The organism is Microbacterium sp. LWH7-1.2 (assembly GCF_038397755.1).
In the GTDB taxonomy this organism is placed as follows: domain Bacteria; phylum Actinomycetota; class Actinomycetes; order Actinomycetales; family Microbacteriaceae; genus Microbacterium.
Window position 1 is genome coordinate 1,639,969 of record NZ_CP151637.1, and the last position, 113,975, is coordinate 1,753,943.

97 protein-coding genes (2 of these 97 only partly in view) are annotated in these 113,975 nt (G+C 70.4%); 45 read left to right on the forward strand and 52 right to left on the reverse strand.

Features of this window, described 5'->3' with window-relative positions; genetic code table 11:
• Positions 1-552, forward strand: partial view of a ribosome small subunit-dependent GTPase A gene (gene rsgA / locus MRBLWH7_RS07810; RefSeq protein WP_342000829.1) — the 3' portion only. It extends 528 nt beyond the left edge of the window; the window shows 552 of its 1,080 coding nt (coding positions 529-1,080); the start codon falls outside the window, past its left edge; it ends in the stop codon at positions 550-552.
• 9 nt (positions 553-561) lie between these two features.
• Entirely contained in the window at positions 562-1,032 is a 471-nt protein-coding gene (gene bcp / locus MRBLWH7_RS07815; RefSeq protein ID WP_342000830.1) for a thioredoxin-dependent thiol peroxidase, read from the forward strand.
• A gap of 15 nt (positions 1,033-1,047) precedes the next feature.
• Here bcp and MRBLWH7_RS07820 read toward each other — a convergent pair whose 3' ends face one another.
• Positions 1,048-1,458 (reverse strand): histidine kinase, encoded by a 411-nt coding sequence (locus MRBLWH7_RS07820; protein ID WP_342000832.1) that lies wholly within the window; start codon positions 1,456-1,458, stop codon positions 1,048-1,050.
• Between the two features lie 259 nt (positions 1,459-1,717).
• Here MRBLWH7_RS07820 and MRBLWH7_RS07825 point away from each other — a divergent pair, with 259 nt between their 5' ends.
• Positions 1,718-1,966, forward strand: coding sequence for a WhiB family transcriptional regulator (locus MRBLWH7_RS07825; RefSeq protein ID WP_018171995.1), 249 nt, complete (start codon positions 1,718-1,720; stop codon positions 1,964-1,966).
• A gap of 64 nt (positions 1,967-2,030) precedes the next feature.
• Here the strand turns inward: MRBLWH7_RS07825 and MRBLWH7_RS07830 are convergent, their stop codons facing one another.
• From MRBLWH7_RS07830 to MRBLWH7_RS07840, 3 genes are read right to left on the reverse strand one after another with little or no spacing between them, the layout of a single operon-like run.
• Complete coding sequence (locus tag MRBLWH7_RS07830; protein WP_342000841.1) at positions 2,031-3,515, reverse strand: histidine kinase N-terminal domain-containing protein; 1,485 nt, start codon at positions 3,513-3,515, stop codon at positions 2,031-2,033.
• 23 nt (positions 3,516-3,538) lie between these two features.
• Positions 3,539-4,852: a P-loop NTPase gene (locus MRBLWH7_RS07835; RefSeq protein ID WP_342000842.1), complete on the reverse strand. Its 1,314-nt coding sequence runs from the start codon at positions 4,850-4,852 to the stop codon at positions 3,539-3,541.
• Positions 4,849-5,481, reverse strand: coding sequence for an SAF domain-containing protein (locus tag MRBLWH7_RS07840; protein WP_342000843.1), 633 nt, complete (start codon positions 5,479-5,481; stop codon positions 4,849-4,851). Before MRBLWH7_RS07840 ends, MRBLWH7_RS07835 begins: the two co-directional genes overlap by 4 nt.
• Before the next feature lie 98 nt (positions 5,482-5,579).
• Here MRBLWH7_RS07840 and MRBLWH7_RS07845 point away from each other — a divergent pair, with 98 nt between their 5' ends.
• The gene (locus tag MRBLWH7_RS07845) at positions 5,580-5,861 is read left to right on the forward strand and encodes an excisionase family DNA-binding protein (RefSeq protein WP_342000844.1); all 282 of its coding nucleotides are present in this window, start codon (positions 5,580-5,582) and stop codon (positions 5,859-5,861) included.
• A 35-nt stretch (positions 5,862-5,896) separates the two neighbouring features.
• On the opposite strand, the gene MRBLWH7_RS07850 is transcribed toward MRBLWH7_RS07845, so the two are convergent.
• Complete coding sequence (locus MRBLWH7_RS07850) at positions 5,897-6,505, reverse strand: hypothetical protein (RefSeq protein WP_342000845.1); 609 nt, start codon at positions 6,503-6,505, stop codon at positions 5,897-5,899.
• A gap of 129 nt (positions 6,506-6,634) precedes the next feature.
• Between MRBLWH7_RS07850 and MRBLWH7_RS07855 the strand changes: the two genes are divergently transcribed.
• Positions 6,635-7,075: an Rv3235 family protein gene (locus tag MRBLWH7_RS07855; RefSeq protein ID WP_342000847.1), complete on the forward strand. Its 441-nt coding sequence runs from the start codon at positions 6,635-6,637 to the stop codon at positions 7,073-7,075.
• A 108-nt stretch (positions 7,076-7,183) separates the two neighbouring features.
• On the opposite strand, the gene MRBLWH7_RS07860 is transcribed toward MRBLWH7_RS07855, so the two are convergent.
• From MRBLWH7_RS07860 to secA, 3 genes are all read right to left on the reverse strand, one after another.
• Positions 7,184-7,540 (reverse strand): hypothetical protein, encoded by a 357-nt coding sequence (locus tag MRBLWH7_RS07860; protein ID WP_342000849.1) that lies wholly within the window; start codon positions 7,538-7,540, stop codon positions 7,184-7,186.
• Positions 7,541-7,614: 74 nt separating this feature from the next.
• A complete protein-coding gene (locus MRBLWH7_RS07865) occupies positions 7,615-8,841 on the reverse strand; it encodes a pyridoxal phosphate-dependent aminotransferase (RefSeq protein WP_342000851.1) in 1,227 nt (408 codons plus the stop codon).
• Positions 8,842-8,922: 81 nt separating this feature from the next.
• Entirely contained in the window at positions 8,923-11,760 is a 2,838-nt protein-coding gene (gene secA / locus MRBLWH7_RS07870) for a preprotein translocase subunit SecA (protein ID WP_342000853.1), read from the reverse strand.
• 233 nt (positions 11,761-11,993) lie between these two features.
• Here secA and MRBLWH7_RS07875 point away from each other — a divergent pair, with 233 nt between their 5' ends.
• The 8 genes from MRBLWH7_RS07875 to MRBLWH7_RS07910 all read left to right on the forward strand — a co-directional run bounded on the left by MRBLWH7_RS07875 (position 11,994) and on the right by MRBLWH7_RS07910 (position 22,609).
• Positions 11,994-12,923: a biotin/lipoyl-binding protein gene (locus tag MRBLWH7_RS07875; protein ID WP_342000854.1), complete on the forward strand. Its 930-nt coding sequence runs from the start codon at positions 11,994-11,996 to the stop codon at positions 12,921-12,923.
• The gene (locus tag MRBLWH7_RS07880) at positions 12,920-13,747 is read left to right on the forward strand and encodes an ABC transporter ATP-binding protein (protein WP_342000856.1); all 828 of its coding nucleotides are present in this window, start codon (positions 12,920-12,922) and stop codon (positions 13,745-13,747) included. The genes MRBLWH7_RS07875 and MRBLWH7_RS07880 overlap by 4 nt, the downstream gene beginning before the upstream one ends.
• Positions 13,744-14,952, forward strand: a complete 1,209-nt coding sequence (locus MRBLWH7_RS07885) for an ABC transporter permease (RefSeq protein WP_342000858.1) — start codon at positions 13,744-13,746, stop codon at positions 14,950-14,952. Before MRBLWH7_RS07880 ends, MRBLWH7_RS07885 begins: the two co-directional genes overlap by 4 nt.
• 39 nt (positions 14,953-14,991) lie before the next feature.
• A complete protein-coding gene (locus MRBLWH7_RS07890) occupies positions 14,992-15,609 on the forward strand; it encodes a PadR family transcriptional regulator (RefSeq protein WP_342000860.1) in 618 nt (205 codons plus the stop codon).
• Positions 15,606-16,322 (forward strand): ABC transporter ATP-binding protein, encoded by a 717-nt coding sequence (locus MRBLWH7_RS07895; protein ID WP_342000862.1) that lies wholly within the window; start codon positions 15,606-15,608, stop codon positions 16,320-16,322. The genes MRBLWH7_RS07890 and MRBLWH7_RS07895 overlap by 4 nt, the downstream gene beginning before the upstream one ends.
• Positions 16,319-19,141, forward strand: a complete 2,823-nt coding sequence (locus tag MRBLWH7_RS07900) for an FtsX-like permease family protein (protein ID WP_342000865.1) — start codon at positions 16,319-16,321, stop codon at positions 19,139-19,141. Before MRBLWH7_RS07895 ends, MRBLWH7_RS07900 begins: the two co-directional genes overlap by 4 nt.
• Before the next feature lie 122 nt (positions 19,142-19,263).
• Positions 19,264-21,060: a DEAD/DEAH box helicase gene (locus MRBLWH7_RS07905; protein ID WP_342000867.1), complete on the forward strand. Its 1,797-nt coding sequence runs from the start codon at positions 19,264-19,266 to the stop codon at positions 21,058-21,060.
• Between the two features lie 190 nt (positions 21,061-21,250).
• On the forward strand, positions 21,251-22,609 hold the full coding sequence (locus tag MRBLWH7_RS07910; protein WP_342000869.1) for a hypothetical protein: 1,359 nt from the start codon (positions 21,251-21,253) through the stop codon (positions 22,607-22,609).
• A gap of 342 nt (positions 22,610-22,951) precedes the next feature.
• Here the strand turns inward: MRBLWH7_RS07910 and raiA are convergent, their stop codons facing one another.
• The 5 genes from raiA to mtrA all read right to left on the reverse strand — a co-directional run bounded on the left by raiA (position 22,952) and on the right by mtrA (position 28,606).
• On the reverse strand, positions 22,952-23,611 hold the full coding sequence (raiA, locus tag MRBLWH7_RS07915) for a ribosome-associated translation inhibitor RaiA (protein ID WP_342000871.1): 660 nt from the start codon (positions 23,609-23,611) through the stop codon (positions 22,952-22,954).
• A gap of 122 nt (positions 23,612-23,733) precedes the next feature.
• Positions 23,734-24,393 carry a phosphoribosyltransferase family protein gene (locus MRBLWH7_RS07920; protein WP_342000873.1) on the reverse strand — a complete coding sequence of 220 codons (660 nt, stop codon included), beginning with the start codon at positions 24,391-24,393 and terminating at the stop codon, positions 23,734-23,736.
• 95 nt (positions 24,394-24,488) lie between these two features.
• On the reverse strand, positions 24,489-26,198 hold the full coding sequence (locus MRBLWH7_RS07925) for an LpqB family beta-propeller domain-containing protein (protein ID WP_342000875.1): 1,710 nt from the start codon (positions 26,196-26,198) through the stop codon (positions 24,489-24,491).
• Positions 26,195-27,919 carry an MtrAB system histidine kinase MtrB gene (gene mtrB / locus MRBLWH7_RS07930; RefSeq protein ID WP_342000877.1) on the reverse strand — a complete coding sequence of 575 codons (1,725 nt, stop codon included), beginning with the start codon at positions 27,917-27,919 and terminating at the stop codon, positions 26,195-26,197. The genes MRBLWH7_RS07925 and mtrB overlap by 4 nt, the downstream gene beginning before the upstream one ends.
• 6 nt (positions 27,920-27,925) lie before the next feature.
• Positions 27,926-28,606, reverse strand: a complete 681-nt coding sequence (gene mtrA, locus MRBLWH7_RS07935) for an MtrAB system response regulator MtrA (protein ID WP_342000879.1) — start codon at positions 28,604-28,606, stop codon at positions 27,926-27,928.
• 198 nt (positions 28,607-28,804) lie between these two features.
• Here mtrA and MRBLWH7_RS07940 point away from each other — a divergent pair, with 198 nt between their 5' ends.
• The 6 genes from MRBLWH7_RS07940 to aqpZ all read left to right on the forward strand — a co-directional run bounded on the left by MRBLWH7_RS07940 (position 28,805) and on the right by aqpZ (position 35,641).
• Positions 28,805-30,367, forward strand: coding sequence for a glycerophosphoryl diester phosphodiesterase membrane domain-containing protein (locus MRBLWH7_RS07940; RefSeq protein ID WP_342000882.1), 1,563 nt, complete (start codon positions 28,805-28,807; stop codon positions 30,365-30,367).
• On the forward strand, positions 30,358-31,044 hold the full coding sequence (locus MRBLWH7_RS07945) for a DUF4129 domain-containing protein (RefSeq protein ID WP_342000883.1): 687 nt from the start codon (positions 30,358-30,360) through the stop codon (positions 31,042-31,044). Before MRBLWH7_RS07940 ends, MRBLWH7_RS07945 begins: the two co-directional genes overlap by 10 nt.
• A gap of 2 nt (positions 31,045-31,046) precedes the next feature.
• Positions 31,047-32,228: a DUF4350 domain-containing protein gene (locus MRBLWH7_RS07950; RefSeq protein WP_342001967.1), complete on the forward strand. Its 1,182-nt coding sequence runs from the start codon at positions 31,047-31,049 to the stop codon at positions 32,226-32,228.
• 83 nt (positions 32,229-32,311) lie between these two features.
• Entirely contained in the window at positions 32,312-33,241 is a 930-nt protein-coding gene (locus tag MRBLWH7_RS07955; RefSeq protein ID WP_342001969.1) for a MoxR family ATPase, read from the forward strand.
• A 5-nt stretch (positions 33,242-33,246) separates the two neighbouring features.
• Positions 33,247-34,548, forward strand: a complete 1,302-nt coding sequence (locus MRBLWH7_RS07960; protein WP_342000884.1) for a DUF58 domain-containing protein — start codon at positions 33,247-33,249, stop codon at positions 34,546-34,548.
• A 295-nt stretch (positions 34,549-34,843) separates the two neighbouring features.
• Positions 34,844-35,641: an aquaporin Z gene (aqpZ, locus tag MRBLWH7_RS07965; protein WP_342000885.1), complete on the forward strand. Its 798-nt coding sequence runs from the start codon at positions 34,844-34,846 to the stop codon at positions 35,639-35,641.
• Between the two features lie 71 nt (positions 35,642-35,712).
• On the opposite strand, the gene katG is transcribed toward aqpZ, so the two are convergent.
• The 3 genes from katG to MRBLWH7_RS07980 form a co-directional block, all read right to left on the reverse strand.
• Positions 35,713-38,022 (reverse strand): catalase/peroxidase HPI, encoded by a 2,310-nt coding sequence (gene katG / locus MRBLWH7_RS07970; RefSeq protein ID WP_342000887.1) that lies wholly within the window; start codon positions 38,020-38,022, stop codon positions 35,713-35,715.
• A 36-nt stretch (positions 38,023-38,058) separates the two neighbouring features.
• Complete coding sequence (locus MRBLWH7_RS07975) at positions 38,059-38,550, reverse strand: Fur family transcriptional regulator (protein ID WP_342000889.1); 492 nt, start codon at positions 38,548-38,550, stop codon at positions 38,059-38,061.
• A 64-nt stretch (positions 38,551-38,614) separates the two neighbouring features.
• The gene (locus MRBLWH7_RS07980; RefSeq protein ID WP_342000891.1) at positions 38,615-39,610 is read right to left on the reverse strand and encodes a stage II sporulation protein M; all 996 of its coding nucleotides are present in this window, start codon (positions 39,608-39,610) and stop codon (positions 38,615-38,617) included.
• A gap of 16 nt (positions 39,611-39,626) precedes the next feature.
• Here MRBLWH7_RS07980 and MRBLWH7_RS07985 point away from each other — a divergent pair, with 16 nt between their 5' ends.
• From MRBLWH7_RS07985 to MRBLWH7_RS07995, 3 genes are all read left to right on the forward strand, one after another.
• Positions 39,627-40,472: an RDD family protein gene (locus MRBLWH7_RS07985; protein ID WP_342000892.1), complete on the forward strand. Its 846-nt coding sequence runs from the start codon at positions 39,627-39,629 to the stop codon at positions 40,470-40,472.
• Between the two features lie 118 nt (positions 40,473-40,590).
• A complete protein-coding gene (locus MRBLWH7_RS07990; protein WP_342000894.1) occupies positions 40,591-42,201 on the forward strand; it encodes a DUF2142 domain-containing protein in 1,611 nt (536 codons plus the stop codon).
• The gene (locus MRBLWH7_RS07995) at positions 42,188-43,345 is read left to right on the forward strand and encodes a glycosyltransferase family 4 protein (RefSeq protein ID WP_342000896.1); all 1,158 of its coding nucleotides are present in this window, start codon (positions 42,188-42,190) and stop codon (positions 43,343-43,345) included. The genes MRBLWH7_RS07990 and MRBLWH7_RS07995 overlap by 14 nt, the downstream gene beginning before the upstream one ends.
• Before the next feature lie 7 nt (positions 43,346-43,352).
• Here the strand turns inward: MRBLWH7_RS07995 and MRBLWH7_RS08000 are convergent, their stop codons facing one another.
• Genes MRBLWH7_RS08000 through MRBLWH7_RS08010 form a run of 3 tightly spaced genes read right to left on the reverse strand, consistent with a single transcriptional unit; the run spans position 43,353 to position 46,518 of the window.
• The gene (locus MRBLWH7_RS08000) at positions 43,353-44,453 is read right to left on the reverse strand and encodes a glycosyltransferase family 1 protein (protein ID WP_342000898.1); all 1,101 of its coding nucleotides are present in this window, start codon (positions 44,451-44,453) and stop codon (positions 43,353-43,355) included.
• Positions 44,450-45,649: a hypothetical protein gene (locus MRBLWH7_RS08005; protein ID WP_342000900.1), complete on the reverse strand. Its 1,200-nt coding sequence runs from the start codon at positions 45,647-45,649 to the stop codon at positions 44,450-44,452. Before MRBLWH7_RS08005 ends, MRBLWH7_RS08000 begins: the two co-directional genes overlap by 4 nt.
• A complete protein-coding gene (locus MRBLWH7_RS08010; RefSeq protein WP_342000902.1) occupies positions 45,646-46,518 on the reverse strand; it encodes a hypothetical protein in 873 nt (290 codons plus the stop codon). Before MRBLWH7_RS08010 ends, MRBLWH7_RS08005 begins: the two co-directional genes overlap by 4 nt.
• A gap of 57 nt (positions 46,519-46,575) precedes the next feature.
• On the opposite strand from MRBLWH7_RS08010, the gene MRBLWH7_RS08015 reads away from it, so the two are divergent.
• Complete coding sequence (locus MRBLWH7_RS08015) at positions 46,576-47,751, forward strand: glycosyltransferase (protein ID WP_342000904.1); 1,176 nt, start codon at positions 46,576-46,578, stop codon at positions 47,749-47,751.
• A 137-nt stretch (positions 47,752-47,888) separates the two neighbouring features.
• Here MRBLWH7_RS08015 and ahcY read toward each other — a convergent pair whose 3' ends face one another.
• Both ahcY and MRBLWH7_RS08025 read right to left on the reverse strand, forming a co-directional pair.
• On the reverse strand, positions 47,889-49,376 hold the full coding sequence (gene ahcY / locus MRBLWH7_RS08020) for an adenosylhomocysteinase (RefSeq protein WP_342001971.1): 1,488 nt from the start codon (positions 49,374-49,376) through the stop codon (positions 47,889-47,891).
• Between the two features lie 57 nt (positions 49,377-49,433).
• Entirely contained in the window at positions 49,434-49,640 is a 207-nt protein-coding gene (locus MRBLWH7_RS08025) for a DUF3499 family protein (protein ID WP_045301176.1), read from the reverse strand.
• Between the two features lie 104 nt (positions 49,641-49,744).
• Between MRBLWH7_RS08025 and MRBLWH7_RS08030 the strand changes: the two genes are divergently transcribed.
• Positions 49,745-50,185 (forward strand): metallopeptidase family protein, encoded by a 441-nt coding sequence (locus MRBLWH7_RS08030; protein ID WP_342000908.1) that lies wholly within the window; start codon positions 49,745-49,747, stop codon positions 50,183-50,185.
• A 14-nt stretch (positions 50,186-50,199) separates the two neighbouring features.
• On the opposite strand, the gene MRBLWH7_RS08035 is transcribed toward MRBLWH7_RS08030, so the two are convergent.
• The 4 genes from MRBLWH7_RS08035 to manA all read right to left on the reverse strand — a co-directional run bounded on the left by MRBLWH7_RS08035 (position 50,200) and on the right by manA (position 56,238).
• Positions 50,200-51,606, reverse strand: coding sequence for a DUF5719 family protein (locus MRBLWH7_RS08035; protein WP_342000910.1), 1,407 nt, complete (start codon positions 51,604-51,606; stop codon positions 50,200-50,202).
• Entirely contained in the window at positions 51,603-54,479 is a 2,877-nt protein-coding gene (locus tag MRBLWH7_RS08040) for a glycosyltransferase (RefSeq protein ID WP_342000912.1), read from the reverse strand. The genes MRBLWH7_RS08035 and MRBLWH7_RS08040 overlap by 4 nt, the downstream gene beginning before the upstream one ends.
• An 87-nt stretch (positions 54,480-54,566) precedes the next feature.
• Positions 54,567-54,893 carry a WhiB family transcriptional regulator gene (locus MRBLWH7_RS08045; RefSeq protein WP_082497093.1) on the reverse strand — a complete coding sequence of 109 codons (327 nt, stop codon included), beginning with the start codon at positions 54,891-54,893 and terminating at the stop codon, positions 54,567-54,569.
• Between the two features lie 196 nt (positions 54,894-55,089).
• Positions 55,090-56,238, reverse strand: coding sequence for a mannose-6-phosphate isomerase, class I (gene manA / locus MRBLWH7_RS08050; protein WP_342000914.1), 1,149 nt, complete (start codon positions 56,236-56,238; stop codon positions 55,090-55,092).
• A 219-nt stretch (positions 56,239-56,457) separates the two neighbouring features.
• Between manA and MRBLWH7_RS08055 the strand changes: the two genes are divergently transcribed.
• Genes MRBLWH7_RS08055 through MRBLWH7_RS08065 form a run of 3 tightly spaced genes read left to right on the forward strand, consistent with a single transcriptional unit; the run spans position 56,458 to position 60,329 of the window.
• Complete coding sequence (locus MRBLWH7_RS08055; protein WP_342000916.1) at positions 56,458-57,930, forward strand: O-antigen ligase family protein; 1,473 nt, start codon at positions 56,458-56,460, stop codon at positions 57,928-57,930.
• Positions 57,927-59,282, forward strand: coding sequence for an O-antigen ligase family protein (locus MRBLWH7_RS08060; RefSeq protein WP_342000917.1), 1,356 nt, complete (start codon positions 57,927-57,929; stop codon positions 59,280-59,282). Before MRBLWH7_RS08055 ends, MRBLWH7_RS08060 begins: the two co-directional genes overlap by 4 nt.
• Before the next feature lie 57 nt (positions 59,283-59,339).
• Entirely contained in the window at positions 59,340-60,329 is a 990-nt protein-coding gene (locus MRBLWH7_RS08065) for a glycosyltransferase family 2 protein (protein WP_342000919.1), read from the forward strand.
• Positions 60,330-60,359: 30 nt separating this feature from the next.
• On the opposite strand, the gene MRBLWH7_RS08070 is transcribed toward MRBLWH7_RS08065, so the two are convergent.
• From MRBLWH7_RS08070 to glf, 3 genes are read right to left on the reverse strand one after another with little or no spacing between them, the layout of a single operon-like run.
• Entirely contained in the window at positions 60,360-61,109 is a 750-nt protein-coding gene (locus MRBLWH7_RS08070; RefSeq protein WP_342000921.1) for an ABC transporter ATP-binding protein, read from the reverse strand.
• Positions 61,109-61,915, reverse strand: coding sequence for an ABC transporter permease (locus MRBLWH7_RS08075; RefSeq protein ID WP_342000924.1), 807 nt, complete (start codon positions 61,913-61,915; stop codon positions 61,109-61,111). Before MRBLWH7_RS08075 ends, MRBLWH7_RS08070 begins: the two co-directional genes overlap by 1 nt.
• Before the next feature lie 23 nt (positions 61,916-61,938).
• Complete coding sequence (gene glf / locus MRBLWH7_RS08080; RefSeq protein WP_342000926.1) at positions 61,939-63,075, reverse strand: UDP-galactopyranose mutase; 1,137 nt, start codon at positions 63,073-63,075, stop codon at positions 61,939-61,941.
• Between the two features lie 110 nt (positions 63,076-63,185).
• Here glf and MRBLWH7_RS08085 point away from each other — a divergent pair, with 110 nt between their 5' ends.
• Together MRBLWH7_RS08085 and MRBLWH7_RS08090 are read left to right on the forward strand one after the other, a co-directional pair.
• Positions 63,186-63,617 (forward strand): GtrA family protein, encoded by a 432-nt coding sequence (locus tag MRBLWH7_RS08085; protein ID WP_342000928.1) that lies wholly within the window; start codon positions 63,186-63,188, stop codon positions 63,615-63,617.
• Entirely contained in the window at positions 63,617-64,615 is a 999-nt protein-coding gene (locus tag MRBLWH7_RS08090) for a glycosyltransferase family 2 protein (protein WP_342000930.1), read from the forward strand. The genes MRBLWH7_RS08085 and MRBLWH7_RS08090 overlap by 1 nt, the downstream gene beginning before the upstream one ends.
• Here MRBLWH7_RS08090 and MRBLWH7_RS08095 read toward each other — a convergent pair.
• Genes MRBLWH7_RS08095 through MRBLWH7_RS08105 form a run of 3 tightly spaced genes read right to left on the reverse strand, consistent with a single transcriptional unit; the run spans position 64,593 to position 67,311 of the window.
• Positions 64,593-65,597, reverse strand: coding sequence for a Gfo/Idh/MocA family oxidoreductase (locus tag MRBLWH7_RS08095; RefSeq protein ID WP_342000932.1), 1,005 nt, complete (start codon positions 65,595-65,597; stop codon positions 64,593-64,595). The genes MRBLWH7_RS08090 and MRBLWH7_RS08095 overlap by 23 nt on opposite strands.
• Positions 65,597-66,694 carry a DegT/DnrJ/EryC1/StrS family aminotransferase gene (locus MRBLWH7_RS08100; protein WP_342000934.1) on the reverse strand — a complete coding sequence of 366 codons (1,098 nt, stop codon included), beginning with the start codon at positions 66,692-66,694 and terminating at the stop codon, positions 65,597-65,599. Before MRBLWH7_RS08100 ends, MRBLWH7_RS08095 begins: the two co-directional genes overlap by 1 nt.
• The gene (locus MRBLWH7_RS08105) at positions 66,691-67,311 is read right to left on the reverse strand and encodes a DapH/DapD/GlmU-related protein (protein WP_342000936.1); all 621 of its coding nucleotides are present in this window, start codon (positions 67,309-67,311) and stop codon (positions 66,691-66,693) included. Before MRBLWH7_RS08105 ends, MRBLWH7_RS08100 begins: the two co-directional genes overlap by 4 nt.
• 51 nt (positions 67,312-67,362) lie before the next feature.
• Here MRBLWH7_RS08105 and MRBLWH7_RS08110 point away from each other — a divergent pair, with 51 nt between their 5' ends.
• Positions 67,363-68,862, forward strand: a complete 1,500-nt coding sequence (locus MRBLWH7_RS08110) for a DUF2142 domain-containing protein (protein ID WP_342000937.1) — start codon at positions 67,363-67,365, stop codon at positions 68,860-68,862.
• 14 nt (positions 68,863-68,876) lie between these two features.
• On the opposite strand, the gene MRBLWH7_RS08115 is transcribed toward MRBLWH7_RS08110, so the two are convergent.
• Genes MRBLWH7_RS08115 through MRBLWH7_RS08140 form a run of 6 tightly spaced genes read right to left on the reverse strand, consistent with a single transcriptional unit; the run spans position 68,877 to position 76,603 of the window.
• The gene (locus MRBLWH7_RS08115) at positions 68,877-69,716 is read right to left on the reverse strand and encodes a glycosyltransferase family 2 protein (RefSeq protein ID WP_342000939.1); all 840 of its coding nucleotides are present in this window, start codon (positions 69,714-69,716) and stop codon (positions 68,877-68,879) included.
• A gap of 19 nt (positions 69,717-69,735) precedes the next feature.
• A complete protein-coding gene (locus MRBLWH7_RS08120; protein ID WP_342000941.1) occupies positions 69,736-70,971 on the reverse strand; it encodes an ABC transporter ATP-binding protein in 1,236 nt (411 codons plus the stop codon).
• Positions 70,972-70,975: 4 nt separating this feature from the next.
• Entirely contained in the window at positions 70,976-71,899 is a 924-nt protein-coding gene (locus tag MRBLWH7_RS08125) for an ABC transporter permease (protein ID WP_342000943.1), read from the reverse strand.
• A 42-nt stretch (positions 71,900-71,941) separates the two neighbouring features.
• The gene (locus tag MRBLWH7_RS08130; protein WP_342000945.1) at positions 71,942-73,858 is read right to left on the reverse strand and encodes a rhamnan synthesis F family protein; all 1,917 of its coding nucleotides are present in this window, start codon (positions 73,856-73,858) and stop codon (positions 71,942-71,944) included.
• Between the two features lie 3 nt (positions 73,859-73,861).
• Entirely contained in the window at positions 73,862-74,734 is an 873-nt protein-coding gene (gene rfbA, locus MRBLWH7_RS08135) for a glucose-1-phosphate thymidylyltransferase RfbA (RefSeq protein WP_342000947.1), read from the reverse strand.
• Positions 74,735-74,791: 57 nt separating this feature from the next.
• Positions 74,792-76,603: a glycosyltransferase family 2 protein gene (locus MRBLWH7_RS08140; protein WP_342000949.1), complete on the reverse strand. Its 1,812-nt coding sequence runs from the start codon at positions 76,601-76,603 to the stop codon at positions 74,792-74,794.
• Positions 76,604-76,639: 36 nt separating this feature from the next.
• On the opposite strand from MRBLWH7_RS08140, the gene MRBLWH7_RS08145 reads away from it, so the two are divergent.
• Entirely contained in the window at positions 76,640-78,058 is a 1,419-nt protein-coding gene (locus MRBLWH7_RS08145) for a glycosyltransferase (RefSeq protein ID WP_342000951.1), read from the forward strand.
• Here MRBLWH7_RS08145 and MRBLWH7_RS08150 read toward each other — a convergent pair.
• Positions 78,002-80,002: a glycosyltransferase family 4 protein gene (locus MRBLWH7_RS08150; RefSeq protein ID WP_342000954.1), complete on the reverse strand. Its 2,001-nt coding sequence runs from the start codon at positions 80,000-80,002 to the stop codon at positions 78,002-78,004. The genes MRBLWH7_RS08145 and MRBLWH7_RS08150 overlap by 57 nt on opposite strands.
• Before the next feature lie 195 nt (positions 80,003-80,197).
• Between MRBLWH7_RS08150 and MRBLWH7_RS08155 the strand changes: the two genes are divergently transcribed.
• Genes MRBLWH7_RS08155 through MRBLWH7_RS08165 form a run of 3 tightly spaced genes read left to right on the forward strand, consistent with a single transcriptional unit; the run spans position 80,198 to position 83,789 of the window.
• Positions 80,198-81,322, forward strand: a complete 1,125-nt coding sequence (locus MRBLWH7_RS08155; RefSeq protein WP_342000957.1) for a glycosyltransferase family 2 protein — start codon at positions 80,198-80,200, stop codon at positions 81,320-81,322.
• Positions 81,323-81,366: 44 nt separating this feature from the next.
• Positions 81,367-82,365 (forward strand): dTDP-glucose 4,6-dehydratase, encoded by a 999-nt coding sequence (gene rfbB, locus MRBLWH7_RS08160; protein WP_342000960.1) that lies wholly within the window; start codon positions 81,367-81,369, stop codon positions 82,363-82,365.
• The gene (locus MRBLWH7_RS08165; protein ID WP_342000964.1) at positions 82,365-83,789 is read left to right on the forward strand and encodes a bifunctional dTDP-4-dehydrorhamnose 3,5-epimerase family protein/NAD(P)-dependent oxidoreductase; all 1,425 of its coding nucleotides are present in this window, start codon (positions 82,365-82,367) and stop codon (positions 83,787-83,789) included. Before rfbB ends, MRBLWH7_RS08165 begins: the two co-directional genes overlap by 1 nt.
• A gap of 41 nt (positions 83,790-83,830) precedes the next feature.
• Here the strand turns inward: MRBLWH7_RS08165 and MRBLWH7_RS08170 are convergent, their stop codons facing one another.
• From MRBLWH7_RS08170 to purE, 4 genes are all read right to left on the reverse strand, one after another.
• A complete protein-coding gene (locus tag MRBLWH7_RS08170; protein ID WP_342000967.1) occupies positions 83,831-85,978 on the reverse strand; it encodes a hypothetical protein in 2,148 nt (715 codons plus the stop codon).
• A gap of 93 nt (positions 85,979-86,071) precedes the next feature.
• The gene (locus MRBLWH7_RS08175; RefSeq protein ID WP_342000969.1) at positions 86,072-87,202 is read right to left on the reverse strand and encodes a glycosyltransferase; all 1,131 of its coding nucleotides are present in this window, start codon (positions 87,200-87,202) and stop codon (positions 86,072-86,074) included.
• A gap of 2 nt (positions 87,203-87,204) precedes the next feature.
• Positions 87,205-88,686, reverse strand: a complete 1,482-nt coding sequence (locus MRBLWH7_RS08180; protein WP_342000972.1) for an LCP family protein — start codon at positions 88,684-88,686, stop codon at positions 87,205-87,207.
• Positions 88,683-89,150 carry a 5-(carboxyamino)imidazole ribonucleotide mutase gene (gene purE, locus MRBLWH7_RS08185; RefSeq protein WP_342001975.1) on the reverse strand — a complete coding sequence of 156 codons (468 nt, stop codon included), beginning with the start codon at positions 89,148-89,150 and terminating at the stop codon, positions 88,683-88,685. The genes MRBLWH7_RS08180 and purE overlap by 4 nt, the downstream gene beginning before the upstream one ends.
• A 206-nt stretch (positions 89,151-89,356) precedes the next feature.
• Between purE and MRBLWH7_RS08190 the strand changes: the two genes are divergently transcribed.
• Positions 89,357-90,244, forward strand: coding sequence for a hypothetical protein (locus MRBLWH7_RS08190; protein WP_342000975.1), 888 nt, complete (start codon positions 89,357-89,359; stop codon positions 90,242-90,244).
• A 62-nt stretch (positions 90,245-90,306) separates the two neighbouring features.
• Here MRBLWH7_RS08190 and MRBLWH7_RS08195 read toward each other — a convergent pair whose 3' ends face one another.
• The 3 genes from MRBLWH7_RS08195 to MRBLWH7_RS08205 all read right to left on the reverse strand — a co-directional run bounded on the left by MRBLWH7_RS08195 (position 90,307) and on the right by MRBLWH7_RS08205 (position 93,154).
• Positions 90,307-91,443: a 5-(carboxyamino)imidazole ribonucleotide synthase gene (locus MRBLWH7_RS08195; protein WP_342000977.1), complete on the reverse strand. Its 1,137-nt coding sequence runs from the start codon at positions 91,441-91,443 to the stop codon at positions 90,307-90,309.
• Between the two features lie 63 nt (positions 91,444-91,506).
• Positions 91,507-92,091: a PH domain-containing protein gene (locus tag MRBLWH7_RS08200; RefSeq protein ID WP_342000979.1), complete on the reverse strand. Its 585-nt coding sequence runs from the start codon at positions 92,089-92,091 to the stop codon at positions 91,507-91,509.
• A 241-nt stretch (positions 92,092-92,332) separates the two neighbouring features.
• On the reverse strand, positions 92,333-93,154 hold the full coding sequence (locus tag MRBLWH7_RS08205; RefSeq protein WP_342000980.1) for a biotin--[acetyl-CoA-carboxylase] ligase: 822 nt from the start codon (positions 93,152-93,154) through the stop codon (positions 92,333-92,335).
• Positions 93,155-93,284: 130 nt separating this feature from the next.
• On the opposite strand from MRBLWH7_RS08205, the gene MRBLWH7_RS08210 reads away from it, so the two are divergent.
• Entirely contained in the window at positions 93,285-94,883 is a 1,599-nt protein-coding gene (locus MRBLWH7_RS08210; RefSeq protein ID WP_342000983.1) for an acyl-CoA carboxylase subunit beta, read from the forward strand.
• Positions 94,880-95,128, forward strand: a complete 249-nt coding sequence (locus tag MRBLWH7_RS08215; protein WP_342000985.1) for an acyl-CoA carboxylase subunit epsilon — start codon at positions 94,880-94,882, stop codon at positions 95,126-95,128. Before MRBLWH7_RS08210 ends, MRBLWH7_RS08215 begins: the two co-directional genes overlap by 4 nt.
• Before the next feature lie 399 nt (positions 95,129-95,527).
• On the opposite strand, the gene MRBLWH7_RS08220 is transcribed toward MRBLWH7_RS08215, so the two are convergent.
• From MRBLWH7_RS08220 to MRBLWH7_RS08235, 4 genes are read right to left on the reverse strand one after another with little or no spacing between them, the layout of a single operon-like run.
• Positions 95,528-96,640, reverse strand: a complete 1,113-nt coding sequence (locus MRBLWH7_RS08220; protein WP_342000987.1) for a hypothetical protein — start codon at positions 96,638-96,640, stop codon at positions 95,528-95,530.
• Positions 96,637-97,887, reverse strand: coding sequence for an ATP-binding protein (locus MRBLWH7_RS08225; protein ID WP_342000989.1), 1,251 nt, complete (start codon positions 97,885-97,887; stop codon positions 96,637-96,639). Before MRBLWH7_RS08225 ends, MRBLWH7_RS08220 begins: the two co-directional genes overlap by 4 nt.
• Complete coding sequence (locus tag MRBLWH7_RS08230; RefSeq protein ID WP_342000991.1) at positions 97,877-98,554, reverse strand: response regulator transcription factor; 678 nt, start codon at positions 98,552-98,554, stop codon at positions 97,877-97,879. Before MRBLWH7_RS08230 ends, MRBLWH7_RS08225 begins: the two co-directional genes overlap by 11 nt.
• A gap of 22 nt (positions 98,555-98,576) precedes the next feature.
• On the reverse strand, positions 98,577-99,923 hold the full coding sequence (locus MRBLWH7_RS08235; protein ID WP_342000993.1) for a TRAM domain-containing protein: 1,347 nt from the start codon (positions 99,921-99,923) through the stop codon (positions 98,577-98,579).
• Positions 99,924-100,073: 150 nt separating this feature from the next.
• Between MRBLWH7_RS08235 and MRBLWH7_RS08240 the strand changes: the two genes are divergently transcribed.
• From MRBLWH7_RS08240 to MRBLWH7_RS08250, 3 genes are all read left to right on the forward strand, one after another.
• The gene (locus MRBLWH7_RS08240) at positions 100,074-100,763 is read left to right on the forward strand and encodes a Maf family protein (RefSeq protein WP_342000995.1); all 690 of its coding nucleotides are present in this window, start codon (positions 100,074-100,076) and stop codon (positions 100,761-100,763) included.
• Positions 100,764-100,841: 78 nt separating this feature from the next.
• Complete coding sequence (locus MRBLWH7_RS08245) at positions 100,842-102,608, forward strand: biotin carboxylase N-terminal domain-containing protein (protein WP_342000997.1); 1,767 nt, start codon at positions 100,842-100,844, stop codon at positions 102,606-102,608.
• Positions 102,609-102,789: 181 nt separating this feature from the next.
• Positions 102,790-103,092, forward strand: coding sequence for a hypothetical protein (locus MRBLWH7_RS08250; RefSeq protein WP_342001000.1), 303 nt, complete (start codon positions 102,790-102,792; stop codon positions 103,090-103,092).
• Between the two features lie 125 nt (positions 103,093-103,217).
• On the opposite strand, the gene MRBLWH7_RS08255 is transcribed toward MRBLWH7_RS08250, so the two are convergent.
• The gene (locus MRBLWH7_RS08255) at positions 103,218-104,675 is read right to left on the reverse strand and encodes an NAD(P)H-quinone dehydrogenase (protein WP_342001003.1); all 1,458 of its coding nucleotides are present in this window, start codon (positions 104,673-104,675) and stop codon (positions 103,218-103,220) included.
• A gap of 102 nt (positions 104,676-104,777) precedes the next feature.
• On the opposite strand from MRBLWH7_RS08255, the gene MRBLWH7_RS08260 reads away from it, so the two are divergent.
• The 4 genes from MRBLWH7_RS08260 to MRBLWH7_RS08275 all read left to right on the forward strand — a co-directional run bounded on the left by MRBLWH7_RS08260 (position 104,778) and on the right by MRBLWH7_RS08275 (position 110,199).
• Entirely contained in the window at positions 104,778-105,611 is an 834-nt protein-coding gene (locus MRBLWH7_RS08260; protein ID WP_342001007.1) for a purine-nucleoside phosphorylase, read from the forward strand.
• Between the two features lie 11 nt (positions 105,612-105,622).
• Positions 105,623-107,746 (forward strand): phospho-sugar mutase, encoded by a 2,124-nt coding sequence (locus MRBLWH7_RS08265; RefSeq protein WP_342001009.1) that lies wholly within the window; start codon positions 105,623-105,625, stop codon positions 107,744-107,746.
• A 289-nt stretch (positions 107,747-108,035) separates the two neighbouring features.
• Positions 108,036-108,620: a GNAT family protein gene (locus tag MRBLWH7_RS08270; RefSeq protein WP_342001012.1), complete on the forward strand. Its 585-nt coding sequence runs from the start codon at positions 108,036-108,038 to the stop codon at positions 108,618-108,620.
• A 310-nt stretch (positions 108,621-108,930) separates the two neighbouring features.
• Positions 108,931-110,199, forward strand: coding sequence for an IS256 family transposase (locus MRBLWH7_RS08275; RefSeq protein WP_341994761.1), 1,269 nt, complete (start codon positions 108,931-108,933; stop codon positions 110,197-110,199).
• A gap of 649 nt (positions 110,200-110,848) precedes the next feature.
• On the opposite strand, the gene MRBLWH7_RS08280 is transcribed toward MRBLWH7_RS08275, so the two are convergent.
• On the reverse strand, positions 110,849-111,277 hold the full coding sequence (locus MRBLWH7_RS08280) for a hypothetical protein (RefSeq protein ID WP_342001014.1): 429 nt from the start codon (positions 111,275-111,277) through the stop codon (positions 110,849-110,851).
• A 359-nt stretch (positions 111,278-111,636) separates the two neighbouring features.
• Positions 111,637-113,571, reverse strand: a complete 1,935-nt coding sequence (locus MRBLWH7_RS08285) for a PRD domain-containing protein (protein ID WP_342001017.1) — start codon at positions 113,569-113,571, stop codon at positions 111,637-111,639.
• Positions 113,572-113,701: 130 nt separating this feature from the next.
• On the opposite strand from MRBLWH7_RS08285, the gene MRBLWH7_RS08290 reads away from it, so the two are divergent.
• A protein-coding gene (locus MRBLWH7_RS08290) for a PTS sugar transporter (protein ID WP_342001020.1) crosses the window boundary here: on the forward strand, positions 113,702-113,975 show its 5' portion. It continues 80 nt past the right edge of the window; 274 of the gene's 354 nt are visible here — the first part of the coding sequence; its start codon is at positions 113,702-113,704; the stop codon falls past the right edge of the window.

The window sequence follows — 113,975 nt, forward strand, 5'->3', positions numbered from 1 at the left end:
CCCGCAGAGTTCCTCGCGCACTTCGACGGCCTCGACCTCGAGGTGTTCACCAGCGGGCGCGAGGAGATGCCGCTCGAGCGGATCGGCGCGGCGCTCGTCGGTCACTCGACGGTGTTCGTCGGGCATTCGGGCGTCGGCAAGTCGACGCTCGTCAACGCCCTCGTGCCCGATGCCAAGCGCGCGACCGGCCACGTCAACGTGGTGACCGGACGCGGGCGGCACACCTCGAGCTCGACCGTGTCGCTGCGGTACCGCGGAGAGGCGCTCGACGGCCATGTGCGGGGCAACGGCTGGGTCATCGACACCCCCGGCGTGCGTTCGTTCGGCCTCGGCCACGTGGACCCCGCGAACATCCTCCGCGCCTTCACCGATCTCGACGAGATCGCCCAGGAGTGCCCGCGCGGCTGCACGCACCTGCCCGATGCTCCGGACTGCGCGATCGTCGAGGCCGTCGAGGAGGGCCGGCTCGGCCCGGGCGGCGCGGCCCGCCTCGACTCGCTGCAGCGCCTGCTCGAGACCTTCGCGAAGAAGGCCCAGGACCCTGCCACCTAGAGTGGAACGGTGACCACGACGCGCCTCGAACCCGGTTCCCTCGCTCCCGCCTTCACGCTCCCGGACCAGGACGAGCAGGCCGTGACGCTCAAGGATCTGCGGGGCGGACGTGTGATCCTGTTCTTCTATCCCGCGGCGATGACTCCAGGGTGCACCAAGGAGGCATGCGACTTCCGAGACAGCCTCGCCCCGCTCCAGGCGGCGGGGTACACGGTGCTCGGCATCTCCCCCGACGAGCCCGAGAAGCTCCGGCGGTTCCGGGAGCGCGACGGGCTCACCTACGACCTGCTGAGCGACCCCGACCACAAGGTGCTCGAGAAATACGCCGCGTGGGGCGAGAAGGTGAACTACGGCAAGACGTTCATGGGCGTCATCCGCTCGACGTTCGTCATCGACGAGAAGGGCCGCATCACGCACGCGCTGTACAACGTGCGCGCGACCGGCCACGTCGCCCGCGTGCGGACGCTCCTGGGGCTCTGAGACGCTCCTGGGCCGCTACGCCCCCGGGGCCTGCCCGCCGGCTTCTTCGTCGCGCTGGCGGCGCGCGGCGCGTCCGGCGTCGCGCACGGCGATCACGAGCAGCACCAGCACCACCAGGGCGGGGACGGCGAGCGCGAGCCCGAGCGCCGCGTCGGCGAAGGCGCCGGTGGCGGCGCCGAAGGCGACGGCGAGGATCAGCAGCTGCGTGACGATGCCGCCCGAGCGACCCCACGACTGGTCGCGCCAGATCGCGAACGCGAACGCGATGACCGCGGCGGCGCCGACGAGCGTGAGCACCGCCAGCGCGATCGCACTCTCGATCGAGCCGGTGTCCCCCGAGGCGATCGCGACGATCTCGCGGACCGTGAGCGCGGCGAGCCCGAGTCCTTCGAGTCCCACCAGCACCGCGGCGATTCTTCCGGACATGTTTGTCCGCATTCTCCGTCGACTCCTTCTTCCACCGACAGCGGTTTGTGCGATCCCTCCATAGCCCCCGGGGAACACTCAGCAAGTCCTCCACGAACCCGCCGATGAACCCTTGATTCAGGTAAACCGCTATGGGACGATTGGTGAAGCCGTGTGCTCCCACAGCGACGTGGGGCGAGATCTTCTCGCACATCCCACAGGGTACCGGACCCGAACCGGGCCCCTATTCCCCCACCCCTCTGTCACAAGGAGCACCCCCATGGACTGGCGCGACAAGGCCGCCTGCCTGACCGTCGACCCCGAACTGTTCTTCCCCGTGGGGAACACCGGACCCGCCGTCGATCAGATCGAGAAGGCCAAGTCGGTGTGCGCACGCTGCACCGTCACCGAGATCTGCCTGCAGTACGCCCTCGAGACCGGACAGGACTCGGGCGTGTGGGGCGGTCTCTCCGAGGACGAGCGCCGCGCCCTCAAGCGCCGCGCCGCCCGCGCGCGCCGCGCCTCCTGACACCCGGCGCCCACAGCGCTTCGATCGAGCGGATGCCGCGACCAGCGGCATCCGCTCATCGCTGTCAGCTCTTCGCGCGCTCGATGTAGCGCAGCGGAATGTCGATCGTGACCTCCGTGCCGCTGCCCATGATGGTGTGCCAGTCGATCGTGCCGCCGAGCTCGCCCTGGATGAGGGTGCGCACGATCTGCGTGCCGAGGCCGCGGCCGACCTGACCTTCCGGCAGGCCGGACCCGGTGTCGCGCACGCGCACCTCGAGGCGGTCGTCACTGCGCTCGGCGATGATCTCGACGTCACCCTCCTGCCCCGCGAGCCCGTGCTCGACGGCGTTCGTGACGAGCTCGGTGAGCGCGAGGGCGAGGGGCGTGGCGTACTCGCTCGGCAGTGTGCCGAAGCGGCCCGTGGAGTGGGTCTTCGCGCGTGTGTTGGGCGCAGCGGCGACCTCGGCGACCAGCTTGAGCACGCGCGCGAACACCTCGTCGAAGTCGACGTTCTGCGCGAGGCCCTCTGAGAGCGTGTCATGCACGACGGCGATGGCCGACACGCGCCGCATCGCCTGGGTGAGGGCGTCGCGTGCCTCCTCGGTGTGCGAGCGGCGGGCCTGGATCCGCAGGAGCGAAGCGACGGTCTGCAGGTTGTTCTTGACGCGGTGGTGGATCTCGCGGATCGTCGCGTCCTTGGTGATGAGCTCCTGCTCCTGGTGACGGATCTCGGTCACGTCGCGGCACAGCACGATCGCGCCGATGCGCGTGCCGTGATCGCGCAGCGGGATGGTGCGCAGCGAGACCGTCACGCCGCGGGCCTCGAGGTCCGCGCGCCATGGCGCGCGGCCGGTGACGACGACCGGCAGCGACTCGTCGAACTGGCGCTTCGTCGGGAGGATGCCCGTCACGACCTCCACCAGCGACTCGCCCTCGAGCTCGTCGTCGAAGCCGAGCCGGTTGAAGGCCGACAGCGCGTTGGGGCTCGCGAACGTCGTGATGCCGTCGACGTCGAGACGGACCAGGCCGTCCGACGCGCGCGGTGCCCCGCGGCGCGGCGAGGTCGGCGCCGTCAGGTCGGGGAAGTCGCCCGACGCGATCATGCCGAACAGGTCGTCGGCGCAGTCGTTGAACGTGATCTGCTGCCGCGACGGGGTGCGCGCCTCGCCGAGGTTGGTATGGCGCGTGATCACACCGATCACCGTCGCCTCTTTTCCGCTCTTGCGCGCCACCGGGACAGCGCGCACACGCGTGGGCGTCTCTTCGAACCAGTCCGGCGAGGCCGAGTCGACGATGCGGCCGGTCTGGAACGCCTCGCGCACCTGCGTGCGCCACTGCGGCCGTACGCGGTCGCCGACGATGTCGCGGTAGAAGAGGGTGGCCGCGCCGCCCGGGCGCGTGTGCGCCACCGCGACGAACAAGTCATCCGATGTCGGCACCCACAGCACGATGTCGGCGAAAGCCAGATCGGCGAGGAGCTGGCCGTCCCCCGCGAGACGGTGCAGCCACTCCACGTCCTCTTCACTGGAGCGGCCCTGGGCGTAGACGAGATCGCTGAGGGTCGACACGGACCTAGCCTAGAGCGCCAGGCTCACACCACCCGCTCGCCGACACGTGCCACGTCGTCGGCGCCGGCGCGTGCGGCTCGTGCGGGGTCGGTACGGTGAACGCCGCGGCGCCGCGACTTGCCGGCACGCTGCGGTTCCGGGGCGGGCACGATCGCCTCGCCCACGAAGCGCCGCAGCGCGAGCGTGAACGGCGATCGCGGTGCAACGCCGGCGATGGGCTGCGACGCGAGGATCGCGGCATCCGCGGATCTCGGGTCCTGCGGGAGGAACCACACGTCCTCGATGCCGCCGAAGCGGTCCAGCGTGCGGCGCACCTGCCCGCGGGCGCCGATGCCGAGCGTTCCCGGGCGGAGCCGGTTGGCGACGACCGCCACCGGGGTCGCGCCGATCGTGGCGCGCAGGTCCGCGTGTCCGCGGAGGAACCGTGCGACGCCGACGGGGTCGGCCGCGACCACTGCCACCACGAGGTCGGCGGCGCGCAAAGCGGCGAGCGTCGCGGCATTGCGGCGCGGGCCGTCGAGGTCGCTCATGATCTCTTCGTCGCGCTCGAGCGACGAAGCGACGTCGACCACCGTGTACTCGGCCCATTCGCGGCAGGCGGCGAGGGCGGCGGCCACGCGCCGGTCGCTCAGCTCCGGCCAGCGGGAGGGCCGGTTGATGCCCGTGAGCACGTCCACGCCGGTGCGCCCGAGCGGCACGGCGATGCGGGTGAGTTCGCGCGCGTCCAGGCCGCCGAGTTCGGCCTGCCGGCACGCGGCGGCGAATCCCGGGCCCTCGTCGGCGAGGCCGAGCGTCAGCGCGAGCGACGGGGCGAGCGTGTCGGCGTCGACGAGCGCGACGTGGCGTCCGCCGCGGGCGAGCTCGACGGCGAGCTCCGCCGCGACGGTGGAGCGCCCCGGCGCTCCGGCGGGGCCCCACACGGCGATCACCCGCGGCTGAGGGCGCATGGACGCTGAGGCGGCCGTCGCCCGGGGTGCGGCCGAGAGCGCCTCTGCGACGCGCCACGGCTCGGCGTGCATGCTCAGCGGGACCTCGAGTCCGCACGACGCGGCGATCCGCTCCCCTGCGGCGTCTTCGACGAGGGGAACGACGCGCGTCCCCGCGCGGTCGCAGAGGGCGACGACGGTGGGCGACATCGTGGCGCGCGACACCGCGACCACCAGCGCGTCGGCGTCGGCGAGGGCCCGGAGCATCGACTCGGCGTCGGCGCCCAGCATCGCATCCGCCGCGGCGAGGGCGGGAGCGGATGCCGGGACCTCCGCGATCACGTCGATCCCCTCTCGCCGCAGCCCGTCGGCGAGGAGCCCCGCATCGTCGACGGCGACGACGACCCTCACGAGCCGGATCCCGTCGCGGGGACGATGGACAGCGCGGACTCCTCGGCCATCGCTGCGAGCGTGGCTGGAACGTCGGAGCGCGGGATGACGAGCTCGAGGGCGGCCGCGCCGCCGCCGATCATGGAGTCGTCCCGCGTCACCGACACGACGGTGGCGTCGGCGACGAGGATGCGCGGCTCGTCGTACGCACCCTGTTCCCCGAGCGGTGCCGACCATACTTCGACGACGCTGCCCGCTTCGACCGACGCCGGGACGTCGACGGCGCTGCGTACGACGACGCTCGTGGTACGGGCCGAGGCGGGATCGCCGACGGATGCCGCGGGCACGAGTTCGCCCGCCTCGATCGTACGGGTCGCGACCACGGGGTCATCGAGGTCGTCGGCCGTGAGGTACGTGCCGGCGAGGGTGCCGAGCGCGACGTCGACGACCTTCAGGTCGCCGGTGCCGATCGCCTCGCCCGGGACGATCGTATGCGCGGCCGCGTACACCTCGACGGTCTGCCGCGCGGCCGACACGACGAGCCACACGCCGACGACGGATGCCGCCACGAGGAGCACGCCGAGGAAGAACCGCGCGTCGCCCCAGAAGGCGCGGCGCGGGGTGCGGACGGGGTCGTGGGCGGCGGTCATGCGTCCATCGTCGCCGACTCGGGACGAGGGCGTCGGGCGTTATCCACAGGGGTGGGAGCGCCCGGCCCGCTCTGGGGAGGCAGGTCCATAATGGGGGCATGTCAGATGACCCGACGTCCGACGCGCGTCTCTACGCACCTGCCCAGGTGGGCGAGGTGCTCGGCGTATCTGTCGACGAGGTCATGGCTCTTGTCCACGAAGGGCGTCTGCGGGGTCTGCGCGTCGGTTCCCCCGCGCGCTGGCGGATCGATGCGGCGAGCGTCGGAGAATACCTCGACGATCAGGCCGAGGAGGCACGGCGCATGGCGCTCTGGCGTCAGTCTCAGAACGCCAGCTTCCCCGAGCTGTGGGGCGGGAGCATCATCCGCCACCCGGACTGAGCCGGCACCTCCGCGGATGCGCAGCCGATCGCTGATCAGGGGATCGGGGGCGCCGCGTCGGCCCGGATCCACCCGATCGCCGTGAAGGGCACCAGCCGATAGCCCGAGACGGCGTCGGCGCGCCGCGGCGCGCCCGGGTCGTGCACCGCGAGGTCGAGGTGGTCCGCGCCGGCGCGATCGATCGTGCCGGTGAGGACCCGCCCCGAGACGAGGTGCACCGCGACACCGACCCGTCGCCGCACGAGGTCGCGCAGGACGAAGCCGAAGGTGAGCCGATCGGCGAGGGGCGAGCGCGGCGGCGCAGGACGCGCCGTGCGCAGCAGGTCGGCATGCGGCATGCCCACCGCGCCGATCGTGGCGACCGGCACGATCACCGCGCCGCCCGGACCATCGGCCGGCGCCAGAGCGACCCAGTCGGCGCCCACGCCCGTCACCGACGCGCGCAGCGTCGCGCCGTCGGTGAGGTCGAACGACGCGACCGTCGGCGCGACACCGTCTCGGGCCGCAAGCAGCGTCAGCCGCTCCGAGAGCTGCACCCGCGAGAGCCGCAGGCGCTCGGCTTCGGTGTCGAGCGCGGCGCGCTCAGCCTCCCATTCGGAGGCGAGCTGATCCTCGAGGTCGTCGAAGAAGCGGTCCCAGCGCACTCAGCGAGAGTAGGGCACCACGGCCGATCGGTCCGCGAGTTATCCACAGCCGACCAGGCCCGATTTTCCTGAGAGTTCGCTGTGTGGTCTACTGTCCGGGAAGACATCCCCCTGTCCAGATTGGCACCCATGGCAACGACGCCCGCGGGCACCGCCCGCGTACCGTACGCGTCCCGCAGCAGCGCGCAGGTCGCGGAGTTCTTCGCGCCGCAGCGGACGCCGTCCACCGCTCTCCCCGCTCCGGAGACGTTTCTGCGCAACCTCACCGTCGGCGTGCTCGAGGTCTTCGCGGGTGTGCGCGAGGTCGACCAACTCGCCCGCTGGCTCACCGAGGACGCCTACCGCAAGCTCCTGACGCGCGCGAACCTCGCGACGCGGGCGCGCAGCGCACGCGGCGTGGCGGCGAAGCGCCCCGTGCACACGATCATGTCGGTGCACGAATCGTCCCCCGCCGACGGCATCATCGAAGCGGTCGTCGTCGTCCGCGGACCGGCGCGGACGCGCGCCCTCGCCGTGCGGATCGAGGGCATGGACGGCCGCTGGCGCGCGACCTCGCTCGCGCTGCTCTGACGCACCCGCCGACTCACGCCGCACGCCGCAGGCCGTCGCATGCGCGGTGCGCCGGCGCCCACCGGCCCGGCGACGGAACCGGCCTCGACGATGCGGCCGGTCCCGTCGTCAGCTCTTGTCGTCCTTGTCGATGAGGTCGAGCAGCGACCGGAGAGCGTCGCGGATCTCGTAGTGATCGTGCTGACCCGCACGGCTCTCCGCCGCGATCACGCCCGACCGGTGGACCTTCTTGAAGTCGCCCACCGGGAACGAATACGCCTGTTTCGTCTCCTCGTTCTCCCGGTGGTCGATGCCGACGTGCCAGTGGGAGAACTCCGTCCATCCCTCTCGCTCGATGTACGAGTTCTCCTCGTCGGCTGTCGGTGCGGCCTCCGACCAGTCGTCGCGTACATCGCGCACGACCTTCCCGTCCCGGATGAGCGCGCGCAGATGGCGCAGCGCCGGCTGGTTCAGTTCGATGGACATGGCGCGAAGCTACGACGCCGTCCCTCGTCACGCGAGGGGGTTGACGGATGCCGCGGGCCGCGGCATCCGTCGCTTCACTGCTTGTACGACGAGAGGAAGTTGCCCAGGCGCTCGACGGCCTCGGACAGCACGCGTGCCTCGGGCAGCGTGACGATGCGCAGATGGTCGGGGGTCGGCCAGTTGAAGCCGGTCCCCTGCACGAGCAGGACGTGCTCGGCGACGAGGAAGTCGTAGACGAGCTTGGCGTCGTCGCGGATCTCGTACACGTCCGGGTCGAGGCGCGGGAACGCGTAGAGCGCGCCCTGAGGCTTGAGGCACGTCACGCCGGGGATCCGCTCGAGGCCCTCCCACGCGGCATCCCGCTGCTCGTGAAGGCGCCCCTCGGGGGCGATGAGCGCGTCGATCGACTGCACCCCCGAAAGCGCCGCCTGGACCGCGTGCTGCGCCGGGACGTTCGGGCACAGCCGCGTGGAGGCCAGCAGCTGGATGCCCTCCAGGAACCCGGCGGCGTGCTTCTTGGGACCCGTGATGACGAGCCAGCCGGAGCGGTAGCCGGCCACGCGATACGTCTTGGAGAGTCCGTTGAACGTGAGGCACAGCAGGTCGGGCGCGAGCGTCGCGAGCGGGATGTGCTGCGCGTCGTCGAACAGGATCCGGTCGTAGATCTCGTCCGAGAGCAGCAGCAGCGAGTTCTCGCGCGCGATCTCGATGATCCCGTCGAGCACCTCGCGGCTGTAGACGGCGCCGGTGGGATTGTTCGGATTGATCACGACGATCGCCTTGGTGCGCGGCGTGACCTTCTCGCGGATGTCTTCCAGCGAGGGCTGCCACCCGTCGTCGGGATCGCACCGATAGTGCACCGGGGTGCCGCCGGCGAGGCTGGTCATCGCGGTCCACAGCGGGTAGTCCGGCGCCGGGATCAGCACCTCGTCGCCCTCGTCGAGGAGTGCCTGCATCGTCATCGTGATGAGCTCGGACACGCCGTTGCCGAGGTAGACGTCGTCGGGGTCGAACTGCGGGAAGCCGGGGACCTGTTCGTACCGCGACACGACCGCGCGCCGCGCCGACATGATGCCCTTGCTGTCGCTGTAGCCGTGCGCATGCGGCACGGCCTCGATCATGTCGCGCACGATCTGGAACGGCGCCTCGAATCCGAACACCGCCGGGTTGCCGGTGTTGAGCTTGAGGATCGTGTGCCCCTCGTCCTGCAGCCGGTCGGCCTCGGCCAGTGCCGCCCCGCGGATCTCGTAGAGAACGTTCTGGAGCTTGCTCGACTGATCGAGGGGACGGAGGGGACTCATCGCCCCAGGATATCCGCGGCCGAGGAGGGCCAATGAACGCCAGGTGGCCCGCGCTCCGGCGCGGGCCACCTGAGGGGTGTCCTACTTCTTTCGCTGCTCGGCCGCGCGACGCTGCGCGCGGTTCAGCGGCGCCGGCGCCGCGGCAGTGGCCTCGGCATCCGTCCGCTGGCCGAAGGCGCCGCGCTGCGGCTCGGCGGCAGGCGCCTGCTGCGGGGCGGGTGCCGCGGCGGCGGCGGCCGCCGCCTGACGCAGGCGGGAGGTCGCCGCCTGCTGCACCTGGCCGCGGTCGTTGCGCACCTCGACCTCACCGGCGTCGTTCGACGCCGAGTACTGCAGGCGCTGGTTGTCGACGGGCTGAGCGCCGAGACCCTTGGCCTCGACCTGAGTGACCTGCTCGGCCCCGGCCTCACCCTGACGGCGGACCTCGACCTCGAGGTTGTAGAGGTAGCCGACCGACTCCTCCTTGATCTGCCCCATCATCGCCTGGAACATCTGGTAGCCCTCGCGCTGGTACTCGATGAGCGGGTCGCGCTGGGCCATCGCGCGCAGGCCGATGCCGTCCTTGAGGTAGTCCATCTCGTAGAGGTGGTCGCGCCAGCGCCGGTCGAGCACCTGCAGCACGACGCGCCGTTCGAGCTCGCGCGTCGCGGCCTCGCCGAGCGTGTTCTGCCGTGTGTCGTATGCGATGCGCGCGTCGGAGAGGATCTCGCGCTTGAGGCCCTCTGAGGTGATCCCGCCCTTACGACCGGCGGCCTCGGCCACGACCTCGTCGATGGTCACGCCGACCGGGTAGAGGGTCTTGAGCTCCGTCCACAGCGCGTCGAAGTCCCAGTTCTCACTGTGACCTGCGCCGGTGTGGTCGTCGATGACGGCGTTGATGGCGTCTTCGATGAAGTGCTGCACGCGGTCGGCGATGTCGTCGCCCTGCAGGATGTGGCGACGGTCGGAGTAGATCGCCTCACGCTGGCGGTTGAGGACGTCGTCGTACTTGAGGACGTTCTTGCGGATCTCGGCGTTGCGCGCCTCGACCTGGCTCTGCGCCGACTTGATCGCGCGCGTGACCATGCCCGACTCGATCGCGACGTCGTCGGGGAAATTGGTGCGGGCGATGATCGCCTCGGCCGCGCCGGACTGGAAGAGGCGCATGAGGTCGTCGGTGAGCGACAGATAGAAGCGGCTCTCGCCGGGGTCGCCCTGACGGCCCGAGCGACCGCGCAGCTGGTTGTCGATGCGGCGCGACTCGTGGCGCTCGGTGCCGAGGACGTACAGCCCGCCCGCCTCGACGACCTTGGTGCTCTCCTGGGCGACGCGGTCGCGCATGGACTCGTACACGGCGTCCCACTCGGCCTCGTACTCGTCGGGCGTCTCGACGGGGTCGAGGCCCTTCGTCTTCATCTCCTGCACCGCGAGGAACTCGGCGTTGCCCCCGAGCATGATGTCGGTGCCGCGGCCGGCCATGTTGGTGGCGACCGTGACAGCGCCCAGGCGTCCGGCGCGCGCGACGATCTCGGCCTCGCGTGCGTGGTTCTTCGCGTTCAGGACCTCGTGCTTGATGCCCTTCTTCGCCAGCAGGCGCGACAGGTACTCGCTCTTCTCGACGCTGACAGTGCCGACGAGCACGGGCTGGCCCGACTCGTGGCGCTGGGCGATGTCTTCGACGACCTGCGCGAACTTCGCGGTCTCGTTCTTGTACACGAGGTCGGACTGGTCCTTGCGGATCATGGGCTTGTTCGTCGGGATCGGCACGACACCGAGCTGGTAGGTGGACATGAACTCGGCCGCCTCGGTCTCGGCGGTACCCGTCATGCCCGCGAGCTTGTCGTACAGGCGGAAGTAGTTCTGCAGCGTGACGGTGGCGAGCGTCTGGTTCTCGGCCTTGACCGGCACGGCCTCCTTGGCCTCGATCGCCTGGTGGATGCCCTCGTTGTAGCGGCGGCCGACCAGGATGCGGCCGGTGTGCTCGTCGACGATCATGACCTCGTCGTTCATCACGACGTAGTCGGTGTCGCGCTTGAAGAGCGCCAGCGCCTTGATCGAGTTGTTCAGGAACGAGATGAGCGGCGTGTTCGCCGACTCGTACAGGTTGTCGATGCCGAGGTAGTCCTCGACCTTCTCGATGCCGGGCTCGAGGACGCCGATGGTGCGCTTCTTCTCGTCGACCTCGTAGTCGACGCCCGCCTCGAGCGTCTTCGCGATCTTCGCGAACTCGACGAACCAGCGATTCGCCTCGCCCGACGAGGGCCCCGAGATGATGAGCGGTGTACGCGCCTCGTCGATGAGGATGGAGTCGACCTCGTCGACGATCGCGTAGAAGTGACCGCGCTGGACGAGGTCCTCCTTGCGCCACGCCATGTTGTCGCGCAGGTAGTCGAAGCCGAACTCGTTGTTCGTGCCGTACGTGATGTCGCAGTTGTACTGCTCCCGGCGCACCTCGGGCGTCTGGCCGGCGACGATCGTTCCAGTCGTCATGCCGAGCGCGCGGTAGATGCGGCCCATCAGCTCGGACTGGTACGACGCGAGGAAGTCGTTGACCGTGACGACGTGGACGCCCTCGCCCGCGATCGCATTGAGGTACACGGGGAAGGCGCCGGTGAGCGTCTTGCCCTCACCGGTCTTCATCTCGGCGATGTTGCCGAGGTGCAGGGCGGCGCCGCCCATGATCTGCACGTCGTAGGCGCGCTGGCCGAGCGTGCGCTTCGCGGCCTCTCGGACGGCGGCGAACGCCTCCGGCATGAGCTGGTCGAGCGTCTCGCCGGCCTGGTAGCGGGCCCGCAGCTCGGCGGTCTCCCCGCGCAGCTCCTCGTCAGTGAGGTGCTCGTAGTCCTCTTCGAGGGCGCCGACGGCCTTCACGACCTGCTGGAGCCGCCGGAGGATGCGACCCTCACCGGCGCGAAGCAGTTTCTCGAGGGGGTTGGCCACGGAGTGTCTCCATCTTCTGGCTTTCGGGAGCGGCGCAACGGCGCCAGTGCCGCCCGGGTGCATGGCCCCAGGCATACCTGCCTATGTTATCCACCCGTGACCTTGGTGTGCGCTGGGTGTACTCGTCCGCATGCGCGACACGCGCAGGGGCGCAGCATCCGTCCGATTGCATTCCGGGTATGCATATACTCGGTGACTACATACTCGGTATGCCCCCTACGGAGAGGTGCGACATGGTTGTCTGGCGTCGATGGATCTTCCCGATCCTGCTGGTGCTCGTGCTGGGAATCGCGGCGGCCGCGCTGGTGAAGATCGCCTTCTTCCCCGACTCGGCGCCCGCCGCCGCGGCACAGCCTTCCGCGCAGATCGCCGATCCGGTCGTCCCCGTCGAGCGGGGGGCCGTCACCAACGCACTCAGCCTGCCGGGCACGATCGCCAGGGATGGCGGGTATCCGATCCGCTCCGAGATCGACGGCACCGTCACTGCGGTACATGTCGGCGAGGGGCAGACGGTCACCGCGGGGCAGAAGCTCTTCACCATCAAGCAGGCCGACCCTGTCAAGAACATCGATGTCCTGGCTCCCGAGGCGGGCGACGTGACCGAGATCACCGTCGTGAAGGGGCAGCCCGCCACGATCGGCGGCGAGCTCGCCTCGCTGACGCCCGCCCGGTTCCACGTCCAGGCCACGGTCGACCCGGTGCAGCTGTACCGCCTGCAGGGTGCGCCGTCGGAGGGATCCGTGACGATCCAGGGCGGCCCCGCGCCTTTCACGTGCACCGGGCTCAAGGTCTCCGTCGCCGAGGACGGCACCACCACCGTCACCTGCGCAGTGTCGGCCGACCAGGTCGTGTTCGCGGGGCTGCAGGCGCAGCTCGACATCGACCTCGGCACGGTCTCGGACGTGCTCGTCGTGCCGACCACCGCGGTCAAGGGCGGGTCGGGAACCGGCGTCGTCTGGGTGGATGCCGGCACCGGCGAGCTGGAGGAACGGGACGTCGCGCTCGGGGTGAGCGACGGGGCCATCGTCGAGGTGACCGAAGGGATCGAGGAGGGCGAGCAGGTGCGCCAGTACGTGCCCGGCGTCCTCGCGGGCGAGGACCCCGTCTGCTACGACGACGGCATGGGCGGCGAGTACTGCGAGCCCGCGGGGTGGAGCTGGTGACCCTCGTCCGCCTCGAAGGCGTCGCCAAGCACGTGCTGCTGCCCGACGACAGCCGCCTCGACATCCTGCGCGGCATCGACCTCGCCGTCGCCGCGGGAGACCACGTCGCGATCGTCGGGCGCAGCGGCTCCGGCAAGTCCACGCTCCTGAATCTGATGGGCATGCTGGACCGCCCGTCCGAGGGCGCGGTGTGGTTCCGCGGGGAACCGGTCCGCAAGATGAGGCGCGGCAAGCTCGACAGACTGCGTGGGCGCAACGTCGGCTTCGTCTTCCAGCAGTTCAACCTGCTCGCGGGGCGCACGGCGCTCGAGAACGTCGAGATGCCGCTCGGCTACGCGACCGGCCGGGAGTTCTGGCGCCGCCGGCGCACCGCGACCGAGATGCTCGAGCGCGTCGGCCTCGGCCATCGCGTCGAGTCGACGCCCGAGCAGATGTCGGGCGGCGAGCAGCAGCGCGTGGCGATCGCCCGCGCCCTCGTCCGTCGCCCGGCGCTGATCCTCGCCGACGAGCCCACCGGCGCCCTCGATGTCGAGACGGGCGGGACGGTCATGGAACTCCTCGACGACATCGCCTCCGAGGCGGACGCCGCGCTCGTGACGATCACGCACGACCTTCACGTCGCCGCTCGCGCCCGGCGGCACTACCGCCTCGACGCCGGTGTGCTCACGCCGTTCGATCTCGGCAGCACGCCGATGCCCCCGGTGGCGGACTCGTCCGCACCCGAACTGGCGGCGAGCGTGGAGGAGCCGGACGCCGGGGTCGAGGCATCCGTCGACGTCGCAACGTGGGAAGGCGAACCGGAGCATGCGGAGGTGACATCGTGAGCGGCCTCATCGGAGCGCTGGGCGAAGCGTGGTCGGAGCTGCGCCACCACAAACTGCGGGTGCTGCTGAGCCTCATCGGCATCGCGGTCTCGGTCGGCGCGCTGACCGCCGTCGTCGCCCTCAGCGAGTACCAGCGGCAGCAGATGGCGGAGCAGTCGGACCAGAGCGGCGGGAGGCCCGCCACGCTGTCGATCACGGCCTCGCGCACCGACGGTGCGCCGATGGACTGGGAGTCGTTCGACGCCCACCTCGATCGCGTCGCGGAACGGTACTCGTTCTCGCACCTCACGCGCATCGTCGACCCGGTGCAGCTCGAGGTGCAGACGCCGGAGCAGGTGCGGCCGGTGATGGCGCGCCTCGTCGACCCCGCCTACGCGGTGATCCACCGCTCCCCCGTCCTCGAGGGGCGCTGGTTCCAGGACGCGGACTCCCAACTGCTGGCTCCCCCGGTCGTGATCACGGAGGCGCTGTGGGATGTCTACGGGCGGCCCGCACTCGGCCCGGGATTCGCGCTGAGCCTGCAGGGCGACCTCACCGGGCAGTACACCGTCGTCGGCGTGACGCCGCGTCTGTACGCCGGCGACGAGGAGAAGCGCGTGACGCTCATGTTCGACTCCTACGCCGCGCGCCGCGATGCGCTGCCGGCTGACGCCATGATCGCGTGGGAGACGTGGGTGCCGGAGGACGGCGTCGCCGACCTCGGGCCTGCGCTCGCGGCGGATCTGCGTGCCGGGCAGGACGACATCCAGGTCAACGTCAGCCGCACCGACTGGGCCTCGCGGCCCGACGCCCAGAGCTCGATGGCCGCGTTCGAGGTCATCACCGGGGGCATCGCCGGGCTCGTGCTGCTTCTCGGCGGTCTCGGACTCGTCAACATCCAGCTGGTCGCGATGCGTCAGCGCATCCGCGAGATCGGCGTGCGCCGCAGCTTCGGCGCGACGCAGGGCCGCATCTTCACCTCGGTCCTGCTCGAGAGCGTCGTGGCGACGGCAGTCGCGGGCGTGATCGGCATCGCGATCGCCGTCGCGGTGCTGAGGGCGCCGTTCGTCATGGACATGTTCTCCGGTCTGCAGGACGTCCCGCCCTTCCCGGTGCGCGCCGCGGTCACCGGGCTCGTCGCAGCCGTCGCGATCGGCGCACTGGCCGGGTTCATCCCGGCGCTCATGGCGGTGCGTTCCAACGTCATCGACGCACTCCGCTTCTAGCTGTCCAAGCTTCCGACCCTCCACCCGAAGGAGATCCTCATGTCCGTCCGACAGAGTCTGCTCGCGATCCTCGATCAGGGCCCGTGCTACGGCTACCAGCTGCGCGCCGAGTTCGATCGGCGCACCGGATCGACCTGGCCGCTCAACGTGGGCCAGATCTACAACACGCTCGACCGCCTCGAGCGCGACGGACTCGTCGAGAAGGGCGACGTCGACGAGCACGGTCACGTCTACTGGGAGATCACCGATGCCGGAGCCGCCGAGGTGCGGGAGTGGCTGGCCTCCCCGGTGCAGCGCGCGCAGGGCACCCGTGACGAGCTGGCGATCAAGCTCGCGGTCGCCGCGACTCTGCCCGGGGTGGAGGTGGCGGACATCATCCAGGCGCAGCGCCGCGCCTCGCTCGCGCAGCTGCAGGAGCTCAACCGCGCCAAGTACTCCGGCGCGAACCCCGACGGCCCGGAAGAGCTGGCGTGGTCGCTCGTCGTCGACTCCATGATCTTCTCGGCCGAAGCGGAGGTCCGCTGGCTCGACCACTCCGAGCAGCGCCTGGCGCTGCACCCGCATCACGCCATGACGCTCGAGCTCTCGACCGACAAGCCCAAGCGCGGCCGCCCGGCTCGCGCCGAGGCATCCGTTCCTGCCGAGAAGGCACGATGACCGACACCGTGCTGCGCCTCATCGGGGTGACGCAGCAGTACGGCACAGGGGCGACCGCCGTCTCGGCGCTCTCCGGCGTCGACTTCGACGTGAGCCAGGGCGAGCTCGTCGCGGTGATGGGCCCGTCAGGCTCGGGCAAGTCGACGCTGCTGTCGATCGCGGGCGGGCTCGCCATCCCGACGACCGGGGAGGTGATCGTAGAGGGCAAGTACCTCAGCGAGCAGACTCCGGCGCAGCTGGCCCGACTGCGGCGCCGCTCGCTCGGGTTCGTGTTCCAGGACTTCAACCTCATCCCCACGCTGACCGCGCTCGAGAACGTCACGCTGCCCCTCGAGCTCGACGGGTTCCGGGCGCGGGTCGCTCGTCGCGCCGGGCGGGACGCCCTCGCGTCGGTCGGACTCGAGAACAAGGCCGATTCCTACCCCGACGATCTGTCGGGCGGCCAGCAGCAGCGCGTGGCGATCGCCAGAGCCGTCGTCGGGGGCCGCCGGCTGATCCTCGCCGACGAGCCCACCGGCGCGCTCGACTCGGTGACCGGCGAGATGGTGCTGAAGATGCTGCGCGCACGGGTGGATGCCGGGGCGGCCGGCATCCTCGTCACCCACGAGGCCCGCCACGCCGCCTTCGCCGACCGCATCGTCTTCCTCCGCGACGGCCGCATCGTGGACGAGTCGCGCCGCGCGAGCGCGGACTCGCTGCTGGCGGCCCGATGACGGAACTGCTCGACGCTCCCCGCCTCCACACGGCAGACGGCACGGATGCTGCGTTCTCGCGTCGTGCGCCGGGCCGGGGGCGCTGGCGGGTCGCCGCGCGTCTGGCGCGACGTCAGACGTGGCGGACCAAAGGAGCGAGCGCACTCGTCGTGACGCTGGTCGCACTGCCCGTCGCCGGGCTGGCCGGCACAGCCGCCTTCTGGGAATCCCACAATGCGTCGCCGCAGGAGCGTGTCGTGCTCGAGCTGGGCGCGAACGAGGCCTGGCTCGAGGTCGCCGGCGGACCCGACCCGACGCGGTGGCAGGCGGTGGATCAGCCGTACGACAACGGGGTGGCCACCGACGCGTCCGGAGCCCCGCTGCACCCGATCCTCCCCCTTCCGACCGAGCTGCCCCACGTCGTCCCGGCCGATGCGACGGTGTTGCCGGTGCAGCAGTACGGGTCGGCCGCGGTCGAGACCCGGGACGGAGTCGCTTGGCTCACGGCGACCGCGGGCGAGGTGTGGGCGCCGTCGTTCGCCGGCCTTTACGTGCCGATCGACGGCGTCGCTCCGACGCGCCCCGATGAGTTCATGGCCACGCCCGGCGCGCTGGAGCGCATCGGCGCGGAGATCGGCGACGCGATCGACTTCCCCGACGCGGGCGTCACGCTGACCGTCACCGGCACGATGCGACCCGTCGGCGCCGAGGCGACGAGTGTCACGCTGTTCCTTCCGACGAACATGGCGGCCCCCGACGGGCCCGCGACCAACCGCTGGTACGTGGCGGACTGGCAGCCCGACGTCGCGCAGCTTGCCGCTCTCAATCGCGAGGGGTTCATCGCCTACGCCCGCGATCTCGTGTTGGATCCCCCGGCCGCAGCGCCGCGGACGACGTGGGACGACGATTCGCTCGCGCTGTGGAACGTCCTGCTCGTCGGGGCGATCGCGGCCGCGATCTGCGGCTACATCACCGTCCTCCTCTCTGGCGCTGCCTTCTCGGTGACGGCCCGCCGGCAGCGGCGGGCACTCGCGGTCGCGGCCAGCGTGGGCGCGGCCCATGGCGATGTCTTCCGAGTCGTTCTGCTGCAAGGAACGGTCCTCGGCGTCGTCGGTGGGTTCGTGGGCACCGCCGTCGGGCTCGGAGCCGCCGCGGTCGTGCTCGCGGCAACCGACCGCGGCGCGCTCGGCACGTTCTGGGGCAACTTCGGCTTCACCGTGCCCTGGCACCTGATCGTGCCGATCATCGGCTTCGCCGTGCTCGTCGGCACGATCGCGGCCGTCGCACCCGCACGGGCGGCGATGCGCGGCGATACGCTCGCCGCGCTGCGCGGCGCCCGGCGCCCCGCCCTGCTCAGACCGCACCGGCCGGCGTCGGGGCTCCTCGTCATGGTCATCGGCGTCGTGGCGCTCGTCCTGGGCGGGATGTACATGGCGACGACGGTCGCCACCCGGGGCGACACGGACACGCCGCCCTTCTACGCCGCGGTCTATGCGGTCGCACTCGGGCCGATCGTCTTTCAGATCGGTCTGCTGATCCCGTCGCATTGGGTGCTCGTGCAGCTCTCGAAGGCGGCGTCGCGCGTCGGGCTCGCCCCGCGTCTCGCGAGTCGCGATGCCGCAGCGCACCCGTCGCGTGTGGTGCCGGCCTTCGCCGTGATCGGTGCGAGCGTCTTCGCGGCGTCGTTCGTGCTCTCGCTGACCGCGATGACGGCGGCGGGCAATGCGCGCCAGCACTGGTATCAGGCGCCTGAAGGCGCACTGTCGGTACAGCTGTGGCAGACAGGAACCGATGCGACCGACGAGCTGATGGCGGCGGCCGCGGAGATCGTGGCGTCGACGACGCCGCGCTCGACGGCGCTGGTCGAGGCGCCGGCGTGGCCTGCAGTCGATGCCACGGGCACTCCCTCCGATCCCGCAGCCCACACGTTCGCGGCGGCACGTCAGAGCTACGAGTGGTGCGCGCCGGACTGCGAGCTTCAAGCCCATGAGGCCGCCACGGGCACGCTGTCGATCGTCGACCCGTCGGACGTCGAGACGCTCCTCGGCATACCGCTCGACGACGCTGCGCGTGCGACCCTGCAGGACGGTGGCGCGATCGTCACCGATCCGGGCTTCCTCACGACCGACAGCCGGCTGATCGTGACGGAGTGGGCGGTCACGGACTATCTCGAGCTCATGCAGACGAGCGGCGGTTCGACCGCGGAGCCCGCGGCGGGGCATCCGCTCCCCGCCGTTCTGGTCGATCCCGGCCACCAGCAGCCGTTCCAGATCATCATCGCGCCCCGCACGGCGGCCGCCCTCGGCGTGACGTCGACGCCCAACGCGATCATCGCGACGTACGACGAGCCGCTGCCCGCCGCGACGGTCGACAAGCTGACGGGACAGACGGTCGACCTGCGCGTTTCGGCGGATGCCGGGCTCTACGCGCACGTCGAGACCGGTCCCGCGCCGATCGATCCCTGGCTGTGGCTCATCACGGCGGTCGCGGTCACGCTGGTCGTCGCCGCCGCGGCGGTGAGTCTCGGCCTCGCGCGGTTCGAGCGCCGGCCCGACGACGCGACGCTGACCGCGATCGGCGGCAGTCGCCTGCTGCGGCGCAACGTCGATGCCTGGCAGGCCGCGATCATCGTGGGCGTCGGAGCGGTCATCGGCACAGCGACCGGGGCGCTATCGGTGTGGGGCTATGCGAAGGCGAACCCGCAGTCGTACCTCCTGGCGGACACGCCCTGGCCTTGGCTGGCCGTCCTCGGCCTCGCGCTGCCGGGCGCCGTGACCGTCGTCGCCTGGCTGGTGCCGCCGCGGAACCCGGATCTGACCCGCCGCACGGCCATCACCTGAGTCATCCCGATGGGGTGCTGGGAAGCGGCATCCTGTCGCCTCACAGGCGCACCCCGCTACGGTTAACTGTGCACACGAACGCCGACCAGATCGAAGCCGAGGCTCAGACGGAGCCCGCAGCGATGACTTTCTCCGACCTCGGGCTGAGCCAGCCCGTCCTCAAGGCACTGAAGGACATCGGCTACGAGACCCCCTCGGCGATCCAGGCGGCGACCATTCCGACGCTGCTCGGCGGCCGCGACGTCGTGGGCATGGCGCAGACCGGAACCGGCAAGACGGCCGCGTTCGCCCTGCCGATCATCGACCGCCTCGACCTCGGTCAGAAGACCCCGCAGGCGCTCGTGCTCGCACCCACGCGCGAGCTGGCGCTCCAGGTCTGCGAGGCGTTCGAGAAGTACTCGGCCCACCTGAAGGACGTGCACGTCCTCCCCGTCTACGGCGGACAGGGCTACGGCGTGCAGCTCTCGGCCCTCCGACGCGGCGTGCACATCGTCGTCGGAACCCCGGGTCGCATCATCGACCACCTCGAGAAGGGCACGCTCGACCTCTCCGCCCTGCAGTACCTCGTCCTGGACGAGGCCGACGAGATGCTCAAGATGGGCTTCGCGGAGGACGTCGAGACGATCCTCGCCGACACCCCGGACACCAAGCAGGTCGCGCTGTTCTCGGCGACCATGCCCGCCACGATCCGCCGCATGTCGCAGCAGTACCTGCACGACCCCGAAGAGATCACGATCAAGGCGAAGACGCAGACGTCCGCCAACATCTCGCAGCGCTACCTCGTCACCGCGTGGCAGCAGAAGATGGACGCCCTCACGCGCATCCTCGAGGTCGAGAACTTCGACGGCATGATCGTGTTCGGCCGCACGCGCTCGATCACCGAGGAGATCGCCGAGAAGCTCCGCGCCCGCGGGTACTCCGCCGCCGCGATCAACGGCGACATCGCCCAGCCGCAGCGAGAGAAGACGGTGAACCAGCTCAAGTCGGGCAAGCTCGACATTCTGGTGGCGACCGACGTGGCCGCCCGCGGCCTCGACGTCGAGCGCGTCTCGCACGTCGTCAATTACGACATTCCGACGGATGCCGAGTCCTACGTCCACCGGATCGGCCGCACCGGGCGCGCCGGGCGCTCGGGCGACGCGATCAGCTTCGTCACGCCGCGCGAGCGCGGGCTCGTCAAGATGATCGAGCGCGCCACGCGTCAGGAGCTCACCGAGATCCCGCTGCCGAGCGTCGACGAGGTCAACGTGACCCGCCTGTCTCGCTTCGACGACCGCATCACCGCGGCCCTCGGCGAGGCCGAGCGCATCGAGGCGTTCCGCGACATCGTGGCCCACTACGTGCGCAACCACGACGTGCCTGAGGCGGATGTGGCGGCGGCCCTCGCCGTCGTCGCACAGGGCGACACCCCGCTGCTCCTCGAGGCCGACCCCGAGCCGGCTCCGCGGCGCGAGCGCACCGAGCGGACCGACCGCGGCGACCGTCCCGCGTACGGCGACCGGGCCGACCGGCCCGAGCGCCGCACCCCGCGCGAAGGCTTCGCGACCTACCGCATCAACGTCGGCAAGCGTCAGCGGGTCGAGCCGCGCCAGATCGTCGGCGCGCTGGCGAACGAGGGTGGGCTGCGCCGCGACGACTTCGGCGCGATCAAGATCATGCCCGACTTCTCGCTCGTGGAGCTGCCGGCGAACCTCCCCGCCGGCGCTCTCGACCGGCTCGCCGACACCCGCATCTCGGGGCAGCTCATCGAGCTGCGTCCCGACAGCGGGCGCCCGCAGCGCCGGAAGGACGCCACGGGTGGTTCATACCGCGACAACCGCGGCTCCGGCGACCGGTATGGCGACCGCTCGCAGTCGCGCGGCTCGTACGGCGACGATCGTCCCGCGCGCAAGCCCCGGCACAAGCGCAGCGACGGCTGACCCGGCCGCCGCGCGGGCGGCGGGGCATCCGTCCCGGTGCGCGGGGAAGGTGGCACGACACGCCGCCACCGACGCGACGATCCGGCGCGTCGCGCCCCCTCGACGAGCCGGGGCGAGTCCGAGCACGCTCTGCGCGAACAATCCCCCGCCCGCCTCAGCCCGCTCCCAGCGGCCCCCGTAGGATCGATCCATGGCCGGATTCTGGGGCAGACGCAAGCGCGAGCAGGAAGAGCTGAACACGCAGGACGCCGATCTGGCGCGCCGAGCACAGCAGGCGCTGGTCGCGGCCGACGAGCGCATCCGCCTGACGACCGACGAGCTGGCGTTCGCGGACGCCGAGCTGGGCGCTGGCCCCACGCAGGAGCTTCGCGAGGCGCTCGCGTCGGTGCGAACGCACATGCAGGAGGCGTTCCACCTCCACCAGCTCAACCACGACGAGATCCCCGACACCCCCGAAGAGCTGCGCACCCGCAACGCGCGCATCGTGCAGCTGTGCGAGTGGGCCGAGGACCTCCTCGATGACCGCACCGAGGCGCTCGCGGCGCCGATCGAGCGGGCACGTCGCGCACCCGAGATCATCGCGAAGGTGCGGGCGGATGCTGCGCGCCTGCGCCTACGGCTCCCCGATGCCCGCTCGACCGTCGACCGGCTGGCCGTCCGCTACTCGTCGCACGCCCTCTCGCAGATCGACGCGAACCCGGCCGAGGCGGAGCAGCTGCTCGGCTTCGCCGAGCACAGCGCGGGCGTCGCGGAGCGCCGTCGTGAGGCCGGCCAGCGCGAGCAGGCGAACATGGCCCTCGAGGCATCCACCGAATCCGTGCGCCGCGCCGAGACGCTGATCGATGCGGTCGAGACCTTCGAGGTCGAGGCGCTGCGGGCCGAGTCCACGCTCGCCGCGATCGTCGAGGACTCCCGCGGCGACCTCGTCGTCGCGCTCAAGGAGCCGCACTCCCCCGCGGTCCAGACCGCGATCGAGGAGCTGCAGGCGGCGCTGGCCGCTCTTCCCGCCGCCGGCGTGAACACCGATCCCTTCGAGCAGCTCTCGCGGCTGCGCGAGGCCAACGCGGGACTGGATGCCGCGATCGCGGCCGCCCGCGATCGCGCCGCCCGTCCGATTCCGCCGCTCGAGCACGTGCGCCACGCCATCGACGACGCCGACCGCCAGCTCGCCGTCTCGCGCGACGTGATCGCCGGGCACCGCGGCTGGATCGGCGCAGACGCCCGCACGCGGTTCGCCGAGGCCGAGCGCGTGCGCCTCGACCTCGACCGCTACCTCGGCTCCTCCGCGGCGGCGGTCACCACGATCGACGAGGATCACCGCGAGCAGGCGTTCGCCATGGCCCGCCGTGCCGCGTTCCTCGCCAGCGAGGCTCTGCAGCTCGCGCAACGCGACATCGACGCCGCCCGTCCGCAGCCCGACCAGTGGGGCGGACCCGGCTACGGCCAGCAGGGGTGGGGCGGCGGTCGCCGAAGCGGCGGCAGCGACCTGATGGGCGGCATCCTCGGCGGCCTGGTGATCGGCAGCATCCTGGACGGCTTCATCGACTGAGCGTCCGGCCGCGGTCTCACCCCACTCTTCTCCCTTCACGCCCCGCCGAAACACGGGCAGGTCACGACGACGCGCCGGGTGGCAGCATCCATTCCCGGCGTTTTGCATCACGGACCCGTGTTTCGGCAACCACCACAAGTGCGGACAGCGGGGTCAGAGGCGGAGGACCTTCAGCCCGTCGGCCACGCCCAGGTCGACGGGGCGGATGCCGGGGCCAGGCCGCCACGACTCGGTGATGGTATACCGAACACCACTCTGAATCGTCGGGGTGGCGGCATCCGTCCCCTCGCAGACGCGCAAGGGGTGCGGCCGCCGCGGCAGCCGCACCCCTCGGAGTATGTGTCAGGACGCGAGCTCCTCCGGCTGCGCCATGGTGGTCAGCGAGATGACGCCGTAGTCCCAGCCCTTGCGGCGGTACACCACGCTCGGGTGGTCGGTGCGCGCGTCGATGAAGAGGAAGAAGTCGTGGCCGACCAGCTCCATGCGGTCGACAGCCTCTTCGACAGACATCCACTCGGGGTGGAACTCCTTCGTGCGGATCACGACGGGCGTGTAGCCCTCTTCCTCCTCATTGCCCGTGACGATCGGGATCTCACCGGTGGCGACGGCACGGAGCACGTCGACGGACGCCGGCTGCAGATCGATCCCCTGGAGCGCGCCGCTGCCCTTCTCGAACTTGGCGCCACGGGGGTGGTTGCGCGCGTCGACGCGCTTGTCCTTCGCGCGGCGCAGCTGTTCGCACAGCTTGTCGACCGCAAGGTCCAGTGCGGTGAACTTGTCGCCGTCGGTGGCCTCGGCCCGGATGACGGGGCCCTTGCCGTTGACGGTGAGCTCGACGGTCTCATCCTCCACACGGCCGTTGTGGTACGCGCGGTGTGTGACCTTGACGTCCACGCGTTGAGCGCGCGGGGCGAGGTTCTCGATGCGGAGGGCCTTCTCCTCGACGACACCGCGGAAGCGATCTGTGATGCCCACTCCCACGCCGACGATGCTGGTTTCCATCCTTGACCTCCTTGTTCCGGTCCGCCCGGCCAAGGGCGGACCATCAGTCGCCTTGTCATCCCCACGCTAGCCGCGCGTCCGGACTCTGTCACCTGTGAGTTTCGAATGCGTCAGGATGCCGTTCACCGGCCCGTGGGACGCTTCCGCGGAGTGGCCGCGACCGTGACCGCGGCCACTACGTCGGCACCCGCGGCGCGCAGCGCGCGGACCGCTTCGGCAAGGCTGGCGCCGGTGGTCGCGACGTCGTCGACGACCACGACGCGCAGCCCCGCGGCGTCCGCCGCAACCAGGCTGTCGGCGACGTTCCGCGCCCGGGCGTCGCGATCGAGACCTCGCTGGTCGGACGTCCGGCGGGCATGGCGCAGCAGCCGACGGGAACGGCGCCCGGTGCTCCGCACGAGCAGATCGGGGACGCGGTAGCCGCGCCGCCGGTAGGCCCGGCCAGACGTGGGCATCGGCACGGGCACGGCGTCCGCGGCACCTGCGCGGGCGAGGGCCGCGATCAGCGCGGGCGCGAGCGCGGTCGCCAAGCCGGTGCGCCCGCCCTCCTTGACCGCGCGCAGCACCCGCGCGGGGACCCCCTCGAAAGCGAGCCCGCTCCACACCGTGATGGCCCCGCCGGGCGCGTCCACGACCTGCGCACGGGGATCGGGGGCGAGGGCGAAGGCGCATCGCTCGCACAGGGCGACGTCGGGTTCGTCGCACCCCGCGCACGAGACGGGAAGAAGCAGCGCCAGCGCGTCCGCGCAGGCCTCGCGCACCGCGAGCACGATCTCCGACATCACCGCCCCAGCTTCCCGGGCGCAAGGCACGACCACGACGGTCACCGCCACGAACCGTGGACGGCTCGCTCGCGCACGTCGGTGTGGAGGAGCCGCTACTGCGGCGCGCCCTGCTGGGTCGCGAGGACCACGATGCCGGTCGCCGTGGGCTGCCAGCTCGTGCCGCGCTTGACGTAGAGGGTGCCGTCCTCGGCACGCAGGCGCAGACTCGAGATTCCCGTGCCGCCGGCGATCGCGGCCGTGCCCGAGGGAGCCGTCGAGGCGGCAGTCGGCGCGCCGACCACCTGCTCGATAACCGTCGAGTCGGTGTCGGCGCCGCTGGTGAGCACGCCGACCGAGACGTCGTCGATCCACGTGACGCCGATCCGCGTGACGCCGACGACGGCACCGCCCGCCACCGCGAGCTGAATCGGCTGGCCGATGCGAGCCGGCACGCCGTCCTCGCGCACCACACCCGCCACCGACACCACCGTGCGGCCGCCCGCGCTCACCACCGCGGCGAGGCGCGTGCCGTCGCGGGACAGCGCCATGCCGGCGATGGCCGTCGCCTCGCCCCACGCGTCGGCGACCTCGATCACATCCCCGGTGGGAAGATACGCGCGCAGCGCCGACGGGTCGTCTTGTGGGACGCTCCACACCACCCCGGACGGGTCGATCACCGGATCGACCAGCCCCGCACGGGTATCCAGCACCTCCGGCTCCGTCCCGGCCGAGTTCAGCCGCACGACCGCCCCCGAGGCGAGGCGGGCAGCCGCGAGGTCCCGCTCCGCCCCGACTTGCACGCTGACCGGCGAGGCGGCCTCCACCGCAGCCGAAAGGCCGGGGATCTTGTCGATCTCGTCTCCGGTGAGGAAGCCGAACCCGGCCTCGGTCAGCACCAGCGGTGCCACAGGCACGCGTGTCGAACGCACCGTGACGGGCTGCGCGTCGATCGGTGCGGACTCGACGGTCATGACGACCTCGGTCACTCCCGCGGCGCGCAGGCTCTCCTCGAGCTGCGTGAGCATCCGGTTGCGGGCGTCGCTGCTCGCCGCCAGCATCGCGTCGCCCTTGAGGGCCACATCGGAGACGCCTTCCTCCGCCGTGGGCACCACCGTCACCGCCGACACGCCGTCTGGGAAGGCGGACTGCACCGACTCCGCCAGCCACTCGCTCACCGGCTCGTTGACGAGGGCGTTGGCGATGCTCCGCGCCGCCTTGGCGACCGGGAACCAGCGAACGTCCGGGACGAGGAACTGCCACGAGAGGTCGAAGTACATCACCGGGTAGCGGTGGAACACCTGCGGGAACTGCGCCTCGTCGAGCCAGATGCCGTCAGGCGCCTCGGTGATGCGCCACTCGCCGTCCTCCTGCTGCTCCAGGCGGAATGTCCAGTTGCCCGGCGAGAGATCAGCGCGCTGGTATGCGCCCTTGTCGTCGACCGAGCCCACGACTTCCGAGGCGAAGTCGACCAGCCCTTCACCGGTCTCGACGTAGTCCCGCTCGGCACGCTCATCCACGATCACTTGGGCGTCGGGATTCCACGTGCCACGCAGGGACGGCGCGAGGAACTCCTGGGCGACGGCCCAGTTGCCCAGCACGCCGGGACCCGAGCCGGCGTCGATGAAGCCCTCCACGATCTGCTGCGGCGTCGCACCCGGCTGCGGCCGGTTCGGGATGAACGCCACGTTCTGCGAGCCGTTTCCGGTGTTGCCGTTCTCGAGCCCGTATTCGGGCGGCCCGCCCGTGGGGAAGCCGGCGCAGCCGGTCACGACGACCGCGCACAGGGCGATGATGAGGGCCAGGATGCCGCGTACCCAGGTCATGCGGATCCTCCTCGGGGCGCAGCATCCGTTCCCCTGCCGCCATTCGCACCGTCGGCGCGCGGCAGCTCGATCGGGGCGGTGAGGCCGAGGTCGTCGAGGACGGCGACGGCGTCATCGCCCGGTTCGACCGGGATCGGCGACTCCCCTGCGAGCGGCACCGCCTGCCGCGGGAGGGTGAGGACGAAGTTCGTGCCGCGGCCGACCTCGGACCAGACCGCCAGCTCGCCGCCGTGCAGCTTCGCGTCGCCCAGCGCGATGGACAGGCCGAGGCCCGTGCCGCCGATCGTCCGCTTGCGCGACGGGTCGGCGCGCCAGAACCGGTCGAAGACGTGCTCGACGTCCTCAGACGTCATTCCCATGCCGTAGTCGCGCACGCCGATCGCCACAGCCTGCTGATTGCTGTCGACGCTGACCACGATGGGACGCCCCTCGCCGTGCTCGATCGCGTTGCCGAGCAGGTTGCGCACCACGCGGCGCACGCGCCGCGGGTCCATGTCGACCGGGGAATACCCCCCAGGCGCCACGAGACGCACGTCCGTCCCGTGCTGCTCGGCGAGCTGCTGCATCGACCCGATCACGTCCTCGGCGAGGTGGGCGAGGCTCGTCGGCTCGAGTTCGAGCTGGACCGAGCCCGCGTCGTAGCGGCTGATCTCGAGCAGGTCCGCGAGCAGCGTCTCGAACCGCTGCACCTGGGCGTTGAGCAGCTCGGCTGCGCGCGCGGTGGCGGGGTCGAAGTCGTCCCGCTGGTCGTTGATCATGTCGGCGGCGAGGCGGATCGTCGTCATCGGCGTGCGCAGCTCGTGCGACACGTCGGAGACGAAGCGCTGCTGCACGAGCGAGAGATCGGCGAGCTCCTTGATCTGCGACTCCATGCTGTCGGCCATCGCGTTGAACGAGCGGCCGAGCGTCGCCAGCTCGTCCTCGCCGCGCACTTCGAGGCGCACGTCCAGACGACCCGCCGCGAGCTTCGCACTGGTGTCGGCGGCCTCGCTGATGGGGGTGGTGACGGAGCGCAGGACGAACCAGGCGATGCCGCTGATGAGCAGGACGAGGCCGATGCCGACCACCCACAGCGTCCGCTGCACGAACGTGAGCGTCTCGGGCGCATTGGCGAGGTCGTAGGCCAGGTACAGCTCGTACGACGCCACACTTTCGATGGTGAGCTGCTGACCCACCAGGATTCCCGGGACCGTGGAGGCGTCACCGTCGGGAAGCGCGACGGGCTGCCAGATCTGCTGGTCGGGGTTGGTGCGGACGAGCGCCCGCATCGGGATGGTGAGCAGCTCGTTCATCACCTCCTCGTTCGTGCTGAAGTCCTGCGGAGCGTTGGGCACGAGGGGCCCGATCCGGTAGGCGCCGACGATCACGGCCGACGACTGGTCGCGCAGCGCGGTGAACGCGAGGGTCATGACGTTCTGCAGCTGGATGGAGTCGTTCTGCACCGAGGCGTCGAGGGTCCGCTGCGCCGCGGCGCGCGCCTGCTCGGCGTCCATCAGCACCTGGTCCTTGCGCGAGGCGAACAGATCGTTCTGGATCGCGAGGGCCATCCACACGCACGCGACCACGACGGCGAGCGCGGTGAGGCCGATCGTGACCAGGATCGTGCGGAACCTCAGTGAGCGACGCCAGAGCCCCGCGATGTCCCCCGGCCACGCGCGCCAGAGCCGCCACCAGCGGATGCGGGCGCGCGCCGGCGTCACGGCCGTGATCGGCGCGGTCATGGCGGCCTAGACGACGGCGCCGGCGCGGTATCCGACGCCGCGCACCGTCGTCACGATCTTGGGATTGTCGGGGTCCTTCTCGACCTTCGCCCGCAGCCGCTGCACGTGGACGTTCACCAGACGGGTGTCGGCCTTGTAGTGGTAGCCCCACACCTGCTCGAGCAGCATCTCGCGCGAGAACACCTGCTGGGGCTTGGATGCCAGGGCGACGAGCAGCTCGAATTCGAGGGGAGTCAGCGCGATGGGCCCGTCGCCGCGACGCACCTCGTGCGCCGCCACGTCGACCGTGAGGTCGCCGATCCGGAGCGAGTCGTTCGCCGGCTGGCTCGCGGGCCGCAGCCGCGTGCGGATGCGGGCGACCAGCTCCTTGGGATTGAAGGGCTTGACGATGTAGTCGTCGGCGCCCGACTCCAGACCCTTCACGACATCGGCCGTGTCGGTGCGCGCGGTGAGCATGATGATCGGGACGCCGGATTCGGCGCGGATGCGGGTGCAGATCTCGATGCCGTCCATGCCCGGCAGCATCAGGTCGAGGAGGATGAGATCGGGTCGCTCGGTGCGCCACGCCTCGACGGCCTCGGCGCCGTCAGCGCAGAAGGCCGTCTCGAATCCCTCCGTGCGCAGCACGATCCCGATCATCTCGGCAAGGGCGGTGTCATCGTCGACCACCAGGATGCGTGAAGTCATCGCGCGCGTTCGTTCCTTCTGTCCAGGCGCAGAGGACGACGTGCGCGTCCCCGTGCGCTTCCCAAAGAGTAGTCGACCAGGGCTGTGGACCGGCCGAAGCTCGCCCGAACGGATGCCGAGAGCCTCATCCACACGGCGGCTGCGGCATCCGCCCGATGTGGAACGATAGGGGCAAGCGCCGTCCGGAGGGCGCGGCCGATGCGCCGCACGACCCGCGACGCGCCGCCGACCGAGAGGGGAATCGTGTCCGCATACCCGGCCTGGACGCCGGCGTCACGCCCCGGGATCATCCCGCTGCACCCGCTGTCGTTCGGCACGATCCTGGGCCGCTCGTTCTCGGCGCTGCGGCAGAACCCGCGCGTGCTGCTGGGCTTCGCGCTCGTCGTGCAGACGCTCGCGTACATCGTGGTGCTCGGCGGCGTGCTCGCGGTCGGCTGGGCGTCGTTCTCGCGCCTCGACACCCTGCGGCCGGGCACCGAGGAGTACGACACGGTGATGGCGGGGTCGATCGCCCTCACCGCCGTCGCCGGGATCGTGCTCTCGCTCGCCGCGGGCGCGCTCAGCGTCATCGTGCAGGGCATCGTGGTCGTCGAGGTGACGCACGCCGCCGTGGCCGAGAAGCTCACCCTCGGCGCCCTCTGGCGCCAGGTCAGGCCCATCGCGTGGCGCCTGATCGGCTATTCGCTGCTCGTCGTCCTGGCGATCGTCGCGCTGGTCGCGGTGGTCGTGCTCGCGATCGTCGGCATCGCGATCGCGGCGCCGCCGGCGGCGATCGTGCTGACGATCCTGGTCATCCTCGCCTCGATCCCCCTCACATGGTGGCTCATGATCAAGCTGCTGCTGGTGCCGGCGGCCATCATCGTCGAGCACGCCACGATCGTCCAGGCGCTGTCGCGCTCGTGGACCCTCACGCGCCGTCGCTTCTGGCCCGCCCTCGGCATCATCATCGTGATCAGCGTCATCTTCGCCGCCGTCGCGCAGGTGGTGAGCCTCCCGATGAGCTTCCTCTCGATGGGGCTGACGACGATCATCGCGCCGACGGGCGATCCCGAGCCGACCGCCATCATCGGCTTCATCGCCGCAACCCTGCTGACCCAGGTGCTCACGCTGCTGCTGCAGTCGGTCGCCGTCGTCGTGCAGTCCACCGCGACCGCGCTCATCTACATCGACTGCCGCATGCGCCGCGAGGGGCTCGACCTCGACCTGCTCGCGTACGTGGAGCGACGGGATGCCGGAGCCACCGCCCTCGCCGACCCCTATCGCGAGCACATCGGGCGCGAGATCGCGCCGCGCGGCATTCCGGGGGCGTACCCGGTACCCGGTTACGCGCCGTACCCGTCCGCCTACCCGATGCCGGGACACCCGCCGGCGCCGGCCGGCGCGGTGTGCTCCGCGCAGGCGCAGCCGGGCTATGGGCCGCCGGCCGGGTACGCACCGCAACCCGGGTACGGAGCACAGCCGGCGTACGGGCCCCCGCCCGGATACTGGGCTCCGGCGCAGTCGGGTCAGGGCGTACCGCCCGCGCACGGCACCCCCGCGCCGCAGGGGTACTCAACGCCCCCGCCCGCGTCCGGCGCCCAGCCGTCCGCGCATGGCGCCCCGACGCCCGGCCCCGCCGCCCCCGCGCCCGCGCAGCGGCCCGCCGCCCCTCCGGCCGCAGACCCCGCATCCCCGCCGCCCGCGGACTCGCAGTCCCCCACCCGCTGGACCGCGCCCGGCGCCGCGCCCGACGGCGCCGACCGCGGGTCGCCGTGGGCGTGACTCCGGCCGCTCTCCGCGCCTTCGCGCGCGCTCTCGACGCCATCCCGCCCTTCACGCCGGACGGGGACGAAGCGCGGCGGTGGGCGGAGCAGGAGCTTTCGGACCCCGCCTACGACATCGCCGAGCCGACGCCGTTCGACCGCATCGCGCGCGCGGTGGGCGACTTCATCATGTCGCTGCTCAATCCGGACCTGTCAGGCGGCTGGGGCTCCACGTTCGCGCTGGTCGCGGCGATCGTGGTCGCCGTCGTCATCGTCGCGGCGTTCCTGCTGTGGGGCGTGCCGCGGGTGACCCGCCGCGCCGCGCCGCGGACACCGCTGCTGTTCGGCGAGGCCGAGCACCGCTCCGCCGCCGATCTGCGCGCGGCCGCGGGCGAGCGCGCCCGCGCCTTCGACTGGGACGCCGCCATCGTGCTGCGGTTCCGCGCCCTCGCGCGGGGCTGCCTCGAACGCGGCGTCGTCGACCCGCCTCCGGGCGCCACCGTGCATGCGTTCGCGCGAGCCGCAGGCGCCGCCTTCCCCGCGCTCGAACCCCGGCTCGAAGCCGCAGCGACCGCCTTCGACGACGTCCGGTATCTCCGCCGTCCGGGCACAGAAGAGCTCTACCGCCTCGTCGAATCCGCCGATGACGCCGTCGCCTCCGCTCGCCCCGTCGTGCGCGAGGAGGTCTCCGCGTGAGCATGACGGCCGCCACCCCGCCCCAGACATCGACGCAGGATGCTGCGCCCCGGCGCGGCCGGCGGATCGCGGCGTGGGTCGCGATCGGGCTCGCCCTGCTCGTGATCGGGGGGATCGGCGGTGCGATGTCGGCGGCGAACCAGTGGGCGCAGCGCGATGCGCTCGACCCGGACTCGACCGGCCCCGCGGGCACCCGCGCCCTCGCCGAGATCCTGCGCGACCACGGCGTCGAGGTGCGGGTCGCGCGCGACCGGGCGTCGGCGACCGAGGCTCTCGGCACCGGACCCGCCACCCTCGTGCTGCCCGACGCGCCGGCGCTCTCGGACGACGCCCTCGCCGACCTCGCCGCCCGCGCGACCGACGTCGTGCTCGTGGAACCCCGCGCCCGCACGCTCAACCTGCTGCTCACGGGCTCCGCCCCCGCCGGGGTCGCGCCTGACACCGCGATCGAGCCCGGCTGCGACATCGAGGACGCGGTCCGCGCCGGCGCCGTCGCGCCGGGCGCCGTCTACAGCGGGAGCGACGGCTGCTACCCCGTCGACGATGCCTTCGGGCTCCTCGTCGACGGGGCGGACGGCGGCCGCGTCTTCGCGGTGGACGCCCGCCCGCTCTTCACCAACGAGCACCTCGCCGAGAACGGCAACGCCGCGCTCGCAGCCAACCTCATGGGGCGGCATCCGCTCGTCGTCTGGTACGTGCCGAGTCCCGCCGACACCGACCTCGCAGACACGAACCCCTCCCTCGGCGACCTCACGCCGCCCTGGGTGAGCGCGGTCGTCGTGCTGCTCCTCCTCGCCGGCATCGCGGCGGGCGTGTGGCGCGGCCGAAGGTTCGGTCCCCTCGTCGCGGAGCGGCTGCCGGTGACGGTGCGCGCGTCCGAGACGACCGAGGGCCGTGCGCGCCTCTACGCGCGCGCGGGCGATCCTCTGCACGCCGCGGACCGGCTGCGGATCGGCTCACTCCGCCGCATCGCCGCACTTCTCGGGCTCGCCGGCAACGCCGCGGCCCCTGAGATCGCCGATGCCGCCGCGGGCCGCGCCGGGCTCGACCGACGGACGGTGCGCGGCATCCTGATAGACGACATCCCCCGCGGCGACGCCGACCTCGTCGCCTTGAGCACACGCCTGAGAGATCTCGAGGACGCCGTCCGCACGGCCGTCCGCCCCGAAAGGAATCCCCGATGACGGACACGCCCGCCACCGCCAACGCCCAGGCGCCGGCCGCGCCGGACAGCGCGCCCCTCGACGACGCCGCGCTGCGCGAGGCGATGAACCGTGTGCGCCTCGAGGTCGGCAAGGCCGTCGTCGGGCAGGACGGCACCGTGACGGGCCTGTTGATCGCGCTGCTCTCGCGCGGCCACGTGCTGCTCGAAGGCGTTCCGGGAGTCGCCAAGACCCTCCTCGTGCGGGCCTTCTCGTCGGCGCTCGGCCTCGACACCAAGCGCATCCAGTTCACGCCCGACCTCATGCCCGGAGACGTGTCGGGCTCGCTCGTGTACGACGCGAAGACGGGCGAGTTCGAGTTCCGTGAGGGACCTGTCTTCACGAACGTCGTGCTCGCCGACGAGATCAACCGCACGCCGCCCAAGACGCAGGCGGCCCTGCTCGAGGCGATGGAGGAGCGCCAGGTCTCGACCGACGGCGTGACCCGGCCGCTTCCCGACCCCTTCCTCGTCGCAGCGACGCAGAACCCCATCGAGCACGAGGGCACGTACACGCTGCCCGAAGCGCAGCTGGACCGGTTCCTCCTCAAGCTCATCGTCGAGGTGCCGGCGCGGGATGCCGAGCTCGCCGTGCTCCGCCGCCACGCGAGCGGCTTCGACCCGCGCGACCTCGCGGGCGCAGGGCTGCGCCGTGCGGCCACTGCCGATGAGATCCGCGCGGCGCAGCGGGCGGCAGCATCCGTCACCGTCTCGGACGATGTGCTCGGCTACGTCGTGGATCTCGCGCAGGCCACGCGCCGGAGCCCCTCGGTGCAGCTCGGGGTGAGCCCGCGCGCGGCGACCGCTCTGCTCGCGGCGTCGAAGGCGTGGGCGTGGCTCGGCGGCTACCCCGCGATCACTCCCGACCACGTGCAGACGATGCTGCTGCCCACGTGGCGCCACCGCATCCGGCTGCGCCCCGACGCCGAGCTCGAGGGCGTGTCGGTCGACGCCGTGCTGGGCTCGGTCCTGCAGCAGACCCGCGTCCCGATCTGACGCGCATGTACGTCACCGGTCGTCTGCCGCTGCTCCTCGCCGCCGGAGCGCTGCCCGTCGTGCTGCTCTCGGCGGCGGGCGTCGACGCGTGGCTCGCGTGCGCGGGGTGGGTGCTGCTGTGCCTGGCCGCGACGTTCGGCGACGCGGCGGCGGCACCGGATCCGCGCCGGATCACCGTGACGCGAACGATGCCCAAGCGCGTCCTCCTCGGGCAGCCCGTGATCGCCGAGCTGGTGCTGCGCAACGGCGGCGAGCGCACACTGCGCGGCCGTGTCCGCGACGCGTGGCAGCCCACCGCAGGCGCACCGGCGGAACGCGCCGCCGTCGCGATCCCGCCCGGCGAGGCCCGTACCATCGCCGTCCCGCTGCTCCCCCGGCGTCGCGGCGAACTGCGCTCACGTTTCGTCGTCGTGCGCTCCGACGGCCCGCTGCGCCTCGCCGGGCGCCAGGCCCGTATCGACCAGCTCGGTGCGCTGCGCGTGCTGCCGCCCTTCACCGCCCGCCGCCACCTGCCCTCGCGGCTCGCCCGCCTGCGCGAGCTCGACGGCAACACGAGCGTGCAGGTGCGCGGCCAGGGCACCGAGTTCGACTCGCTGCGCGAGTACGTGCGCGGCGACGACGTGCGCTCGATCGACTGGCGCGCGACGGCCCGCGCGAGCACGACGATGCTGCGCACGTGGCGCCCCGAGCGCGACCGGCACGTCGTGATCGTGATCGACACCGGACGCACGGCCGCCGCACGGGTCGGCGACGGCGTGCGGATGGATGCCGCGATGGAGGCGGCGCTGCTGCTCTCCGCGCTCGCCACCCGGGCCGGCGACCACGTGCACCTGCTGATGTTCGACCGGGCGATCCGCGCCCGCGTCACGCGCGTGGACGGGCCCGGACTGCTGCCGGCCCTTGTCGACGCGATGGCTTCCGTGGAGCCGCAGCTGATCGACACCGACTGGGATGCCGCGTTCGCGCAGGTGCGCGCGCTCACCTCCCGCCCGTCGCTGGTCGTGCTCCTCACCGCTCAGGACGCCGCCGAGGCGGCGCGCGGGTTCCTCGGGTCGCTCCCTGCACTCGCCCGCGGCGCGCACGTGCTGGTCGGCACCGTCACCGACGAGCAGGATCCCCTCCCCGAACGCCCCGATGCCACCGACGTCTACCGCGCGGCCGCGATCGAACAGAGCGCCCACGACGCCGCGGTCGTCGCCGCCGCGATCGGCCGGGCCGGCGGTGAGGCGATCGCCGCGACCCCCGAGGACCTTCCGCCGCGGATCGCCGACCGCTACCTCGCTCTGAAGGCGGCCGGTCGTCTCTGACGGCTCGGCTCGGCTCGGGTCGGGGTTTGGGGCGCGCCGCGAACGTTCGGGGCGCGCGCCGCGCGCCCCGAACGTTGCTCACGCGCCCCAAACCATCGAGATGCAGCAGGCGGGGGAACTCGAACGCGAGGGGCACCTCGGGCCGCGGCATCCGCTCCCGGGAACAGTCGGGAACGAACGCCTGAACATCTGACGAAACTCAGTGAGGTCGGGCGTCATCCGCGGACACTCGCGAGCGGTTCCTGGGAAACCGCTGAACATGCCGCTAGCCTCGCGGCGAGGAAAGGAGTCCGCCATGTCGGATACCACCATCCCGCCCACCACGGTGAACAGGCTCGTCGCGGAGGCTCTGGGAACGTTTCTGCTCGTCTTCGGCGGTGTGGGCGCGGCGCTGTTCGCGGCCAACTTCCCGGCCGGGGATGAGGGCAATCCGCTGGGCATCGCCTTCGTCGGCGTCGCCCTCGCGTTCGGCCTGACCGTCGTCGCGGGCGCCTACGCATGGGGTCCGATCTCGGGTGGCCACTTCAACCCCGCCATCACGCTCGGGCTCGCCGCCGCGGGCCGCTTCGAATGGAAGAACACGATCGGCTACATCATCGCGCAGGTGATCGGCGGCGCCCTCGGCACGACGCTCATCGTGCTGATCGGCATCTTCGGCACCGACAACTGGCTCGCCAATGCCCAGGACGCCGGCTTCGCATCGAACGGGTACGGCACCGGCGACTTCGGGTCGCCCGGTGGCTTCGAGCTCGGCGCGGCGATCATCGCAGAGGTGCTGCTGACGGCGATCTTCGTGCTCATCATCCTGGGCGTCACGCACTCTACGCGCGGTACCGCGGCGCTCGCGCCCCTCGCGATCGGCCTCACACTGACCCTCATCCACCTGATCTCGATCCCGATCGACAACACATCGGTGAACCCGGCCCGTTCCATCGCCGCGGCGATCTACGGCGGCCCCGGTCCGCTGTCGCAGCTGTGGGTGTTCATCGTGTTCCCGATCATCGGCGGCCTCATCGCCGGCGTCCTGCACCGCGCGCTCTTCGAGCCCAAGGGCACGCTGCCCCCGGTGCAGGCCGAAGCGCGCGTCCCGTAAGGCCCACACCGGCGAACGAGAGCGGCCCGCCCCCTTCCGGGGACGGGCCGCTCTCCGCGTCTGCGCAGGTGTCAGACGAGGTCGAACCGGTCGAGCTCGGTGACCTTGCCCCAGGCCTTGACGAAGTCGCGCACGAACTTCTCGTTCGCGTCGTCCGAGGCGTACACCTCGGCGACGGCGCGCAGCTCCGAGTTCGACGAGAACAGCAGGTCGACGCGGGTGCCGATGCCCACCGGCGCGCCCGATCCGTCCTTCACGCCGGCGAACGCGTGCGCACCGGGGTCGAGCGGCTTCCAGGTGGTGCCGAGGTCGAGCAGGTTCACGAAGAAGTCGTTCGTGAGCACGCCCTTGCGATCGGTGAAGACGCCGTACTCCGAGTCGTCCCAATTGGCACCGAGCACCCGCAGGCCGCCGACGAGCACCGTCAGCTCCGGCGCGCTCAGGGTGAGCAGGTTCGCACGGTCGATGAGGTGGTGCTCCTCGGGCATGAACGCCTGCGGCCCGTAGTAGTTGCGGAATCCGTCGGTGGTCGGCTCGAGGAATGCGAACGACGTGACGTCGGTCTGCTCCTGCGAGGCGTCGGTGCGGCCCGGGTGGAAGACCACCTCGGCGTCGACACCGGCATCCTTCGCCGCCTTCTCGACCGCCGCGTTGCCGGCGAGCACGATGAGGTCGGCCAGCGACACCTTCTTGCCGTCGGTGCGGCCGTCGTTGAACGAGGCCTGGATCTGCTCGAGCTTCGCGAGCACCGTGGCGAGCTGGGCGGGCTTGTTGACCGGCCAGTCCTTCTGCGGCGCGAGGCGGATGCGGGCGCCGTTGACGCCGCCGCGCTTGTCGCTGCCGCGGAACGAGGATGCCGCCGCCCACGTGGTCTCGACGAGCTGCGACACGCTCAGGCCGCTGTCGAGGATCTGCGCCTTGAGCGCCGCCGCGTCAGCCGCGTCGATGAGCTCGTGGTCGACGGCGGGCACGCGGTCCTGCCACAGCAGCTCCTCGGTGGGGACCTCGGCGCCCAGGTAGCGCTCGATCGGACCCATGTCACGGTGGGTGAGCTTGAACCAGGCGCGGGCGAACGCGTCGGCGAAGGCCTCGGGGTCGTCCTTGAACTTCCGCGAGATCGCGTCGTACGCGGGGTCGGTGCGCAGGGCGAGGTCGCTCGTCAGCATGCGGGGCTCGCGACGGCCGTTCGAGTGGGCCATCGGCACCATGTCGGCGCCGCCGCCGTTGATCGGGCGCCACTGGTGGCCGCCGCCCGGGCTGCGCATCAGCTCCCACTCGTAGGCGTAGAGGATGTGGAAGAACTCGTTGTCCCAGCGGGTCGGGTGGTACGTCCACGTGACCTCGAGGCCCGACGTGATCGTGTCGTCGCCGTGACCGGTGCCGTGGTTGTTCTTCCAGCCCAGGCCCTGCTGCTCGAGGCCGGCGGCCTCGGGGTTGTGCTCGATGTTGGTGTCGGGCGCGGCGCCGTGGGTCTTGCCGAACGTGTGGCCACCGGCGATGAGCGCGACGGTCTCCTCGTCGTCCATCGCCATGCGGCCGAACGTCTCGCGGATGTCGCGGGCGGACTTCAGCGGGTCGGGCTCGCCGTTGGGGCCTTCGGGGTTGACGTAGATGAGGCCCATCTGCACGGCTGCGAGCGGCTTCTCGAGCTCACGGTCGCCCGAGTAGCGCTCGTCGTCCAGCCAGGTGGTCTCGGGACCCCAGTACACGTCGGCGTCCGGCTCCCAGACGTCGGCGCGGCCACCCGCGTAGCCGAACGTCCTGAAGCCCATCGATTCGAGCGCCACATTGCCGGCGAGGATCATGAGGTCGGCCCACGACAGCGACTGGCCGTACTTCTTCTTGACCGGCCACAGGAGGCGACGCGCCTTGTCGAGGTTGACGTTGTCGGGCCAGCTGTTCAGCGGCGCGAAGCGCTGCTGACCGGCGCCGCCCCCGCCGCGACCGTCGGTCACGCGGTACGTGCCGGCACTGTGCCACGCCATGCGGATCATGAGGGGGCCGTAGTTGCCGAAGTCGGCGGGCCACCAGTCCTGCGAGGTGGTCAGCGTCTCGGCGATGTCGGCCTTGACAGCGGCGAGGTCGAGCGACTCGAAAGCCGCCTTGTAGTCGAAGTCCTCACCCAGCGGGTTGGCGACCGCAGGGTTCTTGGCGAGGATCTTGAGGTTCAGCTGGTTCGGCCACCAGACGCTGTTGGCGTTTCCGGTGGTCGGGTGAGGCTGACCGCCGTGGATGACGGGGCAGCCCTCGGACTCGTTCGGGCGCGGCCGGGTCTCGCCGTCCTCGCGCTCGTCGACCGGGGTGTCGATCGGGGTGACCGCCTGATCGGCGTCGGTGGGGTTCTCACCGATCTCCGGGATGGTGTCGTTCTTGTCGGTCATGGCTTCCTTCCAATCGGGGTGGGCTGAGGAATCGGACTAGATCAGGGGCGCAGCGCCGGAGACGGCCGGATCCCCGGCGATCGATGCGGCGTTCGCGCACGCGGGGCAGACGCCCCAGAAGGTCACCTCGGCCACCTGCACGGCGTAGCCGTGCGCGTCGGCCGGCGTCAGGCACGGTGCTGCGCCGACGACGCAGTCGACGTCTTCTACGGCGCCGCACTGCGAGCAGATGAGGTGGTGGTGGTTGTCGTCGACCCGCAGCTCGAAGAGGCCAGGGCGTCCCGCGGGCTCGATGCGACGTGCGAGGCCAGCGTCGACGAAGTCGCCGAGGGCGTTGTACACCGACTGCAGGCTCGTGGCGGGGAGCGTCCGGGCGACGACGGCGAACAGCTCGTCGGCGCTGGCGTGAGGACGCTCGACGAGCGCCTCGACGACGGCGCGCCGGGAATCCGTCACCCGCAGTCCCGCGGCACGCAGGCGCGCCGCCGTGTCGACGGGGTGCGCGTCGACGCTGGTGTGCGGGGTCATACCCCGAGCCTAGCGTTGTTTTGAGTAATTCAAAACAGTGATATGCAGCATCCGTCCCGCGAACTCATCCGGCGACGAGGGTCGGCGTGCCGGCCTCGTACTCGGTGAGATCTCCGGTCTCGCCCAGCCGGTGCGCGCGACCCCCGACGACGAGCATGTACAGGAGGAACAGGGCGAGCGCCGCCGCGCCGATGCCGATCTTGACCGGCCACGGCCACGGCTGCGCCGTCACGAAACCCTCGATGGCCCCCGAGACGCCGAGTGCGATCACCAGCCCGATCGCGATCGTCGCGAGGGAGCGGCCCGCCGCGGCGAGGGCTTCGCCGCGCGAGCGTGGACCGGGAGCCACCCATGCCCAGAAGATCTGCAGACCCGCGGCGCCTGCCACGAAGATGCAGGTGAGCTCGAGCAGCCCGTGCGGGAGGATGTACAGCACGAACACGTCGCCACGGTCGAACGCCGCCATCACCGCGGCCGCGGTTCCCACGCCGACGGCGTTCTGCACGAGCACCATGATCGGCCAGATGCCGGTGATGCCGAACAGCACGCATTGCGCCGCGATCCATCCGTTGTTCGTCCACACCGTCCCGGCGAACACGGCCGCGGGGTTCTCGCTGTAGTAGTCGGTGAACTGGTTCTCGGCGTACTGCTCGAGCTGCGCCCGGCTGCCCAGGCTCGCGATCAGCGCAGGGTCGCCCGATACCCACAGCGCGACGACGACCATCACGATGACGAACCCGATCGCGATCGCGAGCGTCGTCCAGCGCACGCGGTACAGCGCCGCCGGCAGCTGCAGCGCGAAGAAGCGAGGGATCTGCCGCATCACGTTCTCGGGCGCACCCGTCAGCCGCAGCCGGGCGCGACCCAGCATCGTCGAGACGTGATCTCCTTGAATGCTGCGACCGGCGGACGTCTTCGCGTCGGCGAGGTCAGCGGAGGCCGCGCGATAGCGCGTGACGAGCTCGTCCACCTCGGCGCCCGAGAGGCGGCGGGCGCGGCTGAGCTCGTCGAGCCGCGCCCATTCCTCGCGCCGAGCGGCGGTCAGCGCGTCGAGGTCCATGCGCTTTACTGTAGCCATGCCCGCCGAGCACCCCGCGATCGTCGACATCCACCAGGACGAGGTGCTCACCGGCGAGGCCGTCGCACTCGATGTGCAGCCGCTCGGGTTCTTCATGCGCGCGCTCGGGGTGATCATCGACATGATCCTCGGCGTCGCCGTGTTCCTGCTGCTGGTGTGGGGCATCACCTGGCTTGCGGGCATCGGCGCCGTGGACGAGGCGGTCATGCCGATCCTTACGATCGTGCTGCTCGTACTGGTCATGGTCGTGATCCCGACCGTCGTCGAAACCACCACCCACGGCCGCAGCCTCGGCAAGCTCGCCGTGGGCGGGCGCATCGTGCGCACCGACGGCGGAGCCTCGGGCTTCCGTCACGCGTTCATCCGCGCTCTGGTCGGCGTCTTCGAACTGTGGTTCACCGTCGGAGCCGTCGCCGCGCTCGTCGGCGCCTTCACCCCTCGCTCGCAGCGCCTCGGCGACCTGCTCGCCGGCACCTACTCCGAGCGCACGCGCACACCGCGCCTGCCCGGCCCACAGCTGGGAATCCCCCCGGTGCTCGCGGAGTGGGCCGCGGTCGCGGATGTCGCACGACTCCCCGAGCGCCTCTCGCGGCGCCTGGCTCAGTTCGCCAGGTCGGCGCCGAGCATGGAGCCCACCGCACGCGCGCGGGTCGCGGCATCCCTCGCCCGCGAAGCCGCCGAGCACGTCTCTCCCGTCCCGTCCGTCGACCCGGAGACGTTCCTCATCGGAGTCGTCACCGTGCGCCGGGAGCGCGAGCTGCGGGCGCTGCGGCTGGAGACCGCACGCGCGGACGCACTGGCGGGCCCGGTGTCGGCCCCGCCGCGCGGATTCCCCGACCGCTGAGTCCGCCCGGGCCGGTGTCTCCTGCGGGTTATCCTGGACCCAGCTCGACGCAGTAGGCGGCCGAGCAAGGCGCAGCGGGGAGGCCTCGCGCAGACTGAAAGGTTCATCGGCACGCGCGATGGCGACACCGCACACACAGACCGTCTCCGCACCGACTCCTGATGCGCCGCGCACTCCGACCCTGCGGATCTGGCTCGTCTCGTTCGTCCTGTTCTCGCTGCTTTCGAGTCTGTGGGCGCTCGCGAGCCCGATCTTCTCGGTGCCCGATGAGAATGCGCACGCTGTGAAGGCGATCGGGCAGCTGCAGGGCCAGATGTTCGGACGCACGGTGGAGGGAGTGCGCCACCTCGTCGTGGACCTCGCCCCCGAGGACCAGTACACGCAGGACCTGCTGTGCTACGCGACGCACCCCGAGATCCCGGCCTCTTGCGACGCCGAGCTCGGCGACCCGAACGGCCAGTCGTGGTTCAACACCTGGGTGGGCACCTACAACCCGCTGTACTACTACATCGTCGGGTGGCCGACCGTGTTCCTGGATGGCAACGCCGGGGTCTACGCCATGCGTCTGGTGAGCGCGCTTGTGGGGTCGGCGTTCCTGGCGAGCTCCTTCGTCTTCGCTGTTGCGGGGCGCCGCTCCAGATGGATGCCGCTGGGGGTCGCATTCGCGGCGGTGCCGATGAATCTGTACCTGATGGGAGCGGTCAATCCGAACGGGCTCGAGATCGCGGCATCCGTCGCCTTGTGGGTGGGTGTGCTGAGACTGTTCGAGACCTTCGACCGCGAGCGCGCAGACGGGGCTCCGCTGCACCGTGCGCCACTGTGGGCGCTGGTCACGGCATCGGCGATCGTGGTCGCCAACGTGCGCGCCCTCGGCCCGCTGTGGATCATCGTGATCGCCGCGATCGCCGCGCTCACCGCCGGGTGGAGGCCCGTACGCCGACTGTTCACCACCCGCGCGAACTGGGGGTGGCTCGCGGCGATCGCGGCGGGCGCCGTGTTCTCCGTCGCGTGGACACTGGGCGGCGGCTCGTTGTCAGGTCAGGCTCTGCCGGGCGATGCGCCTCTGGTCGGAGCGAGCCTGCTCCGCGGCGCTGCCTACATGGTTCGCACGACGCCGGACTTCCTCCAACAGGCGGCGGGATGGTTCGGCTGGTTCGACACCGTGCTGCCCACGTGGGCGTACTGGCCGCTCGTGGCGGCTGTCGCGGTGCCCGTGACACTCGCTCTGAGCGCTCTGCGGCGCAGAAGCACGATCGTGATGGCCGTGGTGCTCGTCGCTGCCTTCCTCGTGCCCGTGGTCGTGCAGGCGCGCAGCGTCGCGCAGACAGGGATCATCTGGCAGGGACGCTATGGCCTGTTCCTGTATCTCGGCGTACTGATCGTCGCGGCGTGGCTGCTCTCCGGTCGTGACGGGCGGCGCATCGCGCACCTGTCGGTGCGGATCACCGCGATCGTCGCGACGCTCGTCGCGGCGTTCGGACTGTACGCGTTCTGGTTGGCCCTCGTCCGCTACGTCGTGGGCATGGAGCAGCCGCTCAGCGCGATGTGGCGAGATCCGCAATGGCAGCCGCCGCTCGGCTGGCCCGCCCTCACGCTCCTGTTCACGGCGGCATCCGCGGCGTACATCGTCTTCGTGGTGTGGCTCGCGCGGGGCGCCGCGCGGCGCGATCCCGACCCGCAACCCGCGCAGCCCGCTCCCGAGGCAGAGCGCGTCGATGCCCGCGACTGAGCCGAGGATCGCGATCGCGTACGACTGCTTCTTTCCGCTGCAGACCGGAGGCGGCGAGCGCGTCTACCGCCGGATGGCCGAGTTGCTCGTCGATCGCGGCGCGCACGTCACGTACGTGACCCGCTCGGAGTGGGGAACGGATGCCGCGCCTCATGTGCCGTTCGACCTGCACGGCGTCTGGCGGGGCGAGATCTACGACGCGAACGGCACCCGCACGACCTCGAGCGCGGTGGCTTTCGCGTTCGGGCTGTTCCGGCACTTCGTGCGCCGGCGCAACGCGTACGACGCGGTCGTGGTCGCGGCGCTGCCGGTGCTGAACGTCTTCGCGGTTCGCCTTGCACTGCTCGGCAGTGGCACGCGCCTGGTCGTGGACTGGCTCGAGATATGGTCCGCGCGCAAGTGGCGGGCGTACGCGGGCCGGGTCACAGGCACGATCGCGTGGGTGCTCCAGTCACTCGCGGTCCGGGTCGGCGATGTCGCCACCGTCAACAGTGGATTCACCCGGGATCGGCTGCGGGTGTACCGACCCAAGGCACGGCCGATCGTCCTGGGGCTGGTCGACCTGGTGGGGTCGGAGCCTGAAGCCTCGGTCGTTCCGTCCGAGCCGCCCACGCTGCTGTTCGTGGGCCGCCACATCCCTGACAAGCGGCTCGACGCGCTTCCGGGTGCCCTCGCGCACGCGCGGCGGGAACTCCCCGAGCTCGTCGCGCAGATCGCAGGGCGAGGTCCCGAGACGGACCGCGTCCGTGCGGCCGCGGCCGCGGCGGGCGTCGCCCACGTCATCGAGTTCGTGGGCCGCGTCGACGACGACGATCTGCGTCGCCGGTATCGCGCAGCCGCCGCGCTCGTGAACCCGTCCGCCCGCGAGGGCTTCGGGCTCGTCGTCCCTGAGGCGGCCGCGGCCGCGACCCCGAGCGTCGTCGTCGCGGGGGACGACAACGCGGCCGTCGAGCTCGTCGAGCCGGGCGTCAACGGCGCGATCGCGACGGACGTGTCGGCTGCCGCGCTCGGCGAGGCCATCGTGCGCGTGGTGAGCGCGGGAGCGGCGTTGCGCGCATCGACACTGGCGTGGTTCGAGCGCGAGCGTGTCGAGCGCGGGCTCGGCCGCTCGGTCGACGAGTTGCTGCGGCGACTCGGATACTGACGCAGGCTCAGCCCTCGAGCGCGCGCAGGAGCGCCGCACGCGTCGCGCGAGCAGTGGCATCCCACGAGAACGCCGCGGCGCGGGCGAGGCCGGCATCTGTCATCCGCGCGCGCTGCGCGGGGGAATCACGCAACGCCCGGATCGCGGCCGCGATCGCCTCGGCGTCCGCCGGATCGACATAGACGGCCGCGTCGCCCGCGACTTCGTGCACGACCGGGATGTCGGACGCGATGACGGGGCAGCCGCGTGCCATCGCCTCCAGCGGCGGCAGGCCGAAGCCCTCGAAGCGCGTGGGGAACACGAGCGCGGTCGCTTGGGCGTAGAGCTCCTCCAGCTCGTCGCGGCTCAGCCACTCGCGCAGCTGGACCGATGCCTCCAGCCCAAGGCGTCGCACGATCGGGGCGAGCGGGTCCTCGCCGTGACTACCGGTGATCACGAGCGTCGGCCGCTCGTCCGGTTCGATAAGGGCGAGGGCCTCCAGCAGCGTTTCGAATCCCTTGTGCGGCATCCTGTTCCCGACGGCGAGGAGCAGGTCGTCCCGGCGGACGGGGGCCACGCCCCTCTCGACAGGCGAGTGTGCCGACCCGGCGAGGGGAGTCACGTCGATAAGGCCGGGAGGGACTCCGAGTAGGCGCACAATGTCGTCACGGGATGCGCCGCTGACCGTGACCACCCGCCGGGCGGCCCGCGCGGCGAGGCGGATCATCGTGCGCAGCACCCGCGCGTACGCACCAGGCACGTATTCCGGGTGTCGGAACGCGAGCAGATCGTGGATCGTGAGCACGACCGGTACGCGCGAGCGCACTGGGCCGAAGTTCGCCGGGCAGTGCACGAGCGCCGCGCCGTGCGCGCGGGCCGCGCTGGCCACGCCGAACAGCTCGCCGCGCGCCCACGCGGCGCGGTCGTCGCCACGCACACCCGAGGCGATCACGAGTCCCGGGAACCACGACATGTCAGCTGAGGCGAGCTCACGCGAGACGTACGCGACGTACTCGAGCTCGGGGTCGTCGGGCGAGAGCCGTGTGTAGACCTCGCGCGCGTACGATTCCATGCCGCCCTTGGTTCCTGTGAAGAACTGCAGGTCCACCATCACACGTCGCCGCGTCATACCTCGTCCTCGTCTGAGCCGAGGGTGGCACTCTCGCGGTCGCGCGCGTCGACACGGCGCCGGCGTGCCGCCTCGTAGACGAGGGCGGAGAGCAGTTCGGCCAGCAGGAGCCCGACGAACACGGCCGGCAGGCTCTGCAACGCCAGCCCCAACGCCGCCAGGGCGAAGATGAGCGCCGATGAGATCGCGCGCAGGCCCGTGAGCAGCCGCACTTCGCCCCTGCGGCGCAGTGCGGTGAAGGGCAGGGTGGTCGCCAGCGACGCGGCACGCCAGGCGCACGCGAGCAGCAGGGGCAGCAGCGTGGCCGACCCGGTCCATGCCTCGCCGAACAGGAAGCCGAACACGCCGGTGAACTCGAGGACGAGCAGCGCGACCACTGCAGCGAGGACGGATGCCGCCGACAGCACGACATCGGCGTGCGAGTGCTCCTTCAGAAGCCGCAGTCGCATGAAGTTCAGCGGGATGGCGAGCAATCCCGACACCGTCGCGATCGACGCGAACAGCACAGCGTCAGCCGAGCCAAGGAACGCGAGGATCATCGAGTTCAGGAGCGGATACACGACACCGGTGATGGCGGTGTCGGCGATCACCCAGCCCATCACGGCCGGGTGCGGCCGGCTCGCCCGGTGCTGCACCGGCAGCGAGCGCACACACGTGGCGACCGCGATGCCGAGCACGAGCGGGATCAACGCCCACTGCTGGCTCGCGAAGCCGGCGAGCACGCCGATCAGGGCGCCCGCGCCGACCGCGATGGATGCGGCGATCTCACGACGGTCCAGGCGCTCGGCGACCGAAACGCCGCGCCCGACCTCCAGAGCCGCGAGCAGGATCGGCAGCGCGAGAGCGAGCAGGACGGCGTTCGGCGGCATGATCGAGACCACCAACGCCGTCACGATCGCGATCGCTGCCAGCCACAGCGGGAAGACGACGCGCCGCTCGGTGGCCGCAGAGCTGAGGCGCGACTCCACCACGACGGCGAACGTGAGCTGCCCGGTGAACGTCGCGACGAGCACCGCGACCGCGAGCAGGCCCTGCTCGGGCACGGTGAAGAGGCGGGAGGAGATCGAGATCGTCGCCGCGGGGATCACCGCGAGCGACACGCCGCCGAGCAGCGTGATCAGGCTCATCGCCGCACCGCGCAGCCGGAGGGGGGCCGGCAGGCCGTCGCCCGCGGGTCCGCCCGCGAGGTCGGTCATCGGGACACCGCCGCACGCGCCGTGCCGATCGTGCGCCCGAGTGCGCCCTCGGCACGGCCGAGGAACACCCACCAGCCGTCGGCGACGGCATTCGTCGCCCGGTGACGGAGGCCGAACGCCAGTCCCCCACCCACGAAGGCGGACCGCCACCACCACGGGTACGGATGACGCATCACGAGGCGACCGAGACCGCGCCCGTACGCGCGCAGCTTGCGGCGGCGCTCGGACGTGCTCAGGCCTCGCGCATCGGCCACGCCGCCCACGGTGACATCGTCAGGCAGCCAGCGGAACCGCGCCGCGAGGTCGGGCCTGCGCGCGAGCAGGCGCAGCAGCAGATCAGTCCCTTCGCCCGCCTGCCACGGAGTCTGCGCTCCGGTGCCGATGCCGGCGTCGAAGCCGCCGAGCTCGTCGAACACCGAGCGGCGCATCACGAGACCCATCTCGATCACGCTCCACACGTTCCAGCGGTCCAGTGGGGTATCGGGGGCGGGCAAGGTGAACTTCGGACCGTTCTCGTCGATGACGGTGAGTGCGCCGGCGTCCATGTCGTCCGCGCGCTGCCGTAGAGACGCGATGGACCCGGCGGGGAACCATGTCGTGTCGTTCGGGAAGAGCAGCAGGAAATCGCCCGTGCCGAGGTGGGCGACGCCCGAGTTCCGTCCGAGCGATGCGCCTCGCTCGGACGTGGTGACGGTGATCGCGAGATCGGGGCCCCGGTGCGCAGAGGCGAGGGCCTCGATCTCGGGGGCACGCTCCTGCGCGACGATCACGAGGCGGTCGCCGGCCTCGAGCTGACCGTGGAGGGATTCGAGCAGACGTTCCAGAGGTTCGACCCGGCCCAGCGTCGTCACCACGAGTCCGAGATCCACCCGCACCATTCTGTACGATGAAGTGCCCATTCGCGCACCGTCAGGAACCCCCTCGCCATGTCAACTTCGACCGAGACGATCGAGCTGTCCATCGTCATGCCGTGCCTCAACGAGGCCGAGACCCTCGCCGTCTGCATCGACAAGGCCCAGGGATACCTCGCTCGCAGCGGCGTTAGCGGCGAAGTCGTGATCGCCGACAACGGCAGCACCGACGGGTCGCAGGAGATCGCGTCCGCCCACGGCGCCCGCGTCGTGGACGTTCCCGCGAAGGGGTACGGCAGCGCGCTCATGGGCGGTATCGACGCCGCACGCGGCGAGTATGTGATCATGGGCGACGCGGACGACAGCTACGATTTCTCGCAGCTCGACCCGTTCGTGGACCGACTCCGCGCTGGAGACCAGCTCGTGATGGGCAATCGCTTCCAAGGCGGGATCGCCGAGGGCGCGATGCCGCCCCTGCACAAGTACCTCGGAAACCCGGTGCTCTCATGGATCGGCCGGGTGCTGTTTCGGTCGCCGATCGGCGATTTCCACTGCGGACTACGAGGCTTCAACCGCCGCGCGATCCTCGACCTCCATCTGCTGACGACGGGCATGGAGTTCGCCAGCGAGGTCGTCGTGAAGTCCACGCTCAGCGGGCTGCGCGTTTCGGAGGTGCCGACGACGCTTTCGAAGGACGGCCGCAGCCGCCCTCCGCACCTGCGCAGCTGGCGGGACGGCTGGCGTCATCTGAGGTTCCTCCTGATCTTCAGTCCGAGGTGGTTGTTCCTCATCCCCGGTGCGGCGGCGTTCTTCCTCGGGCTGCTCGGCACGATCTTCCTCGCGATCGGCCCTATCGAGATCGGCGGTCTCGGGCTCGATGCGATCAGTCAGGTGTACCTCGCCGCGCTCTGCGTCGTGGGGTACCAATCGGTGATCTTCGCGATTCTCACCAAGATCTATGCCCAGCATGAAGGGTTCCGCATCCCTCGCTCCCGGAACTTCGAGCGCCTCGAGCGGCGCATCAGTCTCGAAAGCAGCGCGCTCGCCGGTCTCGCGCTGTTCCTGATCGGCCTCGGGATTGCGATCTGGCAGTTCGCCGCGTGGGCGGCGCTGGGCTTCGGAGCGCTTGATCTCGCATCGACGCTGCGAATCTCCGTGCCGGCCGCGCTGCTGATGATCCTCGGTGCGCAGACGATCATGTCGGGCATGTTCCTGGGAGTTCTGAACGTGGGCCTCAAGCGCAATCGCTGAGCGTTCGGCACGCCCGCACGGCGAGACCCGCCGCCCGTCGGGTGGCGGGTCTCGCTGCGTCGACGAATGAAGAGGTCCCGCCAGGCAGTCCGGCCCGGCGGCAGCTCACCATGCCACCCGGCAGGACACCGTCGATATCAGTAGCGGTAGTGGTCCAGCTTGTACGGGCCCTCGACCGGCACGCCGATGTACGACGCCTGCTCGGGGGTGAGCTCGGTGAGCTGCACGCCGAGCGCGTCGAGGTGCAGGCGCGCGACCTTCTCATCGAGGTGCTTAGGCAGCACGTACACGGCGGTCGGGTACTCGTCGCGCTTGGTGAACAGCTCGATCTGCGCGAGCACCTGGTTGGTGAACGACGCGCTCATGACGAACGACGGATGCCCCGTAGCGTTGCCGAGATTCAGCAGCCGGCCCTCGCTCAGCACCAGCACGCTGCGCCCGGTCGGCAGACGCCACTCGTGCACCTGGGGCTTGATCTCGACCTTCTCAACGCCTGCGAGGGACTCGAGACCCGCCATGTCGATCTCGTTGTCGAAGTGGCCGACGTTGCCGACGATCGCGAGGTGCTTGAGCTTCAGCAGGTCGTCGACGGTCACGACGTCCTTGTTTCCGGTGCCCGTGATGACGATGTCGACCTGGTCGGCGACGTCGTCGAGACGCGAGACCTGGTAGCCGTCCATCGCGGCCTGCAGCGCGCAGATCGGGTCGACCTCGCTCACGATGACGCGCGCACCCTGGCCGCGCAGGGCCTCGGCGGCGCCCTTGCCGACGTCGCCGTAGCCGCACACGAAAGCGACCTTGCCGCCCATCAGCACGTCGGTGGCGCGGTTGATGCCGTCGGGCAGCGAGTGGCGGATGCCGTACTTGTTGTCGAACTTCGACTTCGTCACCGAGTCGTTGACGTTGATCGCGGGGAACAGCAGATCTCCGGATGCTGCGAGCTCGTAGAGGCGGTGGACGCCTGTGGTGGTCTCCTCCGTGACGCCGAGGAGGCCCTCCGCCATGCGCGTGAACCGCTCCGGGTCGCGCGCCAGGCTGGCGCGCAGAGTCTCGAGCACGATGCGGTACTCGGCGGAGTCGTCGGCCGCAGCATCCGGAACCGAACCCTCCCTCTCGAACTCGACGCCCTTGTGGACGAGGAGGGTCGCGTCGCCGCCGTCGTCGAGGATCATGTTCGGGCCGTCGAAGCCCTCCGCGGTCCAGTCGAAGATGCGGTCGGCGAGACGCCAGTACTCCTCGAGGGTCTCGCCCTTCCATGCGAAGACCGGAACGCCCGCGGGAGCGTCGACCGTGCCCGTCGGACCGACGACGACGGCGGCGGCCGCTTCGTCCTGCGTAGAGAAGATGTTGCAGCTCGCCCAGCGCACCTGCGCACCCAGGGCGACGAGCGTCTCGATGAGCACCGCGGTCTGCACCGTCATGTGGAGCGAGCCCGCGATGCGGGCGCCCTTCAGCGGCTGCGAGGCGCCGAACTCCTCGCGCAGCGCCATGAGCCCCGGCATCTCGTTCTCGGCGAGGCGCAGCTGATGGCGCCCCGCTTCGGCGAGAGAGAGGTCGGCGACCTCGTACTCGAAGCCCTCGCGGGGATCGGTGGCCGTGGAGTCGGCAGGCGTGGCGACAGGCATGGAGGTCGGCATCCGCCCATTCTCCCACGCCCGCCGCAGGCCCGGGAAAGGCGCCGGTCAGGCGCGGAGCGTCTCGTGGCGCACGACCACCCAGCCCTTGGGCACCGACAGGCGGTCGGTGTGGATCGCGCAGAGGTCGTGGGCGTGCGGATCGCCCGCGGCGCCGAGCGGGCCGAGGGCGGCCATCTGGTCGCCGTAGTCGTAGGTGAGGGTGGACACCGCCTCACGGGCGCATCCGACCTTGGAGCAGACTCTCTCGCGCATCGGGTAGACGCTATCGCGCGCGGACGACACGGGAACGGATGCCGCGCCGCAGCGCGCGAGCCGACCTCGGGTCTCGGCCGCCACGCGAGACCTAGGATGGGGGCATGGCGTGGCGTCGGAGCAAGACCAGCGAGCGCGCGCCGCGGCGCGCGTCCCGTCACGGACGCCACGGACGCGAGGGACGCAGCTCCGTCGTCCGCCCGCCGCTCCCCCCACTCGACACGCGCGTCGACCGGTTCGACCTGTCGGTCGGCACCGCGGCCGAGTTCCTGCGGTCGGCATGGCCCGAGTTGCGGGACGTTCGCTTCGAGGTCGCCGACATGCCCGCCGCAACGGACGACGACGGCATCCCCCGGTGGACGGTGCTGCCCGACGCGGGCCGCATCATCCTGTACCGCCTGCCGATCGAGCGCCTCAGTCACTTGCATCGCGACGACGAGCTGCACCGGCGCATGCTGGTCGAAGGCGCCGTCTTCCGCGCAGCCGCCGAGTACCTCGACCGCGACCCGTGGGACCTCGGTCCCGAGCGCTTCCGCTACTTCTGACCCCCTGACCAGGGTCAGGGATAGACGACGATCTCGGGCGTCGCGACGTCGGCCGGCCACACCGGCACGCCGGCGAGGGCACCGTCCCCCGAGAACGACAGACCGGCGCGCACCGGCGCCTGCGGATCGAACACGTACACCGTGCGGGTCGCCAGCCGCACCGCGATGGACCCGTTCGCCGGAACCGTCAGGTTGAGCGCCGAGCCGCCGTCGGTCGGGGACACTTCGACCGTCACCGGCTCGCCGGTCGGGTTCACGAGCGTCAGCGACGGCGTCGGCCCACCGGGCGTCGCGAACAGCGACGGCACCGACACCTCGGGCGCCGGCGTGTACCAGGCGAAGTCGTCCCCCGCCGAGATGCCTGTCGCCTGCCACACCGCCGCGACCACGGGGGCGTCCGCCTCGACGGTGACCGTATAGGCGCCGGGCGCCAGTCCGTTCAGCGCGAGCTCGAGGGGCTTGCCCGCCTCGAGCGGCAGCTCCTGCGGTTCCCCGATCGTCTCGGTGCGGCCGGCGGAGGTGACGGACACGCGTGCGGTGGCGGGCAGCGAGGGTGACAGCATCCGCAGCACCGTCGTCTCGTCGGCCGCGCCGTCGGCGTCGGCCGGACGCGTGACCGTGATGCCGGTGATCACCTGCGTGTTCTCAGTGTGGGCGATCGGGCCGACCTGATCGACTCCGCCGGGGGTCAGGGTGCGGGTGATGCTCGCCTGGAGCGAGGCGTGGATGGGTGCCCCGACGGCCGAGACGCGGACGACCGGCGTCTCCTCGCCGAGCGCCAGGCCGGCGAGGGGGATGACGCGCTGCGTACCGGGCGCGATCACGAGGTCGGTGCCGCCGGGCGGCGTCTGCGGGCCGTCGACCCCGTACACCGTCAGCTGAACCGTGGCGGGAACCGAGCCCGGATTGGCGAGCAGCACCAGGTCGGCGGCGCCGGTCGCTCCCGATCCGCCGACCAGCCACGAGTCGAGGAGGGGCGGGCGGCAGGCAGACGCCGCGAAGCCCGAGAGGTCGTCGGCGTTCGCGGTCGCGGCACCGGTCGCGGCGATGTCGACCGCCTGGTCGTCGCGCGGCTCGGCGGTGTACGCGAGCGGGCCGGGCCCGACACCCGTCGTCATCAGCTGCTGCTCCACGGCTCCCGCCCCGTCGGCGGTGCCCCCGATGACGGACTGCGGCGCGGCGAGGGTCACCGTCGACGCCGCGGTGGGGTTGCGGCCGATCGAGAGCAGCCCGCCATCGCAGGCGATCACGGATGCTGCGGGCGCCGGCGTCGCGGGCACGCTCAGCGGCTCGCGCACGAGCGCCGGCCACGGCACCGCGACCGCGGTGACGACGGCGATGACCGCCAGGACCGACACCGCGGTGCCGATCAGCAGCCGCGCGCTCGTCGTCGCCCAGCGGAACACGCGTCTGTCGCTCATCGGCCCTCCTGCCAGTGGGGTCCCACGACGCGCGGGGTGCGCCGGGCCTCGCGGATCGAGGCGGCGGTCGGCACGGCCAGCAGCAGCGCGATGCCGAAGATCGCGAGCTGCCCGAACCCGATCCAGCGGCCGAGGACGGAGACGGATGCCGCCTCCGCGGGTCGCGGCGCGATCTGGTCGACGACGCGCCACAGCTCGCCCTTGGCGGTGTCGCCGACCACGACGAGCGTGTCGCGCTGGCCGAGCGCGGTCATGGCGGAGAGCCGCATCGTGCGCGCAGCATCCGTCTCCGGTTCCGTGCTCGGCGCGAGCAGGATGAAGCCGACACCCCGGTCGGCGAGCTGACCCACGACGTCCTCCGAGGAGGGGGTGACCAGATCGGCGGCGAGCTCCGCGAGCTCGTCGTCCTGCGGGGTCGCCTCGGTGCGCGTGGACAGCAGCGTGGTCTGACCGCCGATCGTCTCGCTGGCGCCCCACACCACCTGGGTGGCGACTCCGGCGTCCGCCTGGGGCGTGAGCACGATCGTCCCGACGTCCGGGTCATCGCGCCCTTCCGCCGCGACGAAGGCGGGGAGCGTGCTCACGGGACCGTCCGCGATGGTCGCCGCCCCCCGGGTGAACGCGGTGAGCGAGGGAACCGCGAGCGTCACCGCGGCCGCGAAGACGAGAGCCGCCGCGAGTCCCCGCGCCAGCGCGACGCGCGGCGCGAGGCCCGCGTCGAGCGCGACAAGGGCGCCGCCGACGCCGCCGAGCCACGCGAGGCTCAGCCCGGTGCCCGGCCACAGCGGAACGGTGGTCGACTGCACGAACGCGACCGAGATCCCCACCGCGGCGAACGCCGTCCCGAGGCCGAGAGCGGTGATCGCGAGCAGCGCGATGCCCGCGGCCCAGCGCTGAGTGAGCGGTGCGGCGAGGGCGAGCAGTGCGAGCGGCACGGTGAGCCAGGGCACCCACCACGTCGGCCCGTCGGGCAGAACAGTCGTCCAGCCGGCGAGGTCGGGAGTCGGGATCCCCGCGGCCAGCAGTGCGCGCCCGGTGGCGTCGGCCGCCACCTGGGGTCCCGCCCACGGCACCCCGGGATCGGCGACGAGGCCCCACGCCTGACCGTTCGCGAGAGCGTTCCACACGAGCGGGAGCGCCAGCGCGGCCGAAGGGATGAGCGTCCAGATCAGACGGGCCACTCCCCGGCCCGCGCGGAGGATGACGGCGACGAGCAGCGCGCCGACCCACACCACGAGCATCGCGGGCGCGAGCGAGGGGGCGCTGGCAAGCACTCCGGCGAGGAGGATCGACGCCGCACCGGCGCCGGCCCACGAGCGGTGCGCCACAGCCCCGGCGTAGAACAGCCAGGGCAGCAGCAGATGCAGGATCACGCCGGTCGGGCGCCCCTGCGTCAGCGCGACGAGCAGGGTCGGCGACAGCGCCCAGAGCGCACCGCCCAACAGTCGCATGCTCGCCCGCTCGGTGACCCGCGTCGCGGCGAACCATCCGCCGAGCGCGGCGAGGGGCAGTGCGAGCACCCAGAGCAGCACCAGCGCGCGGGACGGCGCCCAGGCCCAGAGGGAACCGAGGACGGCGACCAGGGCCGCGAACGGGTCGGCGGGGCCGATCGTGTCGAGTCCCAGAGCCCGCTGGCCGTACATGGCGTCGTCCCAGAGCTGCCCCACGGTGGTCGCGAGCGGCTGGAGCGCTCCCCCGCCCAGCACCGGCCAGGCCAGAAGCGCCGGGAACGCGGCGACCGAGACGGCGAGCGCCGCGAGGACGAGCCATGCTCCGCCGCCGGCGAAGAACCTCAGGTCGCTGCGCCGGAGGCCACCGAGGGCGACTTCGGGGTCGTCGTCGAGCCGTTCGCGCAGCTCGCTCCGCGATGTGCGCAGCGGCGCGATCTGCGCCCAGGACGCGGTGCGGGCGTGCGCGAGGCGACGCCGTGCGCGCCAGACCGGCACGAGCCGCACGAGGGCGACCGCTGCTGCCGCCCACTCCGCGGTGATGCGTCCGGGCTGCTTGCGGGCAAGATCCACGATCGTTCGCCACAGGGCGAGCGGAAGGATGGTGAGCCAGTGCAGCGGGGCGGCGACAGCCGGCGCGTAGACGAGCCGCCGGTGCAGCTGCGCGACGCGCTCCGCGTACACGGCGCGACGCTGCCGCTGCGGGGTGAGCGGTGTGGGCAGACCCGCGACGCCGTCGCCCGCGGTCGCGACCAGAGCGCTCGGCACCAGCGAGACGCGCCCTCCCGCGAGGCGCGCCCGCGCGCCGAGATCCAGTCCCTCGTCGGCGCCTGACAGTCCCCGGTCGAGGCCGCCGAGCCGGTTCCAGGCGTCGGCGCGCACCAGGATCCCCCGGACATCGGCACCGAGCACATCCTCGCGTGCGTCGTGCTGCCCCTGATCGAGCTCGTCATCGGCGATCCCGACCGTGCGGCCGAATCGGGTCATCCCCACTCCGAGCGACACGATCTCGGTCCGGTCGTCCCAGCGCACCAGCTTGGGTGCGACGAAGGCGACCGACGGAGACAGCTCGAGCGCGCCGGCGAGGCGCGCCAGCGCATCCGGCTCCGGCGCGGTGTCCTGTGCGAGGAGCCACACGGCGTCGCCGTCGAGCCGCGGGGAGACGAGGGCGGTCGCCGCCGCGTAGCCGGTGGACGGAGCGGCCCGGAAGACGAACTCGGCTCCCGCGGCATCCGCGATCTCGAAGAGATGATCGTCGCCGCCGCACACCACGATCGTGAGGGCGTCGACGGGACGCGTCTGCTCACGGAGCGCGGCGAGCGTGCGCTTCAGATGGAATGCCGCCGGGGTACGACCATCGGGACGAACCACCAGGATGGCGTGGACGCGGTTCGAGGTGACGGTGTTCGACGTGGCGGTGGGCATGTCCTCGTCAGCCTAGGTCGCGCTCGAAGGTCACGCCGGGCGCACGCGCCGGGTCGGCCGGATCGAACCGGCCGACCGGCGTGCGCGTCAGCCCGCTCGACGCTTCAGCTTGCGACGCTCGCGCTCGCTGAGACCGCCCCAGATGCCGAACCGCTCGTCGTTCTGCAGCGCATACTCGAGGCATTCGCCTCGCACGTCGCACGACGTGCAGATGCGCTTCGCATCACGCGTGGAGCCGCCCTTCTCTGGGAAGAACGCCTCCGGATCGGTCTGCGCACACAGTGCGTCGGTCTGCCATGCGAGCGGATTGTCTTCTTCCGCATCGATGTTGCGGCGTACCCCCGGAACCCCCAGTTGAACCGGATCGACGAACCAGTCGTCGGGAACGCCGGAACGGAATTGCGAAACCGTCATGTCGTTCTCACCCCCCGAGATCCTGCTCCACGCTGGTGTGCGTGTACGGCTAATTACACCCGTGTAGTTCGGCGAGGTCAAGTCGCAGATAGTAAACGCTCAACCGACTCTTGAACCTTCACGACGCGCCGTCGGCGTGTCGCTCTGTCATAACGGTCCGATGAGAAACCGATGAGGCGACGATGAGAGGGTCGCGTCAGTGACCCGGCAGGGCGACGAAGAGCTCGCCGGCCCCCGACACGCGCACGCCCCCCTCGGTCGGGGTGACGAGCACGGCGGCGCCCGGCGGAAGTGTCTCGGCGGCCCCGCTCTCCAGTCCCGCCACTGTCGGAGATCCGGCCGTGGCCACCGCGATCGCGGGACCCTCGAGCGCCACGTGGACGCCCTCCTCGCTCGGCGAGACGGCGAGCAGCGTGAAGTCGGCGACGGGAACGTCGTACCGGCGCACGCCCGCTGCGACCTCGCGAGGCCGGATCACGGGCGGAAGCCCAGGCGTGTCATCGAGCACGCTCACCAGCTCCGCGGCATCGACGTGCTTGGGGGTCAGTCCGCCACGCAGGACGTTGTCGCTGGCCGCCATGAGCTCCACGCCGAGTCCCTCGAGATACGCGTGGAGCACGCCCGCGGGAACGAAGAGCCCCTCGCCCCGATGGAGCGTCACGAGGTTCATGAGCAGCGCGACGACGATTCCGGGATCGCCCGGGAACGCGGCATCCAGGGTGCGCGCGAGCGCGAGCTCGGCGGCGAACTCGCCGGACTCGGCCGAGACCGCGGCCGCGATGACGTCGCGCGCCGCGTCGGCGCCGTCGGACAGCAGCCAGCCGATGACGGCCGAGAGCGAGGCATCCGTCCCCTCCAGACGCTCGGCGAGGGGCGCAGCATCCGGCCCGAGCGTCGCGACGAGGCGCCGCGTCGCGTCGAGCTCGCGGAGGCCCGCGAGCGCGCGGAACGTGTCACTCAATGCGACGATGAGCTCGGGCTTGTGGTTCGCGTCGCGATACGTGCGGTCCGCAGCGTCGCGCGGGATACCCGCGGCCTCCTCACGCGCGAAGCCCACCTCGGCCTGAGCCTTCGACGGGTGCGCCTGGATGGAGAGAGCGGATGCTGCGGCCAGCAGCTTGAGCAGATACGGCAGGGGCTCGTCGACACCCGACGCGGACCCTTCGTCGGCGATCCAGCGATCGAGCGTGCGGCCGTCGGCCGTCTCGGACGGATCGCCCGGGTGGTCTCCGAACCACACCTCCGCCTCGGGGCGGCCGGACGCCGCGCGTCCCTCGAGATCGGCGAGCAGGGAGGTCGAGCCCCAGGCGTAATCGCGGGGGTCGTTCGCGAGCGGGATCAGCACCCGAACAGCCTAGCCAGGCCGGGTAGAGGTCCCCGGTCCCCCGGTCGTTGAGCGAGCGAGGAAGGAGCGAATTGCACACCGTCGCTCCCGCTCGTTGAGCGAGCGAGGAACGAGCGAGTCGAAACGCGCCGGGCCTGCGAGGAGCTTCAGATCCGACCGTTCTCGCAGGCGCACTCACTCACGGTTTGCGCGTATGCCTCCCGGGGTACCCTGAGAGCGATGGCCGTCCATTCGAAACATCCGGCGTCGGCGCCGCCGGAACCGCCGGTCCGCGAGAAGACCGGCCACCTCATGCTGCGCGGCTGGTGCATCCTGGTTCTCTTCATGTCGCTGTCGGGCACCGCGTGGGTGAACGCCTTCGGCGAACTCACGACGACGGTCATCACGATCGCGGGCGGCGTGCTGTCGGCGGTGCTGTGGATCGTGCTCCGTCCGCCGGTGCAGTGGCGACGACTCCCCTGGTTCGTGGTGGCCTACGTCGCATGGGCGACGCTGTCGCTGGTGTGGTCGGCATGGCCCGCGACGACCGCGCTCACCCTGCTGCTCCTGTGGATCACGACACTTCAGGCGCTCTTCATCGGAAGCGTCCTCACGTGGCGCGAGCTCGTGCGCGCGGCCGCGTCAGCGCTCAAGTGGGTCGTGGCCCTCTCGTTCCTGTTCGAGCTCTGGGTGTGGGTGTTCGTGCGCGCGCCGATCCTGCCGGGCTTCGTCGTCGACAAGGCCGACGACCCGATCGAGTACTGGTCGCGCAACAACCTGTTCGAGTGGGACAAGCGGATCCAGGGGATCATGGGCAACGCCAACCTCCTGGCGCCCGTCGCCCTGCTCGCGATCATCGTGTTCAGCATCCGTCTCGCCTCCGGCGCGCCGCGGCGCACGTTCCTGTGGATCTGGATAGGGCTGTCGGCCTTCCTGTTCGTGCGCGCCGGATCGGCGACCGCGTACCTCACCGCGGCAGCGGTCGTCGTCGTGCTGGTCACCGTGCTGCTGATGCGGCGGGCGACGAAGCCGGGTGAGCGGACGAAGTACTACGTCGGATATGTCGTCGTGGGCCTCGGCGGGCTGCTGGCCTTGTGGCTGCTGCGCGACACGATCTTCACCAGCCTGGGCCGCAGCGCCGACCTCACCGGGCGCGAGCGCATCTGGGGGGACGTGCTCGCCCGCGCAGCCGAGCGCCCATGGACGGGATGGGGCTTCGCGACCCCGTGGGTGCCGACGGATCCGGCATTCGACGGCTGGATCATCGACCACGGCCAGACCGTCATGCAGGCCCACAACATGTGGGTCGACGTGGCGATGCAGCTCGGCATCGTCGGCGTGGTGCTGCTCGCAGTGCTCTACCTCGCGTTCGTGTGGCGTGCGTGGTTCTTCGCCATCGACCGGCCGCGATGGGACCTCCGCGCCGACCGCCCCTACTCGCCGCTGACCCTGCTGCCGACGCTCGTCGGGGCGATCCTGCTGGTGCAGGGGCTTGCCGAGTCGAGCCCCCTGCTGCTGTGGGGCTGGCTCTTCCTCGTGATGCTGGGCGCCAAGATCAAGCAGTCGCCCCATGTCGGCGTCGGGCCAGCCGAGCAGACGGTCGCGATCGAGCGCGGCGAGGCCGTCGCCCGCGACGAGCCCGGCGGACGCGAGCCCGGTACGCCGGCAGGTCCGGGCGGGGCGGCCGAGCGGCCCGCAGGGCGCGGCGCGTGACCGACTCGCCGCATGCTGCAGCGCCCGGATGGCTGGGCACACTGCTGGCCTCGGCATCCTTCGCCCGCGCGTTCACGCTCGTCGTCTTCACCACCGTCTTCTCGGCGTACGCGATAGAGCGTGTCGCCGGCCGCATCACCTACGTGACCATCGTCACCGGCCTGTGCGTTCTCGGCGTGTCGGTGATGATCGCGCGCCGCAGCGAACTGTCGCTGCTGCGGCTCGTCCCGACCACGGTCGTGATGTTCGTCGCGTGGGCCTTCGCGAGCATCTTCTGGTCGAGCGATTCGAGCGCCTCGTTCTGGAACTGGGTGTCGATGGCGGCGCTCGCGTTCCTCGCGGTCGTCATCGGGCACGTGCGCGATACCCTTCAGACCGTGCGCGCGCTCGGCGATGTGCTGCGCGCGCTCCTCGGCGTCTCGCTCGCGCTCGAGGTGCTCTCGGGAATCCTTCTCGACCTCCCGTTCACGTTCCTCGGCATCCAGGGCAACATCGCCGAGCTCGGTCCGGTGCAGGGCATCTTCGGCACACGCAACCTGCTCGGGTTCGTGGCTGTGATGGCACTCATCACCTTCCTCATCGAATACCGTACTCAGTCGGTGCGCCCCGGCGTCTCGCTGGCGTCGGTGGTGCTCGCGGGCGGGCTCGCGGTCCTGAGCGACTCCCCCACCGTCGTCGTGCTCGCTGTGGGCGTCGGGCTCGCCGTGGGTGCCCTCGCCCTTGTGCGCCACGCCCGTCCTGAGCGCCGCGCGGGCCTGCAGCTCGCCCTCGGGGCTCTCGTCGTCATCGGGGTGTTCGTCGGCTACACGGCGCGGCATCCGATCATCGCCCTGCTCGGCGCCGGCACCGACTTCTCGATGCGCGTCGAGCTGTGGAACTTCATGGTCGACATCCTGCGCCAGAAGCCCGTGCAGGGCTTCGGCTGGTTCGGCGTCTGGGACCAGGGCGAGTACCCCTTCAACGCGATCAACTTCTGGCTGGACAAGGACCACGCCACCGGACTCAACGCCTACTTCGACGTGGCCCTGCAGCTCGGCTGGGTCGGGCTGGTGCTGTTCCTCGCGCTGGGGGCGCTCGCCCTGGGACGGTCGTGGCTGGTCGCGGGCGAACGACGGTCCGTGGTGTACGCGTGGACGCCGCTGATGCTGGTCGCACTGCTCGCGGACTCGATGTTCGAGAGCTTCACGCTGACGGGGCTGGGGTGGCTCATGCTCGTGCTGTGCGCCGTTCGTGCGGGCCAGTCGCGTTCGTGGCGCGAGAAGCTCGACAGCGGGGCGGATGGTGAGGGGCCGGGCTCTGTGAGCGGGTCGGGGTTGCCGCACGCCCAGGGAGAGCAGGGGACGGCAGGGTAGGCTTCTCTCCGGCCCGACGTCCCGGCGCCCTGCCATTCTTCTCCGGAGATCATCCCCGTGACCCACGCTTCGTCCGCCGCGCAGTTCGACCCCACGTCCGCGACCATCGCCGTCGTGACTTACAACCGGTCGGGTCTGCTGTCGCGCCTGCTCACGAGCATGACCACGATGGACCCGAAGCCCGGCCACATCGTGATCATCGACAACGCCTCGACCGACGACACCACGGACGTCGTCGAGTCGTTCCGCGAGAGGCTCGAGCCCGCCGTGCTGGTGTACCGCCGACTCGACACGAACACCGGCGGCTCGGGCGGCTTCAGCGAGGGCATGCGCGTCGCGTACGAACTGGGCTCCGAGTGGATCTGGCTGATGGACGACGATGTCGAGGTGCTCCCTGACGGCCTCGCCAAGATGGGCAAGTGGGCCCCGCGCTTCAAGAGCATCCAGGGCCGCCGCTACGACTACGACGGCAGCCCGTTCTACTGGCAGTACCGCATCGCCGAGCCCCTCGGAATCCCGATCCCCTACGCGCCGGCAGAATTCGACGAGTCCGGCTACAAGCCGATGAACTCCGGATGCTTCGAGGGCATGTTCATCCACCGCGACATCGTGCAGCAGATCGGCCTGCCCGACCCGCGCTTCTTCATCTACTGGGACGACCAGATGTACGGCTGGCTCGCCTCGCGCAAGACCCAGTCTGTGATCGTCGACGAGTTCGTGCTGCGCCGCACGCGCGAGATCAAGCAGTGGGACATGGGCATCCGTCACATGAACGCGTCGAGCAACGCGTACCGGTACTACATCATGCGCAACCGCGCATACATCAAGAAGTACTACCGCTCGCTCGACGTCTACAACCCGCTGCTGTTCGGCATAGGCACGAGCCTCACGTTAGGCAAGGAGCTCATCCGACTGGTCTTCGTGGAGCGCACGTTCCGTGGGACCTCGAACCTTTTCCGCGGCCTGCGTGACGGGCGGAAGATCGCGAAGGATGCCTCGTGGCAGCCGATGCCGCCGCTCGAGGCGGCGACCACCACCGGTCGTTGAGCGAGCGAGAACGAGCGAGACGAAACGAGCTCAGGCGCCCGTAGGGTAGTCGGCGTTGTAGCGGTCGAGCACCTCGTCGATCGGGGCATCCATCGCCAGATGATGCTTGTCGAGGTAGAGGCCGCGCGTGCAGAACCGGCGCAGGTCACGCTCGCTGTGCGACACGAAGAAGAGCGTGCGCCCGTCGGCGAGGAGTTCGTCGATGCGCTTGTAGCATTTCTCGCGGAATGCCTTGTCGCCGACCGCGAGGACCTCGTCGACGAGGAGGATCGGCTCTTCGAGCTGTGACACCACCGAGAAGGCCAGGCGCACCTTCATGCCGTTGCTGAGGTGCTTGTACGGGGTGTCGATGAAATCCTCGAGCTCAGCGAAGTCGATGATGCCGTCGAAGCGGCGCGCGACCTCAGCCTTCGACATCCCATGCAGACCTGCGGTCAGGCGTACGTTCTCACGCACCGTGAGGTCGCCGACGAAGCCGCCGGTGATCTCGATGAGCGGTGCCACACCGCCGTTCACCGAGACCGTCCCCTCGTCTGCGAGAAGCACGCCGGCGACGAGCTTGAGGAGCGTGGACTTGCCCTGGCCGTTGCGGCCGACCACGCCGATGGACTCGCCTGGCATGACGTCGAAGCTGACGTTGCGGAGAGCCCAGAACTCCCCCGGCTTCGACCGACGGGTCGAATCCGAGAACAGGTCCTTGATGCTGCGCCGCCCCCGCCGGTTGCGGCGGAAGCGCACGCCGAGGTCCTGCACCTCGATCGCGAGATCGGATGCTGTCATCACAGCTCCTTCAGCATGGGACGCTCAAGCCGTCGGAACACGAAGACTCCGAGGGCGAGGAAGAGGAACGACATGACCGCGCCCACGCCGATGACCCACGGATCCCACTCCTCCGCGAAGAATCCGACGCGGTAAAGAGCAAAGATGCCGGAAAGCGGGTTGAATGCGGCGAGAGTCTCGAATGGCCCAGGCAGGTCTTCGACACCGTAGATGACCGGCGAAGCGTAGAAGAGCGCGCGCAAGATGAGCTTGGTGGTGCGCTCCAGATCGGTCCACAGCACACAGAGCGGCGCGACGAGTAGCCCGAGACCGACGAGGAGCACTGTTTGCAGCACGATCGCGACCGGAATCCAGAGGAGACCCCAGTTCAGCTGGGCGGGGTTGTCCGAGAACGCGGCGAAGACGACGAAGAGCGCCAGCACCGGCAGAGAACACAGGAACTCGACGCCCTTGCTCAACACGATGCGGTTGACCCAGATGGAGCGCGGGATCGCCGTCGACCGCACGAGGCGAGCGTCCTTATTGAAGGCGCGCGTGAAGTCGGATACCGACGAGTTGAACCAGACCCAGGGCAGCAGGGCCGTGATGAGGAAGACAATGTACGGCTCGTGCCCGACGGTGCGCTGGAACACCTGTGTGAAGACGAACCAGTAGATGGCGCTCATGACGAGCGGGTCGAGGATCGACCACAGGTAGCCGAGCGCGCTCGTGGCATAGCGCACCTTGAGGTCGCGCGCCGACAGCAGCCACAGCGAGTGGAGGTAGCGCCGGGGCGATCCGGGGGCGCCGACGGCGGCTGTGGTCACGGATCGATCCTATGCGGGCCGCGTCACGCGAGCTGGTTTTGCCACATCGACAACGCCGAGCCGATGGCCATGTGCATGTCGAGGTACTGGTAGGTGCCGAGGCGGCCGCCGAAGAAGACGTCGGGCTCGCCCTTCGCAAGCTCCCGGTACGCCAGCAGACCGGTCCGATCCTGCGATGTGTTCACCGGGTAATAGGGCTCGTCCTCGCGTGAGGCGAAACGCGAGAACTCTCGGACGATGACGGTCCTGTCGCTCGGGTAGAGATCTGCCCGCTCGGGGTGGAAGTGCTTGAACTCGTGGATGCGCGTGTACGGGACGTCCGCGTCGGCGTAGTTCATCACCGGGGTTCCCTGGAAATCGCCGATCTCGAGAACCTCCTGCTGGAAGTCCAGCGTGCGCCACGACAGCGCACCTTCCGCGTAGTCGAAGTAGCGATCCACCGGTCCGGTGTAGACGACGGGGACCTGGCCGACCGTCGTCTGCTTGTTGAGCGGCTGCGATACGTCGAAGAAGTCCGTGCTCAGCCTGACCTCGATGTTCGGGTGGTCGGCCATCCGCTCCAGCCAGGCCGTGTAGCCGTCGACGGGCAGGCCCTCCCAGGTGTCGTTGAAATAGCGGTTGTCGTAGTTGTAGCGAACCGGCAGCCGGCTGATCACCTCGGCCGGCAGTTCCTTGGGATCGGTCTGCCACTGCTTGCTGGTGTAGTCGCGGATGAAGGCCTCGTAGAGCGGACGACCGATGAGCGCGATGGCCCGCTCCTCGAGGTTGGCGGCGCCCTTCACGTCGAACTCGCCCGCCAGCCCCTGCACGAGCGCACGCGCCTCGGCGGGCGAGTATGCGGCCTGGAAGAACTGGTTGATCGTGCCGAGGTTGATCGGGAGCGGGTAGACCACGCCGTTGTGGTTCGTATAGACGCGATGGACGTAGTCCGTGAATGTCGTGAACCGGTTCGCGTAGTCCCAGACGGTGGGGTTGGAGGTGTGGAACAGGTGCGCGCCGTAACGATGCACCTCGATGCCGGTGCTCGGCTCGTCCTCGCTGTAGGCGTTGCCGCCGACGTGCGGGCGGCGGTCCATCACCGTGACCTTGCGTCCGGAGGCCGCGGCCCGTTCGGCGATGGTCAGGCCGAAGAACCCGGAACCGACGACGAGGATATCCATACGACCGAGAGCCTTTCGAGCAGAATGCGTCAACGAGCCTAGTCGTCGCGCGGCCTGCTGCCGGCACCGCCGGTGCGTTCGCCACTCTCCGCCATGGGATGATGGAATACATGCATGCGGACCCGCACCCTGAGTCGAGCCCGCCGATCGTCAGGATCTGGTCCTCCAGCGCCGTCCGCTACCTCATCGTCGGCGGCTTCAGCTTCCTCTTCGATATCGGCGTGCTCTGGCTTCTTCACGACGTCTTCGGCGTTGCGCTCGCGATCGCCACGCCCGTCGCCTTCCTGCTGAGCTTCGCCGTCACCTACACGCTGCAGCGCACCGTCGCCTTCCGCGCGGCTGATGGAGTCGCCCCGAGCGTCCTTCGTTACACGCTCCTGGTCGCGTTCAACACACTCGCGACGACGGCGATCGTCTGGGCCTCGGACGCCGTGGGGCTTCCGTGGGCTGCGGGCAAGGTGACCGCGGTGGCTGCCACCACGATCTGGAACTACTTCGCGTACCGCTATTGGGTGTTCGCGATCAGAAAGGCGGATGCCTGATGCACAACGGTGCATGTGTTGCGGCGGTCGTCCCCGCCTACCGCGAAGAGCTCATGATCGGTCGCGTGATCGAGACGATGCCCGACTACGTCGACCACATCGTCATCGTCGACGACTGCAGCCCCGATGACACGAGCGGCGCCGTGGAGCGACTCGCCGACCCCCGCGTGACCCTCATCCGCCACGCGGTGAACCAGGGTGTCGGCGGGGCCATCATCACCGGACACCGTGCCGCGCTCGACCTTGGCAGCGACGTCAACGTGATCATGGCCGGCGACGCCCAGATGGATCCGGAGTACCTGCCCGAGCTCCTGGACAAGGTGACGGACGACGGCTACGGCTTCGCGAAGGCGAACCGCTTCTATTCGCCGGAGTCCTTCGTCGGGATGCCTGGGTACCGGGTCTTCGGAAACATCGTGCTGTCCTTCATGACGAAGCTCGCTTCCGGCTACTGGAACCTCTTCGATCCTCAGAACGGCTACACGGCCATCCGATCGGAGGTCGTGCGCCGGCTCCCCCTCGACCGCATCGCGAAGCGCTACAGCTTCGAGAACGACCTCCTGACGCACCTGAACATCCTGCAGGTACCGGCCGTCGACGTTCCGATCCCCGCCGTGTACGGCGACGAGGTGTCGAGCATCAAGCTGCGGCGGGTGATCCCGGAGCTGCTCCACCGGCTCACCGTCGGATTCTGGTCGCGCATCTGGTATCGCTACGTGCTGTGGTCCTTCTCACCGATCGCACTACTGCTGTTCCTCGGCCTCGCGCTGTTCGTGTTCGGCATCGCCGTCAGCATCTGGCTGGTCTTCCAGATCGCCGCGTCCGTGATCGCCACCGCGGCAACCGTCATGCTCGCCGCGCTGCCACTCATGCTCGGAACGCAGATGCTCATCAGTGCGCTCCAGCTGGACATCCAGGCGACACCTTCGGTTCCGACCTACCCCCCGTTCGAGGGCGGCCCGCCGCCGAAGGAGATCAGGGCGTCACGCGCCCTGTGACGATCAGCTCTCCGCCGGCCTGCGCCGAGCGGAGAGCCGACTCGACCACTTCGAGCGTGTGAGCGGCTTCGGCCATCGTCGACAGCTCGGTGGTCTCCCCCCGCACGGTGTCGCGGAAGGCCTCGAGCTCTGAGCGCAGCGGCTCCTTCTTCGCGAAAGCGAACCGGGTGACGTCTCCCTCGGACACGCCGCGGAAGGTCGACATCGACTCCCACTCCAGCGCGACCGTCCCGTTGGAATAGAAGGTCAGGTCCCCCGTGGCGGTGTCGGCCACGAACGCGCCTCTTTCGCCTGTCACGACGGTGACACGCTCCTTCATGGGGCTGAGCCAGTTGATGAGGTGGTTGGCGACGATGCCGTTCTCCAGCCGGCCGGTGATCGAGATCATGTCTTCGTGAGCGCGACCGCTCTTGTGCGCGGTCTGGGCCGACACCGAGCTGTAGGTCGACTGAGCCACCCAGCCGGTGAGATCGATGTCGTGCGTCCCGAGATCCTTCGCGACCCCGACGTCGCCGATGCGACTGGGGAAGCTGCTCTGCCTGCGCGTGGCGATCTGGAAGACATCACCGGCATCCCCGTGCGCCAGCCGCGCGCGCAGCTGCTGCAGGGCCGGGTTGAATCTCTCGACGTGTCCGACAGCACCGATCAGCCCCCTCGAACGGAATGCCTCGGCCACGCGCCGGCCCGTCTCGGTGTCGTCCGCGATGGGCTTCTCGACCAGGGTGTGGACTCCCGCGTCCGCCAGCGCGAGAGCGGCGTCCGCGTGGAAACGGGTGGGGATGGCGACGACGGCGATGTCGATACCGGCGCCGATGAGACCGTCGACATCCGCCAGCACTTCCATCCCCGTCGCGACGCGATGCGGATCGCCTCCCGGGTCGGCCACGGCCACCAGCTCGACGCCCTCCACGTCCCGCAGGATCCGGGCATGGTGCCGCCCCATCATCCCGAGGCCGAGCAGCCCCGCGCGCAGGACCGCCATCAGGCGCCCGCCCTCGCGAGAGCGTTCACCGCGGTCGCGATGCGCTCCAGGTCGGACGCCGAGAGCGACGGATGGACGGGCAGTGAGACGACCTCGCGGGCCGCCCGCTCCGTCTCCGGAAGATCGAGATCCGGCGCGAAGTGCGCGAGCGACGGGAGCCGGTGATTCGGGATGGGGTAATAGACGCCGCTCCCGATCGCGTACTCCTCCTTGAGCGCACGCACGAACCCGTCACGGTCGTCGGCGACGCGGATGGTGTACTGGTGGTAGACGTGACGCACGCCCGAGGCGACAGGCGGGACGACGACGCCGGACAGATGAGCGTCGAGGTACGCCGCGTTGCTGCGCCGTGCCTCCGTCCACGCATCCACCCTGGTCAGCTGCACCCGCCCGATGGCGGCGTGGATGTCGGTCATGCGCGCGTTGAACCCGATCACCTCGTTCTCGTACTGCCGCTCCATCCCCTGGTTGCGCAGCAGCCGAGCCCGGCGCGCGACCTCGTCGTCCCCTGCGGCGATCATCCCGCCCTCCCCGCTGGTCATGTTCTTGGTGGGGTACAGCGAGAACATCGCGAAGGCGCCGAAGGTGCCGACCGGTCGGCCGTCCAACGCGGCACCGTGCGCCTGCGCGGCATCCTCGTACAGCGCGACCCCGCGCTCGGCGGCGAGGTCCCCGAGCTCATCCATCCGCGCCGGGTGCCCGTACAGGTGCACCGGCATGATCCCCTTGGTGCGCCCGGTGATGGCGGCCGCCACGGCGGCGGGGTCGAGCGTGAACGACTCGAGCTCGATGTCGGCGAAGACGGGAGTGGCCCCGGTGAGCGCGACCGAGTTCGCGGTGGCCGCGAAAGTGAACGACGGCACGATCACCTCGTCACCCGGGCCCACACCGGCGGCGAGCAGCCCGAGATGCAGGCCGGCGGTCCCCGAGTTCACCGCGACGACGGGACGCCCGTCGACGAAGTGATCCGAGAACTCCTGCTCGAAGGCCGCGACCTCGGGTCCCTGAGCGATCATGCCGCTCTGCAAGACGCGATCGACGGCCGCCCGCTCGTCGTCTCCGATGAGCGGCCGGGCGGCTGGAATGAATTCGGTCACTGATTCTCCTCGGTGAGTTGTCCGTCTGCTTCGATGTAGCCGGCGCCCGTGACAGGGCAGCGCCACCGTCCGTCGCCCTCCGCGACGAGCGGCACACCGGCACGGCCGACCCAGCCGATCCTCCGTGCGGGAACACCGACGACGAGCGCGTAGTCCGGGACGTCCTTGACGACGACGGCGCCCGCCGCGACGGTCGCCCATGCGCCGATGGTCACCGGTGCGACGCAGATCGCCCGCGCGCCGATCGATGCACCCTCGTGCACCGTGACCCCGACGGGCTCCCAGTCGTGTGCGCTCTTGAGCGAGCCGTCGGGGTTCACGGCCCGCGGGTAGGTGTCATTGGTCAGGACGACCGCCGGCCCGATGAACACCCCGTCCGCGAGGTTGGCCGGCTCGTAGACGAGTGCGTAGTTCTGCACTTTGCAGTTGTCGCCCATGACTACTCCGGTGCCCACATACGCGCCGCGGCCGATGACGCAGTTCCGTCCCAGCCGCGCACCCTCGCGCACCTGCGCCAGATGCCACACCGAGCTCCCCTCGCCGATCGAGGCGTCCGGAGCCACGTCGGCACTGGGGACGACGCGGACAGTGGGGTTCGCGGGGGTCGCAGGGAGCACGTTGAGAAAGTCTAGTCGGGCTCGCTGATCTCGTCTGACTACCATAGGACGGTGACGTCCCGCCCCACTCCTCGTCTCCTGCGCGCTTCGGCCCTCGCCATCCCGATCCTGATGTTCATCACCCTGGTGTGCTGGTCGTTCGCATCGCCGGTCGGGTCGAGCCCGGACGACAACTTCCACCTTCCGTCCATCTGGTGCGGTCTCGGCGAGCGGCCGGGCCTGTGCGAGGACTCGGGCGATCCTGACACCCGGATGGTTCCGAAGCCGGTCACGACCGCGTCCTGTTACGCGTTCGACGCGACTGAGGACGGTTCGTGCTGGAACGCGGATGCGCCCGGGATGGCGGAAGCCGACTGGATGAACGCGATCGGCCTGTACCCGCCGGTCTTCTATGCGACGATGTCGGTCTTCGCGGGTCCTGACATATCGTTGTCCGTGCTGATGATGCGCATCGTCAACTCGGCCATCGTTGTGGGCCTGCTGACCGCCACGTTCTTCGCACTTCCCCGTTCGATCCGCCCGTCACTGGTCATCTCGACGCTCGCCATGTCGGTGCCGCTCGGCCTCTTCGTCCTCGCGTCCACCAATCCGTCCTCCTGGGCCTTCGTGTCGGCCGCCACGCTCTGGCTCTGCGTCTATGCGACGACGAAGACAACCGGACGGAGACAGCTCGTCGTGGCGGCGCTGGCCGTGCTGGCGGCGGTCATGGGGGCCGGCGCGCGGGCGGACGCCGCCGTCTACGCGGTGTTCGGCGTCGTCATCGCGATCGTGCTGGGGCTCCGCCGCGGCGTCAAGCTCCTCGTACCTGCGATCACCGCGGGACTCGTGGTCGTCATCAGCGCCGTGTTCTACCTCACCGCCGGACAGGCCGATGCCCTGGCCTCAGGACTTCCGACCGACAATCCACCGCTGACCGGCGCGCAGCATCTGGCCAACTTCCTCGGTGTTCCCATCCTGTGGTGGGGTGCTTTCGGCCCCTCCGGCCTGGGGTGGCTCGACACGGTGCCTCCGGCCATGGTGGGCGCCCTCGCCTTCGGGGTCTTCGCCGCTTCTCTCTTCATCGGCGTGCGTCGGCTCGGTCTGCGCCGCGCTGTTGCACTCGCGCTGGCGTTCGCGGCCCTCTGGGTCGTCCCCTTCGTCATGCTCGCCCAGTCCCGGGCGCTCGTGGGGACGCATGTGCAGTCGCGCTACCTTCTGCCGCTGATGATCATCCTGGTCGCGGTGGCGAGCCTTTCCCCATGGGTGATCGGCGAGTGGCGCGGTCCTCGCTCGATCATCGCCGGCGGCGCGCTCGCGATCGCCATGTCGGTCGCCCTGCACGCCAACATCCGCCGATACACCACGGGACTCGACAGCAACGCGGCAGACCCGGGGCTGGGAGCCGCGTGGTGGTGGGCGGCTGCTCCGTCGCCCCTTGCCGTCTGGGTGATCGGATCGCTCGCGTTCGCCGCCGTCTTCGTGCTGCTCGCATCCGTCATCCGCCGGCCGGTTGCAGCGCCGGCGCTGCACACGCCGGTGGCGGCGCGGGAAGCGGACCGCGCGGCCGTGTGAGTGGCGGTCGTCGGTCACGACCTCACGTCGAAACGCACCCCTGCCCACAGGCCGCGGGCGGCAGCGCGGATCTTCGCCGGACGATCGGTCTCGAGCAGCAGCACCTTGACCCAGGCCTTCGACGTGAACCAGAAGTCCTCCCAGAACCAGCGGCCGAGGCCGTAGCGACGGAGGACGATCAGCCGGTTGCGCGCCATGTGGAACTGCCGCATCGGCGAATAGTTGGCTAGGTACACCCGCCGACCGAAGAGGCGGACCGGGTCGGAGTCGCCGAAGCGATGATCCAGCAGTGCGTCGAAGACCTTGTAGTTGCGGAACCCCTTCGCACGGGCTCGCAGGCTGATGTCGTGGTCGACGTAGTCGATGAAGAGCGGTTCGTCGTGCAGCCCGATCGTTTCCAAGAGCTGCTTCGAGAAGAGAGAGCCCGAGCTGATGACGACGTCGACCTCGCCCGCGCCCTTTCCCGTCTCGCGCCGATAGACGACGCCGGTGGCGTGGGAGCGCAGCGCCGGGGCGACGATTCCAGCCGTCTTCCCAGCGGCGGCGTGCGCCGCGAGCAGCTTGTCGAGCATGCCGTCGGTCACCGTGCTGTCCTGGTCGAAGATCCAGACGAAGTCGGCGGCGTTGTCGAGCGCGGCCCGGATGCCGGCGTTGAATCCGGCAGCCACGCCCACGTTGCCGGGCTGTTCGAGGATGGTGACGCGAGCATCGGACGCCATCGGACGAAGTATCTGGCGAGAGGTCTCGCCGGGCGAGTTGTCGACGACGAACACCTCGTCGGCCTGCGCGAGGAGGGCATTCACGTTCTGGACGATGTCGGGCTCGGGATGGTAGGCCAGCACCACACCGGCCACCCGCTCTCCACTCAACGTTCTAGCCCGCCGCGTGCAGCGCGATCGACGCGTCGACGTCGGCTCGCACCACGCCGGTGGTCCTCTGGTAGTCGGCTGCGTTGAAGGACGCCGCCTGGACGAGGTCGTGGATATGACGGTTGGTCGAGTCCATGAGCGAGGTGTTCACGAAGTACTTGCCTGTGCCGAATGGACTCGACTCGATCACGAACTCCACCGTTGCGGTGCCGGAGAGGGGCGCAGAATCGAGTCCCAGCCGACGCGTATCCGTACCCATCACCTTCTGGCCGAGCGCGTTGTCGATCTGGATCGAACAATGCCAGTCGTCGATCGCATCATCCGCCCGGACGGTCGCCGTGATACGGATCTCGTCGCCGAACTCGATCGGATCGCCGACCTGCCGTCCAGCGGCGCGCACCTGCGTCGAGAGGACCAGTCCCTCGGGGACGCGATCCGCCTCGGCGGCGTGTGGTTCGGATGCGGCATCCGCCAGCCGGCGATCTTCGAGGATGTCGCGAAACTGCGCTACCGCGCGCATCGGGTCGCCGTCGTAGACGATGCGGCCGGCATTGAGGAGCACCGCCCGGTCGCAGAGCTCGGTGATCTGGCTGAGCGAGTGGCTGACGATGATGATCGTGCGTCCCTCGGCTTGGAACGAGCGGATCTTGTCCAGACACTTCCGCTGGAACGCCTCATCGCCCACGGCGAGGACCTCGTCGACCAGAAGGACGTCCGGATCGGTGTGCACGGCGACCGCGAACGCCAGGCGCACGTACATGCCCGACGAGTAGAACTTCACCTGAGTGTCGATGAAGTCTCCGATGCCGGAGAACGCCACGATGTCGTCGAACTTGCCGTCGGTCTCTTCCCGAGACAGCCCCAGCACCGACGCGTTCAGGTAGACGTTCTCGCGCCCGGTCAGGTCGGGGTGGAAACCGGCCCCCAGCTCCAGCAGGGCGGCCAGCCGGCCCCGCTGTTCCACGGTGCCCTCGGTCGGGTCGATGATGCCGCCGATGACCTTGAGGAGCGTGCTCTTGCCCGAGCCGTTGTGGCCGATCAGACCGATGGTGCTGCCGGCGTGGATCTCGAGGCTGACGTCGCGCAGCGCCCAGAAGTCCTGACGATGCGCGCGGCCGGCGCGCCCGAGCGTGACGATGCGCTCCTTGATCGACGAGTCCTTGCGGACGGTGAAGCGCTTGGACACGTTGCGGATGCGCACCACGTCAGGTGCGGGCGTCGTGATGCGGGGCGTCGTCAAGATCTCACAGCTCCTGTGCGAAGTTGCCCTGCAAGCGCAGGAAGACCCGGTGACTCACGAACAGCAGGGCGATGCCGATGAGGAGGGCTACGGTGAGGCGCAGAAGCAGGTCCGGGGGCTGGGGGACGTCCTCGCCGGCGACCCAGAACGCCTTCTGGAATCCGATGACCGCCAGGGTCAGGGGATTATTGGTGTAGATGTCGAGCAGGATCGGGTAGGACTTGAGCTGCTCGCTGACCATCTGCCAGGAGTAGACCACGGGGCTGGCCCAGAAGAGCAGCATCGTCCCGAGCTCGACGAGGTACTGAACGTCGCGCAGATAGACGTTCAACGAGCTGAAGAGCAACCCGAGCGCTGTGCCGTAGACCACGAGCACCGCGAGTGCCGGGATTACATAGAAGAACTGCAGATGCAGCGGCGGCTTGCCTACCAGCACGGTCGCCCCCAGCAGCACGACGATCTGGATCATGAAGTTGAACAGCGCGGAGCCGACGCTCGCGAGTGGGAACACCTCGCGAGGGACGTAGACCTTCTTGACCAGACCCGCGTTTCCGAGGATGGAGCCGGTGGCGCCCACGACGATCTCAGTGAACAGCCCCATCGCCGTCAGTCCGGCGAAGATGTACACCGCGAAGTCCGGGATGCCGCGTGCTGCGGCGAGAAATTGGCCGACGACGACGAAATAGATGCCGAGCTGCATCAGGGGCCGCGCAAGCGACCAGAAGAACCCGAGGGTGGAGTCCTTGTAGCGGGCCTTGAGGTCGCGGCGGATCAGGAGGTCGAGCATCTCGCGATGCGACAGGATGGCGCGCATCGACCCCCAGAGCTCGCGCGGCCGGAGGCCGGTCGCCGCGCCCACCGAGCGCATTGGGAGTGCTTCGATGCGCGCGAAGCGCGCGGCTGCGCTCGAATCGGACGAAGTGGACATCCTCACGATCCTACCGTCCGGCTTCCTGAGCAACCGCCGGGCTCAGCGTGGCGGCCGGAGGATCCGGCGCAGGCCTCTGCCGAGCGGTGTGTCACGGCCGACGACCCGACGCAGCGCCGCTCCGGTCCCCGGGTGATGGAGTCTCAGGTACATCCGCGCGAAGTCTATGAGCCGGCCCTCGCCGACGTTGCCGGCGCCGCGCAGGTAGTGGATGGCGTCGAGCGTGTCGCCTGGCAGCGTCGCGCTCAGCTGGTCCAGCTTGTACTCCAGAGCGGTGTGGCTGATGGCCATGTACTCGGCGTTCGCCGCTGTGCGCGTGTGGAAACCGAGCTCGCCCGCGGCGTAGGACGGCATCCGCTCCAGGACGTGGGCGAGCCCCCCGTCCTCATACGCCGCCGCACCGCCGAACTGCTCGTAGTTCCAGGGCTCTTGCACCAGCAGGCGCAGCGCTTCGGGCCGGGCGATGAACATCGATCCGAATGGGGCCAACGGCGAGACGTCATCCAGCGGCACCTTGATGCTGAGCCTCGCACAGAGCTCGGCCACGCCCTTCTTGTTCGCCCACCAGGCGCGCCCCATCGTGGGGTAGCCGATGTGGATCATCGGGGGATACACGATGCCGAGGCCCGGTTCCTTCTGGAACAGCGCGATCAGATTGGCGGTGTATCCCGGGCTGTCCAGCAGGTTGCGCAGCTGCTGGTCCTTGAAATGCCGGCCGATGTTGAATCCGTCCTGCGGCGTCTTCTTGGAGTGGAGCTTCACCACGAGGTCGTACTCGCCGCCCAGCAGGACGTCGCGACATCCGACGAGGAAGGCGCTCTGGTCGCGGCCGTCGTTGGAGTGCACGACGCGGATGTCAACGGCTCCGCGAGGGGTGCCGCGCTGCTCGATGAACTGACGGATGCGAGCGGCCCGTTCGCTGTCGACGGTGGTGACCACGAGATCGTAGGCGCCCGGCAGCGTGTCGAGCCGGTCCAGCATCTCGTTCGTCATCTCCACGTAGAAGATGTGCGCAACAGCCACCGTCCGCAGCGGTGCGCCGCCGTTGTACGAGACGTCGACGTCCGGAAGCACCTCGAGCATGCCGGCATCCGCGTTCAGCACCTTCGGCTCGACGTTCCGCGCCAGGTTCTGCCAGAAGATCGGCATCGGGTAACCGTACGCGGCGACGGCATCGACGAGCTCGCGGCCGACGACGGCGTGACGGTCGAGGAACGGCGGGTAGTGGAAGAAGGGGCGTCGCTTGATGACGGGGCATCCGTCCGCCAGCAACAGGTCCGCGTTGAAGAGTGCGGGGTGGTCGGTCGGGTAGTCCGCCGACGAGAATGCGACGGCGTGCGAGAACCCGCGCGTGGCGAAGTGATGGGTGAAGACCGCTTCGTGCTTGAGCACAGCGTCGAAGTAGGACGGCATCTCGGGAAGATCCCGCCAGTAGTCCCGCCAGGCCTCCGACAGGAACATGCTGCGCCGCACCGCGATCCAGAACGACTGCAGGTGGTAGTGGAGCACGCCCTTCTTCGTGAACGGATTGGGCTCTTCGCGGGCGTGGTCGGTCATCCCCCAGAAGTGTGCGGGCTGATGCGCCATGCGCTCGAGCACCGGCCGGTAGGGGCGAACGGGACCGAACCACGTGTCATTCGTGAAGATGATCTCGTCGTAATCGGCGACGGCTTCGCCGAGGTGGTCCAGCGCCGCCTTGTGCGCCCAGATGTCGAATCCGCTGTTCGGTCGGACGAGGATCTCGTCGGCGACCGGCTCGAGCCGCGCCCGGCCGTGCGCCGAGAGCTCGCCGTTGACCACGACGAGGATGTGCGCGGCGTCATCGCGGAGGCCCTGCAGCGCGAACGGGATGTAGTCGTCCACATCACCACGGCGGTCCCAGACGACGTAGACGACGAGACGTCGTCCGTCGCTGGGGAAGGTCTGCGCGGCCGGGACGACCGATCCGTCACTGACCACGGATCAACGCAGCCGCTGCTCGAGCGCCTTGAGCAGGTAGGCGCCGTAGCCGCTCTTGACGAGCGGCTCTGCCCGCTGCCGGAGCTCGTCATCGGTGAGGAATCCCATCCGCCAAGCGACCTCTTCGGGACAGCCGATCGACAGGCCCTGCCGCTTCTCGACCGTGCGGATGAAGTCGGTGGCCTCGGCAAGGGAGTCGAACGTGCCGGTGTCGAGCCAGGCCGTGCCGCGGGGCAGCAGCTCCACCTTGAGCGACCCGCGCCGAAGATACTCGAGGTTCACGTCGGTGATCTCGAGCTCGCCGCGCGGCGAGGGGGTGAGGTTCTTCGCGATCTCCACCACGTCGTTGTCGTAGAAATACAGGCCCGGCACCGCGTAGCTGCTCTTGGGCTGCGCGGGCTTCTCCTCCAGCGAGACGACGCGGCCTTCGCGGTCGAACTCGACGACCCCGTATGCGGTCGCATCGTCGACCCAGTAGCCGAACACCACTCCGCCGGTCAGATCCGTGTACTGGCGAAGACGGGTGCCCATGCCCTGGCCATAGAAGATGTTGTCGCCCAGGACCAGCGCGGCGGAGTCGGATCCGATGTGATCCTCGCCGAGGATGAATGCCTGCGCGAGGCCGTCGGGCGACGGCTGAGTCTTGTAGGTGAGCGAGACGCCGAACCGCTCGCCGTCGCCGAGCAGTCGCTGGAACTGCTCGGAGTCCTGTGGCGTCGTGATGATGAGGATGTCCTGGATACCTGCCAGAAGCAGCGTCGACAGCGGGTAGTAGATCATCGGCTTGTCGTAGACGGGGACGAGCTGCTTAGAGATGCCGAGGGTGATCGGGTGAAGCCGGGAACCTGTGCCGCCCGCCAGGATGATGCCACGCATGACGTCAAGTCTCGCTGATGGGGAGGGCTGCTCAAAACTCGCTGCGGCCGTGACCCGTCACACGGGCGACTGCGAGAAGTCCAGCAGCGCATCGGCGAAGGCACGCGCCGCGGCCTCGGCTGCGCGGGTCGCCGATGCATGTCCGTTCCGCCGCAGCTCGCTCCACACGCCGTCGTCGCCGAGCGCGTCGTCGAGGGAACGGCGGAGCTGGTCGAGGTCTCCCCGCGCGAAGAGAAGCGCGTTGTACCCGTCGAGCACCTCGTGCGAGAGCCGGCCCTCCACCGGTGCGAGATAGACGCCGCCGAGCGACATGAGCGCGAACGGGAGCAGACTCGACTGCTGCTCTGCGAAGTTCACGACTGCGCGGGGACGCACGGCGGCGACGTCCTCGGGTGACGATCCGGCGTCCAAGTGGACCGTGCGCATGCCCCGCGCCGCGCCCGCCGCCTCGACGGCCTGCCGCTCCCCCGCCTCCGCCGCGATCGTGACGACGGCATCGTCGGCCGCGTCGGGAAGCGGCGCCGGCGCGAGGGCGGGCGGGATGCGGCGACGCGTCTCCCAGGCCGACTCGGCCTGGAGCTGCGCGGCCGTCCATCGATTGGGCGCGATGTAGTCGAACTCCGGCCGGTAGCCCGCGATGATCCGGACCTGCTCGGCGACGTCGTGCGGGTGCCAGATACTCTCGACCGCCGGCAGCAGGTAGACCGGAAGCGCTCCCGCGGTCGAGGCGAGCCACACTGTCTCCGCGGCCGTGCGATCGCAGGCCACCGCGATGCCCCCGCGCGCAGCGACCTCCGCGACGAGCTTGTCGTCGGGGACGGCGGCGCCGACTCCCACCTCGCGTACCTCGACGTCGCGTCCGTCGGCGGCAAGAGCTGATGCGAGCGCCGCGGCATAGCGGCGCCAGAGCGGATCGGAGTCGGCGCCGACCAGCAGGTCGACAGGCGCGTGCGTCCCGCGACGGCGGGCGAGGAAGTCCTCCTCCCACCGACGCCAGAACCGGCGCATCGACGCCAGTTCCCGTTGCCCCTGACTGTAGCCGCGCGAAGCGGATTCATGATGGACGAGCATCGCGGCAGGCTGGTAGAAGCACCGGATGCCTCGTTCCCACGCGCGCAGACCGTAGTCGACGTCTTCGAAGCCCAGCCAGAACTCGTCGTCGAGCAGCCCGACGCGTTCGAACGCCTCCCGAGTGATGTAGACGCACGCGCCGGAGATCGATCGGTTGTAGCCTGCGACGTTGGCGGTCGGCTTCGTCGCCGGCGAGCCGACGTGCAGGTGGCCGAACCACTGCGGCGCGAGGAGCCGCGCGTAGTAGGTCCCCCCGTATTGGATGCGGCCGTCGGGGTAGACGAGCTTCGGGCTCACCATGCCGATCGCGGGGTCGAGCGCGTAGGCGGAGTACTGGAGCGCTTCGAGCCAACCAGGCTTGGCGACGATGTCGCTGTTGAGAAGGATGATGTCGTGCTGCGCCTGCTCCATGCCGACGTTGACCGTTCCGGCGAAGCCGAGGCGCCGGTCCTTGAGGACCACCCGCACCCGGTCGGACTCGAACTGCTTGAGCTGGTCGGCCACGCCTGCATCGATGAAGTCGTCGACGATGATGACCTCATAATCGGCGCCGCGGCAGGTCTCCTCGATGCTCGCGAGGGCCTCCGCCAGTAGGGGCACGTCGTTGTAGCTCGGGATGACGATGCTCACCGGTCGTGCGTTGTCGGCGAACCACGCGACCATCTCCCGGTTCGCGGTGATCCCCCGCGTGTTGAGATCATAGGAGCGTTCAGTCCTGGCCGAACGGATGCGAGCCTTGACGGGATGGGGCAGCTTTGCGATTGCGCGGCGAGCGATGCGCGCGGGGATGTCTGACATGAAGACGCGATCCACTCGACGAAATTCGGAACTCCCATGGTAACGACTCCTCCTCCCGTCTCCTCGCGCCGCCCCCGTGTCGTCGTCGTCACCGCCGACGTCGTGGGCGCTCGCATGGCAGGTCCCGGCATCCGTTTCGTGGAGATCGCGACCCAGCTGACTCAAGTGGCGGACGTCACTCTCGCGGTCGGTATCGAGGGGAGCGATGTCGGAAGCCTGAGCGGCCGTGGCTTCTCGGTGCGGGAGTTCCGCGGTCGGGACGAGCTCGTGGCCCTCGTGAGCTCCCACGACATCGCGTTCTGCCAGCTCATCGACGACGAGGTCGTCCGCCAGGGCGCCGCTGCGGGATGCCGCTTCATCTTCGATCTCTACAACGCCCTGCCGGCCGAGGCGATCGGGGCCGAGCGCATCGGGGGCTTCGACACGCAGCCCGAGATGGATGAAGTCTTCAACGACGTGCTGTCGTTCTTCCGCTTCTGCATGCGCGCCGGCAGCTACTTCGTGACGTCCAACGACCGACAGCGCGACTTCTGGGTCGGATTCATGATGTCTGCTGGCGGCCTGCTGCCGAGCGAGCTGCGGGGGCGCCACACCGCGGATCTGATCGGCCTCGTGCCGTTCGGCATGGAAGACGGGGATCCGCAGAGTGACCGCCGCGCGATTCGTCGCGAGCTGGGCATCAGCGAGGACGACCTGGTGCTGCTGTGGGCAGGCGGCATCTGGGACTGGTTCGACGCGGAGACACCCATCAGGGCGGTTGCCGAGTTGCGTCGTGAACGCCCCGACGTTCACCTGGTGTTCTACGGCACGACGCATCCGAACTCTCTGATCGGCAAGCCCAAGAACGTCGAGCGTGCGGAGGCCCTCGCGCGAGAGCTGGGCGTCTTCGACGCGGGCGTACACTTCATCGAAGGATGGGTGCCGGCCGAGGACCGGGCGGCATACCTGTTGGACGCCGATGCCGCCATCTGTGCCCACAAGGCGTCTTTTGAGACCCGCTACGCCTTCCGCACTCGGATCCTCGACCACTTCTGGGCGACGCTGCCGAGCATCGTGACGGAGGGCGACTGGTTCTCCGAGTACATCGAGACACGCGGCCTCGGTCCCGTCGTGGGTTACGGCGACGTCGCGGGCACAGTGGCCGCGATCCGCGAGCTCTCCGATCCGGAGCGACGGGCGGACGTGCGACGCAATGTCGCCGCCATCCGCGAGGAGTGGCGCTGGGCGGCCACCACCTCCGAGCTCAAGGCGATGGTGGCCGACTGGGAGAGCCGCCTCCTCCCCCGCGCCGTGCCGCCGCGCGAGGACCGCCCGGAGGCGCCGGCGCCCCCGGTCGGCATGATCGCACGGGCGCGGTCGAGGGCGTCGCGGTCGCCGATCGGCACGGCGTACCGGGGGCTACGTCGTCGGGTCGGAGCGCTCGCGCGCCGGCTCCGCCACCGGCCGGCCCGCTGACCCGGCCGCGACCACGCCCTCGTAGAAGTCGGCCACGGTGTCGAGGACGTCCGGCCAGCGGTAGGCGGCCGCCGTCGCCAACCCTGCCAGCCGGAGCCGCTCACGCTCCTGCGGGTCGTCGAGCAGACGAACGAGCGCCGCGGCGAGCGCCTTTTCATCGTCCTGAGGCACCACGATGCAGTTCTCGCCGTCGCGGCAGAAATCGCGGTTGCCGTGGGAGTCGGTGGTGATGACAGGACAGCCGGCCGCCATCGCTTCGAGGATGGGGAGGCAGAAGCCCTCGTGGCGCGACGTCTGCACGAAGACGGTCGCCGTGTTGTAGAGCTCGTTCACCTGCTCGTCTCGCGGTCGCACACGGTAGTCGACCATCGGGTCCACCACGATGTCGGGCTCCGCCCCGAAGAGCAGGAGCTTCGGGCGGGCGTCGCCCAGGCTGCGCCAGGCGCGCTCCGTCATGGCGAAGTTCTTCTGGAAGAACGAGCGCCCGAGAGCCAGGACCGTGCGCTCCTCGCGCGCCCATCCCGCGATCTCGTGGAAGACGCCCGGGTCGTAGCCGTTGGGGATGAGCGTCGTCTGGAGGCCCACTTGAGCGAGCTCCTGGCGCTGGTAGCTCGCTTCCGTGAGCGCCAGGTGCTCACGCCGGTAGCTGGCCACCACCGCGGCCTGCGCGGCAGGGTCGTCCGGATAGAACCACGTCTCGAACTCCTGGACCAGATACACCGGGATGCCGTGGCTCACCGTGGCGAGCCACACGACCTCCGCCGTCTCCCACCAGGTCGCGACCTTCACGGCGTCCTCGTTGCGCAGCGAGAGCAAGAGGTCTTCGTAGTTGCGGAAGGTGGAGACGGGGACGCGGAGGTCGAACCAGGTGGGCTCGTCCTGCAGCGACCAGATCTCCACGTCGAACCCTCGGTCGGCGAGCCCGTTCGCCAATTCGAACACGATGCGGATTCCCCCGCTGATGGACGTCGCGTTGAGCACGAAGATGATGCGGTGGGCTCCGGCATCGGTCGTGGACCGCCGCTCGAGCAGCCATCGACGCTGCTCGCCCTCCAGATGCAGTTCCGGCAGGACCCGGACGGGCATGACGGTGCTGCTGAAGCAGAGCGTGCGGAAATTGCCCGCCCATCCGTGTCGGATCAGCCTGCCGACCTGGCTGTCCAGATCCAGGCCGGCGAGGTGGCGGCGCGCGATGTCGACCCGGTCGATCGCGGCTGAGGTGGCGTACAGGCCGTGTGCCGCCGCGGTCAGCACATAGCGAGGGATGCGGTTCTGGCCATAGTCGCGCTCGCCCGGGAAGGCCGGCCACACCTCACCCGTGCGCCGGTCGATCTGGTAGCCGGCCGCGACACCCCCGGGAGCGGCGTAGGCCGGCGTCACGAACCCGATCTCCTGGTCGTGGTGGTACTCGTACGCTGCGTGCTGCAGCTCCACGATCCTCTCGGCGGGCGGCAGCGGCTGGGAGGCATCGATGAGGACGAGGTCCCACCTGCGGCGCTCGCGATGCATCCAGTCGTGGATCTCCGCCAGGTCGATGCCTGGCGCGGCTCCCATGCCTGCGGCGACGGTATAGGCGGTGTCGGGGATCTCGCCCGCGTGCGCCGCGATCTCGGGCGCGAGCACGAAATGAGCGCGCAGCAGGCCGTGCGCGCGCCGAAGCCACGCGCGCACGTCGTCGACGGGGGTGCCGTAGACCACGACGACGACGTGCTTCCAGTGGATGCGATGCCATGCGGCGGCCCGCACCGGCGTCAGAGTCGTCGTGACTCCCTGCGCGTACGTCGCGCCCGGTCCCGGAAGGGCGGTGCGCACGGCGTCGCGATGGCGTGCGTAGCGGCCGGGCCCCAGGCGGAGGAGCAGCGCGGTCTCGCCGAGCGCACCGGCTCCCCGCTCGGCCATCCGCGCCGCCGCGTGCGCGCCGCGTCTGATGAGCTGCTTCAGCATGTTCTCCGTCCAGGTGACTGTGGTCGCAGGTGACGAGTGTAAGGCGGCCGCCTGTGGCCGCACGTCGGCACCGGGGCCTCCGTCAGGGGCGCGCACGCTCGACGGTATCGTGGATGCCGACCACGTCGGCGTGGCGCCGCGCAACCCGGGCGCGAGGCGCAGAGCCGGCACGACGAGAGAAAACCAATGATCGCAATGACCATGATGGTCCGCGACGAGGCTGACATCGTCGGGACGATGATCGAGCACCACCTGGACCAGGGAGTGGATCTCTTCCTGGTGACCGACAACGGCTCCGTCGACGGAACCCGCGAGATCCTGGAAGGCTTCGCGGCAGACGGGAAGATCGAGCTCGCGCACGACCCGCGACACCTCAAGCAGCAGCATGCGGTGGTGACCGCGATGGCGCGCGAGGCGGCCCACAGAGGGGCTCTCTGGGTCCTCAACGCCGATGCCGACGAGTTCTGGGTGGCGAAGGACCCGCATCGGACCATCAAGGAAGAGCTCGCGACCATCGATCCCGTCATCGGCGCGTTCCAAGTGCCGGTGATCGACATGACCGGCGCCGTGGCCGCTGCCGGCACGGGGCTCCAGCGTCTCATCTATCGCGATCACCGGCCTGACGAGCTCCTCCAGGAGCTCGGCATCCACGCGCACGCGACGCCTGATGTGGCGTTCGTCGCGCGTGAGGACGTGGAGGTCGCGCAGGGCAACCACTTCGTCGACATCGCACCGAACGGCAGTCTGGCCGACGCTCGAGGTCTTGAGGTCTATCACTTTCCGTGGAGATCCCTGGCCCAGTTCGCGCGGAAGGTCGAGAACGCGGGTCGCGCCTATGAGGCATCCCCGCACCTGCGGCCGAGCGCGAACCACCACGGTATGCGCGATTACCGTCGCCTCCAGGACGGTCTCCTGCGCACCTCGTACATCGCACGCCATCCCTCGGAGGAAGAGCTCGCCGAGGGTCTCGCCAAGGGGTGGTTCGTCGAGGATCACCGGATCGCGGCCACCCGGACGTCCGCCGTCGCCGACGAGCCCATCCCGACCGCCGAGATCGAACTGGAGCGGGCGATCATGTCCCGCGTACGCCCGCTCGAGGCTAGGCTTCAGCGGCTGGAGCAGGAGAAGCGGAAGGCCACCGACGACCTGGACTTCGCGAGGCGCCACATCGACGAGCTCGATTCACTCGTGGCGTCGCTCCGGGAGGAATCCGACCATGCGCAGCGCGAGCGCGAGGCGGCGGTCAACCAGCTCGAGGACATCAACCGCAGCCGGGTCGTGCGCGCCGCACGCCGCGTGGGTCTGCTCAGCCACCTGTAGCCGGCCCGCCGGGGACGCCCGATCCGCCCGGGTACCCTGGGAGGATGCGGAAACTCCTCGTGACCGGCGGAGCCGGGTTCATCGGCTCGAACTTCGTTCACCACGTCGTAGCCCACACCGACCACCACATCACCGTGCTCGACAAGCTCACCTACGCCGGCAACCGCGCGTCTCTGGCCGGGCTCCCCGAGGGTCGCGTGACGTTCGTCCACGGCGACATCGCCGACGCCGCACTCGTCGACGAGGTGATGCCGGGGATCGATGCGATCGTGCACTACGCGGCGGAGTCCCACAACGACAACTCCCTCAACGACCCGCGGCCGTTCCTGGACACCAACATCATCGGCACCTACACGCTGCTGGAGGCCGCCCGCCGCCACGGCACCCGGTTCCACCACATCTCCACCGACGAGGTGTACGGCGACCTGGAGCTCGACGACCCGGAGCGGTTCACCGAGTCCACGCCGTACAACCCGTCCAGTCCGTACTCGTCGACCAAGGCCGGCAGCGACCTGCTCGTCCGGGCTTGGGTGCGCTCGTTCGGGGTGCAGGCGACGATCTCGAACTGCTCCAACAACTACGGGCCGTATCAGCACGTGGAGAAGTTCATCCCCCGACAGATCACGAACGTGCTTCGCGGCATCCGTCCCAAGCTCTACGGCAAAGGCGAGAACGTCCGCGACTGGATCCACGCCGACGACCACTCGTCCGCCGTGCTGACCATCCTCGACAAGGGCGTCATCGGCGAGACCTATCTCATCGGCGCCGACGGCGAGAAGAACAATAAGGACGTGGTCGAGCTCATCCTCACGCTGATGGGGCAGGATGCCGACGCGTACGACCACGTCACCGACCGCGCCGGCCACGACCTGCGCTACGCGATCGACTCGACGAAGCTCCGCGAGGAGCTCGGCTGGGAGCCGGCGTACCGGGACTTCGACGCCGGGCTGGCCGCGACCATCGACTGGTACCGCGCCAACGAGGACTGGTGGGCACCCGCCAAAGACGCCACCGAAGCCTTCTACGCCACGAAGGGCCAGTGATGACGGCGTTCGGCAAGGCGCTGACCGCCGTGGAGACCGGCATCCCCGGTCTGGTCCTGTGGGAGCTGCCCGTGCACGGCGACAGCCGCGGCTGGTTCAAGGAGAACTGGCAGCGCGAGAAGATGACGGCGCTGGGACTCGCCGACTTCGGTCCGGTGCAGAACAACATCTCGTTCAACGACGCCGTCGGCACGACCCGCGGAATCCACGCGGAGCCGTGGGACAAGTGGGTCTCGGTGGCGACCGGTCGCATCTTCGGCGCGTGGGTCGATCTGCGGGAAGGCCCCACGTTCGGCGCCGTCTTCACGGCCGAGATCGACCCGTCGCGCGCGATCTTCGTTCCCCGAGGCGTCGGGAACTCGTATCAGACGCTGGAGGCTGACACCGCCTACACATATCTCGTCAACGATCACTGGTCGCCGGACGCCGCATACAGCTTCCTGAACCTCCGCGACGAGACGGCGGCCATCGCGTGGCCGATCCCGCTCGATGAGGTCGAGATCTCGGAGAAGGACAAGCAGCACCCTCGCCTCGCCGATGTGACCCCGATCCCGCCGCGACGCGTTCTCGTCGTGGGCGCCGGGGGTCAGCTCGGGCGGGCACTGCGGAAGGAGTTCGCGGGCGAACCCCACGTCGAATTCGCCTCCCGCGCGGAGCTGGATGTCACCTCATCCGAGCTGCCGTCGGCTCGGCGGTGGCGCGACTACGGCGCGATCGTCAACGCGTCCGCCTACACGGCCGTGGATCTCGCCGAGACGCCGGCCGGCCGCCGGGACGCCTGGTCGGCGAACGTCGCCGGGCCCGCGGCTCTCGCGCGCATCGCGACCGAGAACGGGATCACGCTCGTCCATGTGTCCAGCGACTATGTGTTCGACGGCTCGGCCGACCGCGCCTACCGGGAGGACGACGAGATCTCGCCGCTCGGCGTGTACGGCCAGACGAAGGCCGCCGGTGACGCGGTGGTGGGGACGGTCCCGCGTCACTACATCGTCCGCACCTCGTGGGTGATCGGCGAGGGGAAGAACTTCGTGAAGACGATGGCCGGGCTCGCGGACCGCGGCGTGGATCCCCGGGTCGTCGACGACCAGATCGGCCGCCTCACGTTCACTGATGACATCGCCCGCGGTATCCGGCACCTGCTGACGGCGACCCCGCCGTACGGCACGTATAATCTCACGGGATCGGGCGATCCGGCGTCGTGGGCAGACGTCGCGCGCGCGGTCTTCGCGGGAGTCGGCCACGACGCCGGTCGTGTCACCGGCACGTCCACCAGCGAGTACTTCGCCGCGGCCGCCGGACCGGTCGCGCCGCGACCCGGCAACAGCGTGCTCGCCCTGGAGAAGATCGCCTTGACCGGCTTCGCGCCCGCGGACTGGCGTGAGAGCCTGCGGGCCTATCTCGCCGACTCGCGGCTCACTGACTGACCGCCCACCTGCCGGTCACCGACAGGTCGAGGACGTGCCGATCACGGGACCGTGACGTCGCGGCAGCCCAGGAGCGTGTGGCCGCCGGCTGCGGTGTTGATCCCGTAGGCGCACACCCGGTGGGTTCCGGACGCCATCGAAACGAACTCGCCGAATCCGTGCCTGTCTCCGTGCAGCGGGTACACGCGGGCGACGTCGGGCCGCGACTTGTCAGCGACATACGCCTTTCCGACCGAGTCGACGTAGATGTGGACGGCGATGGACGCGCTGCTGTCGGGGTCGAGCGCCCACCCCGAGATCGTCGCTCCGCCCGTTCCGAGCATCGCCGCCTCGTAGTTGCCTACGGGAGGGCGGCCCAGATCCTTCTCCGACACGACGTCGGCGGTCTTGCAGCCCAGGAGCGTGTGACCACCGGGCCCCGTGTTGATCGCATAGGCGCATACCGTGCTGCGCCCGATCGGGAGCGTGAGCTGCTCGACGAACCCGTGGTCGGCGCCGTATGCGGGGTATACCCGGCCCACGTCGTCCCTCGTCTTGTCCGCGGTGTGCGCGGCGCCCGTGCTGCCGACGTAGAGGTGCACCTGGATGGGCGCCGTCGTGTCGGGGTCGATCGCCCAGCCGGACGCAGTCGCCGCGGATCCGCTGATCGCCAAGCCGTCGAAATTACCGATCGGAGCGCGGCCCTGGTCGAGCGTGCCCGGCACGACGACGCTCCGACACCCGAGCAGCGTGTGCCCGCCCGGCCCGGTATTGATGCCGTAGATGCAGACCGTATGCGTCCCGGGAGCCGCGGGCACCGATGTGCTGAACCCGTGCGCGCCACCGTAGGCGGGATACACCCTCGCAACGTCGGACCGACTGCCGGCTGCCGTGATGGCCGTCCCTGCCGAATCGACGTAGACGTGCACGGGGATGGATGCCGCGGTGTCGGGGTCCAGCGCCCATCCACTCACCGACACCCGGCCGTCTGCCGCCGATACCTCCTCGATCGCGCCGACCGGGGGTCCGCTCATCGCCGACAGCGTGCGGCATCCAAGGAGTACGTGGCTTCCGGCGCCGACATTCATGGCGTACACGCAGACCGCGACGTCGCCGGCGCCCGTCGCGGACACGGCCGCATCGAACCCGTGGCGTGAACCGACGGCGGGGTACGCGGCGCCGACGTCGGACCGCTCGATGTCGGCGGTCACGGCAGTGCCGGCTGAACCGACGTAGACGTGTACCGCGATCGGGTTCTTCGTGTCGGGGTCGGCTGCCCATCCGGCGACCCGGAACTGGCCCGGCGACGCCTGGATGAGCTCGATGTTGCCGAACGGGTTGCCGCCCCCGGTCGTCGATCCGAACCAGTCGGTGAAGTAGTTGAAGAAGTTGCGGTTTCCGTAACTTGAGCACGCGTCGCCCTCGCCGTAGCCAGCCCGCAGGGCGGCCGCGTTCGGCTGGTACGGCGTGTAGTAGTACAGATTGGCGGTCGCCTGGTTCTGGATGTAGACCGGCGAAGATCCGCACGCCTGGTTGGGGTTCCAGCGGACATTCCACGTCTTGCCCGGTGCATACCAGGTGAAGTACTGGCTGGTGCCGGGAGGGTTGGCGTACCGCTTGAGCTGCCACGCAGCGCCGTACACCTGATTGAAGAAGCCGTAGTAGCGGGTGTCACACGCAGCCGTGTCGGGGCAGCCCTGCCCCATCGCGATCGTGTAGCGCCAGTCGCTCGGCCACACGTGGGTAACCAGACCCTGCTCCTTCTGCAGCGTGGCCAGGATCACCTGCGGGTTGATCCCGCAGGCCTGCGCCACTTTGTAGATGATGGTCGACGCGCGCTCGCGGGTGCCGCCCGAGTAGGGGCTGCACATGGCATCGCCTGTCGTCGTGCGGGAGGTGTCGTACCAGTCTCGCAGGCACGTGTAACCCGACTGGCACTTCGGCACCTTCTGCTCGAGGAACTGCTGGATCTGCTCCGCGGTCATGGTGCCGCTGCGGAAGAACACCGCGTCGCTGATGATGTTCCCCGGCTGGAACTGCGTGAGGTCAGCGGTCTTCACGATCCCCGCGGGGGCAGGCTCCGCCGCCGCCGCTGACGCCCCGGACGCAGCGAGCGGCAGCAGGCCGAGCACGAGCAGCAGCGCACTCAATCCGGCGAGCACGGCCCGCGTCGGGTCGACGATGACCGCATGGTTCTTATCCCCCACCATGTGAACAGTGTGGCGTATGTGACGCCTGGTGTACAACGGCGCTGATGTTTACTCATCAGCGACACGCCGTTCCCGCAGAGAGGCGGCTGTCGCTCAGAGTTCGGCGTGCAGAGCCCAGACCTTGTCGGCAGCCTCCCGCCACGAGAAGGCACGACCGCGATCGGCGGAAAGGACGCCGAGTCGTTCTCCGGCGGCGGTCGAGCCGAGCGCCGATCTCAGTGCGGCCCCGACACCCCCCGCGAGCTCAGCAGCGCTCGTCGCCGGCACGAGAACGCCGCCGTCGACCACGATCTCGTCATGCACCGCGGATGACACCGCCACCACCGGCACCCCGAGCGTCAGGGCGTCCACAACTCGCCACGGGAAGGCGACGCGCCGCGACGGTGCCACGAGCGCGACCGCCGCACCGAAGACCGCAGCACGATCGGCCGCGTCCAGAACCCCCCGCACGTGCAATGCTCGCTCCGGCAGTCCGGCCGCGGAGGCAAGGTCCGCCACCGCAGGCTCGTGGCCCTCCTCGACGTCGATCACGACGACTGGCAGGTCGACACCGGATGCTGCGACCGCAGCGAGTCCGGCATCCAACCCCTCCGAGCCCAGCGGGCCGCCGGCGAGCAGCACATACCCCTCCGGCAGACCCAGCGATCGACGACGTCCGACCTCATCCGTAGGAACGGCGAACCCCGACGGCGAAGCCCCGGGGATCACCCGCACCCGGTCCCTGAGGCCCGGCGCGATCTCCAGCAGCCGCACCGCGAGCGAGTGCGTCGGCACCACGACGGCGTCCGCGTGCTTGACCGCGCGCTTCAGCATCGCCTTGTGCCACGCCACCGACGACCGGGTCAGCTCCGAAGGCGACTCCCAGGGCCGCAGATCCCACAACGTGACGACGGTCTGATCGTGGTCGTGCACCCGGTCGTGGCGTACAAGCGGCGCGAACAGCGACGGCGAGTGGATCATCCCGCCGCCGATCCCCGTGCCCACGCCGAGCTGCAGCGCAGCAGCGAGCTCGCGCCGCGGCAGCGCCGTGCGGCGCACCCCCGCCAGCCCGGGCACCGCATCCAGAGCGCCATCAACTCCACCGGCGGGCGCGATCGCCTCGACCTCGCACCCCGACGGCGCTCCCAACACCAGCGCGCGCGCGAGCTCCCGCGACGCCTCCGCGACCTCGGGTTCGGTGGGCGCGACGAGCTGGTCCAGCACCACGCGAAGAGTTGCGGCCACGATCACTCCCCCGCAGGCGTCGGGGTCGGCGGGTGGAGCGTGGTCTGTACGAGGTTGGCGATGTACGCGTAGTCGGGGTTGAACTCGTCGATGCCGCCCTCGGGCGTCAGCTCGAGCGCCTGCACCTGCTGTTCCTTGGCCTTGAGCCCGAGGTCGACGAGAGTCGGGATGAGCGACTGCGGCAGATCCGTCTCCACGATGTCGGCACCGGCGTTCGCGACGTCCTGGAAGCGCGTCAGCACGACCTGAGGCGTGAACTGGGCGAGGATCGCCTCCTGCAGCTCACGCTGGCGCCTCATACGGTCGAAGTCGCTCGTCGTGTAGCGCGAGCGGGCATACCACTGGGCGGTGTCGCCGTCCATGTGCTGCTGTCCCGGCTCGATCCAGCCGATCGCCCACGCGTCGACGTTGTGCGGATCGACACCCTCCGGCGGTCCGCCCTTGGGCAGCCGCTCGACGACGTTGATGTCGACCCCGCCGAGCGCGTCGACCAGCGACGCGAACCCGTGCATGTCGACGAAGACGTAGTACGGGATCTCGATGCCGAGGATCCCCGAAGCCGCGTCCTTCGTCGCCTCGATCGCGGGCGCAGATCCCTGTGCCGCAGCATCCGGATACAGACCCGTCCCACGGTCCTCCCGGCACTGCTCGACGGCATTCGTCAGCTGGTTGATCCCGCTCCCCCAGCCGCACGTCGGGTCGCCGTGCCCCTCGAAGCCGTTCGGGTACTCGTCCTGCATCGGCCCTTCGGCGAACGGGAAGTTCGGCATGTCACGGGGGATGCCGGTGATCGTCGTCGCGCCGGTCGTCGCGTTCACCGAGACCACCGAGATGCTGTCGAACCTCATCGAGTCGCGGCCCTCGCCGCTGTCGGCGCCCAGCAGCAGGATGTTGTAATACCCGTCCGAAGGCGGCACGGTGGGGCCGCTCGCCCCGAAGATCGTGCTGATCGTGCTGCGGACAGCTCCGACGGCGTTCGACGCGTACACGGCCGTGCCGCTGCCGACCACCAACAGACCGACGGCCACCAGCGCGATCGCGAAGCGCGCCACGCCCCCGGTCTTCACCAGCCGCACCAGGCGCAGCGTGTCGATCGTGAGCACTGCCCACAGCACCGCGTACGCGATCAGCAGCCCCTGCGCGATCAGCAGCGGCAGCGGCCGCAGCAGCCCGAGCCAGTCGGGAAGCCATGCGCCCGTCACGATACTGAGCCCCGCGGTCGGCGCGAGCAGCGCGAACAGCAGCGCGACGACGAGGAGCACCCACATCACCAGGGTCGTGGCGATGCCCAGGCGGCCCAGCTTGCGGTTGCCCGCAAGCACCTGCGCAGAACCAGGGATGAGGAAGTTGAGCCCGACCAGCCACCACCCGCGGCGCGTCATGACGGCGCGGGACGAGGCATCCGGATTCCTCATCGGACGCTCCTGGACGACGCCCAGCCCTGACGGACGGGCGCTGGTGCGCGGCGCGCTCATGACGCTCACAGTGAGTCCTTGAGCCGCCGGTTCTTCTGCTCGACCTGCGCTTCGAGGTCGCGGGCGTAGGCCTCGACGCTGTCCGCGATGCCGGCGTCCGCACTGCCGAGGATGCGCGCGGCCAGGAGTCCCGCGTTCTTCGCGCCGTTGATGGAGACGGTGGCGACCGGGATGCCGGCGGGCATCTGCACGATGCTCAGTAGCGAGTCCATGCCATCCAGCGTCGCCAGCTGCACCGGGACGCCGATGACCGGCAGGGCGGTGACGGATGCCAGCATGCCGGGGAGGTGCGCCGCGCCACCGGCCCCGGCGATGATGACCCGAAGGCCGCGTTCGCGGGCCTCACGCCCGTAGCGGATGAGCTTGTCGACCGTGCGGTGCGCCGAGACGACCTCGACCTCGTGCGGAATGCCGAAATCGGTGAGCGCCTGAGACGCGTCGCTCATGACCCGCCAGTCGGAGTCGGAGCCCATGACGACGCCGACGAGCGGCGCCTCGGAGGAATGAAGGGGCGCAGTCACCCGTCAAGGCTAGGGGGCGTGGCTGCAAGAACCCCGCAACGGCGCGCAGAGCGGCATCGCCGCCCTGCCCATTGCGACTCGCGACGGAATCGGCCGCGGCTGCGCCAGATTGTGTCAACCCCGACGGCACCGCGGATTCACCGCCTATCGTGAGAGCCATGGATGCGACGACCATCACCCGTCCCCCACTCCGACGACGGTCGATCAGCCGGTGGTTGATCGCGGTGCTCGTGATGGCCGCGGGCGCGGCGCTGACTGTTCCGCAGGCGCCCACAGCCGCCGCCGAGATCAGGGACGTTCCGGAAGCGGAGGGGTACGACTATCTGGCGGGCGAGCCTGCCATCTGGGGCAGTGTCGCGGGCACCGCGGGGGCTTACGTCGACAAGGCGTGCTCGGGCGGCTACACCATCGCAGGCGCCTCGGGGATGTTTCTGACTACCGCCGGCATGTGCAGCGTGGGACTCGCCGCCGACGGCAGCATCCGGGGTGATGCGGGCTATCACGCGGACCTCTTCGCACGACGGGACGCCGATCCTCTCGTCCTGCTCAAGCTGCGACCGGGGAACGATGCCTTCCAGATCATCGTCGACCCGACCACGCGCGCCATGCCGGGTGACGGAAGGGTCGTCGGATGGACGCGCAGCGCCGACCAGCCGGTCGGGCTGCTCATCGGGAAGATGGGGATCGACACCGGCTGGACCGAGGGCCGCGTCCTGGGCACCGCTCCCGGGCGCTTCGGCGAACTCCTCCTGTGCACGGACGCGACCGCTTCGGCCGGTGATGTCGGCGGTCCGGTCTGGCGCAACGACGAGTCCGGCCTGCGCGCGCTGGGCACCGTGGTGGGGATCAGCGACCGAGGTGGCGCCTGCTATCGCCCGATCCAGGAGACGCTGTACCAGTACGGCGCGTACCTGCCGACCTTCGGGCCAGGCCAGGGCGTCCCGAGCTGGGGCACCTTCGCGCCTGGCATGGTCCGCTACAGCGGGTCGGTAGAAGTAACCTACGTCGGCCGCGTCATCGACAAGGGAGACGACTGGCGGCTCTGAGGCGGCGAGGCAACGGCCGCCCCGGGCCGGATCGTCGGAGACCGGCCCTTCCCGCCAGCGTCTCAGTCCAGGAAGAAGGATGCTGCGGCCCGCGCCTGGTACGCGACGTCGTCGAGTTCGTCGCCCACGACGTTGACGTGGCCGACCTTGCGACCGGGGCGGGGCGTCTTGCCGTAGGTGTGGACCTTCGCCTGCGGGTGCTCGTCCATCGCGGCGGCGAAGCGCGCGTCGAGGGACTCCTCCGCGGGCCCGCCGAGGATGTTGACCATCACGGCCCATCCGGCGAGGGGGTCGGTGTCGCCGAGCGGCAGATCGAGGACGGCCCGCAGGTGCTGCTCGAACTGGCTCGTCACGGCGCCGTCCTGGCTCCAGTGCCCGCTGTTGTGCGGGCGCATAGCGAGCTCGTTCACGAGGAGCCGTTCGTCGGTCGTCTCGAAGAGCTCGACCGCGAGCATCCCCGTCACGCCGAGTCCCTCCGCGATGGAGACGCCGATCCCGGCGGCCACCTGCTGCAGGCGGTCGCTCGAGTGCGGAGCGGGCGCGATCACCTCGGCGCACACGCCGTCGCGCTGCACGGTCTCGACGACCGGGTACGCGCGGACCGCTCCCGAGGGGCGACGTGCGACCTGCTGCGCGAGCTCGCGCGTGAAGTCGACGAGCTCCTCGACGAGAAGGGCGCCCCCGTGCGCGTCCTCCGCAAGGGTGGCGAACCAGTCGTCGGCCTCGGTCCCGGCCGACACGACACGGACGCCCTTGCCGTCGTAGCCGCCGCGCGGCGTCTTCACGACGGCCCGGCCGCCGTGGTCGTCGATGAAGGCCTGCAGTTCGTCAGCGTTCGCGACGGCCGCCCAGTCGGGCTGCGGCATCCCGAGCTCCTGCAGGCGGGTGCGCATGACCAGTTTGTCCTGCGCGACCTTCAGCGCCTCGGGGCCGGGGTGCACCGAGATGCCCTCGCCGACGAGGGTGGCGAGGACGTCCTGCGGCACGTGCTCGTGGTCGAACGTGACGACGTCGACGTCGCGCGCGAAGGCGAGGACGGTGTCCGCGTCGCGGTAATCGCCGACGGCGGTCGCGGCGAGGGATGCCGACATCCCCTCGTCCTCGGCGAGCACACGGATCTCGACCCCGAGCTCGACCGCCGGCGCGATCATCATGCGGGCCAGCTGCCCACCCCCGACGACTCCGACTCGCAGCGCCATGCCACTCCCTCTCTGCAGACTTCCTCCATCATCCCGCACCCGCGGGACGATGAACGCGCCGGGTCAGGCCTGCGGCAGCGGAGGCTTCGGTGGGACCGAAGGCTGCGCACCCGGCGGAAGCGGCTGGGCGTCGCGGTGAGCGAGGATCTGGTTGACCTCGACCTGGTCGACGAGCGCCTCGTGCACCAGCTCGGCGCTGGGGATGTTCGCGAGCTTCAGCGGCTCGTCGATGCCGTTGGTCAGCGTGATCGTCCCGGCGCCCCACATGCGCTGCAGCAGGCCTCGGCGCACCTTGAGGGTGTAGCCGCGCACGTGCGCCAGTTCACGCCGCTTGACGGAGAGGACGCCGCGACGTTCCATCACGCGCCGCGTGGTGATCGTATAGATGTGACCCGCCCAGGCCAGATAGGGCAGCACGACGAGCAGCAGCACGACGACCGCGGCGCCGGCGAGCAGCATCCAATCCTCGAGAGGAGCAGGCAGGTTGCCGTAGAAATAGCCGCACGCGGCCGCCACGGCGATCAGCACGAGCGCCGACCAGGAGAGCCGCCGGGCATGGGCGCGGAAACGCGCGACGAGCAGCTCGGGCGTGGGCGCGCCAGGGGCGGGCGTCAGCGGCCTTCCGCCGTAGCTCGTCGGCTGCGTCATGTCCCCATTGTGCGGTGCAGGACTGACAGTCCGGTGCGCACCCGCCGATTTACGTCAGGTGCCGCGTTTCGACTGGCAAGCTCGCTCAACGACCGGGAACGAGGCCACGCGCCGCGTTTCGACTCGCAAGCTGGCTCAACGACCGGGAAAGAAGCCACGCGCTGCGTTTCGACTCGCAAGCTCGCTCAACGACCGGGAAGGAGGTGACGCGCCGCTCAACGATCGGGAAACAACAGCCCGCTCAACCCTCGGATGAGGCGGGGCGGCTCCGCACGTGCTCCACGTCTCCGGCCGACACGACGCTCTCGAACTCGGAGTCCTGCACGACCACCAGGCGCCCGTCGGGATCGATCCGCTGCGCACGACCCCAGAGCGTGTCGCCGTTCGGCAGCGACACCGCCACATCGCTTCCCAGCGTGCTGCACAGCGCCTCGACTTCGGCGAGCACGCCCGAGGAGGCGGCGTCACCGCCGGCGGCGCCCAGCGCCCTCAGCTGCTCGTCGAGGGCCACGAGGTAGTCGGCGAGCAGACGGTCGTCGTCGCACGTCAGCCCCGCCGCGGCGAACGAGGTCGCCGTCGCGACGGGAAGGTCGACGGCCGCCATGGTGGTGTTCACGCCCGATCCGATCACGACGATCTCGGGCTGCCCCGGCACCACTTCCGCGAGGATGCCGCAGATCTTCGCTCCGTCGAGGAGCACGTCGTTGGGCCACTTCAGCGTGGCGGTGTGCGCCGAGCCGACCAGCTGCGCCGCGATCGCTCGGGTCATCGCCGCACCTGCGATCAGCGGGATCCACCCGCGCGCGGCGACCGGAAGCTCCGACGCGTCGACCGCGACCGACACGGCGAGCGCCGAGCCCGGCGGCGTCACCCACGTCCGGTCGAGACGCCCGCGACCTGCCCGCTGATCGTTCGTCAGCAGCAGCGACAGGTGCGGCCACTCATGCGGCGCCTCGATGACGTGCCGGATGACATCGGCGTTGGTCGAGTCCGTGGTCTCGACGACCTGGACGCGCGGACTCACGGCGGCGGTGAGCGGGAACCCCTCGGACGAGAACGTCATGCCGCTCACGCTACGCCTCCCGCCGGCCTGACGCCCGCCGGTCCTCGCCGAGCACGAACAGAGGGCGAACAGCGGATGCCGCTCCCCCTTGTGCGAACCCTCCAACGGATCGACAGGACCCGCCGATAGGGTGGAATCCGTGACCGAGCTGCCCGACCTCTCGACGACCGCCGGCAAGATCGCCGACCTCCGCGCCCGCTTCCAGGAGGCCGTCCTCGATCCCGAGGAGGTCGCGAAGCAGAAGCAGCACGCGAAGGGCAAGGGCACCGCCCGTGAGCGCATCGAGATGCTCCTGGACACCGGCAGCTTCGTCGAGCTCGACGAGTACGTGCGCCACCGCACGACCGCCTTCGGCATGGACCGCTCCCGCCCGTACGGCGACTCGGTCGTCACCGGCGTCGGCACGATCCACGGCCGCACCGTCGCGGTGTACTCGCAGGACTTCTCGACCTTCGGCGGATCGCTCGGCGAGGTCGCCGGCGAGAAGATCATCAAGGTCATGGAGTTCGCGCTGCGCAGCGGCATCCCGATCGTGGGCATCCTCGACTCCGGCGGTGCGCGCATCCAGGAGGGCGTCGTGGCCCTCGGCAAGTACGGCGAGATCTTCCGTCTCAACACGCGCGCGTCGGGTGTCATCCCGCAGATCTCGATCATCATGGGCCCGGCCGCGGGCGGCGCGGTGTACTCGCCCGCCCTCACCGACTTCGTGGTCATGGTCGACAAGACGAGCCAGATGTTCGTCACCGGTCCCGACGTCATCAAGACCGTCACCGGCGAGGACGTCGGCATGGAGGAGCTCGGCGGCGCGCATACCCACAACACCCGCTCGGGCGTCGCGCACTACCTCGCCGAGGACGAGGACGACGCGATCGACTACGTGCGCTCGATGCTCGGCTTCCTCCCCGACAACAACATGGCGGAGCTGCCGGTCTACGAGTCGGGCTTCGAGTTCGAGACGACGGATGCCGACCGCGCGCTGAACGCGATCATCCCCGACTCGCCGAACCAGCCGTACGACATCCACCAGGTGATCCGCGGCATCGTCGACGCCGAGGACTTCCTCGAGGTGCAGCCGCTGTTCGCCCCGAACATCGTCATCGGATTCGGCCGTATCGAGGGCCGCTCGGTGGGCATCATCGCCAACCAGCCTTCTCAGATGGCGGGAACCCTCAACATCGAGGCCGGCGAGAAGGCCAGCCGCTTCGTGCGGTTCTGCGACGCGTTCTCGATCCCGATCGTCACGCTCGTCGACGTGCCCGGCTACCTTCCCGGCACCGATCAGGAGTGGACCGGCGTCATCCGCCGCGGCGCCAAGCTCCTCTACGCGTACGCCGAAGCCACGGTGCCGCTCGTGACCGTGATCCTCCGCAAGGCCTATGGCGGCGCGTACATCGTGATGGGTTCGAAGCAGCTCGGCGCCGACGTCAACCTCGCGTGGCCGACGGCCGAGATCGCGGTGATGGGCGGCCAGGGCGCCGTCAACATCCTGTACCGCGGCGAGATCAAGAAGGCGGAGGAGAACGGCGAGGACGTCGCCGCCGTCCGCACGCGCCTCGCGAACGAGTACACCTACAACGTCGCCTCGCCCTTCCTCGCCGCCGAGCGCGGCGAGCTGGACGGCATCATCGAGCCGGCCGCGACCCGCGTCTCGATCGCGAAGGCTCTGCGTGCCCTCCGCGGCAAGCGCGCGAGCCTTCCGCCCAAGAAGCACGGGAACATCCCGCTGTGAGCCTCGAAGACGGAGGGGCGACGGATGCTGCGCCCCAGGGCCCGACCATCGAGGTCCACCGCGGTGCGCCCACCGAGGAAGAACTCGCCGCGCTCATCGCCGTCGTGAGCGAGGCGTACACCGGCGAGGCGGCCGAGGCCGTCGCCGACGACCGCGTGACCCGCACCGGGTGGCAGCTGTCGCAGCGCGCCCTCCGGCAGCCGCTGAACCGCGATCTCGGCTGGGGCCGGTTCGGGAGCGCCTGATGGCGAGCGTCGGCGGTGGGATTCATGGACCCGGTCCACTGCCGGCGGCTTTGTCCCCCGAAATACCTACAGACACATCCCTTGCAACCCCGAGATACTTGACTCGCTGGAACGCTTCTGCGTTCGGTCGATCCGACACCGCTTAGCGGATGCCCCGGGTCCGGCCATGCGGATGGTTTTCGGGTAACCGTCCGCGCAGGCGAGGGGCGGGCGGCTTCGCCGCCCCTCGCCTCCTTCATCTCCCGCTCTCCGCCAGAATCCCCTCCCCCTTTCCGGCGGAGAGCGAGTCTGCCCTCGAACCGGGCGGATCCGGCACCCGCGAATCGCGGGGCCGCGGCATCCATCACCGTCCTGACGAGGCGATCAGACGCCTTTGTCAAGGGATTGCGGCGTGGCGGGTCAGGCCCTGCCCGGGTGCGGGATCTCGCGCCAAAGGTCGACGGAGTCCTCGTCGCTGGGTCCGCCCACCGAGGGCGAGCGACCCACCACGGTGACGGCGACCCGCTCGTCCGGCGATGTGCGGATGTAGAGCCGGTCGGAACTCGCCGAGCGCAGCGCCTCGGCCAGCTGGGCGCGGATGATCCCGAGGGTCTCGTCGTCGACGTCGTCGAGTCCGCCCTCGTCGAGGACCGTGACGTTGGCGCCGCGGCGCCGCGCCCGTTCGAGCTCGCCGCGCACCTCGTCGTCGAGGAGGCGGGGTCCGCGCATCTCGTCGCGCAACCGGCCCTCGGCGATCCGCGCCTCGAGGCGGTCCGCATCGGTGAGCACGCCCGCGTGCGCGACCGTGCGCGTGAGCACCGGCCCGGCGACGGCGAGGGCGCGCTGCACCTGCACGCGCCGCTCCCGCTGGCGCACCACCTGCGACGTCTGCCAGCCGGTGGCGGCACGCTGCAGCCGCGTGAGGCGCGAGGTGTCGCGGGCGGCGCGGTCCATCGAGAACACCAGCAACTGGGCGCTCGTGACCCACACGATCGAGCCGACGAGGCCCAGTCTCAGCGCGGTGAGCGGACCCATCCACAGGGAAGACGCGACCGCGAGCAGCACGATGCCGGCCCACGCCGTCCAGGGCCGACGCCGTACCATGACGATGGTCATCAGGGCGCCGATCCCTCCGAGGTACCACGTGGCGAAGGAGGCCTCGCGCGCGGTCTCGCCGACCGCGATCGGGATGGCGTTCGGCACGATCACCGCGCACGCGAGCGCGAGCGCCTGCGCAGTTGCGGGCAGCGGCAGCGGACCGCGGATGCCCTCACCCACCGGGTGCGGTGCCGCCTGCGCTTCGAGACTCTCGGGCGACGCTTCGGCCGGTCCTGGCGCCCCGGCCGGCTGGGCGCGGTGAGATGGGCGCGCCCAGAAGATGCAGAGCCACGCCGTGGCGAGGTAGATGCCGACCACGATGACGATGATGAGCGGGTAAGGAATCGGCTGCCCCGTCCACAGCAGACCACGCGCGGCGAAGTATGCCGTGAATGCGACGCCGAGCACGGTGAGGACGTTCTTGACGCTGATCATGACGACGGTTCCTGCCAGGTGAGGCGCACGACGGTGCCGTGAGGCCCCGACTCGAGATCAGCCCGTCCTCCCACCGCGGCGACGCGGGCGATGATCGACGCGCGGATGCCGAGACGATCGTCCGGCACGGCGTCCAGGTCGAATCCCTCGCCCGCGTCGTGGACCTCGACACGGACGGTCCCGTGCGCGGCGGGGAGCACGACTCCGAGTCCCGCACCACCCGCGTGCTGGACCGCGTTCGCCACGGCCTGCGTCGCGGCGAGTGAGAGGGCGCGGGCCACGCGTCCGGGAATGAGCGGGGCGGCCGGGTCGATCTCGCGGTGCACGTCGACATCGACGCCCAGCTCCCGGGCCGCCTGGGCGATCTCCTCGGCCAGCGCGGCCGGAGCCCACGGCTCGTCCGGCCCCTCGTGCTCGTCCTGCTCGGTGTTGGCCAGCCGGGTGAGCGCCTCGCGGGCCATGGTCGCCGCGAGCGTGCGCTCGCGAGGAGTGGTGGCCCGCTCGGCGGCGATCAGCGCCGCGAGGACGCTGTCGTGCATCAGCGCCGCCACCGCGACGCGCTCCTGCTCGGCGGCATCGGCCGCGGCGGCCTGCGCGTACGAGGAGACCGCCTGGGCGCGGGTCTTGTCGACGTTCACCGCGACCGACCGGAACAGCCACCCCAGCGTCAGGATGATCCCGCCCAGGATGAGCGCGAACGTCACGTCCAGGATCGCCACCGTCCAGTAATCGGCCGCGAACCCGACCTGGATCATCCGGACGACGCCGAACAGAAGCGGCAGCGCGATCGTGAAGGCGATCTGCAAGGGGAAGGGGAACGCCAGCACGGCGGCCAGAGTCGCGAGGTTCAGCAGGTACCAGATCCACGGCTCGTCCGTGGTCGGCGGTGCCACGCCCGCCGTCGCGATCGGCCACATCAGGAGGACGAGGACGTAGACGATCGCGAACACGCCGGCCGCCGGGCGCACGCCGCGGCCGATCACGCAGGCCAGCACCATCACACCGAGGGCGCCGAAGACGACGACCATCAGCGGAACGTGCCATCCGGGGCGCTCCGGGGCCGGCCCCAACGCGCTCAGGAACGACTGGAGTCCGAGGATCAGCGAGCCGAAGCCGCCCGCGACGAGCGAGATGATGCGCTCGACGCGCGATCGCGTGAACGATCCGATCCCGGCAGTCGTCTGCGGCGAGTGCGGGATCTGCCCCCACGCCGTGTCCAGCACACCGGTCGGTGCGTCAGCGGCCACGCGTGGCCTCTCCCGGGTCCGCCGAGGGCTCGACGAGGATCCCGTCCTCGACGGCTCGGTGCAGCAGATCGATCTTCGTCGGAGCGGGCCTGCCGACCTCGACGTATTTGACGCGGATGCGCGTGATGTTCTCCTTCGCCGTCGAGTACGCGACCCCGAGGCGATCAGCGACGACCTTGAGCGGCAGGCCGGCGGCGTAGAGGCGGAGCACGTCGCGTTCGCGCGCCGACAGCTGTGCGTCGGCGAAGGCTCGGTCGCCTTCGACGGCGCTGGCCCACTCGACGTTGTTGAGCGGCTCGCCGCGCGCGACCGTGCGCACCGCGGCCATCACGTCGCCGATGGGCGAGGACTTGCTGACGACGCCGGCCGCACCGGCGGCGAGCGCCTCACGCACGGCCGCGGGCCGGTCGGCCACGCTGTGGATGATGACGCTCGAACCGTCGAGCACGAGACGCCGCACGTTCTCGGTGACCGTGGTCCCGTCGCCGAGCGTCAGGTCGAGGACGACCACGTCGGCGGGGGCCTGTCGCGACATCGCCCGCCAGTCGACGTACTCGGTGACCGTGTTGCCGGAGAAGGCGACGCTCATGGTCTCGGCCCGGGCGCACGCCGCCTCGAGGCCGAGCCGGACCGACTCGTGATCGTCGATGAAGGCCACCCGCGTCATTCCGCCAGCCTAGCGACGAGTGTCACGCGCGGGTGAGAACCGCCACGGCTTCGACGTGATGTGAATTCGGAAAAAGGTCCAGGCCATCGACACTTGCGACCTCGTACCCGCCGGCGCGGAAGGTGGCGATGTCGCGCGCGAGCGCGACCGGGTCGCAGGCGACGTAGACGATCGTCGAGGGCGCGAGTGCGGTGAGGTGATCGACGACGTCACGGCCGGCTCCCGAACGCGGAGGATCCAGCAGCACCACCCCTCGCGACAGCCGCTCGCGTTCGGGAGCGGATGCCTCGGCCGCGAGCCGTGCGAGCCACCGGTCGACGCGCCCCGTCTCGGCGCGCGCGCCGACCCAGTCGGCGAGGTTCTCCCCCGCGTGCTCGGTGGCACGGGCATCGGACTCGACGCTCGTCACCCGGGTCGAGGAGCCGCCGAGCTCGCCGAGCGTCGCCGCGAAGAGGCCGACGCCGCCGTAGAGGTCCAGATGCCAGGCATCCGGGTCGACGGCGGGAGCGTCGCGGGGCAGGGCGCGGAGCGCGGCGGAGACGGTCGTGGTGAGGGTATGCGCCGCGAGGCGGTGGACCTGCCAGAACCCGCCGGCATCCACACGGAAGTCCCGGTCACCGACACGCTCGAGGACGACCTCGGGAGCGGGAGCCTTGCGAGGCTTGGCGGACGACGCTCGAGCGCCGCGGCCACGTCGGGGCGCAGCATCCGTCTTCCGCTCCGGCCGAGCAAGGATGCGAACGCGACCGTCCGCGGGCTGGACGAGATCGATCCGGCCCGGCTCGCCGCCGTGGAGCGCGAGCGCGGCGGACTCCACCGCCGAGGTCGCGAGGGGCAGGTCCTCGAGGGGGACCACGCGGTGGCTGCGCGCGGCGTACTGGCCGACGTTGCCGTCCGCGTCGACGTGCAGGCTCACGCGGGTGCGCCAGGCGGTGCCGTCGACGGACTCGCCGTCGGCCTCCTCGCTGCCGTCCGCGAGGACCGAGGTGACGCCGCTCATCGTGGCGACGGGCTCGGAGACGCCGCCGAAGCGATGGAGGGCGTCGCGCAGCACCTCGAGCTTGAGAGCGCGCTGGTGCTCCAGCGCGATGTGGCCGAAGTCGGCGCCGCCCGGGCGCTGCTCGGGCGGAACGTCGACGTCGGCCTGCCGCCACACGTGCAGCTGACGGTGCGGCGAGGCCTCGAGCACCTCGAGGGTCTCGCCGCGCCAGAACGACTTCTTCGCGGTGTCGGTGAGCCGCACGCGCACGCGCTCCCCCGGGATCGCGTCGGGCACGAACACGACGCGTCCCTCGTGCCGCGCGACGAACACGCCGCCGTGGGCGACGCCCGTGATGTCGAGGTCGAGGAGGTCGCCGGTTTCGCTCACCCGACGAGCCTACGCGCGGTGAGGCGTACCGTTCGCAGGACCGACTCCACTCGAGCGCCCGGCAGGGCGCCGAATAATGCGGGGTCGGCCCGTTGCCCCGCGCACCAATCCTGCAAACGGCAAATGGGCGGGCGTGGATACGGTGGGTTCATGCGCGTCTGCCTCGCCTCGACCTCGCCCGCCCGGCTGATGCTGCTCGGGCAGTTCGGCATCCGCCCGCTCACCGTCGCTCCCGACGTCGACGAAGAAGCGGTGATCGCCGCGGTCGAGGCGGCCGAGGGGCGCACGCTCGCGCCCGACGAGCACGTGCTCCTGCTCGCACGGCGCAAGGCGGCGGACGTGGCGGTGCGCCTGCACGACGACATCCCGGACTTCGACGGCATCGTCATCGGCGGCGACTCGATGTTCGAGATCGACGGCGAAGTGCTGGGCAAGCCCTACACACCCGAGAACGCGGCCGCCCGCTGGCGTGCGATGCGCGGCCGCACCGGTGTGCTGCACTCCGGCCACGCCGTGGTGCGCATCGAGCCGGGTGAACCCCCGCGTGAGGTGCATGCGACGGCTGCAGCATCCGTCTCCTTCGTCGCGGACGTGACGGATGCCGAGATCGACGCGTACGTCGCGACCGGCGAACCCCTGCACGTCGCCGGCGCGTTCACGGTCGACAGTCTCGGCGGCGCCTTCATCGACCGCGTCGACGGGGATCCCTCGACGGTCGTGGGCATGTCGGTGTCGACCCTGCGCCGCCTCGTGCGCGAGGTGGGCGTGGACTGGACGGCGCTGTGGAACACGTCCGACCCATCGCTCGAGCGCGGTGAGATCGGCGAAGAGTCGTTGTAGTAGGAATCCCACGTTTCTGGTCGGTTCTTGTACGAACCGGTCAAAAGCCCTCGGGATGCCGTCGGTAGGCTGGCATCCATGTCTCGTATCGCCAAGGTTCTCGTTGCCAACCGCGGCGAGATCGCCGTCCGCGTCATCCGCGCCGCCCGCGATGCCGGGAAGTCCTCCGTCGCCGTCTACGCCGACCAGGACCGCGACGCGATGCACGCCCGCCTGGCGGACGAGGCGTACGCCCTCGAGGGCGCCACGAGCGCCGAGACGTACCTGTCTATCGACAAGATCCTCTCCGTCGCCCGCCGCTCCGGCGCCGACGCCGTGCACCCGGGCTACGGCTTCCTCGCCGAGAACGCGGACTTCGCCCGCGCCGTGATCGGCGCCGGGCTCGTCTGGATCGGCCCGTCGCCCGAGGCGATCGAGGCCCTCGGCGACAAGGTGACCGCCCGCGCGGTCGCCGAGAAGGTGGGCGCACCGCTCGCCCCCGGCACCCCCGGTCCCGTGGCCGGCGCCGACGAGGTCGTCGCGTTCGCCGAAGAGGTCGGTCTGCCGATCGCGATCAAGGCCGCGTACGGCGGCGGCGGGCGCGGGCTCAAGGTCGCCCGCACCATCGACGAGGTGCCCGAGCTGTTCGAGTCCGCGACGCGTGAGGCGATCACCGCGTTCGGTCGCGGCGAGTGCTTCGTCGAGAAGTACCTCGACAAGCCCCGTCACGTCGAGACGCAGTGCCTGGCGGATGCCGAGGGCAACGTCGTCGTCATCTCGACGCGCGACTGCTCGCTGCAGCGCCGCCACCAGAAGCTCGTCGAAGAGGCGCCTGCGCCCTTCCTCAGCGACGAGCAGAACAAGACCCTGTACGACGCGTCGAAGGCCATCCTCAAGGAGGTCGGCTACGTCGGCGCGGGAACCTGCGAGTTCCTCATCGGCGCCGACGGCACCATCTCGTTCCTCGAGGTGAACACGCGCCTGCAGGTCGAGCACCCGGTCTCCGAAGAGGTCACCGGCATCGACCTCGTGCGCGAGCAGTTCCGCCTCGCCGAGGGCGAGGAGCTCGGCTACGATGACCCGACGCCCGAGGGCCACTCGATCGAGTTCCGCATCAACGGCGAGGACCCGGGCCGCGGCTTCCTCCCCCAGCCCGGACCGATCCACGTGTTCAAGACGTTCGGCGGTCCCGGCATCCGTCTCGACTCCGGCGTCACCGCCGGTGACAGCGTCTCGGGCGCGTTCGACTCGCTGCTCGCGAAGATCATCGTCACCGGCCGCGACCGCGCCGAGGCGTTCGAGCGCTCGCGCCGCGCACTCGACGAGTTCGAGGTCTCTGGCCTGCCCACGGTGCTGCCGTTCCACCGCGCCGTCGTGCGCGACCCCGCGTTCACCGCCGACGACGGCGGCTTCGGCGTCTACACGCGATGGATCGAGACCGAGTTCGTCAACGACATCGCCCCGTGGGACGGCGAGCTCAGCGAGCCGACCCCCGCCGAGGCGCGCCACACGGTCGTGGTCGAGGTCGCCGGAAGGCGCCTCGAGGTGAGCCTGCCCGACCGCGTCGTGGCCCCCGTCGGCGTCGCCGGACGCCCGGCGGCCGTGCCGCCGTCGCGCCGCTCGCACTCCCCCTCGGTGGTCGCGGGCGCCTCGGGCGACGCGGTCAAGTCGCCGATGCAGGCCACGGTCGTAAAGGTCGCCGTCGAAGAGGGCCAGCAGGTCGTCAAGGGCGACCTGGTCATCGTCCTCGAGGCGATGAAGATGGAGCAGCCCATCCAGGCCCACAAGGACGGCGTCATCGGCGCCATCAACGCCGACCCCGGCACGACCGTGTCGGCCGGGCACCAGCTGCTCACGATCTCCTGATCCGTCGCCCCGGGTTTCGCGACGTCGGGGCGCCGAAACACGGGCCCGACGCGAGACACGCCGGGGCGCGGCATCCGTCACCGGCGCGGTGCAGTGACCGACCCGTGTTTCGGCATCATGCGAACCGAGGCGGACGGATGCCTCGGGCACGCGGCGTCGGGGAGGGTGACAGGATGGCGGCATGGACGCCTCCCCTGACCCTGACGCCCCCGAGGTGTCGGCGCTCGCGATCAACGTCGTGATTCCGCCGGAGCTCCGCTGGACGGACGTGCGCCGCGGCGAGGAGTTCGAGCTGCAGTCGCTGACGGTGCGGCTCCTGCCCGACCGCTCCGTGGCTGTGAAGGCGTATGGGCGCCCGACGGCCGGCGGTCGCGGGGCCTACGTGTCGTTCGCGATGCCCGACCGACCGGAGCTCCGCGCCCTCGTCGACGTTGCGGCGAACCGCGCCGCCGAGCTCTGGCGCTCCAACACCGGGCTCGCCTGACGCCGGTGATGACGGATGCTGCGACCAGCAGCATCCGTTCACATCATGTGATCTCGCCCAGAGCACACGTCGTGTGCGCGCGTAGCGTGTGCTGTCGGCGAGAGCGCACGATCCGAACGAGCGCGTCAGCCGCCGTAGACGTTGTGGTCGACGACGTGCATCGCGCGCGCGGCGTCCGTGATGCTCCCCGACAGCGACGGGTAGACCGCGAAGACACGGGAGACCTGGTCGACCGTGAGGCGGCGCTCGACGGCGATGGCGATCGGGTAGATGAGCTCCGAGGCGCGCGGGGCGACGATGACGCCGCCGATCACGGTGCCGCTGCCCTCGCGGGCGATGAGCTTCACGAAGCCGTCCTTGATGCCCATCATCTTCGCGCGCGCGTTCGCCGCCAGCGGCAGCTTGTGCACGACGCCCTGGATGTGGCCCTCGGCGATGTCGTTCTCCTGCCAGCCGATGGTGGCGATCTCGGGGGCGGTGAAGATGTTCGACGTGATGCGGCGTCGCTCGAGCGGGATGACGATGTCGCCGAGCGCGTGGAAGATCGCCGTGCGCCCCTGCATCGAGGCGACGGAGGCGAGCGGCACGAAGGTCGTGCAATCGCCGGCGGCGTAGATGTTCGGCACCGACGTGCGCGCGACGCGGTTCACCTGGATATGGCCGGACTCGGTCATCTGGATGCCGGCCTGCTCGAGGCCGATGCCGGCGGTGTTGGGGATCGAGCCCACCGCCACGAGGCAGTGGCTGCCCTCGACGACGCGTCCGTCCGACAGCGTCACGACGACACCGTCGCCGGTGTTCTCGACCTTCGCGGCACGCGACTTCGACAGCAGGTTCATGCCGCCTCGCTTGAACACGCGCTCGAGGACGGCGGCGGCATCCTTGTCCTCACCGGGCAGCACCTGGTCGCGGCTGGAGACCAATGTGACCTTGGCGCCGAGGTTCATGTAGGCGCCGGCGAACTCGGCGCCCGTGACGCCCGAGCCCACCACGATCAGGTGCTCGGGCAGGGCCGTCATGTTGTACAGCTGGGTCCACGTGAGGACGCGCTCGCCGTCGGGCTTGGCGGTCGGGAGCTCGCGCGGCGAGGAACCGGTCGAGACCACGAGGGTGTCGGCCTCGATGCGGTCGAAGTCCGTGCCGCCCGGGCCCGTGGAGACGACCACCGCGTTGTCGCCCTCGAGGCGGCCGTGACCCGAGATGATGCGCACGCCCGCTTCGGCGAGCGAGGCGCGCATGTCGTCGGACTGCTGGCGGGCCAGGGTCAGGAGGCGCTTGTTGACGGCGGTGAGGTTGATGGCGATCTCGGGCTTGAGCGGCTTGCCGTCCTTGCCCTTCGCGAACAGCTGCACGCCGAGGTCGCCCGCGCCCGCGATCGCGACGGCCGCGTCGGCGGTCGCGATGAGCGACTTCGACGGCACCACGTCGGTGATGACGGCCGAGCCGCCGATGCCGGCGCGTTCGACCACCGTCACCTCGGCTCCGAGCTGGGCGGCGGCCAGCGCCGCTTCGTAGCCTCCGGGTCCGCCGCCGAGGATGGCGACGCTCTGGGTGGTCTCGAAGCTGATCGACATGAATTCCATTCTCCCCTGCCCAGCGACCCCGAAACGACACCGCGACACTCCCGGGCGCGTGCGGATGCCGCTCCGCTGGCCCTCGTCGCCGTCCGTTCCTAAAGTGGTCCCATGTCAGACACCACCGGCAATCCTCTCGACGACCCCACGGCCGACCCCTTCGCGGTGGCCGCCGCCGCCGCGGAGGACATCGCCCGCATCACCGGCGTCGAGCGTCACGACATCGCGCTCACGCTCGGCAGCGGCTGGGGCAAGGCCGCGGAGCTCCTGGGTGAGACCACCTCGACGTTCCCCGCCACCCAGGTGACCGGCTTCAGCGCCCCGGCCCTCACCGGCCACGTGGGCACCCTGCGCAGCGTCGTCACCCCCAAGGGCCGCCGCGTGCTGGTGATCGGCGCCCGCACCCACTACTACGAGGGCTACGGCGTCCGCCGCGTGGTGCACAGCGTGCGCACCGCGGCGGCCGCGGGCGTGCGCACGATGGTGCTCACGAACGGCGCCGGCGGCATCAAGCACACGTGGACCCCCGGTCGCCCGGTGCTCATCAGCGACCACATCAACATGACCGGCGACACCCCCCTCGAGGGCGCGACGTTCATCGACCTCACCGACCTCTACTCGCTGCGGCTCCGCGACCTCGCGCGCTCCATCGACCCGAGCCTCGACGAGGGCGTGTACACCCAGTTCCGCGGGCCGCAGTACGAGACTCCGGCCGAGGTCCAGATGGTCAAGTCGTTCGGCGGGCACATCGTCGGCATGTCGACCGCGCTCGAGGCGATCGCCGCGCGCCAGGCGGGCATGGAGATCCTCGGTCTGTCGCTCATCACCAACATGGCCGCGGGCATCCAGAAGACGCCGCTCAGCCATCAGGAGGTGCTCGACGCCGGCCGCGAGGCCGAGCCGGTCATCTCATCGCTGCTGGCCCGCGTGATCGGGGCGCTGTGAACGTCGGGGACGTGCAGGAACCCGCCCCCGACGAGGCTCCTGCGGGAACGGATGCTGCCGCCGACGTCCTCGCGCACGCGCACGCGTGGCTCGCACAGGACCCCGATGGGGAGACCCGCGCGGAACTGCGCGCGCTGATCGAGGCCGCCGAGTCGGGCAACCCGGCCGCGCTCGAAGATCTCACCGACCGGTTCTCCGCGCGCCTCGCGTTCGGGACCGCCGGACTGCGCGGCGCCCTGGGCGCCGGCAGCAACCGCATGAACCGCGTGCTCGTCGCACAGGCCGCCGCGGGGCTCGCCGCGTACGTGCGCGAGCAGGCAGGGCTCCCGCCGGTGGGTGTCGAGGCCTCGTCGAGCACACCTGACGGCGATACGGATGCCGCAGCCGCCGCCCACGACGGCGCGGCGGACGACCTCGTGGTCGCACCCGCGGGGTCGGGCGACGAGACGCCGAGCGATGTCGTCCCCGTGGAGTCGGTCGACGGGCCCGCGGAAGCGGACGCCGAGGCACCGGAGCACGCCGATGCTGATGCCGCCGCCGATGCAGGAGCGCCAGATCGCGGCGATGACGCCGGCGCCGGCGATGGGTCTGCCGCCGCGCAGGACGATGCGGGCGCAGCATCCGTTCCCGAAGGACTCGCAGAGCCGTCGGCGCCCGAGCTCACCGAGACCCCGTCGGCCGACGCGCTCGAGGCCGAGGGGCCGGAGGTGCCCGGGATCCTCGACGACGCTCCGATCGTCGTGATCGGGTATGACGGGCGTCGCAACTCCGACGTGTTCGCGCGCGACTCCGCCGAGATCTTCGCGGGCGCGGGGCTGCGCGCGATCCTGATGCCGCGTCTGCTCCCGACGCCGGTGCTGGCGTTCGCGGTGCGGCACTTCGGCGCCGCCGCCGGCGTCATGGTCACGGCGAGCCACAACCCGCCCGACGACAACGGCTACAAGGTGTACCTCGGCGGGGCCGACGACGGCTCGCAGATCGTGTCGCCGGCCGACGCCGAGATCGCCGCGCACATCGAGCGCGTGGCGGAGGCCGGCGACATCAGCACGGTTCCGCGCTCGCTCGGGTTCGAGCTCGCCACCGAGAGCGTCATCGACGAGTACATCGCCGCGACCGCCGCGGTCGCGCCCGCACCAGCCGGGGCCGAGGGCCTCACGTGGGTGTACACGGCGATGCACGGGGTCGGCTGGGAGACGCTGTCGCGCATCCTCGAGACCGCGGGCTACCCCGCGCCGGTACCGGTGTCGGCACAGCTCGAGCCCGACGGCGCGTTCCCGACCGTGGCGTTCCCGAACCCGGAGGAGCCGGGGGCGATGGACCTCGCGTTCGACGCCGCGCGCGAGGCAGGGGCCGAGCTCGTCATCGCCAACGATCCCGACGCGGACCGCCTCGCGGTCGCCATCCCCGACGACTCCGCCGACGGCGGCTGGCGCCGCCTCACGGGCAACGAGATCGGCCTGCTGCTCGGCTGGCGCGCCGGGCGGCTCGCGACCGCCGACGGACCCGCCGAGGGAGCCTCGCTCGCGTGCTCGCTGGTGTCATCGCCTGGCCTCGCGGCGGTCGCGGAGCACTACGGCCTCGACTTCCATGCGACGCTCACGGGCTTCAAGTGGATCTCGCGTGCGCCGGGCATCGTGTACGGCTTCGAGGAGGCCCTCGGCTACCTCGTGAACCCCGGGACGGTCCGCGACAAGGACGGCATCTCAGCCGCCGTCGCGATCCTCGGCATGGTGGCCGAGGCGCGCGGCAGGGGCGCGACCCTCGGCGACCTGCTGACCGAGTTCGACGAGCAGTTCGGCGCGTTCGCGAGCGACCAGGTGTCGATCCGCGTCGAGGACGTGTCGCAGATCGCCCGCATCATGGCGGCGCTGCGCGAGCGGCATCCGTCATCCGTCGGCGAGGTCGCCGTCGAGCGCGTCGACGATCTTCTCGACGGCGTCGACGACCTGCCGCCCGGCGATGTGCTCCGCCTGTGGCTCGCCGACGGCTCGCGCGTCGTCGTGCGGCCGAGCGGCACCGAGCCCAAGCTCAAGCTGTACCTCGACGTGCGGGGCGAGTCCCGCGACGACGCCGCCGCGCGCATCGCGGCCCTCGCCGACGGCGCCCGCGCGCTGCTCGCCGAGTACGGCGGCTGACGCTCGTCGCTCCGCTGGATTCGGGTTCCGCGTGGTTCGGGGCGCGCGGCGTGCGTTCGGGGCGCGCGGCGTGCGTTCGCGGCGCACGGCGTGCGTTCGGGGCGCACGGCGTGCGTTCGGGGCCCGCGGCGTGCGCCCCGACTGTGCACCGCGCGCCCCAGAACGAGGGTCACGTCGGCGGCGATGACGTGAAGGAGACGGATGCTGCGGCTGCGGCATCCGTCACCCCCGAGCGGAGCACGACGCAGCACCGCGGGCGGCGGCGGGCATGCAGCTCTACGCTCGAAGCATGCTCCTCACCTCGCCCGTCACCCTCGAGAATGCACACGTCCGCCTCGAACCCCTTTCCCCCGCGCACGAGGCCGACCTGGCCGCCGCGGCGGTGGGCCTGGAACACACGTGGTACACGTCGGTGCCGCGCGCGGAGAGCATCGCGGCCGACATCGCACGACGCCTGACGTGGCGCGACGAAGGTCACATGAACCCCTGGGCGGTGCGCCGGCTCGACACGGGGAAGGTCGTCGGCGAGACCACGTTCTGCAACATCGACCAGGCCAACCGGCACGTCGAGATCGGGCACACCTGGATCGGGATCGAGGCGCAGCGCACCTTCGTGAACACGGCGTCGAAGCTGCTGCTGCTCGCCCACGCGTTCGAGCAGTGCGACGCCATCGCGGTCGAGTTCCGCACGCACTGGCACAACCGCCAGTCCCGTGCCGCGATCGCGCGCCTCGGCGCCAAGCAGGACGGCGTGCTGCGCAACCACCGCCTCGGCCCCGACGGCACCCTCCGCGACACCGTGGTCTTCTCGATCCTCCCCACCGAGTGGCCGGCCGTGCGCCTCGACCTCACGGAGCGCCTCACCCGCGGCTGACCCTGGGGCGCAGCATCCGTCCCGCTCATCGTCTGGTCCTGGCCCGGCTTCAGGCCACCCTCCGAGTTTGGGGCGCGTCGCGATGGTTTGGGGCGCACGTCGCGCGCCCCAAACGTCTGTCGTGCCCCACACGCAGGATCGGGTCTTCCCGGGTCAGTGCGGCTCGGCGTCGTGGCGCCTGACCTCTTCAGGCTGGGTGAGTCCCATAGCGTGGTGTCACTTCCCGCGGGGCCCTCGTTGTCGTAGACGATGAAGGGCCATCGTGGGATGACCAGTTGTTTCCGGCAAGAAGCAAAGCAGAGATCCCACGATGACCCACCACCAGTCTGCCCTGACGACCCTGATCGGCGAAGTCCTCGCCGATCCCGACCTGGCCCACTCCGACGTCTTCCGGCGGATGCTGCAGGCCGGCCTGCAGGATCTGATCAACGCGGAAGCGACCATGAAGATCGGTGCCGCCCCACACGAACGCACCCCGGAGCGCACCACCCGCCGCAACGGCACGCGTCCGAAGACCCTCGCGACCCCGGCCGGCGAGGTCGACCTGCAGATCCCGAAGCTGCGGGAGGGGTCGTTCTTCCCGTCGCTGCTCAGCCCCCGCCGCCGGGTGGACAAGGCGCTCTACGCGGTGATCTGTCAGGCCTGGATCGACGGGGTGAGCACTCGGAAGGTCGACCAGCTGATCCGCGCGTTGGGCAACGACACCGGCATCTCGAGGTCGACGGTCTCTCGGATCTGCGCCGAGATCGACGAGGCGGTGCAGGAGTTCCTGCACCGTCGGATCGACCACACCTGGTTCCCGTATCTGTTCCTGGACGCCACCTACCTCGACGTCCGCCACCGCGGCCGCGTCGTCTCGCAAGCCCTCGTCGTCGCGACCGGCGTCTCCGGCGATGGGCGGCGGGAGATCCTGGGCATGAGCCTTGGGGACGCGGAGACCACCGACTTCTGGACCGAGTTCCTCCGCGGCCTCCGCGACCGCGGCCTGAAGGTCGCCACCGACGCCGACCCGGAAGGCGTCGCCCTGGTCACGTCCGACGCGCACGCTGGCCTGAAGGCCGCGGTCAAAGCGATCCTGCCCGGAGCCGGGTGGCAGCGCTGCCGGGTCCACTTCGCCCGCAACGTCACCCAACGCCTGGGCTCGGCCCGCTCCAAGCCGGTCAACGCGCTGATCACCACGATCTTCGCGCAGACCACCCCGGAGGCCGTGCTCGCCCAGTACCAGCAAGTCACCGACAGCCTGCGCTCCTCATTCCCCGAGATCGCCGCCATGCTCGAAGCCGCCGAACCCGACCTCACCGGGTTCGCGGCGATGCCCCGCGAGCACTGGCAGAAGATCTGGTCGAACAACCCCATCGAACGCCTCAACCGCGAGATCAAACGCCGCGCCGACGTCGTGCAGATCTTCCCCGACCGCGACTCCGTGACCCGGCTCATCGGCGCCGTCCTGCAGGAACAGCACGAGGAATGGCAATACGGCGAACGCCGCTACTTCTCCGACATCTCCATGCGCAAACTCGTCCACACCCTCCACGCGCACACCGAACCCGCCCGCCCCGAGCTCTACCTCACCGCCTGACCCCCACCCATCAAGGAGCAAACGGAGTGACACCACTCAACGGGACTTGACCTTCAGGCTTTGGGGCGCGTCGCGAACGTTCGGGGCGCACGTCGCACGCCCCGAACGTTCGCGGCGCGCCCCGAACCCGAAAAGTACGGGAGAACGGATGCTGCGACCACGGACGGACCTTCCTCCACAGGGTGGTCTTGTCCACAGACGCGGGGGTCCGGGGCCGCACGTGCGATCGATACGTCGGAGACTCGCCGTCATGGCGACCCTCACCCTTCTCAGACGCGACAGGCTTCTGGCAACGACGACATCCCGCCGATTGACCGCTTCGGTCGCCGGCGGCGAGCTCATGCGGCTCCGACTCGGTGTGTACGTGGACGCAGCGGCATGGAATGCCGCAAAGCCCGAAGATCGCGTGATCGCTCGCGCTCACGCCCTGGCGCTGACCTCGCCGACCGCTCCGGTGGTCTCCCACGAGACCGCCGCGGCCGCGCACGGGCTCCCGCTCTATCGTGCGGATCGACGGCGGGTCCACGTCATCGCGCCGCATTCGCGACCGGGTGCTGCCGGCGGCGTGATCCGCCACCGCGGCGAACTCCGAGAAGATGACGTGGTCGAGATCGACGGGCTCCGGATCACCTCGCTCGCACGCACGATCTCAGACGTCGCCCGAACTGCCTCGTTCGAGCAGGCGGTCACGGTCGCCGACGCCGCGCTCCGCCAGCGGTTCGTCGCTGGCCCGGATGAGTACGACTTCGACGGGGCGGAGCGGTTCCGGCGCGAAGTGCTCGTGATCGCGAGCCGATCGGCTCACGGCGTCACGCGCGCTCGTCGCGTCCTCGACTTCGCCGACGGGCGCGCACAGCTGCCGGGCGAGAGCATCAGCCGAATCCGGCTCCGCGAGATCGGATTCCGTGTCATCGGGCTGCAGGTCGCGGTGCCCGGGCGAGGCATCCATCCGTACTATGTCGATTTCGGCCTGGACGAGGCCAACGCCTTCGGCGAGTTCGACGGAGCGATCAAGTACGTCGACCGGAAGATCCTCGACGGCCGCACGTCGTCGCAGATCTTCGACGAGGAGAAGCAACGGGAGGACTGGATCCGCGGGACCACCCAGCGCAGCCTTGCCCGATGGGGTTGGCCCCACCTCGCGACGGCCGTCGACTTGCGAACGCGGCTCGAGGCCTTCAGCATCCGTCCCGGGTCCCGGTTGGGGCGCACCGCATGCGATCGGGGCGCACGGCGCACGCCCCGGACGTTCGCCGTGCGCCCCGAACCCACGCGACAGCTCGCGGCGCCCCATGACACGACACCGGCGGGCAGCATCCGTCCCGGGTCCCGGTTGGGGCGCACCGCGTGCGATCGGGGCGCACGGCGCACGCCCCGAACGTTCGCCGCGCGCCCCGAACACCGGAGGAACGCAAAGAACCAGACGGATGCTGCGGCTCAGCCGTCGATGACGGCGACGAGCTCGTCGAGGAAGGCGTTGAAGTCGGTGCCGCGGCGCACGATGCGCTGGACGCTGTCGCGCTCGCTGAACACCTCGACGAACTGCTCGAACACCGTCTGGAACGCCTCGCGGTCGGTCTCGGAGAACGCCACCAGCGCCACGACCTGCACGCGGCCGTCGCCCCACGGGATCGAGGGGTCGGCGATGCCGATGGCGATGGCCGTGCGGGACGCCGTCATCTCGAGGGCGTGCGGCACGGCCAGGGCATCAGTGAACGCGGTCGACGACAGGCGCTCGCGCTCGATGGTGCGCTCGACGTACTCGGCGTCGATGACGCCGCAGGCCTGGAGCAGCGCGCCGAGCCCGCGGATCACTCCCTCCTCCCCCGCCGCCTCGTCGAACCCGCGAACGAACGCCGAGGGCTCGAAATAGCGCTCCAGCTCGGCGCGCAGCCGGGCCAGGCGGCGTGAGCGGCGGATGCGGCCGGCCGCGGACTGCACCCGCTCGACGTCGGCGTCGGTGAGGAACGGCTGGATCCGCACGATCCGGTCGGTCGTGGTCGGGGAATCGATCGTGGTCAGGATGAGATCGGTGTCGATCGAGACCCAGTCGGGATCGACGCGCGTCTCGACGCCGACGACCTCGATCGCCTGCCCGAGCGAGCGGTCGACGCTCGAGCGCAGCAGCTCGTGCAGGTCGTAGTAGCCGGGGCACACGATGGTCGCGGTGAGCAGCTGGTCGGCCCGGCGGCTGCGCTCGAGCCGGCCCCCGACGTGCATCGCGATGTAGGCGATCTCGTCGTCCGGCAGGGGGATGCCGAGCCGCTGCTGCAGCCGGCTCGCGATGAACACCGCGACCTCGAAGATCATCGGGTACGTGGACTTCAGCGACCGCGTCAGCGGGTTGCGGGACCACGCCTGCTCGCGCGCGCGGTGCAGCAGGTTCTGCACGTGCAGCGCGAGCCGCGCGACGAAGTCGTCGTGCGCGATGTCGACGAGGAACTCTTCGGCCGCCGCCGTCACGACCTCCCGCACGACGGCCTCGACCTCCGGATCGAGGGACGACGGTGCGGCCCCGGATGCTGCGTCCTCGTGTCCGTCGGGCGCGACCACGCGCGTCAGCACCAGCGTCGCGAGGTGCTGCAGATCGGCGCTGCCGAGCCGTACGCCGAGGTGGCGCTCCGAGAGCTCCGCGATGATCTCGGCGACCTGGTTCTGGGTCGGCCGCTCCCGCGCGGCGCCGACGACGGCGTCGAGCGGGCGGTCGCGCGAGGTGCGGTCGGCCGCGATCGCGATGTGCATCACGACGTCGGCGATGCCGAACTCGTTGACGAACCACCCCAGTTCACCCAGGCGCGCCACCAGCTCGGTCTTGAACGGGCCGAACGCCTGGGCGCCGACCGACCCTTCTCCGAGCGTGCGGCGGAGCGCGGCGAGGTCGAACGACCCCGCGTCCATCTCGTCGTGCGCGAGCCGGCTGAGCAGACGCCGCTGCGCACCCTCGGTTCCACGCAACCGCGCGCGGGACGCGGAGCGCTCGAGGGTGAGCTCGGTGCCGCCCAGCAGTCCGCGGACGCGGGCGAGGTCGGCGTCGACGGTGGCGGGCGAGACATGCAGCGCGTCGGCGGTGTCGAACACGTCGATGCCGTCGGGGGCGTCGAGGAGCGCCCGCACGAGGGTGTGCAGCCGGTCGCGCGGTGTGCCGGTGTCGCCGCCCGCCCGCAGCGCGGCAGCGGCGTCGGACCCGGCACGGTAGCCCTGCGGTCCGGACTCGACCGCGACGCCCGGCGCCACCCGCGCGTTGGCGGCGGTGACGTACGACCGGATGCTGCGCGGAGTCACACCCAGCGCGTCGGCGAGAGCGGATGCCGTGACCCAGTCGCCGTCGCGCAGGAGCAGTCCGAGCACACGATCTTGCCGGGCTCGGGTCACACGCCCAGTCAACCACGCGCGCCATCGCCCGGGGCCGTCGGTCGCCGCCGCGTTTCCGCCCCCGCGGAAGAAGGAATGGTTGTCCCCTCCCAGCGTTCTCACAAGAATGGGCAGACGAGGAGGCGGGTCGATGAGGATCCTGGTGGTGTGCGGAGCGGGTGCCTCGAGCACCTTCGTCGCTCAGCGCGTGCGTCATGCGGCCCACGCCGAGGGACTCGACTACTCCGCCTTCGCCGGCACCGAGCAGTCGCTTCCGATCGATCTCGACGCCGCCGACGTGGTCCTCGTGGGTCCGCACCTGGTCCATGCGCTCGAGCGCATAGAACGGGATGCCGCCGCGCGAGGCACGACGGTGGTCCTGCTGCCGCCCGACATCTTCGGAGACCGCGACGGCACGCGCACAC

Coding starts and splice junctions, on each gene's coding strand:
- MRBLWH7_RS07820 (WP_342000832.1), bottom strand. CDS start 1,458: ATGTCCGGAAGAATCGCCGCGGTGCTGGTGGGACTCGAAGGACTCGGG.
- MRBLWH7_RS07825 (WP_018171995.1), top strand. CDS start 1,718: ATGGACTGGCGCGACAAGGCCGCCTGCCTGACCGTCGACCCCGAACTG.
- MRBLWH7_RS07840 (WP_342000843.1), bottom strand. CDS start 5,481: ATGACCGCCGCCCACGACCCCGTCCGCACCCCGCGCCGCGCCTTCTGG.
- MRBLWH7_RS07845 (WP_342000844.1), top strand. CDS start 5,580: ATGTCAGATGACCCGACGTCCGACGCGCGTCTCTACGCACCTGCCCAG.
- MRBLWH7_RS07855 (WP_342000847.1), top strand. CDS start 6,635: ATGGCAACGACGCCCGCGGGCACCGCCCGCGTACCGTACGCGTCCCGC.
- MRBLWH7_RS07860 (WP_342000849.1), bottom strand. CDS start 7,540: ATGTCCATCGAACTGAACCAGCCGGCGCTGCGCCATCTGCGCGCGCTC.
- MRBLWH7_RS07865 (WP_342000851.1), bottom strand. CDS start 8,841: ATGAGTCCCCTCCGTCCCCTCGATCAGTCGAGCAAGCTCCAGAACGTT.
- MRBLWH7_RS07875 (WP_342000854.1), top strand. CDS start 11,994: ATGGTTGTCTGGCGTCGATGGATCTTCCCGATCCTGCTGGTGCTCGTG.
- MRBLWH7_RS07890 (WP_342000860.1), top strand. CDS start 14,992: ATGTCCGTCCGACAGAGTCTGCTCGCGATCCTCGATCAGGGCCCGTGC.
- MRBLWH7_RS07895 (WP_342000862.1), top strand. CDS start 15,606: ATGACCGACACCGTGCTGCGCCTCATCGGGGTGACGCAGCAGTACGGC.
- MRBLWH7_RS07900 (WP_342000865.1), top strand. CDS start 16,319: ATGACGGAACTGCTCGACGCTCCCCGCCTCCACACGGCAGACGGCACG.
- MRBLWH7_RS07905 (WP_342000867.1), top strand. CDS start 19,264: ATGACTTTCTCCGACCTCGGGCTGAGCCAGCCCGTCCTCAAGGCACTG.
- MRBLWH7_RS07910 (WP_342000869.1), top strand. CDS start 21,251: ATGGCCGGATTCTGGGGCAGACGCAAGCGCGAGCAGGAAGAGCTGAAC.
- raiA (WP_342000871.1), bottom strand. CDS start 23,611: ATGGAAACCAGCATCGTCGGCGTGGGAGTGGGCATCACAGATCGCTTC.
- MRBLWH7_RS07920 (WP_342000873.1), bottom strand. CDS start 24,393: ATGTCGGAGATCGTGCTCGCGGTGCGCGAGGCCTGCGCGGACGCGCTG.
- MRBLWH7_RS07925 (WP_342000875.1), bottom strand. CDS start 26,198: ATGACCTGGGTACGCGGCATCCTGGCCCTCATCATCGCCCTGTGCGCG.
- mtrB (WP_342000877.1), bottom strand. CDS start 27,919: ATGACCGCGCCGATCACGGCCGTGACGCCGGCGCGCGCCCGCATCCGC.
- mtrA (WP_342000879.1), bottom strand. CDS start 28,606: ATGACTTCACGCATCCTGGTGGTCGACGATGACACCGCCCTTGCCGAG.
- MRBLWH7_RS07940 (WP_342000882.1), top strand. CDS start 28,805: ATGCGCCGCACGACCCGCGACGCGCCGCCGACCGAGAGGGGAATCGTG.
- MRBLWH7_RS07950 (WP_342001967.1), top strand. CDS start 31,047: ATGACGGCCGCCACCCCGCCCCAGACATCGACGCAGGATGCTGCGCCC.
- MRBLWH7_RS07955 (WP_342001969.1), top strand. CDS start 32,312: ATGAACCGTGTGCGCCTCGAGGTCGGCAAGGCCGTCGTCGGGCAGGAC.
- MRBLWH7_RS07960 (WP_342000884.1), top strand. CDS start 33,247: ATGTACGTCACCGGTCGTCTGCCGCTGCTCCTCGCCGCCGGAGCGCTG.
- aqpZ (WP_342000885.1), top strand. CDS start 34,844: ATGTCGGATACCACCATCCCGCCCACCACGGTGAACAGGCTCGTCGCG.
- katG (WP_342000887.1), bottom strand. CDS start 38,022: ATGACCGACAAGAACGACACCATCCCGGAGATCGGTGAGAACCCCACC.
- MRBLWH7_RS07975 (WP_342000889.1), bottom strand. CDS start 38,550: ATGACCCCGCACACCAGCGTCGACGCGCACCCCGTCGACACGGCGGCG.
- MRBLWH7_RS07980 (WP_342000891.1), bottom strand. CDS start 39,610: ATGGACCTCGACGCGCTGACCGCCGCTCGGCGCGAGGAATGGGCGCGG.
- MRBLWH7_RS07985 (WP_342000892.1), top strand. CDS start 39,627: ATGCCCGCCGAGCACCCCGCGATCGTCGACATCCACCAGGACGAGGTG.
- MRBLWH7_RS07990 (WP_342000894.1), top strand. CDS start 40,591: ATGGCGACACCGCACACACAGACCGTCTCCGCACCGACTCCTGATGCG.
- MRBLWH7_RS07995 (WP_342000896.1), top strand. CDS start 42,188: ATGCCCGCGACTGAGCCGAGGATCGCGATCGCGTACGACTGCTTCTTT.
- MRBLWH7_RS08000 (WP_342000898.1), bottom strand. CDS start 44,453: ATGACGCGGCGACGTGTGATGGTGGACCTGCAGTTCTTCACAGGAACC.
- MRBLWH7_RS08005 (WP_342000900.1), bottom strand. CDS start 45,649: ATGACCGACCTCGCGGGCGGACCCGCGGGCGACGGCCTGCCGGCCCCC.
- MRBLWH7_RS08015 (WP_342000904.1), top strand. CDS start 46,576: ATGTCAACTTCGACCGAGACGATCGAGCTGTCCATCGTCATGCCGTGC.
- ahcY (WP_342001971.1), bottom strand. CDS start 49,376: ATGCCTGTCGCCACGCCTGCCGACTCCACGGCCACCGATCCCCGCGAG.
- MRBLWH7_RS08025 (WP_045301176.1), bottom strand. CDS start 49,640: ATGCGCGAGAGAGTCTGCTCCAAGGTCGGATGCGCCCGTGAGGCGGTG.
- MRBLWH7_RS08030 (WP_342000908.1), top strand. CDS start 49,745: ATGGCGTGGCGTCGGAGCAAGACCAGCGAGCGCGCGCCGCGGCGCGCG.
- MRBLWH7_RS08035 (WP_342000910.1), bottom strand. CDS start 51,606: ATGAGCGACAGACGCGTGTTCCGCTGGGCGACGACGAGCGCGCGGCTG.
- MRBLWH7_RS08040 (WP_342000912.1), bottom strand. CDS start 54,479: ATGCCCACCGCCACGTCGAACACCGTCACCTCGAACCGCGTCCACGCC.
- MRBLWH7_RS08045 (WP_082497093.1), bottom strand. CDS start 54,893: ATGACGGTTTCGCAATTCCGTTCCGGCGTTCCCGACGACTGGTTCGTC.
- MRBLWH7_RS08055 (WP_342000916.1), top strand. CDS start 56,458: ATGGCCGTCCATTCGAAACATCCGGCGTCGGCGCCGCCGGAACCGCCG.
- MRBLWH7_RS08070 (WP_342000921.1), bottom strand. CDS start 61,109: ATGACAGCATCCGATCTCGCGATCGAGGTGCAGGACCTCGGCGTGCGC.
- glf (WP_342000926.1), bottom strand. CDS start 63,075: ATGGATATCCTCGTCGTCGGTTCCGGGTTCTTCGGCCTGACCATCGCC.
- MRBLWH7_RS08085 (WP_342000928.1), top strand. CDS start 63,186: ATGCATGCGGACCCGCACCCTGAGTCGAGCCCGCCGATCGTCAGGATC.
- MRBLWH7_RS08090 (WP_342000930.1), top strand. CDS start 63,617: ATGCACAACGGTGCATGTGTTGCGGCGGTCGTCCCCGCCTACCGCGAA.
- MRBLWH7_RS08095 (WP_342000932.1), bottom strand. CDS start 65,597: ATGGCGGTCCTGCGCGCGGGGCTGCTCGGCCTCGGGATGATGGGGCGG.
- MRBLWH7_RS08125 (WP_342000943.1), bottom strand. CDS start 71,899: ATGTCCACTTCGTCCGATTCGAGCGCAGCCGCGCGCTTCGCGCGCATC.
- rfbA (WP_342000947.1), bottom strand. CDS start 74,734: ATGCGTGGCATCATCCTGGCGGGCGGCACAGGTTCCCGGCTTCACCCG.
- MRBLWH7_RS08140 (WP_342000949.1), bottom strand. CDS start 76,603: ATGTCAGACATCCCCGCGCGCATCGCTCGCCGCGCAATCGCAAAGCTG.
- MRBLWH7_RS08145 (WP_342000951.1), top strand. CDS start 76,640: ATGGTAACGACTCCTCCTCCCGTCTCCTCGCGCCGCCCCCGTGTCGTC.
- MRBLWH7_RS08150 (WP_342000954.1), bottom strand. CDS start 80,002: ATGCTGAAGCAGCTCATCAGACGCGGCGCGCACGCGGCGGCGCGGATG.
- MRBLWH7_RS08155 (WP_342000957.1), top strand. CDS start 80,198: ATGACCATGATGGTCCGCGACGAGGCTGACATCGTCGGGACGATGATC.
- rfbB (WP_342000960.1), top strand. CDS start 81,367: ATGCGGAAACTCCTCGTGACCGGCGGAGCCGGGTTCATCGGCTCGAAC.
- MRBLWH7_RS08165 (WP_342000964.1), top strand. CDS start 82,365: ATGACGGCGTTCGGCAAGGCGCTGACCGCCGTGGAGACCGGCATCCCC.
- MRBLWH7_RS08170 (WP_342000967.1), bottom strand. CDS start 85,978: ATGGTGGGGGATAAGAACCATGCGGTCATCGTCGACCCGACGCGGGCC.
- purE (WP_342001975.1), bottom strand. CDS start 89,150: ATGGGCTCCGACTCCGACTGGCGGGTCATGAGCGACGCGTCTCAGGCG.
- MRBLWH7_RS08190 (WP_342000975.1), top strand. CDS start 89,357: ATGGATGCGACGACCATCACCCGTCCCCCACTCCGACGACGGTCGATC.
- MRBLWH7_RS08195 (WP_342000977.1), bottom strand. CDS start 91,443: ATGGCGCTGCGAGTCGGAGTCGTCGGGGGTGGGCAGCTGGCCCGCATG.
- MRBLWH7_RS08200 (WP_342000979.1), bottom strand. CDS start 92,091: ATGACGCAGCCGACGAGCTACGGCGGAAGGCCGCTGACGCCCGCCCCT.
- MRBLWH7_RS08205 (WP_342000980.1), bottom strand. CDS start 93,154: ATGACGTTCTCGTCCGAGGGGTTCCCGCTCACCGCCGCCGTGAGTCCG.
- MRBLWH7_RS08220 (WP_342000987.1), bottom strand. CDS start 96,640: ATGATCAGCGTCAAGAACGTCCTCACCGTGCTCGGCGTCGCATTCACG.
- MRBLWH7_RS08230 (WP_342000991.1), bottom strand. CDS start 98,554: ATGACGCGGGTGGCCTTCATCGACGATCACGAGTCGGTCCGGCTCGGC.
- MRBLWH7_RS08240 (WP_342000995.1), top strand. CDS start 100,074: ATGCGCGTCTGCCTCGCCTCGACCTCGCCCGCCCGGCTGATGCTGCTC.
- MRBLWH7_RS08245 (WP_342000997.1), top strand. CDS start 100,842: ATGTCTCGTATCGCCAAGGTTCTCGTTGCCAACCGCGGCGAGATCGCC.
- MRBLWH7_RS08250 (WP_342001000.1), top strand. CDS start 102,790: ATGGACGCCTCCCCTGACCCTGACGCCCCCGAGGTGTCGGCGCTCGCG.
- MRBLWH7_RS08255 (WP_342001003.1), bottom strand. CDS start 104,675: ATGGAATTCATGTCGATCAGCTTCGAGACCACCCAGAGCGTCGCCATC.
- MRBLWH7_RS08260 (WP_342001007.1), top strand. CDS start 104,778: ATGTCAGACACCACCGGCAATCCTCTCGACGACCCCACGGCCGACCCC.
- MRBLWH7_RS08270 (WP_342001012.1), top strand. CDS start 108,036: ATGCTCCTCACCTCGCCCGTCACCCTCGAGAATGCACACGTCCGCCTC.
- MRBLWH7_RS08275 (WP_341994761.1), top strand. CDS start 108,931: ATGACCCACCACCAGTCTGCCCTGACGACCCTGATCGGCGAAGTCCTC.